Annotated in this window: 101 protein-coding genes, 4 pseudogenes and 3 other annotated features (2 of these 108 only partly in view); of the genes and pseudogenes, 88 read left to right on the top strand and 17 right to left on the bottom strand. The window is 44.0% G+C overall.

Features of this window, described 5'->3' with window-relative positions; translation table 11 throughout:
- The 14 genes from ilvE to yihA all read left to right on the top strand — a co-directional run.
- Positions 1–44: the 3' end of a branched-chain-amino-acid transaminase gene (ilvE, locus tag GGQ95_RS07060; protein WP_044742958.1), read on the top strand. Its footprint begins 856 nt before the window's first position; the window shows 44 of its 900 coding nt (coding positions 857–900); the start codon falls outside the window, past its left edge; its stop codon occupies positions 42–44.
- Between the two features lie 29 nt (positions 45–73).
- Positions 74–339 (top strand) — a binding site (T-box leader).
- Between the two features lie 78 nt (positions 340–417).
- Positions 418–2,151: an acetolactate synthase large subunit gene (gene ilvB / locus GGQ95_RS07065; RefSeq protein WP_183186538.1), complete on the top strand. Its 1,734-nt coding sequence runs from the start codon at positions 418–420 to the stop codon at positions 2,149–2,151.
- Complete coding sequence (gene ilvN, locus GGQ95_RS07070; protein WP_066146285.1) at positions 2,130–2,648, top strand: acetolactate synthase small subunit; 519 nt, start codon at positions 2,130–2,132, stop codon at positions 2,646–2,648. Before ilvB ends, ilvN begins: the two co-directional genes overlap by 22 nt.
- Before the next feature lie 19 nt (positions 2,649–2,667).
- The gene (gene ilvC / locus GGQ95_RS07075; RefSeq protein WP_066146282.1) at positions 2,668–3,693 is read left to right on the top strand and encodes a ketol-acid reductoisomerase; all 1,026 of its coding nucleotides are present in this window, start codon (positions 2,668–2,670) and stop codon (positions 3,691–3,693) included.
- Positions 3,680–5,230, top strand: coding sequence for a 2-isopropylmalate synthase (locus tag GGQ95_RS07080; protein ID WP_066146280.1), 1,551 nt, complete (start codon positions 3,680–3,682; stop codon positions 5,228–5,230). The genes ilvC and GGQ95_RS07080 overlap by 14 nt, the downstream gene beginning before the upstream one ends.
- Before the next feature lie 24 nt (positions 5,231–5,254).
- On the top strand, positions 5,255–6,370 hold the full coding sequence (leuB, locus tag GGQ95_RS07085; protein WP_066146278.1) for a 3-isopropylmalate dehydrogenase: 1,116 nt from the start codon (positions 5,255–5,257) through the stop codon (positions 6,368–6,370).
- Between the two features lie 167 nt (positions 6,371–6,537).
- Positions 6,538–7,962 carry a 3-isopropylmalate dehydratase large subunit gene (leuC, locus tag GGQ95_RS07090; protein ID WP_183186539.1) on the top strand — a complete coding sequence of 475 codons (1,425 nt, stop codon included), beginning with the start codon at positions 6,538–6,540 and terminating at the stop codon, positions 7,960–7,962.
- Positions 7,963–7,971: 9 nt separating this feature from the next.
- A complete protein-coding gene (gene leuD / locus GGQ95_RS07095) occupies positions 7,972–8,562 on the top strand; it encodes a 3-isopropylmalate dehydratase small subunit (RefSeq protein WP_080862112.1) in 591 nt (196 codons plus the stop codon).
- Between the two features lie 89 nt (positions 8,563–8,651).
- On the top strand, positions 8,652–9,623 hold the full coding sequence (locus GGQ95_RS07100; RefSeq protein WP_066146269.1) for a tetratricopeptide repeat protein: 972 nt from the start codon (positions 8,652–8,654) through the stop codon (positions 9,621–9,623).
- 137 nt (positions 9,624–9,760) lie between these two features.
- Complete coding sequence (gene tig, locus GGQ95_RS07105; protein ID WP_066146266.1) at positions 9,761–11,047, top strand: trigger factor; 1,287 nt, start codon at positions 9,761–9,763, stop codon at positions 11,045–11,047.
- A 267-nt stretch (positions 11,048–11,314) separates the two neighbouring features.
- Entirely contained in the window at positions 11,315–12,580 is a 1,266-nt protein-coding gene (clpX, locus tag GGQ95_RS07110) for an ATP-dependent protease ATP-binding subunit ClpX (protein WP_044742948.1), read from the top strand.
- Between the two features lie 397 nt (positions 12,581–12,977).
- Positions 12,978–14,639, top strand: a complete 1,662-nt coding sequence (gene lonB, locus GGQ95_RS07115; RefSeq protein WP_044742947.1) for an ATP-dependent protease LonB — start codon at positions 12,978–12,980, stop codon at positions 14,637–14,639.
- 626 nt (positions 14,640–15,265) lie between these two features.
- Positions 15,266–17,590 carry an endopeptidase La gene (gene lon / locus GGQ95_RS07120; RefSeq protein ID WP_066146263.1) on the top strand — a complete coding sequence of 775 codons (2,325 nt, stop codon included), beginning with the start codon at positions 15,266–15,268 and terminating at the stop codon, positions 17,588–17,590.
- The gene (gene yihA, locus GGQ95_RS07125) at positions 17,587–18,168 is read left to right on the top strand and encodes a ribosome biogenesis GTP-binding protein YihA/YsxC (protein WP_066146260.1); all 582 of its coding nucleotides are present in this window, start codon (positions 17,587–17,589) and stop codon (positions 18,166–18,168) included. The genes lon and yihA overlap by 4 nt, the downstream gene beginning before the upstream one ends.
- 134 nt (positions 18,169–18,302) lie before the next feature.
- Here yihA and GGQ95_RS07130 read toward each other — a convergent pair whose 3' ends face one another.
- Positions 18,303–18,788 (bottom strand): LiaI-LiaF-like domain-containing protein, encoded by a 486-nt coding sequence (locus GGQ95_RS07130; RefSeq protein WP_080862116.1) that lies wholly within the window; start codon positions 18,786–18,788, stop codon positions 18,303–18,305.
- 679 nt (positions 18,789–19,467) lie between these two features.
- On the opposite strand from GGQ95_RS07130, the gene hemA reads away from it, so the two are divergent.
- The 8 genes from hemA (at position 19,468) to ysxE (ending at position 27,992) form a co-directional block, all read left to right on the top strand.
- Positions 19,468–20,808: a glutamyl-tRNA reductase gene (hemA, locus tag GGQ95_RS07135; RefSeq protein WP_044742942.1), complete on the top strand. Its 1,341-nt coding sequence runs from the start codon at positions 19,468–19,470 to the stop codon at positions 20,806–20,808.
- A gap of 16 nt (positions 20,809–20,824) precedes the next feature.
- Positions 20,825–21,658, top strand: a complete 834-nt coding sequence (locus GGQ95_RS07140; protein ID WP_044742941.1) for a cytochrome C assembly family protein — start codon at positions 20,825–20,827, stop codon at positions 21,656–21,658.
- A gap of 14 nt (positions 21,659–21,672) precedes the next feature.
- Positions 21,673–22,608: a hydroxymethylbilane synthase gene (gene hemC / locus GGQ95_RS07145; RefSeq protein WP_044742940.1), complete on the top strand. Its 936-nt coding sequence runs from the start codon at positions 21,673–21,675 to the stop codon at positions 22,606–22,608.
- The gene (locus tag GGQ95_RS07150) at positions 22,605–23,372 is read left to right on the top strand and encodes a uroporphyrinogen-III synthase (RefSeq protein WP_080862118.1); all 768 of its coding nucleotides are present in this window, start codon (positions 22,605–22,607) and stop codon (positions 23,370–23,372) included. The genes hemC and GGQ95_RS07150 overlap by 4 nt, the downstream gene beginning before the upstream one ends.
- 18 nt (positions 23,373–23,390) lie before the next feature.
- Complete coding sequence (gene hemB / locus GGQ95_RS07155) at positions 23,391–24,368, top strand: porphobilinogen synthase (protein ID WP_159720222.1); 978 nt, start codon at positions 23,391–23,393, stop codon at positions 24,366–24,368.
- A 13-nt stretch (positions 24,369–24,381) separates the two neighbouring features.
- Positions 24,382–25,677, top strand: a complete 1,296-nt coding sequence (gene hemL, locus GGQ95_RS07160; RefSeq protein WP_080862120.1) for a glutamate-1-semialdehyde 2,1-aminomutase — start codon at positions 24,382–24,384, stop codon at positions 25,675–25,677.
- A gap of 132 nt (positions 25,678–25,809) precedes the next feature.
- Positions 25,810–26,853: a stage VI sporulation protein D gene (spoVID, locus tag GGQ95_RS07165; protein ID WP_066146242.1), complete on the top strand. Its 1,044-nt coding sequence runs from the start codon at positions 25,810–25,812 to the stop codon at positions 26,851–26,853.
- An 83-nt stretch (positions 26,854–26,936) separates the two neighbouring features.
- Positions 26,937–27,992, top strand: coding sequence for a spore coat protein YsxE (ysxE, locus tag GGQ95_RS07170; RefSeq protein ID WP_183186540.1), 1,056 nt, complete (start codon positions 26,937–26,939; stop codon positions 27,990–27,992).
- Here the strand turns inward: ysxE and GGQ95_RS07175 are convergent.
- Positions 27,939–28,127, bottom strand: coding sequence for a YszA family small membrane protein (locus GGQ95_RS07175; RefSeq protein ID WP_044742934.1), 189 nt, complete (start codon positions 28,125–28,127; stop codon positions 27,939–27,941). The genes ysxE and GGQ95_RS07175 overlap by 54 nt on opposite strands.
- A 154-nt stretch (positions 28,128–28,281) precedes the next feature.
- Positions 28,282–28,520: a binding site (T-box leader), on the top strand.
- 52 nt (positions 28,521–28,572) lie between these two features.
- Between GGQ95_RS07175 and GGQ95_RS07180 the strand changes: the two genes are divergently transcribed.
- From GGQ95_RS07180 to GGQ95_RS07195, 4 genes are all read left to right on the top strand, one after another.
- Entirely contained in the window at positions 28,573–31,215 is a 2,643-nt protein-coding gene (locus GGQ95_RS07180) for a valine--tRNA ligase (RefSeq protein ID WP_183186541.1), read from the top strand.
- A gap of 221 nt (positions 31,216–31,436) precedes the next feature.
- Positions 31,437–32,732: a bifunctional folylpolyglutamate synthase/dihydrofolate synthase gene (locus tag GGQ95_RS07185; RefSeq protein WP_183186542.1), complete on the top strand. Its 1,296-nt coding sequence runs from the start codon at positions 31,437–31,439 to the stop codon at positions 32,730–32,732.
- A 63-nt stretch (positions 32,733–32,795) separates the two neighbouring features.
- Entirely contained in the window at positions 32,796–36,212 is a 3,417-nt protein-coding gene (locus GGQ95_RS07190) for an Ig-like domain-containing protein (protein WP_183186543.1), read from the top strand.
- 18 nt (positions 36,213–36,230) lie between these two features.
- On the top strand, positions 36,231–37,079 hold the full coding sequence (locus GGQ95_RS07195; RefSeq protein WP_183186544.1) for an ankyrin repeat domain-containing protein: 849 nt from the start codon (positions 36,231–36,233) through the stop codon (positions 37,077–37,079).
- An 11-nt stretch (positions 37,080–37,090) separates the two neighbouring features.
- Here the strand turns inward: GGQ95_RS07195 and GGQ95_RS07200 are convergent, their stop codons facing one another.
- The 3 genes from GGQ95_RS07200 to GGQ95_RS07210 are packed head-to-tail and all read right to left on the bottom strand — an operon-like array spanning position 37,091 to position 39,905.
- Positions 37,091–38,722 carry a hypothetical protein gene (locus GGQ95_RS07200; RefSeq protein WP_183186545.1) on the bottom strand — a complete coding sequence of 544 codons (1,632 nt, stop codon included), beginning with the start codon at positions 38,720–38,722 and terminating at the stop codon, positions 37,091–37,093.
- A gap of 15 nt (positions 38,723–38,737) precedes the next feature.
- Positions 38,738–39,313 (bottom strand): PulJ/GspJ family protein, encoded by a 576-nt coding sequence (locus GGQ95_RS07205; RefSeq protein ID WP_044742928.1) that lies wholly within the window; start codon positions 39,311–39,313, stop codon positions 38,738–38,740.
- A complete protein-coding gene (locus tag GGQ95_RS07210) occupies positions 39,297–39,905 on the bottom strand; it encodes a type IV pilus modification PilV family protein (protein ID WP_044742927.1) in 609 nt (202 codons plus the stop codon). The genes GGQ95_RS07205 and GGQ95_RS07210 overlap by 17 nt, the downstream gene beginning before the upstream one ends.
- A gap of 114 nt (positions 39,906–40,019) precedes the next feature.
- On the opposite strand from GGQ95_RS07210, the gene GGQ95_RS07215 reads away from it, so the two are divergent.
- The 37 genes and pseudogenes from GGQ95_RS07215 to GGQ95_RS07395 all read left to right on the top strand — a co-directional run.
- Positions 40,020–41,615 (top strand): hypothetical protein, encoded by a 1,596-nt coding sequence (locus GGQ95_RS07215; protein WP_183186546.1) that lies wholly within the window; start codon positions 40,020–40,022, stop codon positions 41,613–41,615.
- A gap of 22 nt (positions 41,616–41,637) precedes the next feature.
- Complete coding sequence (locus tag GGQ95_RS07220) at positions 41,638–42,405, top strand: PRC-barrel domain-containing protein (RefSeq protein ID WP_183186547.1); 768 nt, start codon at positions 41,638–41,640, stop codon at positions 42,403–42,405.
- A 19-nt stretch (positions 42,406–42,424) separates the two neighbouring features.
- Positions 42,425–43,744: a VanW family protein gene (locus tag GGQ95_RS18720; protein ID WP_183186548.1), complete on the top strand. Its 1,320-nt coding sequence runs from the start codon at positions 42,425–42,427 to the stop codon at positions 43,742–43,744.
- Positions 43,745–43,755: 11 nt separating this feature from the next.
- Positions 43,756–45,420 carry a GspE/PulE family protein gene (locus tag GGQ95_RS07230; protein WP_080862131.1) on the top strand — a complete coding sequence of 555 codons (1,665 nt, stop codon included), beginning with the start codon at positions 43,756–43,758 and terminating at the stop codon, positions 45,418–45,420.
- Between the two features lie 11 nt (positions 45,421–45,431).
- Entirely contained in the window at positions 45,432–46,475 is a 1,044-nt protein-coding gene (locus GGQ95_RS07235) for a type IV pilus twitching motility protein PilT (RefSeq protein WP_044742922.1), read from the top strand.
- Position 46,476: 1 nt separating this feature from the next.
- Positions 46,477–47,688, top strand: coding sequence for a type II secretion system F family protein (locus GGQ95_RS07240; RefSeq protein WP_080862132.1), 1,212 nt, complete (start codon positions 46,477–46,479; stop codon positions 47,686–47,688).
- An 88-nt stretch (positions 47,689–47,776) separates the two neighbouring features.
- Positions 47,777–48,250 carry a prepilin-type N-terminal cleavage/methylation domain-containing protein gene (locus GGQ95_RS07245; protein WP_183186549.1) on the top strand — a complete coding sequence of 158 codons (474 nt, stop codon included), beginning with the start codon at positions 47,777–47,779 and terminating at the stop codon, positions 48,248–48,250.
- 12 nt (positions 48,251–48,262) lie between these two features.
- Positions 48,263–49,015, top strand: coding sequence for a prepilin peptidase (locus tag GGQ95_RS07250; protein WP_183186550.1), 753 nt, complete (start codon positions 48,263–48,265; stop codon positions 49,013–49,015).
- A 17-nt stretch (positions 49,016–49,032) separates the two neighbouring features.
- On the top strand, positions 49,033–50,001 hold the full coding sequence (gene pilM / locus GGQ95_RS07255) for a type IV pilus biogenesis protein PilM (protein WP_080862134.1): 969 nt from the start codon (positions 49,033–49,035) through the stop codon (positions 49,999–50,001).
- Entirely contained in the window at positions 49,985–50,608 is a 624-nt protein-coding gene (locus GGQ95_RS07260) for a PilN domain-containing protein (RefSeq protein ID WP_183186551.1), read from the top strand. Before pilM ends, GGQ95_RS07260 begins: the two co-directional genes overlap by 17 nt.
- On the top strand, positions 50,605–51,372 hold the full coding sequence (locus tag GGQ95_RS07265; protein ID WP_080862136.1) for a type II secretion system protein M: 768 nt from the start codon (positions 50,605–50,607) through the stop codon (positions 51,370–51,372). Before GGQ95_RS07260 ends, GGQ95_RS07265 begins: the two co-directional genes overlap by 4 nt.
- A complete protein-coding gene (locus GGQ95_RS07270) occupies positions 51,359–51,844 on the top strand; it encodes a type II secretion system protein (RefSeq protein WP_236631834.1) in 486 nt (161 codons plus the stop codon). The genes GGQ95_RS07265 and GGQ95_RS07270 overlap by 14 nt, the downstream gene beginning before the upstream one ends.
- A 110-nt stretch (positions 51,845–51,954) precedes the next feature.
- Positions 51,955–52,845 carry a hypothetical protein gene (locus GGQ95_RS07275; protein ID WP_080862137.1) on the top strand — a complete coding sequence of 297 codons (891 nt, stop codon included), beginning with the start codon at positions 51,955–51,957 and terminating at the stop codon, positions 52,843–52,845.
- 312 nt (positions 52,846–53,157) lie between these two features.
- Positions 53,158–53,739, top strand: coding sequence for a Maf family protein (locus tag GGQ95_RS07280; RefSeq protein WP_080862138.1), 582 nt, complete (start codon positions 53,158–53,160; stop codon positions 53,737–53,739).
- 6 nt (positions 53,740–53,745) lie between these two features.
- Positions 53,746–54,426 carry a RadC family protein gene (gene radC, locus GGQ95_RS07285; RefSeq protein ID WP_066146189.1) on the top strand — a complete coding sequence of 227 codons (681 nt, stop codon included), beginning with the start codon at positions 53,746–53,748 and terminating at the stop codon, positions 54,424–54,426.
- A 142-nt stretch (positions 54,427–54,568) separates the two neighbouring features.
- Positions 54,569–55,591 carry a rod shape-determining protein gene (locus tag GGQ95_RS07290; protein WP_044742911.1) on the top strand — a complete coding sequence of 341 codons (1,023 nt, stop codon included), beginning with the start codon at positions 54,569–54,571 and terminating at the stop codon, positions 55,589–55,591.
- A gap of 18 nt (positions 55,592–55,609) precedes the next feature.
- Positions 55,610–56,476 carry a rod shape-determining protein MreC gene (mreC, locus tag GGQ95_RS07295; RefSeq protein ID WP_080862139.1) on the top strand — a complete coding sequence of 289 codons (867 nt, stop codon included), beginning with the start codon at positions 55,610–55,612 and terminating at the stop codon, positions 56,474–56,476.
- The gene (gene mreD / locus GGQ95_RS07300) at positions 56,473–56,991 is read left to right on the top strand and encodes a rod shape-determining protein MreD (RefSeq protein WP_044742909.1); all 519 of its coding nucleotides are present in this window, start codon (positions 56,473–56,475) and stop codon (positions 56,989–56,991) included. The genes mreC and mreD overlap by 4 nt, the downstream gene beginning before the upstream one ends.
- 78 nt (positions 56,992–57,069) lie before the next feature.
- A complete protein-coding gene (gene minC, locus GGQ95_RS07305) occupies positions 57,070–57,723 on the top strand; it encodes a septum site-determining protein MinC (RefSeq protein ID WP_221212047.1) in 654 nt (217 codons plus the stop codon).
- A 2-nt stretch (positions 57,724–57,725) separates the two neighbouring features.
- Complete coding sequence (gene minD / locus GGQ95_RS07310) at positions 57,726–58,529, top strand: septum site-determining protein MinD (RefSeq protein WP_044742907.1); 804 nt, start codon at positions 57,726–57,728, stop codon at positions 58,527–58,529.
- Positions 58,530–58,650: 121 nt separating this feature from the next.
- The gene (locus GGQ95_RS07315; RefSeq protein WP_080862140.1) at positions 58,651–59,418 is read left to right on the top strand and encodes a M23 family metallopeptidase; all 768 of its coding nucleotides are present in this window, start codon (positions 58,651–58,653) and stop codon (positions 59,416–59,418) included.
- Positions 59,411–60,274, top strand: a complete 864-nt coding sequence (locus tag GGQ95_RS07320; RefSeq protein WP_080862141.1) for a M50 family metallopeptidase — start codon at positions 59,411–59,413, stop codon at positions 60,272–60,274. The genes GGQ95_RS07315 and GGQ95_RS07320 overlap by 8 nt, the downstream gene beginning before the upstream one ends.
- A 213-nt stretch (positions 60,275–60,487) precedes the next feature.
- Positions 60,488–60,567, top strand: a sequence feature (ribosomal protein L21 leader region).
- 14 nt (positions 60,568–60,581) lie between these two features.
- Positions 60,582–60,890: a 50S ribosomal protein L21 gene (gene rplU / locus GGQ95_RS07325; protein WP_027409453.1), complete on the top strand. Its 309-nt coding sequence runs from the start codon at positions 60,582–60,584 to the stop codon at positions 60,888–60,890.
- Positions 60,891–60,900: 10 nt separating this feature from the next.
- The gene (locus GGQ95_RS07330; protein ID WP_044742904.1) at positions 60,901–61,242 is read left to right on the top strand and encodes a ribosomal-processing cysteine protease Prp; all 342 of its coding nucleotides are present in this window, start codon (positions 60,901–60,903) and stop codon (positions 61,240–61,242) included.
- Between the two features lie 5 nt (positions 61,243–61,247).
- On the top strand, positions 61,248–61,538 hold the full coding sequence (gene rpmA / locus GGQ95_RS07335; protein WP_044742903.1) for a 50S ribosomal protein L27: 291 nt from the start codon (positions 61,248–61,250) through the stop codon (positions 61,536–61,538).
- A 218-nt stretch (positions 61,539–61,756) separates the two neighbouring features.
- Positions 61,757–62,308, top strand: a complete 552-nt coding sequence (locus GGQ95_RS07340) for a sporulation initiation phosphotransferase B (RefSeq protein ID WP_183186552.1) — start codon at positions 61,757–61,759, stop codon at positions 62,306–62,308.
- A 16-nt stretch (positions 62,309–62,324) separates the two neighbouring features.
- Positions 62,325–63,611 (top strand): GTPase ObgE, encoded by a 1,287-nt coding sequence (obgE, locus tag GGQ95_RS07345; protein ID WP_183186553.1) that lies wholly within the window; start codon positions 62,325–62,327, stop codon positions 63,609–63,611.
- 78 nt (positions 63,612–63,689) lie between these two features.
- The gene (thrR, locus tag GGQ95_RS07350; RefSeq protein WP_244963638.1) at positions 63,690–64,085 is read left to right on the top strand and encodes a transcriptional regulator ThrR; all 396 of its coding nucleotides are present in this window, start codon (positions 63,690–63,692) and stop codon (positions 64,083–64,085) included.
- Between the two features lie 20 nt (positions 64,086–64,105).
- The gene (gene pheA, locus GGQ95_RS07355; RefSeq protein WP_044742996.1) at positions 64,106–64,954 is read left to right on the top strand and encodes a prephenate dehydratase; all 849 of its coding nucleotides are present in this window, start codon (positions 64,106–64,108) and stop codon (positions 64,952–64,954) included.
- 241 nt (positions 64,955–65,195) lie between these two features.
- Positions 65,196–70,832 carry a DNRLRE domain-containing protein gene (locus GGQ95_RS07360; protein ID WP_183186555.1) on the top strand — a complete coding sequence of 1,879 codons (5,637 nt, stop codon included), beginning with the start codon at positions 65,196–65,198 and terminating at the stop codon, positions 70,830–70,832.
- A gap of 133 nt (positions 70,833–70,965) precedes the next feature.
- Positions 70,966–72,245, top strand: a pseudogene (locus GGQ95_RS07365) (IS110 family RNA-guided transposase).
- Positions 72,246–73,020: 775 nt separating this feature from the next.
- Positions 73,021–73,740: an RHS repeat domain-containing protein gene (locus tag GGQ95_RS18290; protein WP_244963624.1), complete on the top strand. Its 720-nt coding sequence runs from the start codon at positions 73,021–73,023 to the stop codon at positions 73,738–73,740.
- A gap of 377 nt (positions 73,741–74,117) precedes the next feature.
- The gene (locus tag GGQ95_RS07375) at positions 74,118–74,912 is read left to right on the top strand and encodes an RHS repeat-associated core domain-containing protein (protein ID WP_280528789.1); all 795 of its coding nucleotides are present in this window, start codon (positions 74,118–74,120) and stop codon (positions 74,910–74,912) included.
- A gap of 16 nt (positions 74,913–74,928) precedes the next feature.
- Positions 74,929–75,378 carry a DUF5071 domain-containing protein gene (locus GGQ95_RS07380; protein ID WP_051530025.1) on the top strand — a complete coding sequence of 150 codons (450 nt, stop codon included), beginning with the start codon at positions 74,929–74,931 and terminating at the stop codon, positions 75,376–75,378.
- 127 nt (positions 75,379–75,505) lie between these two features.
- The gene (locus tag GGQ95_RS07385; protein ID WP_183186557.1) at positions 75,506–75,652 is read left to right on the top strand and encodes a hypothetical protein; all 147 of its coding nucleotides are present in this window, start codon (positions 75,506–75,508) and stop codon (positions 75,650–75,652) included.
- A gap of 15 nt (positions 75,653–75,667) precedes the next feature.
- Positions 75,668–76,288: pseudogene (locus tag GGQ95_RS07390) on the top strand (RHS repeat-associated core domain-containing protein); the annotation flags it as partial.
- Positions 76,289–77,234: 946 nt separating this feature from the next.
- Positions 77,235–77,531: pseudogene (locus GGQ95_RS07395) on the top strand (RHS repeat-associated core domain-containing protein); the annotation flags it as partial.
- Between the two features lie 43 nt (positions 77,532–77,574).
- Here the strand turns inward: GGQ95_RS07395 and GGQ95_RS07400 are convergent.
- The 4 genes from GGQ95_RS07400 to GGQ95_RS07415 form a co-directional block, all read right to left on the bottom strand.
- On the bottom strand, positions 77,575–77,766 hold the full coding sequence (locus GGQ95_RS07400) for a hypothetical protein (protein ID WP_066146158.1): 192 nt from the start codon (positions 77,764–77,766) through the stop codon (positions 77,575–77,577).
- The gene (locus GGQ95_RS07405) at positions 77,763–78,941 is read right to left on the bottom strand and encodes an ArsA family ATPase (protein WP_183186558.1); all 1,179 of its coding nucleotides are present in this window, start codon (positions 78,939–78,941) and stop codon (positions 77,763–77,765) included. Before GGQ95_RS07405 ends, GGQ95_RS07400 begins: the two co-directional genes overlap by 4 nt.
- 78 nt (positions 78,942–79,019) lie before the next feature.
- Positions 79,020–79,502 (bottom strand): MarR family winged helix-turn-helix transcriptional regulator, encoded by a 483-nt coding sequence (locus GGQ95_RS07410; RefSeq protein ID WP_066146153.1) that lies wholly within the window; start codon positions 79,500–79,502, stop codon positions 79,020–79,022.
- A gap of 563 nt (positions 79,503–80,065) precedes the next feature.
- Positions 80,066–80,293, bottom strand: a complete 228-nt coding sequence (locus tag GGQ95_RS07415; RefSeq protein WP_044744678.1) for a hypothetical protein — start codon at positions 80,291–80,293, stop codon at positions 80,066–80,068.
- A gap of 121 nt (positions 80,294–80,414) precedes the next feature.
- Between GGQ95_RS07415 and GGQ95_RS07420 the strand changes: the two genes are divergently transcribed.
- A complete protein-coding gene (locus GGQ95_RS07420; protein ID WP_156450480.1) occupies positions 80,415–80,558 on the top strand; it encodes a hypothetical protein in 144 nt (47 codons plus the stop codon).
- A 482-nt stretch (positions 80,559–81,040) separates the two neighbouring features.
- On the opposite strand, the gene GGQ95_RS07425 is transcribed toward GGQ95_RS07420, so the two are convergent.
- Entirely contained in the window at positions 81,041–81,796 is a 756-nt protein-coding gene (locus tag GGQ95_RS07425; protein WP_044744677.1) for a MerR family transcriptional regulator, read from the bottom strand.
- Positions 81,797–81,969: 173 nt separating this feature from the next.
- On the opposite strand from GGQ95_RS07425, the pseudogene uvrA reads away from it, so the two are divergent.
- Positions 81,970–84,423: pseudogene (uvrA, locus tag GGQ95_RS07430) on the top strand (excinuclease ABC subunit UvrA).
- A 359-nt stretch (positions 84,424–84,782) separates the two neighbouring features.
- On the opposite strand, the gene GGQ95_RS07435 reads toward uvrA, so the two are convergent.
- The 3 genes from GGQ95_RS07435 to GGQ95_RS07445 form a co-directional block, all read right to left on the bottom strand.
- Positions 84,783–85,970: an efflux RND transporter periplasmic adaptor subunit gene (locus GGQ95_RS07435; protein ID WP_066146144.1), complete on the bottom strand. Its 1,188-nt coding sequence runs from the start codon at positions 85,968–85,970 to the stop codon at positions 84,783–84,785.
- A 29-nt stretch (positions 85,971–85,999) separates the two neighbouring features.
- Positions 86,000–86,650 (bottom strand): hypothetical protein, encoded by a 651-nt coding sequence (locus tag GGQ95_RS07440; RefSeq protein ID WP_183186559.1) that lies wholly within the window; start codon positions 86,648–86,650, stop codon positions 86,000–86,002.
- 490 nt (positions 86,651–87,140) lie between these two features.
- Positions 87,141–87,305 (bottom strand): hypothetical protein, encoded by a 165-nt coding sequence (locus GGQ95_RS07445; protein WP_156450479.1) that lies wholly within the window; start codon positions 87,303–87,305, stop codon positions 87,141–87,143.
- 347 nt (positions 87,306–87,652) lie between these two features.
- Here GGQ95_RS07445 and GGQ95_RS07450 point away from each other — a divergent pair, with 347 nt between their 5' ends.
- Positions 87,653–88,474: an undecaprenyl-diphosphate phosphatase gene (locus GGQ95_RS07450; protein WP_044744673.1), complete on the top strand. Its 822-nt coding sequence runs from the start codon at positions 87,653–87,655 to the stop codon at positions 88,472–88,474.
- Between the two features lie 201 nt (positions 88,475–88,675).
- Here the strand turns inward: GGQ95_RS07450 and GGQ95_RS07455 are convergent, their stop codons facing one another.
- Together GGQ95_RS07455 and GGQ95_RS07460 are read right to left on the bottom strand one after the other, a co-directional pair.
- Positions 88,676–89,215: a transcription repressor NadR gene (locus GGQ95_RS07455; RefSeq protein ID WP_066146136.1), complete on the bottom strand. Its 540-nt coding sequence runs from the start codon at positions 89,213–89,215 to the stop codon at positions 88,676–88,678.
- A 20-nt stretch (positions 89,216–89,235) separates the two neighbouring features.
- Entirely contained in the window at positions 89,236–90,354 is a 1,119-nt protein-coding gene (locus GGQ95_RS07460) for an IscS subfamily cysteine desulfurase (RefSeq protein ID WP_183186560.1), read from the bottom strand.
- A 102-nt stretch (positions 90,355–90,456) separates the two neighbouring features.
- On the opposite strand from GGQ95_RS07460, the gene nadB reads away from it, so the two are divergent.
- The 16 genes from nadB (at position 90,457) to yajC (ending at position 105,884) form a co-directional block, all read left to right on the top strand.
- A complete protein-coding gene (gene nadB / locus GGQ95_RS07465; RefSeq protein ID WP_159720192.1) occupies positions 90,457–92,004 on the top strand; it encodes an L-aspartate oxidase in 1,548 nt (515 codons plus the stop codon).
- Complete coding sequence (gene nadC, locus GGQ95_RS07470; protein WP_044744669.1) at positions 92,001–92,834, top strand: carboxylating nicotinate-nucleotide diphosphorylase; 834 nt, start codon at positions 92,001–92,003, stop codon at positions 92,832–92,834. The genes nadB and nadC overlap by 4 nt, the downstream gene beginning before the upstream one ends.
- Positions 92,835–92,852: 18 nt before the next feature.
- Positions 92,853–93,956 (top strand): quinolinate synthase NadA, encoded by a 1,104-nt coding sequence (nadA, locus tag GGQ95_RS07475; RefSeq protein ID WP_159720191.1) that lies wholly within the window; start codon positions 92,853–92,855, stop codon positions 93,954–93,956.
- A 142-nt stretch (positions 93,957–94,098) separates the two neighbouring features.
- Positions 94,099–95,526, top strand: coding sequence for a SafA/ExsA family spore coat assembly protein (safA, locus tag GGQ95_RS07480; protein ID WP_066146123.1), 1,428 nt, complete (start codon positions 94,099–94,101; stop codon positions 95,524–95,526).
- On the top strand, positions 95,498–96,442 hold the full coding sequence (locus GGQ95_RS07485) for a phosphotransferase (RefSeq protein WP_082741624.1): 945 nt from the start codon (positions 95,498–95,500) through the stop codon (positions 96,440–96,442). Before safA ends, GGQ95_RS07485 begins: the two co-directional genes overlap by 29 nt.
- Positions 96,443–96,477: 35 nt before the next feature.
- Positions 96,478–97,218: an NAD(+) synthase gene (nadE, locus tag GGQ95_RS07490; protein ID WP_066146119.1), complete on the top strand. Its 741-nt coding sequence runs from the start codon at positions 96,478–96,480 to the stop codon at positions 97,216–97,218.
- Between the two features lie 262 nt (positions 97,219–97,480).
- Positions 97,481–98,194, top strand: coding sequence for a YhcN/YlaJ family sporulation lipoprotein (locus GGQ95_RS07495; protein WP_183186561.1), 714 nt, complete (start codon positions 97,481–97,483; stop codon positions 98,192–98,194).
- Positions 98,195–98,492: 298 nt separating this feature from the next.
- Entirely contained in the window at positions 98,493–99,230 is a 738-nt protein-coding gene (locus GGQ95_RS07500) for a YebC/PmpR family DNA-binding transcriptional regulator (RefSeq protein WP_183186562.1), read from the top strand.
- Positions 99,231–99,638: 408 nt separating this feature from the next.
- On the top strand, positions 99,639–100,649 hold the full coding sequence (locus tag GGQ95_RS07505) for a DUF3231 family protein (RefSeq protein WP_052660997.1): 1,011 nt from the start codon (positions 99,639–99,641) through the stop codon (positions 100,647–100,649).
- Between the two features lie 324 nt (positions 100,650–100,973).
- The gene (locus GGQ95_RS07510; protein WP_044744661.1) at positions 100,974–101,456 is read left to right on the top strand and encodes an intercompartmental signaling factor BofC; all 483 of its coding nucleotides are present in this window, start codon (positions 100,974–100,976) and stop codon (positions 101,454–101,456) included.
- Between the two features lie 114 nt (positions 101,457–101,570).
- The gene (gene ruvA / locus GGQ95_RS07515) at positions 101,571–102,170 is read left to right on the top strand and encodes a Holliday junction branch migration protein RuvA (RefSeq protein ID WP_044744660.1); all 600 of its coding nucleotides are present in this window, start codon (positions 101,571–101,573) and stop codon (positions 102,168–102,170) included.
- A gap of 12 nt (positions 102,171–102,182) precedes the next feature.
- Positions 102,183–103,184, top strand: a complete 1,002-nt coding sequence (gene ruvB, locus GGQ95_RS07520; RefSeq protein ID WP_044744659.1) for a Holliday junction branch migration DNA helicase RuvB — start codon at positions 102,183–102,185, stop codon at positions 103,182–103,184.
- A complete protein-coding gene (locus GGQ95_RS07525; protein WP_044744658.1) occupies positions 103,181–103,387 on the top strand; it encodes a DUF2905 domain-containing protein in 207 nt (68 codons plus the stop codon). Before ruvB ends, GGQ95_RS07525 begins: the two co-directional genes overlap by 4 nt.
- Positions 103,388–103,411: 24 nt before the next feature.
- A complete protein-coding gene (gene queA / locus GGQ95_RS07530; RefSeq protein ID WP_044744657.1) occupies positions 103,412–104,443 on the top strand; it encodes a tRNA preQ1(34) S-adenosylmethionine ribosyltransferase-isomerase QueA in 1,032 nt (343 codons plus the stop codon).
- A 16-nt stretch (positions 104,444–104,459) separates the two neighbouring features.
- Complete coding sequence (gene tgt, locus GGQ95_RS07535; RefSeq protein ID WP_066146107.1) at positions 104,460–105,599, top strand: tRNA guanosine(34) transglycosylase Tgt; 1,140 nt, start codon at positions 104,460–104,462, stop codon at positions 105,597–105,599.
- 15 nt (positions 105,600–105,614) lie between these two features.
- A complete protein-coding gene (gene yajC / locus GGQ95_RS07540; RefSeq protein ID WP_044744655.1) occupies positions 105,615–105,884 on the top strand; it encodes a preprotein translocase subunit YajC in 270 nt (89 codons plus the stop codon).
- 145 nt (positions 105,885–106,029) lie between these two features.
- Here the strand turns inward: yajC and GGQ95_RS07545 are convergent, their stop codons facing one another.
- The gene (locus GGQ95_RS07545) at positions 106,030–106,413 is read right to left on the bottom strand and encodes a TIGR04086 family membrane protein (RefSeq protein WP_044744654.1); all 384 of its coding nucleotides are present in this window, start codon (positions 106,411–106,413) and stop codon (positions 106,030–106,032) included.
- Positions 106,414–106,489: 76 nt separating this feature from the next.
- Positions 106,490–108,043 carry a stage V sporulation protein B gene (gene spoVB / locus GGQ95_RS07550; protein ID WP_044744653.1) on the bottom strand — a complete coding sequence of 518 codons (1,554 nt, stop codon included), beginning with the start codon at positions 108,041–108,043 and terminating at the stop codon, positions 106,490–106,492.
- A 111-nt stretch (positions 108,044–108,154) separates the two neighbouring features.
- Here spoVB and GGQ95_RS07555 point away from each other — a divergent pair, with 111 nt between their 5' ends.
- The 6 genes from GGQ95_RS07555 to GGQ95_RS07580 all read left to right on the top strand — a co-directional run.
- Entirely contained in the window at positions 108,155–108,457 is a 303-nt protein-coding gene (locus GGQ95_RS07555; RefSeq protein WP_052660996.1) for a post-transcriptional regulator, read from the top strand.
- 106 nt (positions 108,458–108,563) lie between these two features.
- On the top strand, positions 108,564–110,816 hold the full coding sequence (gene secDF / locus GGQ95_RS07560; protein WP_044744652.1) for a protein translocase subunit SecDF: 2,253 nt from the start codon (positions 108,564–108,566) through the stop codon (positions 110,814–110,816).
- A 107-nt stretch (positions 110,817–110,923) separates the two neighbouring features.
- Positions 110,924–111,820 carry a cation diffusion facilitator family transporter gene (locus tag GGQ95_RS07565; RefSeq protein ID WP_044744651.1) on the top strand — a complete coding sequence of 299 codons (897 nt, stop codon included), beginning with the start codon at positions 110,924–110,926 and terminating at the stop codon, positions 111,818–111,820.
- Positions 111,821–112,046: 226 nt separating this feature from the next.
- Complete coding sequence (recJ, locus tag GGQ95_RS07570; protein WP_183186581.1) at positions 112,047–114,404, top strand: single-stranded-DNA-specific exonuclease RecJ; 2,358 nt, start codon at positions 112,047–112,049, stop codon at positions 114,402–114,404.
- On the top strand, positions 114,404–114,916 hold the full coding sequence (locus tag GGQ95_RS07575) for an adenine phosphoribosyltransferase (protein ID WP_044744650.1): 513 nt from the start codon (positions 114,404–114,406) through the stop codon (positions 114,914–114,916). The genes recJ and GGQ95_RS07575 overlap by 1 nt, the downstream gene beginning before the upstream one ends.
- A 149-nt stretch (positions 114,917–115,065) precedes the next feature.
- A protein-coding gene (locus tag GGQ95_RS07580) for a RelA/SpoT family protein (protein ID WP_066146097.1) crosses the window boundary here: on the top strand, positions 115,066–115,343 show its beginning. 1,921 nt of this gene lie beyond the right edge of the window; 278 of the gene's 2,199 nt are visible here — the first part of the coding sequence; the start codon lies at positions 115,066–115,068; its stop codon lies beyond the right edge, outside the window.

Here is a 115,343-nt window from a genome sequence, read left to right on the forward strand (position 1 = left end):
CTGAAGGTGTCAAAGTATATCACACAAATGTGAATGCGGGTTAATTGTAAATGAACCATGACAATTAAACGACATGAAAGTGTTGAAGAGGATAAGTAGTCAACGGAAAAAAGCATCTACAGAGAGCCGGGGGAGCTGAAAACCGGTGATGCTGCCGCTTGATGAACTCACCTCTGAGCGCCAGCTTGAACGCTTTGGCTAGTAGAGTTGGACGGGTGGAATCAAAAGCGCTCCACTCGTTATTAAAAAGAGCGTCTGAACATTTCAGATGCTCATGAGGTGGTCAGTTGACCATGAAAAAGGGTGGTACCGCGGAAAGAAAGCCTTTTCGCCCCTTTGACCTAGAACAAGTAGGTCATGATGGGGTGAAGAGGCTTTTTCATTGCTTTTATAAAAATTGAGGAGGAAGGATGAAGCATGGCAAACATGAAAGTCGAGGAGAAAAGGAAGCAAAAAATGAGAATAAGCGGAGCATTCATGCTGATAGAGGCATTAAAAGCAGAGAAAGTAGAAGTGATCTTTGGATATCCAGGAGGAGCGGTATTGCCGATTTACGACAAATTGTATGATTCAGGCATTTTCCATGTTTTAACGCGCCACGAACAAGGAGCCATTCATGCAGCAGAAGGCTATGCCCGCATTTCTGGAAAACCAGGGGTTGTCATTGCGACGTCCGGTCCTGGAGCAACAAACATTGTGACAGGCTTAACAGATGCGATGATGGATTCGTTGCCGTTGGTTGTTTTTACTGGCCAAGTAGCGTCAGGAGTCATCGGTTCTGATGCCTTTCAAGAAGCGGATGTCGTTGGAATTACCATGCCGATCACGAAGCACAGCTATCAAGTTCGCCATGTCCAGGAGCTTCCGAAGATTATTAAAGAAGCATTTCATATTGCGACAACAGGGCGGCCAGGACCAGTACTGATTGATATTCCAAAGGATATGACGACCCAAGAAGGAGAATTTGATTATGAACAGCCTGTTCGTCTTCCTGGATATCAGCCAACCGTTTATCCTAACCATTTGCAAATTCGCAAGCTGGTTGAAGCAGTGAGCCAAGCCAAACGCCCAGTCATTTTAGCGGGAGCGGGCGTATTGCATGCCAATGCATCTCAAGAGCTGCAGCAATATGCGGAGCAGCAAAAAATCCCCGTCATCCATACGTTGTTGGGACTCGGAGGCTTTCCGGCAGACCATCCACTTTTTCTGGGCATGGCGGGGATGCACGGAACGTATACAGCGAATATGGCCTTATACGAATGCGATTTATTAATCAATATTGGCGCCCGTTTTGATGATCGTGTGACTGGAAATTTAAACTGTTTTGCTCCGAAAGCAACGGTGGCGCACATTGATATCGATCCAGCGGAAATCGGCAAAAATGTGCCAACGAAAATCCCGATTGTGAGCGACGCGAAAGAAGCACTAAAAGAGCTGATTCTTCAAGAAGGAAGGCCGGCTGATACAGATGAATGGCTTGCACAGTTAGCAGAATGGAAAAAAGGATTTCCGCTCGTTTATAAAAATGAGCCTGGAACGATGAAGCCGCAGAAGTTAATTGAGATGATTTATGAGCTCACAGATGGAGAAGCCATTGTTACCACGGATGTAGGGCAGCATCAAATGTGGACTGCGCAGTATTACAAGTTCAAACAGCCAAACCGTTGGGTTACTTCAGGAGGGCTCGGCACGATGGGGTTTGGGCTTCCGGCGGCGATTGGGGCACAGTTAGCCGATCGGCAAGCGACTGTTGTTTCGATTGTCGGCGATGGCGGATTTCAAATGACGTTGCAAGAGCTATCGGTTATTCAAGAATTGAAGCTGCCGATTAAAGTGGTGATTGTGAACAATCAATCGCTCGGCATGGTGCGGCAGTGGCAGCAGCTCTTTTACGAAAAGCGATACTCGCACTCGCTCATTCCGAACCAGCCGGATTTTGTCAAACTGGCCGAGGCTTACAATATAAAGGGATTGCGGGCGAAAACAGAAGCGGAAGCTGTCCGCGTATTACAGCAAGCTTTTTCCCTTCACGAACCAGTATTGCTCGATATTCACGTAGCGGCTGATGAAAATGTATATCCAATGGTGGCGCCAGGAAAGGGCCTGCATGAAATGGTGGGGGTGAAATTGTGCGAAGAATCATTACAATGACGGTTCATAATCGTCCAGGCGTGCTCAACCGGATTACGGGTTTATTTACAAAACGCCATTACAATATCGAAAGCATTACAGTCGGACACACAGAAACAGAAGGAATCTCCCGCATGACATTTGTTGTCAATGTGGAGGACGAACGTACAGCGGAACAAATTACGAAACAATTAAACAAGCAAATCGATGTGTTGAAGGTCCATGATATTACGGATCAAGCGATCGTAGCAAGAGAGCTGGCGCTTATTAAAGTAGCGGTCAATCCAGCCGCGCGTCAGGAAATTTATACCCTTATCGAGCCGTTCCGCGCTGCGATTGTCGATGTGGGCAAGGAGAGCCTCGTCATTCAAGTAACGGGGGAGCCAGAGAAAGTAGAGGCGCTTATTGATTTATTAAAGTCTTACGGAATTAAAGAAGTCGCCAGAACTGGTACAACCGCATTTACACGCGGCTCGCAAAAAGCAGCCGCTTCCTATAAAACTGCATTTATCATTTGAAAAAGGAGAGGGATTTAAAATGGAAAAAGTTTACTATAATGGGGATGCAAACGAACAATATTTACAATCGAAAAAAGTAGCGATTATTGGATATGGTTCTCAAGGGCATGCACATGCACAAAATCTTCGCGACAGCGGGATAGAAGTTGTTGTCGGTCTTCGTCCGGGAAGATCATGGAATCAAGCGGAGCAGGATGGTTTTCAAGTCCGCACGGTGCGGGAAGCAACACGAGAAGCCGATGCGATTATGATTTTGCTTCCAGATGAGAAACAGCCGTCTGTATATAAAGAAGAAATTGAGCCAGAATTGCAGCCAGGCAATGCTCTCGTATTTGCTCATGGGTTTAACATTCATTTCAATCAAATTGTTCCGCCGCAGGATGTGGATGTTTTCTTAGTGGCTCCAAAAGGTCCTGGACATTTAGTGCGCCGCACATATACAGAAGGAGCTGGAGTGCCAGCGTTGATTGCTGTGTATCAGGATGTCACAGGGGAAGCGAAGGAAACAGCGCTCGCCTATGCGAAAGCGATCGGAGCGGCACGAGCAGGAGTGTTGGAGACGACTTTCAAAGAAGAGACGGAAACAGATCTGTTCGGCGAACAAGCGGTATTATGCGGCGGATTGACATCGCTTGTGAAGGCTGGATTTGAAACGCTTGTCGAAGCAGGATATCAGCCAGAAGTGGCCTACTTTGAATGTCTTCACGAGATGAAGCTGATCGTTGACCTTATGTATGAGGGAGGACTTGCATGGATGCGCCACTCCATTTCCGACACCGCGCAATGGGGAGATTTTATTTCTGGGCCGCGCATCATTAATGATTCAGTGAAAGCCGAAATGAAAAAGGTGCTTGAAGATATTCAAACAGGGAAATTTGCTAAAGGCTGGATTTTGGAAAATCAAGCGAATCGCCCAGAATTCAATGCGATCAATAGAAGGGAAAATGAGCATCTAATCGAAACAGTCGGGCGCGAGTTGAGAAGCATGATGCCGTTTGTGAAAGCGAAACAGAAAGAAGTGGTGGTCACCAGTGCGAAAAATTAATATTTTTGACACAACCTTGCGTGATGGGGAGCAGTCAGCCGGCGTAAATTTAAATTTACAGGAAAAGCTAGAAATCGCTCGACAATTGGAAAGGCTTAAGGTGGATATTATTGAAGCAGGTTTTCCTGCCGCCTCCAAAGGGGATTTTCAATCGGTTAAACAAATTGCGGAAACGATTAAACATAGTTCTGTGACCGGGCTTTCTCGCTCGGTCCAGAGCGATATTGACACAGCATGGGAGGCATTAAAAGGAGGGGCAGAGCCGCGTTTGCACTTGTTTATTGCCACTTCACCGATTCATATGGCTCATAAACTGAGAATGACGCCGGAACAAGTCATTGAAGCAGCGGTTTCCTCTGTCAAGTATGCTAAACGTTACTTTCCGATTGTGCAATGGTCTGCAGAAGATGCTTGTCGAAGCGAGCTTCCTTTCCTAGCGGAAATTGTGGCCAAAGTCATTGAAGCGGGAGCGAGTGTGATCAACATTCCTGATACGGTAGGATACATCACGCCAAAAGAATATGGGGAGATCTTCGATTTTTTAAGAAAAAATGTTCCGAATATTGAAAAAATATCGTTGTCAGCTCATTGCCACGATGATTTAGGGATGGCTGTAGCGAACTCACTTGCTGCGATTGAGCACGGCGCCACGCAGATCGAAGGAACCATTAATGGCATCGGTGAACGGGCGGGGAATGCGGCATTAGAGGAAATCGCGGTTGCCCTTTATATCCGCAAAGATTATTACAAGGCAGAAACCGGCCTCAATCTTCAAGAAATTAAGCGAACAAGCAATTTAGTGAGCAAACTGACAGGAATGACGCTTCCAGCGAATAAAGCGATTGTCGGAAAAAATGCTTTTGCGCATGAATCTGGCATTCACCAAGATGGGGTGCTAAAAGAAAAGACGACGTATGAAATTATTTCTCCAGAGCTTGTTGGGGTTCAATCGAACTCGATGGTGTTAGGAAAGCATTCGGGCCGCCATGCGTTGCGTAATCGTGTCGTGGAGCTCGGCTACACGCTGTCAGAAGCGGAAATTAATAAGCTGTTTGTCCGCTTTAAAGAGTTGGCCGACAAGAAAAAAGATATTACCGATGATGATTTAGTTGCTTTAATCTTTGAAGAAAAATTTGATCTTTTTAAAGAGTTTTATCAGTTGTCCTCCATTCAAGTCCAATATGGAACAAATCAAATTCCGACAGCTGTCGTCGTATTGATGGATGGGCAAGGCAATGAAATTCAAGAGGCAGCAACAGGAGCCGGGAGTGTAGAATCTTTGTACAACACATTAGAGCGTTGCTTCAAAACAGAGGTCAAGTTGTTGGATTATCGGATTGAATCCGTCAGCGGCGGAAGAGATGCTCTTGCTCAGGTATTCGTAAAAGTGCGCGTCAACGAAATGGAAACAAGCGGGCGCGGGACTGCCCAAGACGTGCTCGAAGCATCCGCGAAAGCTTATATTAACGCGGTGAACAGGGTGTTTATGATTGAAAAAATGAGGGAAGAAAATCAAAAAGTAGTCATTAAAAATTAATCAAATAATATGGAGGGGTTCACTATGGGAACATATCGGATTGCTGTATTGCCAGGAGACGGAGTGGGAAAAGAAGTCACGTCAGGAGCTGTAGAAGTATTACAGGCAATCGCTTCTCGGTTTCACCATCAATTCATCTTTAAATACGGACTTATCGGTGGAGAAGCGATTGATCGGAAAGGAACGCCGCTTCCAGATGAAACGCTTCATATGTGCCGTCAAAGCGATGCCGTTCTTCTTGGGGCGGTTGGCGGTCCAAAGTGGGATAAAAACCCTCCACATTTGCGCCCGGAAAAAGGGTTGCTGGCCATTCGCAAAGAAATGAACTTATTTGCTAATTTGCGCCCGGTAAAGGTGTATCCAAGCTTAGCCGACTCATCCCCGTTAAAAGCGCATATCATTCGCGAAGCGGATTTGCTTATTGTAAGAGAGCTAACAGGTGGTCTATATTTTGGCAAGCCAAGCGGCCGACGTGTAGAGAATGGAGAAGAGGCAGCCATTGATACCCTTCTTTATAAGCGAGAAGAGATTAAACGAATTTTAAAAACAGCGTTTGAATTAGCAAGAAAAAGAAGAAAAAAAGTCACATCTGTCGATAAAGCAAATGTGCTCGAATCAAGCAGAATGTGGCGTGAGATTGCCGAAGAGGTCGCTTGCGATTATCCTGATGTAGAGTTAGAGCACATGCTCGTGGACAATGCGGCGATGCAGTTGATTCGAAATCCAAAGCAATTTGATGTATTAGTGACGGAAAATATGTTTGGTGACATTTTAAGCGATGAAGCTTCCATGCTAACCGGATCGTTAGGGATGCTCCCATCCGCTAGCTTGTCAACAACAGGTCCTAGCTTATATGAGCCGATTCACGGGTCAGCGCCTGATCTTGCTGGACAAAACAAAGCGAATCCGATTGCTACTATTTTATCGGCGGCGATGATGCTTCGTTTATCATTTGGTCTCAACAAAGAAGCTGACGCTATCGAAAAGGCGGTTCAGCAAGTATTAACGTCAGGCTATCGAACAGTAGATGTAGCGAAAAAAGGACAGCATGTCGTTTCTACCAAAGACATGGTGGATGAAATTCGAGCGACCATTTTAGATGATGAAGCCATTTTTAATATTATGGCGGTATATGCCTAATGAACGGCGCTAAAGATGAATGGGCCCGATAGAATCGAAAGAGAATAGGGGATCAACAAGAACGCCAACGGACATATCTTTTTGTCCGTCAGGCGTTCAGCATTTTCATAGATAGCGATAAACGGAGTTGGCTAAGAACAGTTTTATTCCTTAGAGAGGGGGATCGTATGAAACCAAAAACAATTATTGAAAAAGTATGGGAACATCATGTGGTTTATCGGGAAGCGGGGAAGCCGGATTTATTATATATTGATTTACATTTAGTGCATGAAGTTACCTCACCCCAAGCATTTGAAGGATTGAGACAGAAAGGGAGAAAAGTACGCCGCCCTGATTTGACTTTTGCGACGATGGATCATAACGTTCCCACTGTTAACCGCTTTGTCATTGAAGATGAGATTGCGAGAAATCAAATTGCCGCCTTGGAAAAAAATTGCCGTGAATTTTCGATTCCACTGGCTGATTTGCATAGTTCTGAGCAAGGAATCGTTCATGTCATCGGTCCGGAGCTAGGGTTGACCCAGCCGGGAAAAACGATTGTATGCGGCGATAGCCATACGTCGACACACGGGGCATTTGGAGCGCTTGCATTTGGAATTGGAACAAGTGAAGTAGAGCATGTTCTCGCGACACAAACCCTATGGCAGCAACGGCCGAAAACGCTTGAAATACGCATTAACGGTCGCTTGTCCGATGGGGTGACAGCCAAAGATGTGATTTTAGCGATTATTCATCAATATGGGGTCGACGTAGGAACAGGGTACATTATTGAATTCACAGGAGATGTCATTCGCCAGATGTCGATGGAAGAAAGAATGACCATTTGTAATATGTCCATCGAAGCAGGGGCAAGAGCGGGATTAATTAGTCCAGATGACACGACCTTTGAGTATTTGCGGGGCCGAAAATATGCTCCAAAAGGAGAGGATTTTGAAAAAGCTGTTGAGCAATGGCAAATGCTTGCGACGGATGAGGGAGCAACCTATGATCGCACGTTAGAAATAGACGCTGCTTCGATTGCCCCCATGGTAACATGGGGAACGACACCGGGCATGAGCGCACCGATCAATGGAAAGGTTCCGTACCCAGAGGATTTTGCAGATGAAACAGAGCAAAAAGCGGTTCAGCTTGCCTTGCAATATATGGGATTGGAGCCGGGAACGCCAATCAGTGAAATGAAAATCCAGCACGTATTTATTGGCTCCTGTACGAATTCACGAATAAGCGATTTGCGGGCAGCGGCGGAAATTGTCAAAGGAAAGAGAGTAGCACCAGGCGTCAGAGCGCTTGTGGTTCCCGGTTCACAAGAAGTGAAGCGGAGAGCGGAAGAAGAGGGATTAGCGCAAATTTTTATCGAGGCTGGATTTGAATGGCGCGATTCTGGCTGCAGCATGTGCTTAGGGATGAATCCGGACATTGTTCCGGAAGGAGAGCATTGTGCTTCAACATCCAATCGAAATTTTGAAGGACGGCAAGGAAAAGGAGCAAGGACTCATTTAGTCAGCCCAAAAATGGCAGCCGCAGCGGCGATTTACGGCCGATTTGTCGATATTAGAAAGCTGCAAGCTGAATCGATTGGGGAAAGGAGATGAAAGAAAAGCATGCAGCCATTTACTGTCCATAAAGGAAAGGTTGTCGGAATAGATCGCGCGAACATTGATACCGATCAAATTATTCCAAAACAATTTTTAAAACGAATTGAAAGAACAGGGTTTGGGAAATTTTTATTTTATGATTGGCGCTATCTCGATGGCCAGATTCTCAATCCTCATTTTGAATTAAACCGGCCTGAAAACGAAGGAGCCACCATTCTTGTGGCAAATGAAAACTTCGGCTGCGGCTCCTCCCGCGAGCATGCTCCATGGGCGTTACAGGATTATGGATTTCAAGCGGTGGTGGCTCCTTCGTTTGCCGATATTTTTTATAATAACTGCCTGAAAAATGGATTGCTGCCGATTCGTCTTGCCAAACATGACGTCGAATATCTTTTGCATAAAAGCAAGCGCGCCGATTATGAATTAACCATTTCCTTAGAGGAACAACGCATATATGACGAAAGCGGATTTAACCGTACGTTTGAAATTGATTCATATCGAAAGCAGCTATTATTAAAGGGATGGGATGAAATTGATTTGACGTTTATGTATGAATCGTATATCGAAGAATATGAAAAAAAAACGCTGGTCATTTGAATGAGTAGAGAAGCCGACTCTGTTACAGAGTTGGCTTTTTTGTGGAATATTGGTATACTGATAACCAAATTAAAAAACGGTGAGTGAAGATGGGGAATATTATTCCATTTCCAAATTTAAGAAAAAGGCTGCTAGAGAAGGGTCTAGAAGCATTGAAAGAAGAAAAATATCAGGATGCGCTTTATTTTCTTACTGAGGCTCAAAAATTAGGAACGAAGGAGTCTGAAGTAGAGCTGAGCATCATTCTCTGCCTGTTTGAAATGGGAGAATGGGAGGAAGCCAAGCAAAGATGCCAGCATTTGCTTTGGAAGAAGCAAGAGGTGACGGATATAGAGCTTCTTCAGCTTTATTTATCCATTTTAATTCATTTAGAGCAATATGCAGAGGCTGATGAAATGCTTGAGACAGCTCTGCAAGATAAAAAGCTCCATCCACATGAACGAGAGCAGCTGCTTCAATTATTGCGCTTTAGCCGAAAAATGAGATCATCTTTTTCCGCCAGTTCTAATGAAGAGATTGAGCAGCTGCTTCAATCCAAGCGTATCGAAGATCAGCTCAAAGCGATCCAACGGCTAGAAAACGAACATATCGTTCCGTTGCTCCCGATGTTAAAGCAATATTTAGCAAATGAAGACAATCATCCGATGGCCAAAACGATGTTGCTGCGCTTGCTTACGGCCAAAAAGGTGAGCGAGGAACTAGTCATTCATAAATTCGGAAAAATCATGACGATCATTCCCGAACAGCTAAACGAGGCGATAGAAACACAATTTGCAACCGATATATTGCAAAAGCTAGAACGAACATTAGGAAGCGATAGTCCGAGCTTATATGAGACGGCTTCGCATATTTGGATGCGCTATATTTACACGCTGTATCCTTTTGCCCCTTTGCCGGTTTCTGAGGAGACGTGGATTGCGGCTTTGCATTTGTCAGCCTGTCGGCTTCAAGGAATCGAAATGACAATAACCGAAATCGCAGAACGTTATCATGTTTGTGAACAAGAAGTGACACAACTATGTGAAAAACTTTATGAAATAGAAGAAATTTCTTTCATTTAATCTATCGTTTATATTGAAACCTTATGATTGTATGTTATAATATAATGGTTGTATTACGTATATCTTTACATCTGTTGCTTACATACATGCTTATTTGATGGTGCTGACTTAGATGATTTTGTGTTGGAGGGAAAAGTATGGTAGCAAAATGGGAAAAATTAGAGGGGAACGAAGGCGTTCTTACTATTGAAGTAGATGCAGAAAAAGTAAACGAAGGATTAGATGCTGCATTTAAAAAAGTAGTGAAAAATGTGAGCATTCCAGGATTCCGCAAAGGCAAAGTTCCGCGTTCTCTATTTGAGAAGCGTTTTGGTGTTGAAGCGTTATATCAAGATGCTCTTGATATTTTATTACCTGAGGCTTATGCGAACGCAGTAGAAGAAACAGGAATTGAGCCTGTTGACTATCCGCATATTGATGTTGAACAAATTGAAAAAGGAAAAAGCTTAATTTTTAAAGCAAAAGTAACAGTAAAGCCGGAAGTGAAGTTAGGAGAATATAAAGGGCTTCAAGTAGAAAAGCAAGATGATACAGTGACAGAGGAAGATGTTGAAAATGAATTAAAACGTCTTCAAGAAAACTATGCTGAGCTTGTGGTAAAAGAAGAAGGAAAAGTAGAAGACGGCGATACAGTGGTCATTGATTTTGAAGGATTTGTAAATGGAGAGCCGTTTGAAGGTGGAAAGGCTGAAAACTATTCACTTGTCATCGGTTCTGGCACATTCATTCCTGGTTTTGAAGACCAGTTAATCGGATTGGAAGCAGGAGCGGAAAAAGAAATCGAAGTGACGTTCCCTGAAGAGTATCATGCCGAAGAACTGGCTGGAAAACCAGCAGTCTTCAAAATCAAGGTGCATGAAGTGAAAACGAAGCAATTGCCAGCGTTAGATGATGAATTTGCTAAAGATGTCGATGAGGAAGTAGAAACGCTAGAGCAATTGAAAGAGAAAACACGCAACAGATTAGAGGAAACAAAAAAGAACGAAGCAGAAGCAGCGCTTCGTGACGCAGTGGTCGAAAAGGCAGCAGAAAATGCAGAAATCGACATCCCTGAAGCGATGATTAAAACAGAAACAGATCGCATGTTACGCGAATTTGATCAACGCCTGCAAATGCAAGGATTAAATCTCAACCTTTACTATCAATTCTCTGGACAAGATGAAGCAGCGCTTCGCGAACAAATGAAAGAGGACGCAGAAAAGCGCGTACGCATTTCTTTAACGTTAGAAGCGATTGCGAAAGCTGAAAACATTGAAGCAACGGAAGAAGAAGTAAATGCAGAGCTTGAAAAAATGGCTGAAGCTTATAATTTGACGGTTGACAAAATTAAAGAGCTGCTAGGAAATCTTGAAGTTGTCAAGGAAGATGTGAAATTCCGCAAAGTGGTCGATTTGCTTGTGGAACATAGCACAGCTGCTCAATAAAAAAGCGAAGAAGCCTATTGCTCTCTGCGCATTCATAAGAACAAGGCGCGATGCAGTTCGTGCCTTGTTCTTTCATAAATGAATACGATATATCATAGTTGAGAATTTTCTAATTTTTCAAATATGTAATGATTTTTTATTAGCGTTTGTATAATGATTTATGATAAAATGACGAATACATAAGCTGATAATACAGAATAAATTGTGGAAAGTTAAACAAATGTAGTACATACCAGCGATGTGAATTCTAGAGCAAGGGGTGAAAGCATGTTTAAATTTAATGATGAGAAAGGGCAATTGAAATGTTCTTTCTGCGGAAAGACACAGGATCAAGTCCGTAAGCTAGTAGCAGGTCCTGGAGTATACATATGTGATGAGTGTATTGAGCTTTGCACTGAAATTGTCGAGGAAGAGCTTGGCAATGAAGAGGAATTTGAATTTAAAGATGTTCCGAAGCCAAAAGAAATTCAAGAGATTTTAGACGAGTACGTCATCGGCCAGGATCGAGCGAAAAAATCGCTGGCAGTTGCTGTTTATAATCATTATAAACGGATCAACTCCAACAGCAAGGTCGACGATGTTGAGCTATCAAAAAGCAATATTTTGATGATTGGTCCGACTGGAAGCGGGAAAACATTGCTTGCTCAGACGTTAGCGCGCATCTTAAATGTGCCGTTTGCTATTGCTGATGCCACCTCGTTAACAGAGGCCGGTTATGTCGGTGAAGATGTCGAAAACATTCTTCTAAAATTGATTCAAGCTGCTGACTATGATGTGGAAAAGGCGGAAAAAGGGATCATTTACATTGATGAAATTGACAAAATTGCCCGCAAATCGGAGAATCCATCCATTACGCGTGATGTATCCGGAGAAGGAGTGCAGCAAGCGCTTTTAAAAATTTTAGAAGGCACGATTGCCAGCGTTCCGCCACAAGGCGGCCGGAAGCATCCGCATCAAGAGTTTATTCAAATTGATACAACGAACATTTTATTCATTTGCGGCGGTGCGTTTGACGGAATTGAGCCGATTATTAAACGTCGTCTTGGCAAAAAAGTAATCGGATTTGGCGCAGAAACGCAGCAAAACGATGTAGATGAAAAGAATTTGCTATCAAAAGTATTGCCGGAGGACTTGCTGAAATTTGGATTAATTCCGGAGTTTGTGGGACGCTTGCCTGTTATTACAAGCTTAGAACCGCTTGATGAGGCGGCGTTAATCGAAATCTTGACGAAGCCGAAAAATGCGATTGTCAAGCAATACCAAAAAATGCTTGAACTTGATAATGTGGAACTTGAATTTGAAAAAGAAGCACTTTCTGAGATTGCGAAAAAAGCGATCGAGCGAAAAACGGGTGCTCGTGGTCTTCGCTCCATCATTGAAGGAATCATGCTTGATGTGATGTTTGAGCTTCCTTCCCGCGAAGATGTGCAAAAATGTGTGATTACAGCAGAGACCGTGCGTGATGCGAAAGCGCCGAAATTAATCCGTCACGACGGTACGGTTGTGGAGCAGGAGCGCAAAACGTCTGCTTAACGGCATATGAAGCGGTTCTTGAGAGAAAACAGCTTCCAAGCTTGTAGCCAAAGTCAAAAGGACTTTGGCTACAAGCGCTTGAATACCATCCACCGAGAAGTCCCCCCCTCTCTAAGCGAAGTGGAAGAGAGGAGAGGTTCATGCAACCGTTTATTTCGCGTTTTCTTGCCTCAGGCAGTCGAAAATGCTTGTGGCAGATGAATCGAGCCGAGCGAAAACGCAGATTGAACCAAGGTGTTCATCAGCGCGGATGAGCGGACGGTGACGCAGGATCGAAGCGTTTGTGAACAGTCTGAAGCTGTCTTGAGAGAAGGCAGCTTCTTTTTTGTTTATTCCTGCTTCCAGGAGGAGATACTATACGTACTACATACTTATTGGAGCAGGAGGATTTAAGCTAATGAACTGGACAAACATCGCTTTATTTGTGCAACTATTTTTTGGGGTCATTATCGGTCTCTACTTTTGGAATTTGCTCAAAAATCAACGTACCCAGAAGGTTTCGATTGATAAAGAATCGCGAAAAGAAATGGAGCAGCTTCGAAAGCTCCGTTCAATTTCTTTAACAGAACCGCTTGCCGAAAAGGTGAGACCAAAGCATTTCAGCGATATTGTCGGACAAGAGGATGGCATTAAGGCATTGAAAGCGGCATTGTGCGGGCCCAATCCCCAGCATGTCATCATTTACGGGCCTCCGGGAGTTGGAAAAACAGCGGCTGCTCGCCTTGTATTAGAAGAAGCGAAAAAAAATCCGGTTTCGCCGTTTAAAAAAAATGCGGTATTTGTGGAACTAGATGCGACCACCGCTCGATTTGATGAACGAGGCATTGCCGATCCGCTTATCGGCTCTGTCCACGATCCGATTTATCAAGGGGCGGGGGCGATGGGACAAGCTGGCATTCCGCAGCCAAAGCAGGGCGCTGTTACACACGCGCATGGAGGAATTCTTTTTATTGATGAAATTGGTGAGCTGCATCCTATTCAGATGAATAAACTGCTTAAAGTGCTTGAGGATCGAAAAGTGTTTTTCGAAAGCGCCTATTATAGTGAAGAAAATCCGCAAATCCCGACTCATATTCACGACATTTTCCAAAATGGTCTTCCTGCCGATTTTCGTCTTGTCGGGGCAACGACGAGGACGCCAAATGAAATTCCTCCGGCCATTCGTTCTCGTTGCCTTGAAGTATTTTTCCGTGAGCTTGATCAAGAGGAAGTGGCGCTCATTGCTCGGAAGGCGGCGGAGAAGATTCACTTGAATGTTTCAGAAAACGGCATCCGCCTTTTGGCAACGCATGCGCGAAATGGTCGCGAAGCGGTTAATTTAATGCAAATTGCCGCAGGGATTGCTATTTCTGAAAAACGCGATACGATTCTCGATAAAGATATCGAATGGGTCATTCATTCGAGCCAGCTTTCGCCAAGGTATGAAAAGAAAATTCACGAAACCTCAACGGTCGGCTTCGTCAATGGTCTAGCCGTGTACGGGCCGAATACCGGGGCGTTGTTGGAGATTGAAGTGACCGCCCTGCCGACAAAAGAAAAGGGAACACTCAATATTACAGGGATTGTGGAAGAAGAAAGCATCGGCAGCGGAGAAAAATCGATTCGTCGAAAAAGTATGGCACGCGGCTCGATTGAAAACGTGATTACGGCATTAAGGGCGATGGGGGTCCCAGCCGATCGCTATGATATCCACGTAAATTTCCCAGGCGGTATTCCGGTTGATGGTCCATCCGCAGGAATTGCAATGGCAGTAGGCATTTATTCCGCCATTTATCGTCTGCCGGTAGACCCGACGATCGCCATGACGGGAGAAATTAGCATTCATGGCCATGTTAAGCCCGTGGGGGGAATTTTTCCGAAAGTAAAGGCAGCCAAACAAGCGGGAGCGAAAAAAGTGATCATTCCATTTGAAAACATGCAATCCATGCTCAATGAAATCAACGGTATTGAAATCATCCCTGTCCGCCGTTTAGAAAACGTCCTCTCTGTTCTATTCGGACAGGAAAGAGATGGCTCGATTCCAGCTGCTGCCGATCAATCTGAGACGAAGTTCGTGTAGTGAAATGACGGCTTTGGCGCGCTGTATGTTCGCTGCGTCAAAGTCGGCTTTTCTTTGTTGAAAGAAATTCGCCGCGAAAATCTGATCGATCTTATCACGGTTCATGATTCGGCATTCGATCCATGAGCGAATGGTCTCCCAACAAGAATCGATGCTCGTTCAAACGCAAAATTTGCTGCTTTCGGCGGTCGGACCGTCATATACGGAGGAATGTTGGCGCATCCAATGAGAGTTCTATCGTTACGTTGCTTAAATAAACAAGCGCAAGATCCACCCGGTTCTATATCGAGAAAGAATAGCGTTAGTCTATTATAGGGAAAGCGGAGCCTTGCACATGTAGCTCTGGATTATGCACCGATCGGACGCTTAAAACAATGAATCGTTTAGTCTGAAAGAGGTATGGCTCGAAGCTTGGTTACACGCTTGTGCGGTTTATCTGCGACGGTCGGAAGAATTTGTTTTCCTTTCTCCATAAAATCAAGTTGTTCCATCTTTGGGGTGCGCTTGTAGATAGGAGAAATAGGGAGCATGAATTTTATAGATGAATCCATGTACTTCTGATTTTACAAACATATGATGGTGCTATACAATAGACGAATAGAAAGTGAAGTGTGGAGGTGTTTGCCGTGGCGAAAAAGAAAGAGACCATCGTTCCCCTCCTTCCATTGCGGGGATTGCTCGTATTCCCGACGATGGTGTTGCATCTTGATGTCGGCCGAGAAAAGTCGGTTCAAGCGTTGGAAAAGGCAATGGTCGAGGATCATATCGTTTTGCTTACATCACAAAAGGATGTTTCGATTGATGAACCGAGTGTGGACGAGCTATATGAGATGGGAACGCTGGCGCGTGTGAAGCAGCTGTTAAAGCTTCCGAACGGAACGTTCAGAGTATTAGTGGAAGGGATTTGCCGGGCGAAAATCATAGCAACGGTTCATGAAGAGCCTTGCTTTATCGTCAAGGCCGAAAAATTTGTTGATCCCGAAGTGAAAGATTTAGAAGACGAAGCTCTTAAACGGACCATGCTTGAATATTTTGAGCAATACATAAATTTATCGAAAAAACTCTCTGCTGATATTTTTGCTTCTGTAGCTGACATTGATGAACCAGGGCGGATGGCTGATATTATTGCTTCACATTTGCCGCTGAAGCTTGAAGGAAAACAAGAAATCTTAGAAACAGTAGATATTAAGGAACGAGTTCATAAAATTATTCAAGTGCTTCACAACGAAAAAGAAGTGCTGCAGCTGGAGAAAAAAATTAGTATGCGTGTGAAGCAGTCGATGGAACGGACCCAAAAGGAATACTATTTGCGCGAGCAAATGAAGGCCATTCAAAAAGAGCTTGGCGAAAAGGAAGGAAAAACAGGAGAGGTTGAAACACTTAAAGAAAAAATCGAAGCGGCTGGAATGCCGGATCATGTAAAGGAAACAGCCTTAAAAGAGCTGGACCGTTATGAGAAGGTCCCGTCTACTTCAGCGGAAAGCTCGGTAATCCGCAACTATCTTGATTGGCTCCTTGCCCTTCCGTGGAAAAAACAAACGGAGGATATTCATAACATTAAGCGAGCGGAAGCGATTCTGCATGAAGAGCATTACGGGTTGGACAAGGTGAAAGAACGGGTGCTCGAATATTTATCTGTACAGCAATTGACCCAATCACTAAAAGGTCCGATTCTTTGTTTAGCTGGTCCGCCGGGAGTCGGAAAAACATCGCTTGCTCGTTCTATCGCTAAATCGCTGAACCGTCATTTTGTTCGCATCTCGTTAGGAGGAGTGCGCGATGAATCGGAAATTCGCGGACATCGCCGCACATACGTGGGAGCGATGCCGGGACGAATTATTCAAGGAATGAAAAAAGCGGGCACCATTAATCCCGTTTTTCTGCTTGATGAAATTGATAAAATGTCGAGTGACTTCCGCGGCGATCCATCAGCAGCGCTTCTGGAGGTCCTTGACCCAGAACAAAACCATACATTCAGCGACCACTATATTGAAGAGCCGTATGATTTATCAAAAGTCATGTTTATTGCAACAGCTAACAATCTTGCTACCATTCCGCAGCCGCTATTGGATCGTATGGAAATTATTACGATACCTGGTTATACAGAGGTTGAGAAGCTTCATATCGCGCGGCAGCATTTGCTTCCAAAGCAACTGAAGGAACATGGCTTGAAAAAAGCGAGCTTGCAAATGCGCGATGAAGCCATTTTACACATCATTCGCTATTATACGCGCGAAGCCGGAGTGCGCGAGCTAGAACGTCAGCTGGCCGCCATTTGCCGAAAAGCGGCCCGCTTCATTGTATCTGAAGAAAAGAAACGAGTAGTATTGACGGAAAAGAACCTTGAAGAGTTTTTAGGAAAGCGGAAGTATCGTTACGGCCAGGCGGAGCTGCAAGATCAAATTGGAGTAGCAACAGGGCTTGCCTATACGCCATTTGGCGGAGATACGTTATCCATTGAAGTTTCCGTCACTCCTGGAAAAGGAAAATTAGTGCTGACAGGAAAACTGGGCGACGTCATGAAAGAATCGGCGCAGGCCGCCTTCAGCTATATCCGTTCTCGTGCTGAAGAGCTTGGAGTCAGTCCGGATTTTCATGAGAAAAATGATATTCATATTCATGTTCCCGAAGGAGCGATTCCAAAAGACGGGCCTTCAGCGGGAATTACCATTGCCACGGCTTTGATTTCTGCTTTGACAGGACGGCCCGTCAGCCGTTTTGTCGGGATGACGGGTGAAATTACTTTGCGTGGCCGTGTGTTGCCGATCGGCGGATTAAAAGAGAAAACATTAAGCGCCCACCGCGCGGGATTGAAAACCATTATTTTGCCAAAAGAGAATGAAAAAGACTTAGAGGATATTCCAAATATCGTGAAAAAAGATTTGGAATTTATCCTTGTCTCTCACTTAGACGAAGTATTACAACATGCATTAGTAGGGGATAAGCTATGAAGGTAACAGCAGCTGAAATTACGATAAGCGCAGTCAAGCCGGAGCAATATCCGGCTGGCATGCTTCCAGAGTTTGCATTGGCAGGGCGTTCGAATGTTGGAAAATCGTCCTTTATCAATAAAATGATTAACCGTAAAAATTTGGCGCGTACTTCTTCGAAACCCGGAAAGACGCAGACGCTGAATTTCTATCTTATTAATGAAGCGTTTTATTTTGTCGATGTTCCAGGCTATGGATTTGCTAAAGTCTCAAAGCAGGAAAGGCAAGCTTGGGGAAAAATGATGGAAACGTACTTTACAACAAGAGAGCAGCTCAAAGCCGTGATATTAGTGATCGATTTGCGTCATCCACCAACGAAGGATGATGTGATGATGTACGAATTTTTAAAATATCATCAGCTCCCAACCATTGTGGTTGCGACGAAGGCCGATAAAGTGCCAAAAGGAAAATGGCCGAAGCACCAAAAAGTCGTTCGGGAAACATTGAAAATGGCGAAAGAGGATGAAGTGATTCTTTTCTCAGCAGAAACCGGGCAAGGAAAAGAAGAAGCGTGGTCCGCTTTATTGCGCAGAATGTAATGAAGTCCAAATACAAGAAGGTAGACGAAATCCTTTTACTTCGTCTACCTTCTTTTTTAAGCATCATCCATTCTTCCGGTTTTTTCGGTTCGAATCAGGGCGAAGACAGCTTCTTATGCCGGGTACCGCATGAATTATTTCTTTTTAACAAATAATATGTATAAACCAAAAAGAATCAGCAACAACGGCCAAAATCTCCAAATCGAAGAAATGCTTGTTTGAAAAAGGAGAAAAAAATCGCTAAACCGATCAGAAAACAGCATAAAACAAGCTAAAATAAAAAAAAGCAAGCTTTGGACAAATCCGGTTTTCGTTTTTCGAGCACTGAGGAAAAAAGCCAGTGAAATAATCAAAAACAAGACGCCGATATGCTTCGGCCAGATTGGCAACAGCTGAGAAAGAAGAAAATGAAGACCAAAGCCTAATAGCACCGTACCGGGAAAGATGTGCTGATATTCACGGGCATAATATGCTTGTCCAAGCAAAGCCATTCCAAAAATAACAAGCAAAGCCGGCCAGCCTTGAAACACTTTTAAAAACGCAAGCTGCAACTGTCCTCCTAAAAAATAGATTCCTAAGCCAACCAGCACAATCCCGGAAAAAATTCCGTGTTTTTTCATCCGTCTCTCCTCATTTCTATATATGATGATGCAACTTGATGATGTTCACATCTGCAGCGATAGGGAGTTTAGGCCGTTTTCTACAGTCGGGTGGTTGAGCTACGCCGCTTCACAGAAGGATGAATGGAAGCTGAAAGCGGCATGGCTCCCACCTTCGTCACAAAGATGCGTGATAAAAAAGCAAGCCTGTGACCTTTTATAGATCGCGTTCGTTCCATCCTGAAGTTGTATAGTCTTAAAATCTGGAACATATCGTTCATCCCAAAGCAGAGCCCCATTTCCTCGACGGTAGGCGGTGAACAAGAGCTAAACAATATCCGCTCCTAGATCAATGAATTTGTTTAGAAACGATACTGTTCGGTCGTCCGACCGGTGCAATGAGCCCCTTACTGGCGCTTATGCTGTTTTTCGGCGCGCGTACGCTTTGGGTTGCGAAGCCGCTATTTTATTTGCTAGCGGCACTTATACAATAAACGTAGCTTGATGAATGCCGCTTTTTTTGTTAAGGTACATATGGGAGAAACATGATCTCGGATCAGTCAAACATCTGGTGTGATTCTGTATAAAAGTTTATCATAGACTTTCAAATTGTGTTCAAATTTTTTTTCGGTATCCTGTCCATAGACATGCTATAATATATGGAGATGTCATGTACTTTCGTTGAGGGGGTATAGGAAAAGTGCATATTCTTGTCGTTGGCATAAATTATAAAACGGCCCCTGTAGAAATTCGTGAAAAGCTTGCATTTAGCGAATCGGAATTGGTCGAAGCGATGAAGCTTTTGCAGCAGCAAAAGGGCATTTTAGAAAACGTCATCATTTCGACGTGCAATCGCACAGAAATTTATGCTGTTGTCGACCAAGTGCATACTGGGCGCTATTATATAAAAACGTTTTTAGCAAACTGGTTTCAGCTTGAAAAAGAAATATTGACGCCATATTTGACGATTTTGGAGCATGAAGCGGCGATCGAGCATCTATTTCGTGTCGCCTGCGGCTTAGATTCGATGATTTTAGGCGAGACGCAAATACTGGGACAAGTGCGTGCTAGCTTTTTGCTTGCTCAAGAGGAACACACGATTGGCACGATTTTTAAACAGCTATTTAAGCAAGCCATTACGCTCGCCAAACGTGCCCATTCTGAGACAGAAATCGGTTCAAATGCCGTGTCTGTAAGCTATGCGGCCGTAGAATTAGCGAAAAAGATTTTTGGAGATTTATCGACTAAGCGCGTTCTGATTATTGGAGCCGGAAAAATGGGGGAACTGGCTCTGCAAAATCTTTATGGAAGCGGCGTGCAGCAAGTGACGGTTATTAACCGCACATTTGAAAAGGCCAAGCATTTAGCTGAGAAATTTTCAGGGAATGCGAAGCCGCTTTCTGAGCTGCAGTGCGCCTTGATTGATGCCGACATTTTAATCAGCTCCACAGGCGCAAAAGGTTATGTCATTACGAAGGAAGTGATGACGCATGTAGAAAGAATGCGGAAAGGCCGTCCGCTTTTTATGGTGGATATCGCTGTGCCGCGCGACTTGGATCCGGCGCTTTCGGAGCTTGACAGCGTCTTCTTGTACGATATTGATGATTTAGAGGGAATTGTTCAAGCGAATTTGGCGGAACGCAAAAAAGCAGCAGAACAAATTGAAATGATGATTGAAGCTGAATTGGTGGAATTTCAGCATTGGCTCCATACATTGGGCGTTGTGCCGGTGATTGCCGCGCTTCGCGAAAAAGCATTGGCCATTCAAGAGGAAACGATGCAAAGCATCGAACGGAAGCTGCCGCATTTGTCGGAGCGTGACCGGAAAGTGTTAAATAAGCATACGAAAAGCATTATCAATCAATTGTTGCGCGACCCGATTTTGCGTGCCAAGGAATTAGCGGCTGAACCGAACGCAGAAGAGGCGCTTCAGCTGTTTGCGAAAATTTTTAATATTGAAGATGCCTTGCAAGTGCCCAAACCATCTCGCGATCCTCGCGTAGATGCTGAACGCTCGGTTGTACCATCTCTACAGCCATAAGAGAGGAATTTTGCGAATGCTAGAGATGAATGTGACAAGGTTGTACGAAATGTCCGTACTTTTGTACGCATTATCTGTGTCTTTATATTTTATAGATTTTTTGCATCATAACCGGAAGGCAAACCGCACGGCCTTCTGGTTACTTTCTATTGTCTGGGTTTTTCAAACCGCCTTTTTCTTGCTGCGCATCGTCGAAACGAAGCGTTTTCCGATTTTGACGATGTCGGAAGGCCTTTATTTTTATGCGTGGGTGTTGATCACGCTGTCGCTTGTTATCAACCGTTTGCTGCGTGTGGATTTTATCGTGTTTTTTACAAACGTACTCGCCTTTTTTATGTTGGCGCTGCATACGTTTGCGCCTGCTCATTATCAATCGGAAGCGACGGCGGAAAAGCTTATTTCTGAATTGCTGATTATTCATATTACGATGGCCATTCTCGCTTATGTGGCGTTTTCTCTATCGTTTGTTTTTTCTGTTTTATACATGATTCAGTATCATTTATTAAAGCAGAAAAAATGGGGGAAACGCTTGTTGAGAATGACGGACTTAACCAAATTGGAGGAAATGTCCCATATTTTAAATTTAATCGGATTGCCCATGTTGCTTCTTGGACTTATTTTAGGGCTCATTTGGGCTTATATTAAAATTGAACATTTTCACTGGTATGATGCAAAAGTGCTTGGTTCGTTTTTGGTGCTTGCAGTGTACAGCTTTTATTTTTACAAGAGAATTGTTCAAGGAATTCGCGGCAAAACGATCGCATTGTGGAATATCGGATCATTTTTCTTTTTACTGATCAACTTTTTCTTATTTGGTAGCTTATCGAAGTTCCATCTTTGGTATTCATAATGGAGGAAGAACATATGCGGAAAATTATTGTCGGTTCGCGCCGCAGCAAGCTTGCTTTAACGCAAACAAACTGGGTCATTTCACAGCTGAAGGAGCTTGGTGCGCCGTTCGAATTTGAAGTTAGGGAAATGGTAACAAAGGGCGATCAAATTTTACATGTGACGTTGTCCAAGGTTGGTGGAAAAGGACTATTTGTGAAAGAAATTGAACAAGCCATGCTGAATAAGGAGATTGATATGGCCGTTCATAGCATGAAAGATATGCCGGCTATCTTGCCGCATGGACTAACCATTGGCTGCGTTCCGAAGCGGGAAAATCCTCGCGATGTCATGATTAGCAAACAGCGGCTTTCATTTGCAGAGCTTCCAAGCGGAGCGGTGGTTGGAACGAGCAGTCTGCGCCGTTCTGCTCAACTGTTGGCAAGGCGCCCTGACATTCAAATAAAATGGATTCGCGGCAATATTGATACAAGGCTAGCCAAATTACAAACAGATGAATATGATGCCATCATTTTGGCTGCGGCAGGCCTTTTGCGGATGGGATGGGCTGAGGAGGTTGTGACGGAATATTTATCGACGGATATTTGCCTTCCGGCTGTCGGCCAAGGAGCGCTAGGGATTGAATGCCGTGAAGACGATGAAGAGCTGCTAGAATGGCTGCAAAAATTAAATGATCGTGAAACGGAACGCGCTGTTCTTGCAGAACGCGCCTTTTTGCGGGAAATGGAAGGAGGTTGCCAAGTTCCGATTGCCGGATACGGTTATGTGAACAAGCGAGATGAAGTCGTGTTTACAGGTCTTGTTGCTTCTCCTGATGGAAAAGAAGTCTATAAAGATATGGCTGTCGGAACCGACCCGGAGGAAGTAGGAAGAAAAACAGCCGAGGTGCTTGCGGAATTTGGAGCCAAAGCATTGATTGATCGGCTGAAAGAGGAGTTAGATCAATCATGAAAACACTTCCTTTGCAAGGGAAAAGCATCCTTGTCACAAGAGGGAAGGAGCAGGCAAATGAATTTTCAGCCAAGCTGAGAAAAGCGGGAGCTTGTCCGATAGAAATTCCGTTAATTTCTATTTCAGCTGTAACGGAACGGGAGCATGTAGAGAAATGTCTTAGCCGTTTATCAAGCTATCGTTGGCTTGTGTTTACAAGCGCAAACGGTGTCCGCTTTTTCTTTTCATTTATAACCGATAAGACGACGCTTCCTCATGTAGCGGTCGTTGGCACAAAAACGGCTCACGCTTTAGAAAAAAGGGGCATTCATCCCGATATCATACCAGATCGGTTTGTTGCCGAGGGACTGGCAGAGGCGATGAAAGCAGCGATTGAGCCCGGCGACCGAATCTTGCTTGTCAGAGGAAACCTGGCGCGACAGAATCTGAAGGAAGAGCTGGCCGAGCTTGGAGCGGAGGTTACCGATCTCGTTGTTTATGAAACACACCTTAATGAAAGCGGCAAGGAAGAACTGTTTCATTTATTGAGCAAGCGAGCGATAGATATTATGACCTTTACAAGCTCGTCAACGGTCCAAAGCTTCATGCAAATGGTTGAAGGGGAGAACTGGCAGGAATTAATCGAATCTTGCGTTATTGCCTGCATCGGGCCGATTACTAAGCATACGGCCGAACAATTCGGTTTGACGGTACATATTTGTCCTGATCAATATACAATTGATGATATGATAGAAGCGATGGAAAAATTTTTTATAAACCGTTGATTTATTGGAGGGAAAACGATGGACGCATTACAATTTCACCGCCACCGCCGTTTGCGGCAAACGGAGAATTTACGGGCGATGGTGCGGGAAACACATCTTCATGTAGAAGATTTCATTTATCCGGTTTTTGCGATCGAAGGAGAAAATGTAAAACAAGAAGTTCCATCAATGCCTGGAGTGTACCAATTTTCATTGGATCGCTTAAACGACGAAATTGCGGAAGCGGTAGAGCTCGGAATTAAATCTGTCATTATCTTCGGCATTCCGAACGAAAAAGATGAAGTAGGATCTCAAGCATATTGTGAGCATGGCATTGTGCAGAAGGCCATTCACCAAGTAAAACAATCCTTTCCTGATCTTGTGGTAATTGCCGACACATGTTTGTGCGAATATACAAGCCACGGACATTGCGGCGTTGTCGAACAGGAGGAAGTATTGAACGACCCATCGCTTGAACTGCTTGTAAAAACAGCGGTGAGCCAAGCAAGTGCCGGGGCAGATATTATCGCGCCATCCAATATGATGGACGGCTTTGTGGCGGCCATTCGCCGTGGGCTGGATGAAGCGGGCTTTGCTCACGTGCCGATTATGTCTTATGCTGTGAAATATGCCTCTGCTTTTTATGGACCGTTTCGTGATGCCGCTAATAGCACACCGCAATTTGGAGACCGCAAGACCTATCAAATGGATCCAGCCAACAGACTTGAAGCGTTTCGCGAAGCTGAGTCCGATGTGGCTGAAGGCGCCGATTTTATTATGGTAAAACCGGCTCTTGCCTATTTAGATATTATCCGCGATATGAAAAACCGTTTTCACCTTCCGATTGTGGCATACAATGTGAGCGGGGAGTACGCGATGATCAAAGCTGCGGCGCAAAACGGTTGGGTGAACGAAAAACAAATTGTGCTGGAAATGCTGCTTGGCATGAAGCGGGCCGGCGCTGACTTAATTTTAACTTACTTCGCAAAAGATGTAGCCCGCTGGCTCAAAGAATAGGGGGCGAGGGAAGATGAGAAGCTACGAACGTTCAAAACGAGCCTATCAAGAAGCGGTGCAGCTGCTGCCCGGAGGGGTGAACAGCCCCGTTCGCGCCTTTCGATCCGTAAACATGGACCCAATTTTCATGGCGCACGGAAAAGGCTCCAAGATTTATGATATCGACGGAAACGAATATATTGACTATGTTTTGTCATGGGGACCGCTTATTCTCGGACATGCAAATGAACGGGTGGTCGAAGCGCTGAAAAAAGTAGCGGAAAACGGTACAAGTTTTGGCGCGCCAACATTAATGGAAAACGAGCTAGCAAAGCTTGTGATCGAGCGTGTGCCATCGATAGACATTGTGCGCATGGTCAATTCCGGAACAGAAGCGACGATGAGCGCGTTGCGTCTAGCTCGTGGTTACACAGGACGAAACAAAATTCTTAAATTTGAAGGCTGTTATCATGGGCATGGCGACTCGTTATTAATCAAAGCCGGATCAGGAGTAGCGACACTTGGTTTACCTGACAGCCCGGGCGTGCCGAAATCCGTCGCGCAAAATACCATCACGGTGCCTTATAATGATTTAGAAAGTGTCCAATATGCTTTCGAACAATTTGGTGAAGACATTGCTGCGATCATTGTTGAACCGGTTGCCGGAAATATGGGAGTCGTTCCGCCGCTGCCTGGGTTTTTACAAGGATTGCGGGACATTACGAATGAATACGGGGCATTGCTTATTTTTGATGAGGTAATGACAGGTTTTCGTGTTGACTATCACTGTGCCCAAGGCTATTTTGGCATTATTCCGGATTTAACCTGTCTTGGTAAAGTCATCGGCGGCGGTCTTCCGGTTGGCGCATATGGCGGCAAAGCGGAGATCATGGAACGTATTGCTCCGAGCGGTCCGATCTATCAGGCTGGTACGTTATCGGGCAATCCGCTTGCGATGACAGCTGGATATGAAACATTAATTCAGCTCACTCCAGAAACATATGAACAATTTAAGAAAAAAGCGGATCGTTTAGAGGAAGGATTGCGAAAAGCGGCAGAAGCGTATGATATTCCTCATGCGATCAATCGCGCTGGTTCCATGATCGGCTTCTTCTTTACAAATGAAAAAGTCGTGAATTATGAAAAAGCGAAAACCTCCGACCTTGAGATGTTTGCCGCTTATTACCGCGAAATGGCTGAGCAAGGCGTATTCCTGCCACCGTCTCAATTTGAGGGCATGTTCTTATCGACTGCGCATACGGATGAAGATATTGAAAAAACGATTGAAGCAGCGGAAAAAGCGTTTGCTAAGCTGAAGGAAAAACGATAATGGAGACAAATGGACTGTGTACTTTCGTTAGGCACAGTCCATTTTTTTATTCATATTCTTTTTTTCACGCTCATAAATTGATAATGTCATTATAAAAAAGTTTGGACGAAAGAAACGGAAGGAGGAGTACGTTTGGATCAATCATATTTGCGCTTTTCGCTTGAGGAAGCGATCTGGTTTAAAAAGGGACAGGAAGTCCAAGAGTTTCTCTCAGTGTCTTTAGATCCGGTCATTTCCGTTGATGAATACGAGCATTATATTACCATTCGCGGAGCGCTTGAACTTAGCGGAGAATATCGTATGGCAGATGATGAAGAGGGAGAAGATGTAGAATTATACGACTTTGGTACGCATCGGTTTATTCAGCACATTGAAACACGTGAAGATGGAATCACGGAGCTGTTTCATCGATTTCCTGTCGATATTACCATTCCGAAGAACCGGATTGTGAATTTGGAAGATGTTTATGTCACGATTGAATCATTTGATTATGATTTAGGGCAAGATGGCCGTCTCTCGTTAATGGCGGATATTTCGATAAGCGGAATCAGTGAAGACACGGATGATGAAGCCGAGGATGAAGATGGGGAACCATGGTTCGAGCCGTTTGAAACAGTGGCGCGCAAGGAACTTTATGATGAAGAATATGAAGATGAATATGGCCGCTTTGAATCCAGCATCCATGCGGAAAACGAAGAGAATCTCGAAAACCATGGATGGAGTAATGAAAATGCTGAACAAGACAACGAGCATTGGAATCCTATTTTCGACCAAGCTGAAGAAAATGAAGAGACAGAGCCGGAGTTTGAAAATCACGGTCCGTTGATCGCCAACAACGAAAACAATGAAGCGCCAGAGCATGAAACAAAAGTATCAATTGGAGCATCCAAGCATAAGGATCAGGAAAACCATCAAGCTGTCGAGGGCGAAGAAACAAAAAAACAGAGAAAAGAAAATGCTCTCTATTTAACACAGTTGTTTTCAAAGGATCAAGCAGAAGATTTTTCAAGACTAAAAATTTGCATTGTTCAGCAAGGCGATTCGATGGACAAGATTGCACAGCGTTACGATTTAAGCATCCAACAAATATTAAGGGCCAACCAGCTTGACTATGAAGCTGAGCTTCGTGAAGGACAGCTATTATATATCCCCGTGCCGGCCAATAGCCGCCCGTAAGCCTAAAAATCTCCCACTTTCACGTCTTATCACAGCGAAAAAGTGGGAGATTTCTTTTCGAATGCAAGGAAAGGGGGATTTTTTTGAATACGCGATTGGATGACCATGTCATTTTAAGACAATATCATTTGCAGCCTTCCCATATTGTGAATGATGGAAAGGTGAAAAAAATATATACAAATGAAGGGATTTTTGTGCTCAAGGAAATCAAAAGCCAAAAAAGCCTTCAGGCAGTGGAGCAAGCGTATCGGTTTTACGGACCGCATATCGTGCCCATTTACGCCGCGAGAAATGGGGCGCCATTTGTCGCAGAAGCCGGCCGCTATTATTATTTAATGCCGTGGATATCCGGCGAGGAAAAGCGTGAGGAGAACCGCTTTCTTTCGTTTTTTCGCGATCTTGCGTGGCTGCATCGCCAGACGCTGCAAGAGGTTCCAATCAATCAAGAAGAAGTGAAAAAATATTACGAGGCACAGAAGCAGGAATGGGAAAAGCAGCGCTCATTTTTGCAAGCTTATGCGGAGCAATGCGAGAAAGAGTGGTATATGTCCCCCTTTCAGCTGCACTTTTGTACGTATTTTCGTGAAACGATGCAGGCATACTGGTTTGCGGAGACGCAGCTCGAAACTTGGTATGAACGAATAAAAGAACAAAAAAAGTGGCGGATTTCTTTCATTCATGGAAAGCCGGCGTTATCTCATTATATTCCTAACCATCATCAGGAAAAACGGTATTTTTTAAGCTGGGAACGGGCGCGCTGGGCTTCGCCGCTTGCCGATGTATGGCTATCTTTACAAGACTACGTGCGGATCGCGCCGCCAATGGATGAAAGCTGGATTCAGGGATTCAGCGAATATGAAGGGCAATTGATGATTCAGGAGGAAGAGAGGGCTTTTTTTATGAGCCACGCCGCTCCTCCGTCTCACTTCTATCGATTGATTTCCCGATATGGAGAACAAAAGCAGAAAAAGAGCGAATACGATAGCGTTGTGCAGCTGCATCGGGAATATTGGAGAATGAAGCACATAGAATATATCATGATGCGGCTTGTCCAGATCAATGAAAAAAAGGGGGAAGAGCAAACCCTAAATCCACTCGAGCCGGAAAGCGATCGCCAGCAAGATGAAGATCGCCAATAAGATGACATCGAAGGTCGTTGGCAAGAAAATCGTTCGAACCGCCTGAAAAATCGTAATCGGAATAATGATTTGCACACAAACGATGCGAATTTGCCGAAGCCATGGCGGCCAAGAATATGGATTAAACCTTTTCATGGATGCTCCCTCCTTTCTATCAGCCATTACTATTACAGTATGAAACCAAACGTTTTTTGTCACCGGAAATCAAAGATAAGAATAAACCGATAAAAAGATGGAAAAGATGATTGACGATGAAATTGGTTTTTCGGTAGTATGTATAGTGAACAGATGAAAAGCGAAGACAGGGAAGAGTACAACGAATAACCCTTTCAGAGAGGGAAATCAATAGCTGCGAGATTTCCTAGGACGTTATCGTTGGAAGGTCGCCCTTGAGCTGCTTCTTTGAACAGCGCTTAGCTTAGTAAAAGAAGCCGGTTGCAGCCGTTAATGCCTGAGGTGCCTAAGCGTTTTTTGGTTTGCTTAGGAAAAAAGGTGGTACCGCGAAAGAGATCTCCTTTCGTCCTTTTCGGATGAAGGGAGTTTTTTATTTTGCAGAAACATCATTAGGAGGGATAAACAGATGGATACAAAAGAGTTGACGATGCCGACGAAGTACGATCATAAAGCGGTTGAAACGAATCGCTATCAATGGTGGCTTGAAGGCAAATTTTTTGAAGCGGCTGGCGGAGAAGACAAGCAGCCGTTTACCATCGTCATTCCGCCGCCGAACGTAACAGGAAAACTGCATTTAGGACATGCGTGGGATACGACGCTGCAAGACATTATCACACGCATTAAGCGAATGCAAGGCTATGATGTGTTATGGCTTCCGGGAATGGACCATGCAGGTATTGCGACGCAGGCAAAGGTGGAAGAAAAACTGCGCAATCAGGGACTTTCTCGTTACGATTTAGGGAGAGAAAAATTTGTGGAGGAAACATGGAAGTGGAAAGAGGAATATGCGAGCCATATTCGTGCGCAATGGGCAAAATTAGGCCTTGGGCTTGATTACACACGCGAGCGCTTTACCTTAGATGAAGGGTTATCAAAGGCGGTGCGTGAAGTATTTGTGTCCCTTTACCGAAAAGGGTTGATTTATCGCGGAGAATATATTATCAACTGGGATCCAGTGACAAAAACCGCTTTATCAGATATTGAAGTGATTTACAAAGACGTGCAAGGTGCGCTCTATCATATGCGCTATCCGCTCGCCGACGGCTCAGGATATATTGAGGTAGCGACAACGCGTCCAGAAACCATGCTTGGTGACACAGCAGTGGCCGTGCATCCAGAAGATGAACGCTATCAACATTTAATTGGCAAAACGGTGATTCTGCCGATTACCGGTCGGGAAATCCCGATTATTGGCGATGAATACGTCGATATGGAGTTTGGCTCTGGAGCTGTCAAAATTACTCCTGCACATGATCCGAACGACTTTGAAATCGGCAATCGCCATAATCTGCCGCGCATTCTCGTCATGAACGAAGACGGAACAATGAACGATCACGCTATGCAGTATAAAGGATTGGACCGTTTTGAATGCCGCAAGAAAATTGTCAAGGATCTCCAAGAGCAAGGCGTCTTATTTAAAATTGAAGAGCATTTGCATTCTGTGGGCCATAGCGAGCGCAGCGGAGCTGTTGTCGAGCCGTATTTATCAACACAATGGTTCGTGAACATGAAGCCGCTTGCTGAAGCCGCGATTGAATGGCAAAAAAGAGAGGACAAAGTCAACTTTGTGCCAGAGCGATTTGAGAAAACGTATTTACATTGGATGGAAAATATCCGCGATTGGTGTATTTCACGGCAATTATGGTGGGGACATCGCATCCCGGCTTGGTATCACAAAGAAACGGGTGACATCTATGTGGATCATGAACCGCCGGCAGATATTGAAAACTGGGAACAAGATCCAGATGTATTAGATACATGGTTCAGCTCGGCATTGTGGCCATTTTCAACAATGGGCTGGCCAAATAAAGAGTCAAGTGATTATCAGCGCTACTATCCAACGGATGTGCTTGTAACAGGCTACGACATCATTTTCTTCTGGGTATCGCGCATGATTTTCCAAGCTCTTGAATTTACCGGCACTCGTCCGTTTAAAGATGTATTGATCCATGGCTTGGTACGCGATGCTCAAGGACGAAAAATGAGTAAATCGCTCGGCAATGGCGTGGACCCGATGGACGTCATCGACCAATATGGCGCTGATTCGCTGCGTTATTTCTTAGCGACAGGCAGCTCGCCGGGCCAAGACCTACGCTTCAGCACGGAAAAGGTAGAAGCAACATGGAATTTTGCCAATAAAGTATGGAACGCTTCACGTTTCGCCCTGATGAATATGGGCGGTTTAACGTATGAAGAGATTGATTTGGACGGTGAAAAATCCGTTGCTGATAAATGGATTTTAACTCGTTTAAATGAAACGATTGAAACGGTTACAAAGCTTGTAGAAAAATATGAGTTCGGCGAAGTCGGACGCGTTCTTTATAACTTTATTTGGGACGATCTATGCGACTGGTACATTGAAATGGCGAAACTGCCCCTATATGGCGCTGATGAAGCGGCCAAAAAAACTACTCGTTCGGTGCTTGCCTATGTACTTGATCAAACGATGCGCCTGCTGCATCCATTTATGCCGTTCATTACCGAGGAAATTTGGCAGCATTTGCCTCATGAAGGCAAATCCATTACGGTCGCATCTTGGCCAAAGGTGCGTTCTGAATGGACAGATCGTGAAGCGGCCGAAGAAATGCGTCTGCTTGTTGATATAATCCGTGCCGTGCGCAATATTCGCGCGGAAGTGAATACTCCGTTAAGCAAGCCCATTAAACTGCATATTAAAGCAAAGGATGCTGCTATTCAAGCAACGCTTGAGCGAAACCGCGCTTACATTGAACGCTTCTGCAATCCTAGCGAGCTGGTGATTGGTACAGATATAGCTGCAGCTGAAAAAGCGATGACAGCGGTCGTTACCGGCGCAGAGCTCAGCTTGCCGCTTGAGGGCCTTATCAATATTGAAGAAGAATTAAAGCGTTTAGAAAAAGAACTTGAAAAGCTCGATAAAGAGGTAGAACGAGTTCAGAAGAAACTAAGCAACGAAGGCTTCATCAGCAAAGCGCCGGCGCATGTCATTGAGGAAGAACGCAAAAAAGAACAAGACTACATGGAAAAACGCGATGCTGTGCGGGCGCGCATCGCTGAATTAAAAGGATAGACCACAAGTGTTGATGATGCATGCCCAGTCGGCAAGCGAATGGCTTGGCGAATATGGCAGAAAAGCTAGGAATTAAGCAATGTCAATAGGATTTTATTGGATCATCAACACATCTGAGGATAGACAATAGCTGAATCGGTCATATATGATGAAGACGGGTCCATGCGTAGGATTCCGTCTTCCTTTTGCTTGCCGCAAAAAATCCGTGAGGAGGAGAGAACATGATCCAAACATATGATGAGGCACTCAAATGGATTCATCAACGGTTACGCTTGGGAATTAAGCCAGGATTAAAGCGGATGGAATGGATGATGGACAAGCTTGGCCATCCAGAGCGCCGAGTAAAAGCTGTTCATATTGCAGGAACAAACGGAAAAGGGTCGACGCTTTGCTATTTACGACAAATTTTACAGGAAGCGGGCTATTCAGTCGGAACGTTCACGTCTCCTTATGTTGAACAATTCAACGAACGGATAAGTGTGAACGGTCAGCCGATTTCCAATGCGGAGCTGCTTCAGCTTGCGCAAACCATCGAGCCGCTTGCTGAAGAGTTAGGGAAAACGGAGCTTGGAGAGCCGACCGAATTTGAAATCATTACAGCCATGATGTTTTATTACTTTGGCAAAGTGAACATTCAAGATGTGGTTGTGATAGAAACAGGCCTTGGAGGGCGATTCGATTCCACGAATATCATTTATCCATTGCTATCGATTATTACAAACATCGGGTATGACCATATGCATATATTAGGGGAAACGCTTGAAGCAATCGCATTTGAAAAAGCGGGCATTATCAAGCCGGGAGTTCCCGTGATCACGGCTGTTGAGCAACCAGAGGCGCTTCAGGTTATAAAAGAGAGAGCAGCTGAGGCAAAAGCGAAGGCCTATATTCTTGACCGTGATTTTGCCGCAGCAGACTTTGAGCCAATAGAGACAGGAGAGCAATTTTCCGTCGAAACGCCGTTTGCCCAATATCCTCTTTTAGCAACGACGATGTTTGGAGCGCACCAAGTGAAAAATGCGGCGCTTGCCGTCATGGCCGCTGATTATTTGCGGACCTATTATTCTTTTATTATTGAAGAATCTCATATTCGCAGTGGAATTGAACAGGCGCAATGGCTGGGGCGCTTTGAAAGGATTTCTAATGAACCGCTCATGATTATTGATGGAGCTCATAATGAGGAAGGGATTCAGAGCTTGATTGAAACGGTAAAAACACATTATGCGGATAAAGCTGTGCATATCTTATTTGCCGCTTTAACAGATAAACCGCTCAACAAAATGATTCAGCCACTTGCGAATATGGCTGCTTCGATCACGTTCACATCGTTCGATTTTCCGCGGGCAGCGACGGCTAAACAGCTCGAGGAGCTATGCTCACATCCAAATAAAGCATGTACGGAGAATTGGCAAGAATGGCTGACTGAAAAACAAGAAAAATATACAGAACAAGATCTTTTTTTAATTACGGGATCGCTTTATTATATTTCAGAAGTACGAAAGTTTTTAAAAAATTAATATATTTATAGCTATGATTGCTGTTATAATAAAGAAAATGGGACTTTGGGAGGGGGGATTGCTGTGAAAAGGTCATTTTTGGTACTTTTGTCGGTGTTGCTGCTGCTTCCGTTTTTTCCGGCAAGCTTTGTAAAACATGCTGCCGCAAGCACCAATTCGTTTGAAGTGTTGGAGATTGTAAGTCAATTATCTTCTCCATCGCCTTTACAGCAGGAAATCGGCAGTCGCCAAGATATTAACATCACGACGATGACGATGAAGCGATTTGTGGCGCTGCGCGATGAACTGGATGGCAAATACGACGCGATTGTGATTTCAAAAGGAGATTATAGTCCTGCTTCCGTCAAGTCATCACCAGACTCCAGTTCTTCGCAGCGAGCCCGTGCCCATGATACGAGAGACGTGATGAACGATATAACCAATTTACGCGCGCAGCAAATCAAACAGTTTTATATTGATAAAGGGTTGCCCGTGTTTCTGCATCAAGACGTATTCAAATATACCGACAGTAAATTGTACCAACAGTTTAAGCAGTATCGAGCAAACACGGCCAGCAACGTGATTGTGTTCCAAAATCAAACCGGTCTCGCCAATTATTTAGCGAACCGGGCGGGCCGTCCGCGCGTCCAGGTGACAAGCGCCCCATCATCCACGCAAGTATTTAAAAAAGGAGACAGCATCACCTTTTCTTATCAGATTGTCAATTACCAACGCTTTTCAAATAAGCTGCTTACTGTTAATTTGTATATTGATTCTGATTTTAACGATCAATATACGAATGAAGAAATTGTGGCTTCTAGGGAAGTCAAGAGTCAGTCAGGCACGATTTCTTACACGTTTCCAGCCGGATTTTCCGGCGTGCGCTACTGGAAGCTGGAAGTCGTTGACGAGGCTACAGCACTGAAGGACTATGAAAAAGGATATGTCAAATTTCAGGATGTCGTCCCTAAAATTAACGTGCTGCAAATCCGCAGCGGAAATGATGCCAGCTCGCTTCTAAACAGCAAAAACATGAACCAGTCCTATTTAAAGCGGACGAATGAATATGAAATTTCGATCGATGTGACAACATTAAGCGACTTTCAAAAAAGCCGGCAATATGAACCGAATTACTCTCATGAAGTGATCAATGGCAAGTACGATATGATTATTTTCGGATTTGCCGATTGTTATAACGGCTGTAACAATCCCATCAACTTAAACGCGAATGCGGTCCAGTCTGTGAAGAATTTTATTGCGACAGGACAAAGTGTCATGTTTACTCATGATATTATGTTTGGAAAAAATAACGTTTGGGTGAATGAATTCGGACCCATTGTCGGCCAAATTCAGCCGCAAACGGATTTAGGAAACGGAGCGCCGAATACGTCGACAAGCACGAAAAGGGTGAACAGCGGCTTAATCACCGACTATCCGTTTCAGCTTGCTGACAACATTACAGTGGCCACGACGCACAATCAATATTATACGCTCGATCTCGAAGACAGCTCGGTCATTCCTTGGTATAACATCGTCGGGTCCAATCGCGATGTGTATGACAGCTGGAACCATTACTATACGTATTCGAAAGGAAATGTGACCTATTCGGGAACGGGGCATGTCGGCACATCGGCTGGCTTCCCAGACGATGAGCAAAAGCTGTTCGTCAATACAATGTATCGTGCCTTTTTCGGTTCCAATCATGCACCGCAGCTGACCGTGTTTACCCCGCGGGAGACGGAGGAAATTCCGAGCAATCAAAAGATTGAGCTGTCTTATAAGGTGGAAGATTTGGATTTAACGGACCGCACGCTGGCCACAAAAGTATGGCTGAACGGAAACGAAGTATATTCGAACAGCCTTGTGCCAAACGGAACGACAGTCATTCAGTCGATTCCTCATCAAATGCCGAACGGTGGGAAAGCGACTATCAAAATTGAAGTAACAGACGCAAAAGGAGCCAAAGTGACGAAGGAGTTTCAAGTAACCATTCAAAGGGTGACCGCCAATCTTGAGGTGAGCCGCTCCATTACAGCGACGCTGACTCCTGTTGATCGCAGCGTGACAGTGGAGTATACGCTGAACCCAAAACAGCTTTCCTTAACGACTAACTCGCCGTTAACCGTCACCAATATTCAGTTTCAAGAAAAGCTGCCGGCTGGCGTGGAGGTGACCTCGCTTCCAAACGGCTTTACGAAACAAGGAAGCATCGATCAGGGGTATACGATTACAGGAAAATTGCCGGACATTTCGTATCAGCAGAATGGCTCGCTCTTTACAGCGCCTCAGCAGACCTTTGCCATTCAGCTGACGCCGACGAAAAAAGGGGAGTTTTCGCTGCAGCAAGCTACTTTATCGTATCAAGATTTGAATGGCCAGACAGCGAATTTGTCCTTTAATCCGCTGCGCTTTGTGTCTGATTATGAAATCACCAGTGTCTCACTTCCTGATACCGTCTTTATCAATCGCGGCGTACCGAAAAATTTAAACCTGCTTTTGAGCATTTCGCCGCAAAACGCTACCGTCGCATCGATAGAATGGAGCGAAGCTAGCAATGGATCGATCGTATCAGTGGACAAAATGGGAGTGCTTACCGCGATCAATAAAGGAAGTGCGGAAGTAACGGTGAAAGTGAAAGACGCATTTGGCAATGAACGAACGGCAAAAACAAAAGCGATCGTCCGCATTCCGGTCGATTCGATCGAGATGAGCGATTTTACGGTTAGGGTCGGAGAGACCATACCAATTCCGATCACCGTTACACCAGCGGATGCGAGGGAAAGCGTTGCGTATTCCATTGGCGATAATCGATATGCCGATCTCGATCAAATCAATGGGACGATAACCGGAAAAACAGAAGGAGTGACCACATTGACCGCGAAAGCCTTTGATGCGGACGATCAGCTGGTGGAGAAGACGGTCAATGTCACAGTTCGAGCCGTTCCGGTCGAGAGCGTCACTGTTTTTCCAGCGACGGCCTCCATCCATCTTCATGACAAGCTTTCTTTGAAGGTGACGATTTTGCCGGAAAACGCAACAAATAAGCAGGTTCAATGGAGATCATCCGATGCCAGCATTGCCACAGTGGATGAAAACGGAACAGTGGTTGGTGTGGGTACAGGAACAGCGGTGATTACGGCGACCGCCCACAATGGAGTTCAAGGAACCGCTGTCATTCATGTGGGAGTGCCCTTGACCGGAATTTCGCTTCCGTCAACGATAACGGTCGAAAAAGGAAAAACGTTCAGCGTGCGAGCTTATTTGGCGAAAATACCAGCCAATGCGACCACTTCAATTACAAGCTATGAATATCATGTAGAGGACAGTTATTATGCGGTCGTCGATGACAGCGGAGAAGTTACTGGCAAACGACTAGGACAGACGGTGCTTACCGTTCAAGTGACGGATGAAAACAGTAAGGTTTGGACGGCGACGACCACGATTCGCATCGTCGAGCACACGGATCATTCAAATGGCGGCGAAAATGGCTGGCTGTATTAGATAAGGATGTGAAGCAGCGTGAAAAAACTATGGATCATCATGCTCATAGCATTGTTATTAGGCGGCTGCTTTCCATCGAAGGAAGAAAAGCGGCAGCAATTGATTCAAGCGATTCAAAAGGGCGATATCCAAGCAGTCAGGCAATATATTGCCGAGGAAAAGGATGTCAATTTTAAGACAAAAAACGGATCCCCTCTCGATATCGCGATGCAGCAAAACAAGAAACAGGTGGCTCTTGAGCTTTTGCAGGCGGGGGCGAAGTCGGCTTACATGCCGCTTCCTCCGCTTAGTTTTGTGATTGTTGCGGCCTCTTCGCAAGGAGCTGAGCAAAACGGCGAGCTTGTCGAGAAGATGGCCAATCAGCGCACGGCAAAAGAGCGCGATCGCGATGGCAATACGCCGCTTCATTATGCCGCTGGCAGCGGCGAATTAGAATGGGTTCGGCTTCTTTATCAACAAGGAGCGGACGTCAATGCCGCCAATCAAAGCGGAACGACACCGTTAATGGTCGCCGCGCAAAGCGGACAGACGGAAATCGTTCAATTTTTACATGAGCACGGGGCGGACATTGACCATGCAGACAAAGAAGGGGAAACCGCTTTATTTCAAGCGGTGGCCGGAAATTACTTAGAAACGGTTCGCTATTTGCTAAAGGCACGGGCCGATGTCAATGCCCAAACGAAAATTGGCAAAACGGCGCTTATGATCGCAGCGGAGTACGGTTATGAACCGCTTGTATCCCTGCTTTTAGAGCACGGAGCCGATGTGCGCGTCAAAGATCAAACCGGAAACACCGCTTTATCGTTAGCCACCTATTGGCATCATGAGAAAATTATTCAGCAATTAAAGCGAAAAGGAGCTCAGTAACCGAGCTCCTTTTATTTAACTTCAAGCTGATCGGGAATAACGGCTAGTTTTTTCACAAGCGGCAGCCCTAAGCCGCGATGAATAAAGACATTCATATCGTGATGAATAACAAATCTTGCTTGTTCCGCTTGCAGGTTCTCTGGCAGCGAAGGTTGGGTGAAGTCGATATTACGGCCGGTGTCTGATGTAGAGCCGCGGTAGGCGTTAATAACAAGGCCATTCGCATCGGTATTAGGAATGAGAGAGGATGTTCCCCGCGCAAAGATCCCGCCTTGAATATGAATATAAGAGCCGACAGCATATAAAATTGCATTGGAGTCCGTATAGAAGTACCCTTTTAAATTGGGCTTTGTCAATGAAAATTCATTTTGAAACTCGTTAATGCGGGCGATTTCCAACTCGCCTTTGGTCAATAAGACGACTTCTTTATCATTGATTCCAGAAATGGTAGCATTATAAATCGAAGTGTTTCCCATAACATAAATCGTTGAATCGAAGGCGACCGCTCCGCGAACAGCCAAATTTCCTAAAATAATCAGATTTCCTTTTATGGTAAGCTCTGTGGCTCCGCTGTTTTCCAAATAAGCGTTCCCATTGATAATCAGCCATTGATTCTCCTTCAACTCCAGGGTACTAAGATCCAAATATTCAGAAGAATATCCGTCGAGTAAAATCGATAGATTGCTATTATTGATAGTATCTGGAAGTTGTTGGATGTCATGAATAACGGTAAAGCGATTTTTTAATTCGCTTAATAGACGTGAAACCGGAAGCTGGATAAGCGATTGATATTGTGCCTGGGCAGTTAGATCCGGATCAAAGGCGTTAATGCCGGCGGCGCTTAATAGCTTATCTTTTAATGTAAAATCGAAGTCCACATCGATAAACTCCCCATCTTCTGTTTGGACGGATGGGCTTGTGTACTGGAACGGAAGGGAAGGATTAGCCGCAAAAAGCTCGCTTTTCGTAAATCCTGTTGAGGATGGCTGATAGCAGGCTGGCGCACTGTTTGACTGTTCGCACACATAGCGGTTTCCGTTGGCAAATAAAATGCTTGTTGGGCTCGTCGTTGGAAACGAAGTAAGCTGGCTGTACATTTGCGAGTTGTAAATATAATTGGCGACATTCGCCATATAAAAATCGCGTCCGGCATAAATGTTTCCGTCAATATAGGCTCCGCCATTTAATGTCACATCCTGCCGCGAACCGATCGCATATTTTAAAAAACTAGGCGTATTGGTGATAATGACCTGGCGCGATACCGTCCGCTTCCCTGCTGTTTTGGAAATGACGTATACTCGCGTAAATAGCTTGCTGCGATCAATTTCTTTCATTTCTGTCAGATCTTGAATGGATACTTTATACCGTCCGCTTACCTGGTGAATAAATCCAGCTTGGGCATTGCCTAAATCCATGTCAAGCTGTGCAGGGGTAGACAGTTGAAGATTTTCCACCTTTACTTTTATTTCGGCGATCGCTTCTTGAATGGACTTGGTCGCCTCATGAAGCGATTCGACATCCTCCACACGAATTTTCGTAAAGTTCGCTTGATACAAGCTGACAGATAGAATCGTCAAGCCAAGCATAAAAAAAATCGTGACAACGAGCATCGTGAGCACTAAGCTATAGCCTTTCTCGTTCATGGTTTCACTTCCTTATCAAAATCCAAATTCCGTTTTCAAGGTAAAGGGCTTGATGTAAAGCCTATCGCTAGGATCGGCGTGGTCATGATCCTGAACGGCAAGCATCAATGTGACAACACCGCTTCGGCAAATGCTTCCCTCTTCTTTCACACAGCTGTATGAAACGCGGGATTGGTTTGTAATAATGCGAAGCTGGTCGGAGCTGATTTTCGTGCCGTTTATAAACAGCGCATCATTTTTCAACTCAATATTCAATAAGGCTCCTTGGTCTGTTGTGTGATCCTCGACCCAACCAACCTCTGAATTAATATTTTTTTGTTTATTATTGACAAATACAAGCTGGCCGTTTACGGTGCTGCTCTCAATCGTATCAATGCCATCAGGAGAAAATTGGTAGAGCTGATTCATCATCATGGCCACGACATAGTCGGCTTCGCTGCGCAGCTCGTTTTCGATGCCGATCCGCTTATAGGCGTTGATTCCGCTTAGCAGCACACCATAAATCGAAGCAAGGATGAAAGAAGAGATCGCCACTGCAGCTAGCACTTCGACTAACGATAATCCCCTGCTGTTTTTAACGAATGGTTTCATTTGCCACCACTCCTTCAAGCCACTCCGACTGCTCCCAGCTGTCTCCCCAGCGGACAATGACAACGATTTTTAATAAATAGTTTTGGAGATTGGAATCGTCATTTTCAATGGTTTCCTCTTGAAGCTTTTGCCGCAATGAGGGGGGGAACTCAGGTGGCGGCGCTTTTTTTAAGGCCTCCCATTGGTTGCTGTCATTATAAGGCATAAGAAATACACGAATGCGTTGTTCATTATATTGAACATTATTAATCATCGGCTGCAGCAACGCGCGGCAAACTTGTTGATCTTCAAAGAGCGATAGTTGGCATTTGGATCCATCAATGGTCGCATATGGTTCATTTGTACTATTTTGTTCTTCTTGCACATATTGTTTAAGCGAAGAAAAATCAAGGTGCTCCATATATACTAGCACGCCGCGGGCGACGTTAATGGCTACCGTTTTATCTTGGTTGTATGCGGTATATTTCATCGCATGGGTAAAAAATAAAAAAATACCTGTGGCGGCTGCGGACAAAATGACAATGGATGCCAACACCTCAATTAAGGTGAATCCTTCCGAGTGACAGGGTGGAATGAATTTCTTTTTTCCCATTTGGCACACCCTTCTTTTAAAATATATAACTTTATTATACAATATGTTAGAGTAAAATATTGTTTTATTTTTAGGAAATTTGTCGTAGCTTGTACCGAGAAACGGGGTGAAACATTGAAGTCGGTTTTCTTTATATTGATTGCGTTTGTCGTGGCTGTTCCCTTGTTATTGATGCTCCCCGTTGGTTTAAGCAGGAGCGGCAAAACAGCAGCGCTTGTCGTTTCTTTGTCGCTCGCGCTTTTGGCCGCCGCTGCTGCACCTATGTTTCCGTTCTGGCAGCTGTGCTTGCTGCTGTTGCTGCTTGCTTTAGCAGCGACCTATCTACTTGACCGGCGCTTTGGCCACCTTCTTTACGCCGTTGCGAAGGAAGAGGATGAAGACGAGTTATTTGCATTCGAGACGGAAAGAGAAAGGATGGCCAAAGCCCCAGCTGTCGATGAGAGAGAGAATGGGGAGAAAGAACTTTTGATGTCAACAGATCGTGAACAAGAATTTCCCGTTTGGCCGCCTGCTGATAGAGAAATAGAAGAGGGGCTGATAACGGGCAAAGAGACTGCAAGCAGCACAGAGGCGGAGCTGGATCGTTGGCTGTTTGACGATGAGGAACCAAAAGAGGGACTTGAGGGGGAGGCAAATAAAAAAGAGAAATCGAGGGAAACATCAAGTGAATTACCAGAGTGGCCATTGGGAAATGACCAAGTCGAGACTCGGCTGCCGATGGAATCAGAGCCGCTAGATTCATGGGCTTTGGCTGATCAGGAGGCAAGCACACACGAACAGGACGCTCGGCCTGTTTGGAAAGACGGAGAGCTGGAAGAATGGATGGGGGCAGCTGAACAGCCATCAAAGGAAACAGTGGAGAATGTGGAGCTAGATGATCGGGACGGAGGGCTGTTTCCCGATGAGGTAGAAGAAGAGCGAGCGTTTGGAGAAGGCGGGAAACTGGAAGAGGAAATATTTTTCGGTGAGGAAGCGGACAAAGAGAGAGCAACAGATTGGCTAAACCCGCTGGATACAACGTGGCAGGATGAATGGCTCGTTGCTGATCTCACAACAGTAGAAGACATGATCGAGGATGGGGGGCAACTGGGAAAACATCCAAGCACAGGCGATGCGTGGCTACACATGTCCCAAGATCAGCCGGAAGCGATCATGAACAATGAAACAGAGAGAGTGGCGGCGGAAAAAGAACCGCTTGACGATGAGTCGTTTTTACGAGAAAAAAGTTCAGATTTTGCAGGCGGCTGGTCTTCTGCTTCTTCTGAACAGCAAGACTTGCAAGAGGAAGCGGAGCGGTCTTCACAAGACAAAGGAGAGAGCGCAGTCGCTGAAGATTTCCCAATGATCCAAGAAGAATGGGGAGAAGCCCATCCGCATACAGAGCCGCTTGATCCTGCATCCCCAGAGGCATCGGATGCACGAAAGGTAAGCAGCCGCATCATCCAGACGCTGGCGGACGAATGGCTGCTCATTCGCCATCAAATGAACAAGGATGAGTATGAACAGCAAATTTTGCAATGCCTGCAGCGGCCGCTCGCGGATCAAGAGTATTATTTGTTGGCGCGCTTGCTTGTGGAGCATTATTTGCAAGAAAAAGAATACGAGAAACTAGCCTCGTGGCTTGACCATTTGCGGGAGAGATTTTCCTCTTACCCGATTTTACTGGAGGAAATTCGCTTTTTTGCTCAGAAAATGAACGATTATAAATGAACAGGTGTGGTGAAGAGAAGAGATGAAAACTAGTGCTCAAATCATAGGACTGCCGATTATAAACATTGCAGATGGAGGACAAATCGGAACGGTCAAATTGCTCATCATCAATCCTGAAAAAGGATCTGTCGACTTTTTAACGATTGAACAAGAGGATGTGGCGTTTGGCTTAAAGGCGATTCCGTTTAAAAAAATCGTCGGCATCGGCGAATTTGCGGTAACAGTAGAGGATGATCGCGCGGTGATTGATCTGGCGGAAATCCCGATTGCCAACCAGCTCGTCAACAAACAAATCCGAATTAAAAATACAAAGGCCATGACCCGAAAAGGAGAATTGCTTGGCGAGGTAACGGAATTTTTCATCAATGACGAAACGGGAGAAATTATGGGCATCCACTTGCAAACAGAGGGGCGTCAGGCGATTCTGTCTTCTGAATGGGTACTCACGTATGGAAAGGATATTTTAATTGTCAGCGAAACTGCTCCGGATTCTTTGCTTGATGATGCGGACATGCTGACTGAAAAAATAGAAGCGCCGATCCATGAGGCAAACGAGGCCGAGGCGGAAACAGCCGCAATAGAAGAAATAAAGGAACAGAATGCGCTAAAAGCGCTGCGGGAAAAACAAATGGAGCTATTGCAGGGCAAGCGTGTGAAAAAGGATATTTTCGATCTTAATGGCCACATTTTAATCAAAGCCGGAACGATTTTAACCGCTGAGCATATTGTCAAGGCACAAACGGAAGGGCCAAGTGTGATGATCGATTTATCAATGAATGTGGATGCATAAGAAAAGGAGGCTTTCGATTGTGCGGCCATTAGCTGGGGTTAAGCTGTTTTTAGTCATCGGCGCTTGCACGGTCTATTTCATTAGTTTTGCACAAGCGGCTCCGTTTGTCTATTCATCCTATTTTGTCAAAGAAACGTTTGCTGCGAATACGATGGTTGGACCAGTGCTACTTGCCAATTTATCCAAAGAAGAGGCGGTTCAGCGAATCGCGGAGAAAGTGAATCAGTGGAGAGATTCTGCCAATATAAAAATCGCGTATCAAGAAAAGACAGAAACGATTCCTTTGTCATTATTTTCATTCCAAGTTGAAAAAAGCGTCGATCAAGCTGTGGACGGACAAGCGTCACCACTTATTGTACAAATGAACGGCGAGTCGCTTTCACCCTTTATTGAGAAACTTGTAGCCCCGGCCTTATTGTCTTCGCTCAATCGCAAACAATTGGAGAAAGATATCGCTGCTGTGGCCTCCCAACTGCCGGCTAATCCTCCGGCGATCGATCTGGCCCGCTATGTAGATTCTCAGAAAACGGCGGAAACTATGCAGGTGAGCGAAGCGGTGATAAGCGACTTAGGCAAGCAACGCGCGGAAATAACCGCATGGATTGCCGACCATCCAACCATCGAAGTGAAAGGGAAAAGTGTTTTTTCACTCACGGCTTATTTACAAGGAAGCCTATCTCCAGATGGAATGAGTCTTCTTGCTTCCGCTATTTATCAGGCGGTTTTGCCGACGAACTTTACCATTGTCGAGCGCCATACGAGCCGCAGCTTGCCAAACGGCATTCCGATTGGCTATGAAGCAAAAGTAGATAAAGAGAACCGTGACTTCTCCTTTTATAATCCGAATATCAATTCGTATACTTTGAAATTTCAGCAAACGGGCAGCGGCTTTCGCGTGACGCTGATGGGGCTTCCATTTGCTTATAAATATGTGATAAAAGTGGGGGACATCGAATATTTTGCACCGAAAACCATTGTGCAATATAGCTCGCGTTTCAAACCAAATGAACGTCAAATGAAACAGCAAGGCCAGCAAGGAATGCTTGTTAAAGTGAAAAAGGAAGTATATGACGAAACCAATCAATTGATCGAAGCAAAAGAGGTTTCCGAAGATTTTTATCCGCCGGTTTATGCCATTGAAGTCCGCGGGTTGGAGCTTGGAGATGATTTACCGCAAGATGCAGCCGATCAAGGGGCAAATGGCGCTCTCCAAAGCGGACAGCAACAGCAGCCAGCAAACGAAAAGGAACAAGAACAAACGGAAAACAGTCAAAATCCAAGTGAACAAACTCCAAAAACGGCCGATGAGCAAAATGAGAACACGCCGTATGAAAAGTAGGGATGATGAGCATGAAAAAGCAAGAACGGAAGCGGCTAGGAGATTTATTAGTAGAAGCCGGGCTAATTACCCAAGCGCAGCTGGAGGAAGCGTTGAAGGAGAAGGCGCCTGGCCAGAAGCTGGGAGATGCGCTGCTGCAGCGCGGCTATATTACCGAACAGCAGCTCATCGAAGTGTTGGAATTCCAGCTTGGCATTCCGCATGTCAGTTTATATCGCTATCCGATTGATCCGAAGCTGACGAATCTCGTGGCGAAGGAGTTTGCGAAGCGCCATATGGTCATGCCTCTTAAGATTGATGGGGATCGTCTGCTTGTGGCAATGGCTGATCCGATGGATTTTTTTGTGATTGATGATTTGCGGCTCTCAACAGGATTTCATATTGAAACCGCCATTGCCTCCAAGGACGATATTTTGCGAGCTGTCAATAAATATTATGATATGGATGAATCGATTGAAGATTTTTTGCAGCTGGCCTCCACTCAAGATGCAATGGAAGAGGAGCGAGCGGCTGAAGAAGATTCGCCGATTGTCCGGCTTGTGAATCAAATATTGCAGCTGGCCGTTGAGCAGCGGGCGAGCGATATTCATATCGATCCTCAAGAAACGAAAGTGCTAATCCGCTATCGGATTGATGGAGTGCTGCGCACCGACCGCGCGCTTCCTAAGCATATGCAGAGCGTCTTAACAGCGAGAATAAAAATATTGGCAAATATGGATATAACCGAGCATCGCGTTCCACAGGACGGACGGATTAAAATGAATATAGATTTTCACCCCGTTGATTTGCGTGTTTCAACGCTGCCGACCGTCTATGGTGAAAAAATTGTCATGCGCGTTCTTGATTTAGGTGCAGCGTTAAACGATATTCATAAGCTTGGATTTAATCGGCTGAATTTGCAGCGCTTTATTGAACTGATTGAACGGCCGACAGGCATCGTGTTAATTACAGGGCCGACAGGATCAGGAAAATCTTCGACTTTGTATGCGGCGTTAAATCGCTTAAACAATGAGGAGGTCAATATTATCACGATTGAGGACCCGGTTGAATATCAGCTTGAAGGGATCAATCAAATCCAAGTGAACCCGAATGTCGGGCTCACCTTTGCCAACGGACTGCGCTCCATTTTGCGCCAAGACCCAAACATCATTATGGTGGGCGAAATTCGCGACCGCGAAACGGCCGAAGTGGCGATTCGTGCTTCATTAACAGGACATCTCGTATTAAGCACCTTGCATACAAATGACGCGCTAAGCACCATCACTCGGCTTATCGATATGGGAATTGAACCGTTTCTTGTTGCGACATCGCTTGCGGGCGTGGTTTCGCAGCGGCTTGTCCGCCGCGTTTGCCGCGACTGCCAAGAGGAACAGGAGCCGACGAAGCGGGAAGTCGAGATTTTTGCGCGGCGCGGCATGAAAATCGAAAAATTAGTTCGCGGCCGCGGCTGTCCAACGTGCAATATGACAGGCTATAAAGGAAGAATGGCCATTCATGAATTATTGGTCATGACCGATGACATGCGGCGGGTCATTTTAAATCATGAACCGTTATCCAAGCTGCGTGAGCTGGCGGTCAAAAATAAGATGATTTTTTTGATTGACGACGGTTTATTCAAAGTGAAGCAAGGATGGACGACACTGGAAGAAGTTCTGAAAGTGGCGATTTTAAGTTAAAGGTGAGAAGGATGAAGCAACGATTAGACCGTTTATTGCGGACGGCTTTTGAAGCGAAGGCCTCCGATGTTCATTTAACGGTGGGCGTTCCGCCCATTATACGCATAAATGGAGAGTTAAAGCGATACGGACAGGAAGCGCTGCGTCCCGAGGATACGGAAGGAATAGCGAAAGCGATCATTTCCGAAACATTATGGCCGCGGTTTGAAGAACAAGGGGAGTTGGATTTTTCTTATGGAATTCCCGGGGTTTCCCGCTTTCGCGTGAATGTATTTAAACAGCGCTCCTGTATTTCGCTGGCGATTCGCATCATTCCAACAAGAATTCCAACGATTGATGAATTAAAGCTTCCCGAGGTGCTCAAGCAGGTTGCCGCCAAGCCTCAAGGGCTCGTCCTGGTCACGGGACCGACCGGCAGCGGAAAATCGACAACGCTAGCGGCGATGATTGACTACATGAACAAAACGATGAGGAAGCACATTATTACGCTTGAAGATCCGATTGAATATTTGCATAAGCATGGCGGCTGCATTATTGACCAGCGCGAGGTCGGATTTGATACGAACAGTTTTGCCAACGGATTGCGCGCAGCGCTGCGCCAAGATCCGGATGTGATTTTAGTCGGCGAAATGCGCGATCTCGAAACGATCCACACGGCGATTACCGCAGCGGAAACGGGCCATCTTGTTCTCGGCACGCTTCATACGTCGAATGCTCCGGCGACGATTGACCGCATCATCGATGTCTTTCCGCCTGCGCAGCAGGCGCAAATCCGCATTCAGCTTGCGTCCGTTCTAGTGGCAGTAATTTCACAGCGTCTGTTTCCGAATGTGCAAAAAACGGGGCGGGTGGCTGTGACAGAAGTGCTGCTGAACAGCGCGGCGGTGGCGAATTTAATTCGCAATGAGAAGGTCCACCAAATCGTCAATGTGATGCAGACAAGCCGGGCATTAGGAATGCATACGCTCGCAGCGAGCATTAGAGAGCGGCTGCAGGCGGGAATGATTGCGAAGGAGGCCGCCGAGCCGTATTTGAGAGAGGAGCGGGGCGAATAACATGCCGCAATTTCAATATCAAGGCCGCGATATCAAAGGGAAGCGGCAAAGTGGAACCATTGCGAGCCCGTCGAAGCGAGAGGCTGTGATGAAGCTTCGGCAAAAGGGCGTGAAGGTCGTTGAAATTCAAGAGGTGCCGGCGACGCTTTGGACAAAGGAAATCACCTTTGGCCAAAAAGTGAAGCTGCAGGATTTTTCCCTTTACTTGCGGCAATTTGCCACCCTGCTCAAAGCAGGGGTGTCGGTCGTCGATTCCACGAACATTTTGGCGAACCAAACAGACAGCAAATTATTAAAAAAAGCGCTCCTTGATGTGGAGGAAGAGCTGCGCGCCGGCAACCCGTTATCAGCGGCAACGGCCAAGTATCCGCGCGTGTTTCCGCCGATGTTTGTCAATATGATGAGAGCGGGCGAAGCGGGCGGAAATATGGACGAGACCCTGGAACGGCTTGCCGATCATTTCGAAAAAATGCATCGGACGCGGCAAAAAATGATATCGGCTTTAGCCTATCCGATTGCGGTCGCCATCATCGCCCTAGCGGTTGTCATTTTTTTGCTGATCGGCGTTGTGCCGACATTTGTGCAAATGTTTGCCGATTTTCATGCAGAGCTGCCGGCGATCACCAAATTTGTGCTCAAAGCGAGCGAGGTTATGCAAGTGTATTGGTGGCTTGTCGCGCTTGCGCTTGTCGGAGTATATGTGCTTTTTTCCGCGCTAAACAAGCGAAAAACAAGCAAATATTATATCGATTATACGCTGCTTCGGCTGCCGATTTTCGGGAAGCTCATGCAAAAGGCGGCGCTGGCGCGGATGACGCGCACGCTCAGCTCGCTGTTTTCAAGCTCTGTGCCCATTTTGCAGGCGCTGTCGATCGTGGAAAAGGTGATTGAAAACGAGGTCATTGCGAAGGTGGTCAAAGAAGCGCGCGATGCGTTGGAGCGCGGGCAATCGCTGACGGAACCGATGAAAAATCATTGGGCGTTTCCGCCGCTGGTTACTCAAATGATTGCGATCGGCGAACAAACAGGGGCTCTTGATGCCATGCTCAGCAAAGTCGCTGATTTTTACGAAGCAGAGGTCGATGTCGGGACCGACCGTCTCAAATCGCTGATTGAGCCGCTGATGATCGTTCTTTTGGCGGGTATCGTTGGAACGATTGTCACCTCCATTATCGTCCCAATGTATGATATTTTTAATCATATCCAGCAATAAACATAAGAATTTGTTTCCATTGAACTTATAAATCCTGTAAAATAGTAGATAGAAAGACTTATACATTGAAAGAAAGGGAGAGGTAAATATGTTAAAGCGGTGGTTAAAAAACGAGCGCGGGTTAACGCTTATCGAATTGCTGGCGGTCATCGTCATTTTAGGAATTATCGCAGCGATTGCGATTCCGACAATTGGAGCTATTATTGATAACTCAAAGAAAGACGCTCATATTGCCAATGCTGAACAAATTATCAACGCGGCTCGTTTGGCAAAAACGCAGGACACATCTGGTGATGATGAGTGGACATTACAAGATTTAGTTGACGGTGGCTTTTTAGAATCTATCCCAAAATCGCCAGGTAATAAAAAAGATTATGATAAAACTGCTTCAACTGTAAAGTTTGTGGCAGCAACGGATACTACACCTGCGTATTACGAAATTAAGTTAAAATCCTCAGATTCTAACTCTAATTATTATATTTATACAGACAATAGACATAAAATTAATAGAAAAGACGTTGATTTAGATGCAGGAATAACATCAAAAACTACGGGAGAGTAGGATACTTAAAGAATGTTAGTGCTTTTTCTTGTTTTTCTATACTCCCTCCTCCTCGGCTCTTTCTTTAACGTCGTCGGTCTTCGCGTGCCGGTGGGGGAATCGATTGTGAAGCCCCGTTCGCATTGTCCGAGCTGCCAGCGCACGCTGACGGCTTGGGAGCTGATTCCGGTCGTTTCTTATCTTGTGCAGGCGGGAAGATGCCGCGGCTGCGGCGCGCGCATTTCGCCGCTTTATCCGCTGATGGAATGGCTGACCGCTTGTCTTTTTACGCTTTCACCGCTTGTTTTAGGATGGTCGGCCGAATTATTGGTGAGCTGGACGCTCATTTCTCTGTTTATGATTATCGTCGTTTCCGATCTTCGCTATATGATGATTCCTGATCGCATTTTACTGGTGTTTGCCGTTCTTTTTCTTATCGAGCGCGCCCTGCTCCCGCTTTCGCCGTGGTGGGATTCGCTGGTTGGCGCGTTCACCGGCTTTGTTGTTCTGCTGTTTGTAGCCGTTGCCAGCCGTGGCGGGATGGGCGGCGGCGATATTAAGCTATTTGCTTTGATCGGCTTTGTTGTCGGATGGAAAATGGTGCTTTTGGCGTTTTTCATCTCAACGCTTTATGGGACGGTATTCGGTTTGATTGGAATGGCGCTCGGCAAAGTCCGCCGCGGCCAGCCGATGCCATTTGGCCCTTATATTGCGCTCGGAACGTTGACGGTTTATTTTTTTGGACACGAAATCGTGGAATGGTATAAGCAATTGATTTTCTTTTAAGTGATGAGGGGAACAGCATGGATATGTTAAAGCTTTTAAAATGGCGCCATAAAATCGCGAATATGATCATCAAGGATCATGTGATCCGCTACGTGGAAGCCAAGCCTTCCGATCCGTTTTCCATTCATAAATGGGGCGAACGCGAGCTTCCAAGCGGGCTGATTCAGGACGGAAAAATACAAGATGAGGAAACACTTGAAATGATTTTGGAAGAATGCGTGCAGGAATGGAAGCTGAAAAACCGCCGCATCCGCTTTGTTGTCCCCGATGCCGTTGCCGTCATTCGGCGCATTTTTCTGCCGCATGATTTGCAGGAGGATGAAATTCGTGGCTATTTATTTATGGAGCTTGGAACGACGATTCATTTGCCGTTTGAGGATCCGGTGTTTGACTTCACGATTTTAGAGCATACGGATGAAAAGTGGACCATTTTATTGTTTGCCGCCCCTGAGGAGCTTGTGGCCCATTATGCCCGGCTTTTAGAAAAGGTCAAGCTTCGGCCGATTGCGGCGGATGTTTCGCCGCTGTGTGTTTACCGCTTGTTTTATGCGGCGGATCAGGTGGAGGAGAACGATCATTTGCTCATCGTGCAAATGGATGAAACCGCCGTGAATGTTAGCGCCTTTCACCGCCATATTCCGATTTTTATGCGCCAGCTGCTATTTGAGCCGCTTGAGGAAGCTGCGTCCGCTTCTCCAGTGCATATAGAGGAAATGTTTCAGCCGTTTGAGGACGTATATAAAGAAATTGAACGTGTTATGAGCTTTTATCACTTTTCGATTCAGCAAGGAAAGGAACAAATTAACCGGCTGCTATTGACAGGGGATCATCGTTATTTACCGCAAATTTATCAGTCGATGCAGGAACGTTTTGATGTTCCTGTCGAGCAGCTGTCGCCATCGCTCGCGGCAGCCGTTGACTCGCGCTATCATTTGGCGTGGGGACTTGGATTAAAAGAGGGAACGAACTATGCTCATCGACGTTAATTTATTGCCAAAGAAAGAACCGAAAAATGCCGTATTTCTGATTGTGGCTATATTGCTGCTTGCGGTGCTCGCGGCGGCAGGCGCGTTTTTTTATTGGTCCGTGCAAAAAGCGGAGTCGGAAATGAATCAGCTTACGCAGGAATTAAAGCAAACGCGCGCTCTTGAAGCGGCCGAGCAGCAAAAGCTTGCTGATGCAGAACCGGTGCAAGAGGTGGAAGAATTGCAAAAGACGGTGGAGTGGGCAAAGCAATATCCATTGAAAACGGTCCTTCTTTTGCAAAATATGGCCAAGCTTTTGCCGGAGCGCGGGTTTCTCATGAATTTCTCCTATGCGGAGGACACAACCGTATCGATCACCGTGCAGTTCGATACGAGTGAAGATGCGGCTTATTATTTAAAGCGTTTGTCGGATGCGCCGTTTGTCGCAAACGTGCAACTCAAAAGCGTTGCGGCCGCCAATCAAGGAGACAATGGATCGGCAGACAGCAGTCCAGAGGAGGCTGCGGATGCAGCCGAAGGAAAGAAAAACGCGCCTCGCTATCTTGCGCAATATGAGCTGCGAATCAATAAAGAGGCTCTAAAAGACGAAAAGGAGAATCAACCATGATCGTCCGTTTTTCGAAGCGCCAGCTGCTAGTTTCGCTTTTGGCACTGGTGCTTGTCGGCACATCTGTCGTCCTGCTTTATTTTTACACGCTGAAGCCGCTTTACAGCCGCCTCGAGGAGTTAAGAACGACGGTTGAAAATGAAAAGAAGCTGCTCGCTACGATGCAGACGCAAGCGGAGCAGCAACAGACGGACCGGACAGCCAGCGTGGTTGAACTGCAAAAAAAAGTGCCCGTCAAACCGCTCGTGGAGCAGCTGATCCTTGATTTAGAAAAAGCGGAGGTTCTCTCGGACAGTTTGATTTCCGGCATGTCTTTTAATGAAGAAGCGGATGTCAATGGGCAGCCACCAGCCGATAGCGCACAGGGGCAAGAAAATGGAACACAGGCCCGTACAAAGGAGCAATCGGCAGCTCAGAAAACGGATTCTGCTGCCCCTTCTTTGCCGCAAGGATTAAAAAAAGTAACGGCTCAGCTTACGGTGCAATCCCCGTCTTACTATCATTTGGAAAGGTTTTTACAAACGCTTGAGAAGCTTGACCGCATCGTTTCTGTTGAAACGCTATCTTTTTCGGGAAATCCAGAGCTGACATCGATTGACACACAGACCGAGCCGTTAACCTACTCATTGACGATCAGCGCTTTTTACCATCCTGGATTAGCGAAACTGCAAAAACAAACACCGCCGCTTGACGTTCCTTCCCCAAGCGGAAAGCGGAATCCATTGACTGAACTGCTGCCGGATGATGGCGATGAGGAACGATAAGCATTTGCGCCTGCTGCGGGCAAATCGGGGAATGACGTTAATAGAATTGCTGGCAGTGATCGTGATTTTAGGAATCATTGCGTCCATTGCCGTCATTGTCATGTTTCATATCATTGAGAAATCGCGGCAGCAGGCGTTCGTTTCGAACGCGTTTGCTCTTTATGAAGCCGCCCGTCTTCGTGTCAGCGCAGGAAATGTCGAATTTTTAGCGCCTGAAACTTCTGAAATGCTGACGTATAAGCAACTTGTCGCAGACGGTGTGCTTGAGCCGGTTCGCGATCCGTTTACCGGCCGCGTGCTGTCAACAGACGATAATCCTTCCTATGTGCTCGTCCGAAAAAGCGCGGATGGCCATCTTCAGTACGCGGTTTGTTTAAAGGGGGAAACAAAGCAGCTTTGCTCTTACAGCGATACGCAAGAGGAAATACCGGTGAAGGAGCTGTCTGTCTCGCTCATTACCGATATTCGATAGAACGAAATTTGGCGAAAACCTTCGAGAACAAGACGACAAATGTCTTGTTCTTTTTTGTTTCCAGTATGATAAGATGGGCAAAGAATGGAAGAAACGGGGATGATAGAATCATGGACAAGCACGACAAAGAAATAAAAGTCAAGATCAATGGAAAAGAGCAGTCATTTATGATGGAAAAATCGACAAGCCTCCCATTGCCGGAAGCGGAGGTCAGTGCAACGAAGGAGGAATTCTCCATTTCTCCGATTATCTCTTTCGCCGGCGAAAACAGCAAACCGAAACGGGCGGCATGGGGACGCTTCACTCATGGGCGCGCCAAATCAGCCATTTTGGCGATTTTATTAGCTGTCATCGTCGGGACAAGCTTTGGCTTGGTCGTTCTTTATGCCATTCCTAAACCAAAAGAAACCGCTTCGGTGGACGATAATGGCTCGGCTATTTCGCTAGAGCAAACACAACCTCAAGAAAAGACAGCCCCTTCTTCAACGGAACCGACGTCAACATCGTCAGCCTCATTGACCGTGAGCGTCATTCAGGCAGGGGTGTTTAGTGACGAAAAAGTGGCAAAGGCCTATGCTCAAAAGCTGCAATCTTCTAATCTCCCAGCTGTTTTAATTGGAAAAAATCCGACATCCGTATTCATTGGTGTGGGAAAAGACAAGCCGTCACTTAGCCTTCTGAATGACCTGTACAAGCAAAAGGGAGCCGATACGTATATCAAGTCGATGTCTGTTCAGCAAGTGAAACACTCCTCATGGCAATCATTTTATCAAGAGCTGGCGACGTTATCTGTGCAATTGCTAGAGAAAAAAGAAGCGAGTGATGGACAGTGGGAATCATTGCAAAAAAAATATAAACAGCTGCAAGCTTCAGATGCCTCCAGTGATCAAGTATGGAAGTCGATCGAGAATGCGTATTTGTCGTTAATCGCCTATCGCGAGAAAAAGGATGATGCTTTGTTATGGAAGACGCAGCAGCAATTGCTGGATCTATTAAAATGACAGAAAAGCGGACGGGTCAGCCTCTCCGCTTTTTTTGCTTGAAAATAGTTCTGCCATGATTGGCAGTCACTGTTCTATGAGCGAATAAAATAAAACAAAGACTTGCCTGGCTTCCGACTTTTCATACGAATAGGCGACAAATGTCGCCAGACCGCTTTGGCCGCCGATTTTCCAGGCGTCTTTTAGGCTGCGTTAATGATCGATGGAAGCTCCCCCATCTTTTTAAATAAAAAAATTGTGTCGAATTGTGAATTTTGGTACGATACAGGTGTATCTTCCGATTTGAAACGAAGAAAAAGGATGGGATGGTAGATGAAGCTGATACTTGCCTCAAGTTCTCCTCGGCGCAAACAACTGCTGAATATGGCGGGCCTCCATTTTGATATCCTCGCTAGCGAAATCGATGAGCACATCCAAGCCAACCAAACACCAGAAGAAATGGTTCAATCGCTTGCTTATCAAAAAGCGAAAGAAGTGCAGCGAAAGCATCCAGATGCCTATGTCATCGGTGCAGATACGATTGTCGTACATGAAGGACAGGCGCTGGGCAAGCCAAAAACAAAGCAAGAAGCATTTGAGATGCTGAATAGGCTATCTGGGCAAACTCATGAAGTGTTTACAGGAGTAGCGATTCTTTCACCAGAAAAAGAAACGGTTTTTGCTGAGCGCACAGCCGTCACGTTTTGGGATATGACAAAAGAAGAAATTTGGGAGTACATCGAAACAGGAGAGCCGATGGATAAAGCAGGTGCATACGGCATTCAAGGGAAGGGAGCTTTGTTTGTGAAACAGATCGTAGGAGATTATTTTTCTGTTGTGGGACTTCCGCTTTCCCGAACGATTCGTGAGCTGAAAAAGCTTGACTGGAAACAAGAAGAAAGGAATGGTGAGTAAAAAGCAATGACGCTGATGATTCGTGACGTTCCAAAGGAGGCGCGTCCGCGCGAACGCCTTCTATTTAACGGCCCGGAAAGCCTGTCTAATCAGGAGCTGCTGGCGCTCTTATTGCGTACCGGAACAAAGTCTGAATCGGTGCTTGAGCTTGCCCAACGGCTGCTCCATCGTTTTGAAGGGCTGCGTCTGCTGAAAGAGGCAACAATTGAAGAAATCACCAACATTAAAGGAATCGGCAAAGCAAAGGCGGTGCAAATTTTAGCCGCCATTGAATTGGGCCGCCGGATAGGACGGCTCAGCTACGATGAACGATATGTGATTCGTTCGCCGGAAGATGGGGCAAAATACCTCATGGATGATCTGCGCTTTTTATCACAAGAGCATTTTGTCGCCATTTACTTAAATACCAAAAACCAAGTGATCCATCGAAAAACCGTGTTTATCGGCAGTTTGAATGCCTCTATTGTCCATCCCCGCGAAGTGTTTAAAGAAGCGATCAAACGATCTGCCGCTTCTATTATTTGCGCCCATAATCATCCTTCAGGAGACCCAACTCCGAGCCGCGAAGATGTGGAAGTGACAAAACGCCTTGTCGAATGCGGCCGAATCATGGGAATCGAACTTTTAGACCACTTAATCATTGGCGATCAAAAGTTCATCAGTTTGAAAGAAAAAGGATATATGTAAGTAGTTCTCTTTTTTTGTCGAATGAGTTATAATAACAGTTATGAGTTTTTCCTCGCCATGCTGTACAAATTTGGAATGACGAATAAAATCGAAAAATGAGTATAAAAATTAGCATTTCGTTTCAGAAAGGAAGATACAAATTATGTTTGGATTAGGAACAAGAGATCTTGGAATCGACTTAGGAACAGCCAATACTCTTGTATATGTGAAAGGAAAAGGCATTGTTGTCAGAGAACCGTCAGTCGTTGCATTGCAAAAGGACACAAAACAAATTGTGGCAGTCGGAAATGAAGCGAAAAACATGATCGGCCGGACTCCGGGCAACGTTGTCGCTTTGCGTCCAATGAAGGACGGAGTCATCGCTGATTATGAAACGACCGCGATTATGATGAAATACTACATTAACCAAGCAACCAAAAATAAAGGATTTTTGGCTGGAAAACCTTATGTGATGGTATGTGTGCCCTACGGCATCACAGCTGTTGAGGAGCGGGCGGTGATTGATGCCACGCGTCAAGCTGGGGCACGTGATGCGTATACTATTGAAGAGCCATTTGCCGCAGCGATCGGCGCCAACTTGCCGGTATGGGAGCCGACTGGAAGCATGGTCGTCGACATTGGCGGCGGTACAACAGAGGTTGCGGTCATTTCTCTCGGCGGGATCGTTACGAGCCAATCGATCCGAATTGCTGGAGACGAGATGGATGAGTCGATTATCCAATATATCCGCAAAACATACAATCTCATGATCGGGGAGCGGACGGCGGAAGCGATTAAAGTCGAAATAGGGTCCGCCGGAACCCCAGAAGGAATTGGCACGATGGAAATCCGTGGGCGTGATTTGCTAACAGGATTGCCAAAAACGATTGAAATCAGCGCGGAAGAAATTGCGGAAGCGCTACGCGACACGGTCTATGCCATTGTGGATTCGGTGAAAAATACATTGGAGAAAACGCCGCCGGAGCTGGCTGCTGATATTATGGACCGCGGAATTGTGCTGACAGGGGGCGGAGCCTTGCTGCGCAATCTTGATAAAGTCATCAGCAAGGAAACGGAGATGCCTGTGATTGTAGCGGAAAATCCGCTTGATTGTGTTGCGATCGGAACAGGAAAAGCGTTAGACCATATTCATCTATTTAAAAACAAAGCGAAAAGCCATCGCTAATTGCAAGAGGTGTAAATCATGCCACAATTCTTTTTAAACAAACGACTGATTTTATTGCTTGTCAGCATTATTTTTCTCGTGGCATTGATTGGTTTTTCCTTGAAAGACCGGAAAGAGTTGACATGGTCTGAGCAATTCGTAAAAGATACAACCGGTTTTGTCCAGCTTTTGTTCCATAAGCCCGCACAGCTCGTTGCGGGCTTCTTTGAGAATGTTCAAGACATCAAGAATACATACAAGGAAAACAAGATACTCAAAGAGCGGCTTGAAGAATATGTGATGCTGGAAGCAGAAGTTCAAACTTTAAAGAAGGAAAACGAGGAGCTTCGTGCGATCTTAAAGAAAAAAGAAAGCTTGCGTGATTTTGTTGCCATTCACGCGACCGTTATCGGGCGGAATCCTGAGCGCTGGCAGGAAACAATTATTATCAATAAGGGCGAGCAGCAAGGCGTGAAAAAGGATATGGCGGTCATTACGCCTGGAGGATTGATCGGAAAAGTCCAGCATGCTGCACAATTTACAGCTACCGTTCAACTTTTAAGCTCTATTGATCGGAAAAACTTTATTTCCGCTTACGTCCAAACGAAGAATGAAAGTGTGTTCGGATTGATTGAAGGCTATGATGAAAAACGCAAGTCCTTGCTTTTAAAACAAGTGCCATTTGATGCGAAAATTGAGAAAAAGCAATTGGTCATGACATCAGGGCTTGGCGGCATTTTTCCAGAAGGTCTCCCGATCGGCGAAGTGGAAGAGGTCGTGCCGGACCAATACGGTTTAACCAAAATGGTGTATGTCAAACCGGCTGCAAACTTTTATGATATTGACGATGTCATTGTCGTCAAACGAAAAATAGACGCTGCGCAAGAAGAGGAGGAAGCAAAGTGAAAAAGCTGTTTCTTCCTTTTCTCGCCATTGTGATTTTTATGAGCGAAAGCATTTTAGTCGATTTATGGCCGAAAAATGAATGGTATCAAGATTATTTATTTGCTCCCCGTTTTCTGTTTGTTTTTATTTTATTGATTACCGTGTATGTCACGCGAACTTATGGAATGATTTATGGTTTTATCTTCGGACTGCTGTATGATGTTGTTTATACAGAAATTCTTGGAGTGTACGCGTTCGCGTTTACTTTAATGGCCTATGTGATGGAAAAAGCTATGAAAATCTTTCATAATCATCTAGCCGTTACTTGTTTTCTCAGTATGCTGGCCATTATGATGCTGGAATTTTATGTTTATGGTATTCAACTGCTAATTGGAAAAACCGATATGCCGATTGACCAATTTAATTCACACCGCCTTTTGCCAACGTTGCTGATCAATGTCATTTTTCTTTTTCTTTTTTCTTATCCGCTAAAGCAATGGCTGCTGAAATTTGGACGTGACGAGCGGGAAGAATGAAAAGGAAAATAGGCGGGGGTTGTAGAATTATTCGTTGAGGTGAACGTTGTGAATAGGCAAAAACAACCATATGTCACGATGAAGGGAACGAAAGATGGGCTGACGTTGCATCTCGATGATATGTGCTCCTATGATGATTTAATTGCGGAGTTGGATGAAAAGCTAATGATCAATGAGAATAAGGATTTTGACGGACCGCTCGTTTCTGTTCATCTTAAGCTTGGAAACCGCTATTTAACGCCGGAGCAGGAGGAAGAATTGCGCGCGCTTATCCGGGCGAAAAAGAATTTAGTCGTTGCTTCGATTGACAGCAATGTCATGACGAAGGAAGAAGCGATTGAATGGAAGCAGAAAACAGAAATCGTTTCTGTTGCCAAAATCGTCCGTTCCGGGCAAGTGCTTCATGTGCATGGCGATTTACTGCTAATAGGCGATGTCAATCCAGGGGGAACGGTTATTGCTGGAGGCAATATTTTTATTCTTGGAGCGTTAAGAGGCATTGCGCATGCGGGATGCTACGGCAATAAGGAGGCTGTGATTGCGGCGTCTGTGATGAAGCCGATGCAGCTGCGCATTAGCGATGTGATGAATCGCGCTCCGGATTATAAAGTCGACGAACAAAATGAAATGGAATGTGCCTACATTGACGACAATGACCAAATTGTTGTCGATCGCTTACAGCTACTTATGCATCTTCGACCGACTTTAACACGGTTAGAAAGGAGATTTTAGCAGTGGGAGAAGCTATCGTCATTACATCAGGAAAAGGCGGCGTTGGGAAAACAACGACAACCGCTAACTTGGGAACGGCCCTTGCGCTATTAGGAAAACGTGTCTGCCTTGTTGATACGGATATCGGACTGCGCAATCTTGATGTTGTCATGGGTCTTGAAAACCGGATTATCTATGATTTAGTGGATGTTGTAGAAGGGCGCTGCACGGTGCAAAAAGCGCTTGTAAAGGATAAGCGGTTTGACGATAAGCTGTATTTGTTACCTGCGGCACAAACAAGCGATAAAACAGCAGTGGCGCCGGAGCAGATGAAGCAGCTTGTGGAAGAGCTTAAGCAAGATTATGATTATGTGCTGATCGATTGTCCGGCTGGTATTGAGCAGGGATTTAAAAATGCGGTGGCCGGAGCAGATGAAGCGATTGTGGTGACAACTCCAGAAGTATCATCCGTTCGCGATGCCGACCGCATCATCGGATTGCTGGAAAAAGAAGAGCATGTGAAGTCGCCGCGGCTTGTCATCAACCGCATTCGCGGCCATATGGTCAAAAGCGGCGATATGCTGGATATTGATGAAATTGTGATGCACCTATCCATCGATTTGCTCGGCATTATCGCCGATGATGAAAACGTCATCAAAGCGTCCAACAATGGGGAACCGATTGTTCTTGATCCAACCAGCAAGGCCTCGATCGCCTATCGAAATATTGCGCGCAGAATTCTTGGCGAATCTGTGCCGCTGCAATCGCTCGAATCAGAACAAAAAAGCATGTTTACACGAATCAAGCGTTTTTTTGGTGTTCGTTAAAGGGAAAGCTAGTTTGAAAGCTGAATCATTCAGCTTTTAAACTAGCTTTTTTAAGCATAACCCCATAGGTTGTCTCATACATTAGTTACAAACGATCATGTGGGGGAATGGTGATAACCGGATGAATAAGCGTGCAAAAGAGATTCAGAAGCGAATCGAAAAACGAAAGCGGCAGCGTTCGCTTCAGTATGACCGTTCTTATCAGCCGCTTGTAGATTTATCGGATGAGGAGCGATATGGGCAACCTGTCATTACATATGACCGCTATCCGACAGATGAGCCGCATCATCCGTTATTTAAAAAGGAAGTGTTTTTATTAAAAACATTTGTCGCTGCTTGTCTTGTGCTCATATCAGCGATTGCCTTTAAAAACCCTTCCGCAGCGTTTGAGCCTGTGCGCGCGGTCGTGAAGCAGACAATGGAGAATGAATTTCAATTCGCGGCGGTATCGAAGTGGTATGAGGAGAAATTTGGCGAGCCGTTTGCTTTATTTCCCGAGAAAAAGACAGAAACGGTGAAAAAAAGCGAGAAATCTTATGCGATTCCTGCTTCGGGGCGCGTTCTCGAAAATTTCGAAAAAAATGGACAAGGAATTATGGTTGAAACAAATGTCAACACTCCTGTAGAAGCAATGGATGACGGAATCGTAATATTTGTCGGCAATAAAGATAAATTTGGCAAAACGGTTATCGTCCAGCATGCGGATGGAAGTGAATCTTGGTACGGAAATTTAGGGAGTATTACGGTCAAGCTATATGATTTCATTGAAGCAGGCAAAGAAGTCGGAACGGCGATGAAGGATGGGAATCAAGCAAAAGGGGTTTTTTATTTTGCGATTAAGCAAGGGGATCAATTTATTGACCCGATTCAGGTGGTTCCCTTTGAATAAGTATCTAGCTTTGCTTATGAAAATACACATCCATCCGCTGCTGTGGCTGATGGGAGGAATCGCCGTTATTACCGCGCATTTTCAACAATTGCTTCTTTTATTTTGTATTGTATTGATTCATGAGCTTGGACACGCTGTCACGGCGCTTTTTTTTTCTTGGCGCATTAAACAAATTTTATTGCTCCCTTTCGGAGGCGTTGCTGAGGTTGAAGAGCACGGGAATCGGCCGTTTCGCGAGGAGCTGCTTGTAACATTGGCTGGTCCGGCGCAACATATCTGGCTGTTAGGGTCTGGCTTTGTGTTATGGGAAGCAGGGATGATATCAGATGATACTTGGCAGCTATGGGCTCGCTACAATGTGACAATCTGTGCTGTTAATTTACTGCCTATCTGGCCGCTTGATGGCGGGAAGCTGCTGTTTCTCGCTTTAACCCGTTGCTTCCCCTTTGAAAAGGCACATAAGCAGATGGTGATTGGTTCATTGATCGCTCTTTTTTTATGGATCGCAGGCATTTTTTTCATTGCACCGTCCCAACTTGATCTATGGGTAATCGCGCTTTTTCTTTTCATTTCGCTTTGGAAGGAATGGAAGCAGCGGCGTTATGTGCTGATGCGTTTTTTATTGGAGCGCTATTATGGAAAAAAAGGCGATTATCAGAAATGGCAGCCGATTAAAGTAGAGGAAACGGAGCCGGTGCAAAAAGTGCTGCAAAGATTTTACCGCTGTCAGAAGCATTCCATTATTGTGGTGAAAAATAAGAAAGAGCAAATCATTCTTGATGAAAGCGAAGTGCTGCACGCTTTTTTTGCCGAGCGGCAAACAAATGAAGCGATTGGCAACCTGCTCTATGTCTAAATGCGAAGACAGCCGCTTTTCTTTTGGATCCAAAAGAAAAGTGGCTGTTGCTGACGAATACTACTTATAGATGTCGCGAGACGCTGTACGGTTTTTGGACCGCTTTTATATATTGACATTCGTCATTTTCTTGTGGTACTATTCTCATGTTGTAGAAAATTTTGCGCGCATCAAAAGCGGCAAGATTTGGTGCAAAAGTCGTTTTGAAAGGCACCCATGCTACAACCGCTCAGCGCAGGTTGGAAGTGTTCGCATTGGCGAAACGCCTCGTGCTGGCGAGTCTGAGTCTATGTTAGGAGGTGCAACAATGTACGCAATTATTGAAACTGGCGGTAAACAAATTAAAGTTCAAGAAGGCCAAGAAATCTACATCGAAAAGCTTGATGTAGCGGAAGGCGAAACGGTTACTTTTGACAAAGTGTTGCTTGTAGGCGGTGAAACTGTAAAGGTTGGCAATCCTACAGTAGAAGGCGCAACGGTAACAGCTAAAGTTCAAAAGCATGGCCGCCAAAAGAAAATCATCGTGTTTAAGTACAAACCGAAAAAGAACTATCGTCGTAAACAAGGCCACCGTCAACCTTACACAAAAGTAGTGATCGAAAAAATTAACGCGTAAGGCGTCGACGATGATACACGTAGAAATTGAACGCACAGACGAAGGGAACATTAAGAGCTTTACGATGAGCGGCCACGCTCATTTCGCAAAGCGTGGACAAGATATCGTTTGTGCTGGGGCATCGGCGGTTTCCATCGGAGCGATCAACGCGATTGAAGCGTTGACGAAGATCAAGCCGCATATTACTCAAGGAGACAAAGGCGGATATCTTCGCTGCGAGCTTCCTGATATTGAGGATGTTCGCGTTGCTGCGAACGTACAGCTTCTCCTTGAAGCGATGCTCGTTTCATTACAAACGATTGAAAGAGATTACGGAAAGTATATCCGGGTTGTCGATAAACATAGGAGGTGAAACTCATGCTAAGACTTGACCTTCAATTTTTCGCATCGAAAAAAGGAGTAGGTTCAACGAAAAACGGTCGTGACTCCATCGCGAAGCGTCTTGGCGCGAAGCGTGCGGACGGCCAATTCGTAACAGGCGGTTCGATCCTTTACCGTCAACGCGGTACAAAAATTTATCCAGGCTTGAATGTTGGCCGCGGTGGCGACGATACACTTTATGCGAAAGTAGACGGCATCGTTCGTTTCGAGCGTTTGGGCCGTGATCGCAAAAAAGTGAGCGTATACCCAGTAACACAAGAAGCATAACAAACAAGGTTTGAAAACTCTAACCGCTTTTGGTTAGGGTTTTCTTTTTGCCCCGGTTTGAAACAGCCCGTCCAAAGCGATAAAGGTTATGCCTGGCGGGTTTATTGCCGTTAAAAAATCTCCTGGCAGATAGGCCTCTGCTTTTTATTTCGCCACTAGCTGTTTTATTTGCTATTTGGTATAATTTAACTAAAAATAAATGGGTAGGAGCGCCACCAATGAAGGAAAAATGGAGCATATTAGATGCGTTACGCCATTCCCGGCATGATTGGCTGAATAAAATCCAATTGATTAAAGGGAATTTGGCATTGAATAAAATAGAGAGAGTCCATGAGATTATTGAAGAAATCGTTCGGGACATGCAGCATGAGACGAAACTCACAAATTTAGGGGCGAAGCAGTTTGCAGAACTATTAATGACTTATAATTGGGAAGCGAAGAAAATTTCCATATCGTATGAAGTGCTCGGGGACGGCTGTGATTTATCGGCACATGTCAGCGAGCTTACCGAGTGGTGTCGAGCGTTTTTACAGGTGATGGAACAGCAAGCCGATATGAATCGTGAAAGCCATTTAGAGATTTCGATTGAAGCATTCGACGCGGAAGTGCGGTTGTTTTTTGACTACAGTGGCACAATAAGCGATGAGAACGCGTTTATGGAATGGCTCAACACTCATGAACGCGGAGCTTCCCTATGTTTAGAGCAATTTTCTATACATAAAGATGAAATGACCGTAGCGATTAAAATTGCACGTAAGCATCAAGGATAGATCGGAGGAAAGCAGCATGTTTGTCGATCAAGTAAAGATTTATGTGAAAGGCGGCGACGGAGGAAATGGAATGGTTGCATTTCGCCGCGAGAAATATGTACCAAAAGGCGGACCGGCCGGAGGAGACGGCGGCAAAGGCGGCGATGTTGTATTTGTGGTAGACGAAGGGCTCCGTACGCTTATGGATTTCCGTTATCAGCGCCATTTTAAAGCAGCCAAAGGCGAAAACGGGATGTCGAAGGGACAGCACGGAAAAAATGCGGAGGATTTAGTGGTCAAAGTGCCGCCGGGAACGGTTGTGATGGAGGCGGAAACGAAGCAAGTGCTTGCTGATTTAACAGAACATGGCCAACGTTTTGTCGTCGCGAAAGGCGGGCGCGGCGGGCGCGGGAATATGCGCTTTGCCACTCCTGCTAATCCGGCGCCAGAAATTGCGGAAAATGGCGAGCCGGGAGAAGAGCGCGATGTGATTCTTGAGCTGAAGCTGCTCGCTGATGTGGGACTCGTAGGATTTCCGAGCGTCGGAAAATCCACTTTGCTTTCAGTCGTCTCGGCTGCCAAACCGAAAATTGCCGATTATCATTTTACGACCCTCGTTCCGAATTTAGGGGTAGTTGAAACAGATGACGGCCGCAGTTTTGTGATGGCCGATCTACCGGGGCTGATTGAGGGGGCCCATCAAGGAGTCGGACTTGGCCACCAGTTTTTGCGCCATATTGAGCGAACTCGTGTTATTGTTCATGTCATTGATATGGCAGCGATAGAGGGCCGCGATCCGTATGAGGATTATGTTATTATTAATGAAGAGCTCAAGCAATATAATTTGCGGTTGACCGAACGGCCGCAAATCATTGTCGCCAATAAAATGGACATGCCGAATGCCGAAGAAAACTTGCAAGCTTTTAAAGAAAAGCTGCCAGAAGAGGTGCCGATTTTTCCAATTTCCGCGATTACTCGGCAAGGATTGCGCGATTTATTATTTGCCATTGCCGATCTTTTAGAAACGACACCGGAATTTCCGCTTCATGAAACGGAAGAGCCAGCCGTCCAGCGCGTTGTTTATACATTGGAGAAGGAGGCGCCAGCATTTACGATTACGCGCGACAGTGATGGCACGTTTATCGTATCGGGAGAGAAAATCGAAAAGCTGTTTAAGATGACCGATTTTTCACGAGATGAATCTGTGCGTCGCTTTGCACGGCAATTGCGTTCACTCGGAGTGGACGACGCTTTGCGCGAACGCGGGGCAAAAGATGGCGACATTGTGAAATTGCTCGATTACGAATTCGAATTTATCGATTAAAGAAGCGGAGGATGCAGTCCGTTGGATAAGTTAGATAAGAAATTTTATTTAGTGCGGGAAGATGTGCTGCCGGAAGCCATGCGAAAAGTATTGCAGGCAAAGGAGTTATTGGAACGGAAAAAAGTCGACTCGATAGCGGAAGCCGCCCAGCTGGTTGATGTGAGCCGCAGCGTATTTTACAAATACCGCGATGCGGTATTTCCATTTCAAGCTGTTGTGAAAGAAAGCATCGTTACATTGTTTTTCCATCTTGAAGATCGTTCGGGCACGCTATCCAAGCTGCTCAGTGTCGTTGCGGCGGCCGGCTGCAATGTGCTGACGATTCACCAGACGATTCCGCTGCAGGGCCGTGCCAACGTGACAATGTCAATTAGCACTAACGATATGAATGAGGACATCGAGAATTTATTGGCAAAATTGCGCCATCTCGAGTTTGTTGAAAAGGTGGAAATTGTCGGGTCAGGCGCTTATTAGAATCAGGGGAGAGGCGAATGATGAAAATTGGCTATTTAGGACCAAAAGCGACTTTTACGGATTTAGCGGTAACCACTCTATTTCCCGCTGCCGAAAAAATCGCATATGATACGATTCCGGAGTGCATTGATGCGGTCAGCAGCCAAGAAGTGGAGCTAGGAGTCGTTCCGCTTGAAAATACGATCGAAGGCTCGGTCAATTTGACGGTGGATTATTTGATTCATGAACAGCCGCTGCCGATTGTCGGGGAAATTATCGCGCCGATTCAGCAGCATTTAATGGTGCATCCCTATCATGCACATATGTGGAGTGACGTACAAGAAATTTACTCACATTCTCACGCGATTGCACAATGCCATAAATTTTTGCATCAAAATTTTAAAAAAGCAAAATATGTGTATATGACGTCAACGAGCGCTGCCGCTCAATTCGTCAGCCAAAATCCGCATCTTCCAATCGCGGCGATTGCCAATCGCTTGGCCGCGGAAGAATATGGTTTAACCATCGTACGTGAAAATATTCACGACTACGATTATAATCATACAAGATTTATTGTCGTCCGTCGGCAGAATGAAGCGTTGCCACTGCAATCACCGCTGTATGCGGGCGATAAAACAACGCTGATGATCGCATTGCCGAAAGATCAAGCCGGCGCCCTGCACCAAGTGCTGTCCGCCTTTGCCTGGCGCCGTCTAAATTTAACGAAAATCGAATCGCGTCCAGCGAAAACGGGCTTAGGAAACTATTTTTTTATTATCGACATCGATCAAAAAATGGATGATATCCTCATCCCCGGAGCCATCGCTGAGCTTGAGGCGCTCGACTGCACGGTGCAAGTATTGGGAAGCTATCCCTACTATATCATTTAAGAATCCCCCCAGCTGCGTAAAATGCGGCTGGGGGTGTTTTATGTATTAGATGTTGCTTGACTATTAAGAGAATCTCTTATGAATATTTTCATCCTACATGGTGTTTAAAGGTAGAAAGAAGTATGTGACAGTAGATGTTTGTAAAATTACATTATTTGGATTATTCTAAATTTCTATATGGCGTTGCTATAATTTTATTGTCATCCGGATGATTAGAAAATGATGAAAGGAAGACAATAAGATGGCAAGGAAACGGGGATTTCGCTATAAGTGCTATATGGCTGTGATTCTTTCCTTTTGCTTAATTTTTAGTTCTATTGCTCCATCGTTTACTCAGGCTGCTCTTGGAAAGTCAGATCGAGTGATGACGAAAAAACAAAAGATTGAAGCTCAACTTGGTGATCTTCCTGACAAACGGCCAAAAACAAAATTGGAATTAGAAAGCAAGCGAACCAAGTACTCAACTCGATACTTGAATCCAGATGGAAGTTTTACAGAAGAGATATATCTACAACCTCAATTTTATCAAGATCCTCTTGATAAAAAATGGAAAAAAATTAATAACAATCTAAAAGCAAATAAAACAAACCAATTTGAAACTACAGCTAATGTCTTTAAAGCTGCATTTGCAGAACATTCTAATCAAGCTGAACTTGTTTCTATTGCAGAAAACGATAAAAAACTTTCACTTATTCCGATTAATGATAAAAATGTACAAGGAATTGTCAAAAATAATGAAATTACTTATAAGGGATTATTTGAACAAACAGATGTGCGATACCGTATTCAAGGAAATGCTGTCAAAGAAGATATTATTCTGAACAATAAGCCTTCCAATAATGCATTTACTTTTGAGATTAAATTAAAAGGATTGACTGCTGTTGCTAAAAAAGATGGCACCATCGTTTTTGAGGATGCCAAAGGGAACCCTCAATGGTATTTTGAAAAGCCATATATGTTTGATGCAAATAATAAGTATTCGGACCAAGTTGCTTTTCATTTGCGCCAGGAAAATGGTAGAACTTATGTAGATGTTATAGCGGATGAAAATTTTTTGCAGGATCCGGATACAACATACCCAGTAACGATTGATCCTACGATTAATGATTGGGATGTTTTACGTGATAATTTTATTGCAAGCAATTATCCTGACTCAATTTACTCGAGTAACACATACATGAATACAGGATACAGCAGTTATTTCGGCATGACTCGTGCTTTAGTGAGATTTTACCTTCCAAGTCTTCCAAGTGATAGCGTGATTTCCAATGCGACATTTAATGCATATCAAACAAATGCTGATGGTCAACAAGTGTCCATTGATTTATATCGGATCACAAGTAACTGGTCTTCTTCTGTTACTTGGAATAATCAACCTTCTGTTCGAAGTACAAAAGAATCAACAACAACAAACAATACAGCCAATGCGTACTGGAGTTGGGACATCACTCAGTTAGTTAAGGACTGGTACAATGGCATTCAGCCAAACTACGGATTGATGTTAAAACAACAAAACGAATCGTCTTCTCCCTATCGCGCATTCAATACGGTAAATAGCAGTGTTAATACTCCACGCATCACGATTAACTATTGGGTAGAGCCAATCGGCCAAGAATCTTTCTGGACGACCACTAAAGATGGGGTGAATCCAGCAAACGGAAACTTTGTTTTACAAACAACGGATCTTGCTATTTCTGGTCTGGGTGAAGATGTTGAAGTTACAAGAACATACAATAGTCGAAAGTCCGGAACAAATGGAATGTTTGGTTATGGTTGGATGTCTAATGTCGAAATGAACATTTGGGATGCAAGCAATGGCCCCATTACGTTTGTTGATGGAGATAATACTCGTCATATTTTTGGTGAAAAAGTGGGTGGGGGATACGAAGCTGCTGGTGGTGTCTATCTTGATCTAATCAAGAATGGAGACGGCACTTATACAGTAACAAAAACGGACGGTACAAAACTTTATTTCAATGCAAATGGAAAACTTTCTCGCATTGTTGATACAAACGGGAACACAACTACATTGAATTATAATGCAAACGGAAAATTAGCTTTAATTACAGATGCATCAGCAAGAACGACGACCATTTCCTATGGAACAAATGGATATGTATCAAGTATCACCGACCCGGCAAATAGAACCATCTCTTATGAGTATGATACTTTCGGTAACCTAACCAAAGTCAGGGATGCTCAAGGAAATGCGACCATTTTTACGTATGATTCAGATCATAATCTAACAAGTATTAAAAATGCTCGAAATATTATGACGACAATTGGCTATGATACATCGGACCGCGTAAAAAGTATTGAACGCCCTATTACGATTAACGGCACGCCTGCAACGAGTATTACCAATTATTCCTATGACAAAACCAATAGTGTTACGTCGGTTACAGATGGAGAAGGGAGACGGATAGATTATACGTACAACGCTAACGGCAATATTATTCAAATCACAGAAAATCCTTTAGATGCTCAAAACAAAGCTGTAACCACATTTGATTATGATAATAACAATAATTTAACCCGAGTGATAGAACCAAATGAAAATAAGGCAAACGGAACCGCAGCGTTCATTTATCAATATGACGAAAAAGGAAATATCGTTAGCGTTCAATTGCCGGAAAATCAGTCCGCACAATATACGTATGATTTACAAAACAATCTTATCAAAGAGCAGGATTTTAACAGCAACGTCAGCACCTTTGATTATGACCAAAATAATAATCAAACCGAAGCGATTGATCCTTATACGCAATCAGTTTCGCAACGATACGATAATGTGGGAAATTTGCAGTATTCGACGTATCCAATGTCATCAGCCGATAACTTGGTAAGTAACTCTAGCTTCGAATTGGATAATAATGCGGATAATTGGCCAGATAACTGGACAAAGGCGGTAGAATCAGGGAAAACCGCTACATTCAGTTGGACCGCAACAAGCAAATTTGGGAATAAAGGGATTAGTATTTCCAATTCAACTGGATGGGCAATTGTTAGTTCTGATAAGCAGCCGTATGATGGTGGAATTTATGTGGCAAGCGGTTATGTAAAAACATCGTCCATGTCTGCACAGGCCCTTATAAAAGTTGAATATTTTGATGCACAAGGAAACTGGTTAAATCAAAAAATTTCTTATGGGTTGGCAGGAACGAACGACTGGACCCGATTTCATGTTGTAGCGGATAATGCTCCATCGGGAACTCGGACGATTCGAGTATCTGTCGGTATAAACGCTGGTTCTGGAACTGCTTATTTCGATGGGATCCAACTAGAGAAAGGAACGGTTGTCAGCGCCTATAATCTTGTAGATAATTCAAGCTTTGAGCGAGATGTTAATAGTGATGGAATTCCTGACAGTTGGACAACAAGCGGCAACTTATCAGCAAATGATGGACTAGATACAACAGTTGCGAATATATATGTCGGAAGCAAGTCATTTAAAATCACGGGAGAGTCTGGGAAAAATAAATATATTAAACAACGAATCAATATTTCCGGCGACAGCAACACCAAACTTACGTTGTCTGGATGGTCCAAACAGGAAGGAGCCAATCCAAACGGCGGTTACTATAGCTTGCAAGTAGCGATCCACTATACGAATGGTACAACAGACTGGGACTACGCCAACGATTTCGATAAGATGAAGACCGATTGGCAGCATGTTGCCGCGGAAGTGAAGCCGAAACAGGCATTCGATTACATTGACGTGTATTATTACTATTATAATCAAACGGGCACAGCATGGTTTGATGCAATGCGTCTAGAAGTAGGAGCTTCTCTGACGTCGTACACGTATGATGCAAAGAAAAACTACGTCACCAAAGTCACCGATCCGGCAGGAAATACGGTTTCTTACACATACGATGCTATCGGAAACCAAACGAGCGTCACAGATGGAAAAGGAAAAACGACTTCTTACGAATATAACAACAATAACCAATTAACCAAAGTCACCGACCCAAACGGAAATGTGACTACCTATGGTTACGACGGTGTGGGAAATCGAACATCGGTCACTAATGCAAAGAATTATACAACCAACTATACGTATAATGAATGGAACCAAATCTCTAGTTTCAAGAACCCGTTAAATCAAACGACATCCTTTGCCTATGATAAAAACGGCAATCTTACAGGGGTTACGTATGCAACCGGGGATCGCGTATCCTATAGCTACAACGCGCTGAACCGACTCGTTGCCGTTGCTTACAACGGGACAACAAAATGGACGTTCAATTACGATGCCAATGGCAACGTGACGTCGGTGACGGATGCCAATGGAAATGCGACCACGTACACATACGATAAAAACAACCGTCTGACTCGCATCAGCAAAGGATCATCGAACGCCATTGCCTACGGTTATGACGATAATGGAAATGTTACATCGACATCCATTACGGCTGGTACAACGACTGATACGATCGGATACAGCTATAATCCATTGGACCAGTTAGTCGTCTTGTCAAGAAACAGCGCGAATTTAGCGAGATTTACGTACGATGAGCGCGGAAATATTTCGTCCATCATCCATGCCAATGGAACTTATACCGCTTATGAGTATAACGATGCCAATCAGCTAAAATCACTGAAAAACTTCGGTGCAAACGGAAATGTTTTAAACTACTTCCTCTACAATTACGATGCCAACGGCAATATTACGACTGTAGAAACAAAAGATGGCACGATTACGTATCAGTATGATGCATTGAATCAGCTGACAAAGGAAACACTAGCGGATGGAACAGCGATTACGTATGAATACGATGCGGTTGGCAACCGGACGAAGAAAATCGTCAACAATGGAACGACTACGACAACGACCACGTATACGTATGATGCTGCGGACCAATTAACAGCCGTTAACGGACAGGCATACACATATGACGTGAACGGGAATTTAACGAACAACGGCAACAAGACGTTTGTGTATGATAACGAAAACCGTCTCATTCAAGTAAAAAACGCATCCGGCGCTACGATCGCAACCTATACGTATGACCATCAAGGAAGACGTATCAGCAAAACAACATCAAGCGGTACGACTTACTATCACTACGATGGCGACTCGATTCGCTTGTTGTATGAAACAGATGCCAACAACAACATCGCAGCGGAATATACGTGGGACGCATTGGGCCGCCCGGTCACGATGACGAAAGGCGGAGTCACTTACTACTATCATGTAAACGGCCATGGAGATGTCGTCGCATTGACGGATGCAAGCGGAAATGTCGTCGCGCAATACCAATATGACGCATGGGGCAACATTCTGTCTAAAACCGGTGCGCTGGCAACAGCAAACCCATACCGTTATGCTGGTTATTATTACGATGAGGAAACCGGGTTATACTACCTAATGGCGCGGTATTATGATGCGAATATGGGACGGTTTATTACAAGAGATACGTTCCATGGGTTTGAAAATGAGCCGCAAAGTTTGAATCAGTATGCGTATACGAAAAATAATCCGGTAATGTATGTGGATCCAAATGGAAACTATGCATGGATTGTATTGTCGTTTTTAAGTGGAGGCGCAAATGCAACTTGGCAAATGGTTTGGGACTTTTATAAAAAATATAAATTTAATCGGAGTGCGTGGATAAATAAATTTGATTGGAAAAAATTCGGTAAGTTATTTGTTACGGGGGGTTTAATAGGTATATATGGTAGAGGAATAACTAGTTATATGACCAAGTCTCAAATAGCTAAAGCAGGTCAGTTTGCCTGGGATGTCACATATGCGGCAAAAGAATATATATTATTGCAAGTAGCAGGTGGAGACCCTATCACATGGTCTGGGCTAGTTGACGCTATTTGGAATAAGGCTAAAGGATATCTAGATTTTTTAAAGAAATTAAAGTAAGATATTTTAATTATATAAAGGAGCATTCCTGTAATGAGGAAATTTGAGGTTTGATAAAAAAAGTCCCCTTGGTATAGTACAGGGTGTCAATGCGCGTTGACCCCGAATTTCAATAAACCAAGGAGGACTCAAAATGAATTATACACAAAATCAAAAAAGCTCTCAAATTACACCATCAACTCTCATTGTAGGTATTGATGTAGCTAAAGAAAAGCACATTGCCCGTTTTCAAGATGACCGAGGCTTAGAATTTGGCAAGAGATTGATCTTTGAAAATCGTATACACGGCTTTCAAACCTTATTAGATTGGGTTAATCATATTCAAAAAGAAAATCATAAGGACCACGTGATTGTTGGAATGGAGCCAACAGGTCATTATTGGCTAAATCTTGCCTACTTTCTTAAAAAGGATATGATGTAGTGCTAGTGAATCCCATACACGTCAAAAAAAGTAAAGAGCTTGATGACAATTCGCCTACAAAAAACGATACAAAAGATGCTCGTGTCATTGCACAGTTAATGAAAGATGGGCGATACTCCGTACCGAACCTATTAGAGGGCGTATACGCTGAACTAAGGGAAGGCGTCAAATTACGAGATCAGCTCATCAAACAGCTTATGATCATTGAAGGGAGGATTGAAAACGTCATTCAGCGCTTTTTCCTAGAGTTTTTCGATGTGTTTGGAGATTGGAAAGGTAAAGCAGCCTTTTATACCTTGCGCATGTTTCCATTTCCCTCTCATATTCAAAAGTTGTCACCAGAAGAAGTGCTGCAAAAATGGAAACCGTATGTACAGCGTGGGGGTGGGCTGAAACGAGCAACCCGACTCGTAGAAGTAGCGAAAAAGAGCGTTGGGATTGAGACAGGAATCCAGTTGGCAAAAAGAGAATTGGATTGCCTATTGGATCAATATGAGCTTTACAAGAAACAGTTAGCACAACTAGATGAAGAACTAGAAGGTGTTGTTGAAAGCATACCAAGTGCGAAACAAATGACCCATATCCGGGGACTTAGTCACCCTACCATTGCTTTGTTCTTTGCGGAAGTAGGAGATTTAACCAAGTACAATCATCCGCAACAATTAGTCAATCTGGCAGGGCTTTCTTTAAGAGAACACAGTTCAGGAAAGTATAAAGGGCAAACACGCATAACCAAAAGGGGGCGAAGACGTTTACGAAAAGCATTATACCTAGCCATTCGACCATTGGTTGCCCATAATCCTGTATTTAAAGACTTGCATCATTACTATACCAATCGGCCAGACAGGCCGTTAAAAAAACAACAGTCTCTAATTGCCTTGTATTGTAAATTATTACGTGTGTTATTTGCCATTGGTAAGAAACAGTGTGAGTTTGATGGATTAAAGTTATTAAAGGGATTCCCTCAAATAAAAGCATTACAGGCTGCGTAAAAGCTTTCAAATGACTTGTTATTCTGACAAACACCAATAGTGCAGAGTTGGAGTATATTTTTACCATTCGGGCATTAGACCCTGTAAAGGAGCATATCCAACCTCCACCTCATGGATACGCAGGACGAAGGAATGTGTGGATCTTATAATCCAGTGATACATGGGAGGGTGAGCGACCATGAGAAGTGTGGAGACTTCTTGCACGGTCATACATGATATTACAGATATTGTAAATTTGTATTATAGGATGTACCTCGCTATGTAAATATATTGAATGAATACAAGTAATATCCACTTATTTGGGATGAAGAAGCTATTATGTGTTAGCGAAATTCAAGGAAAACGCGAGAATTTTGAAGAAAATTAAAGTTTATAGAGGGAGTTGTTATGTTTATCTTATTTGCGGCAAGTATGGTGCTGTTATCGGGAATAGCTCTTCTTTACTGGACAATAAAGCACTTAAATAACGAGATTCATAAACAGAACGAGTATATAAATGATCCTACTCCAGAATCTTTTAATAAAGTTGTTATAATGTATTTTTTAAATATAATCCTAAGAATGTTGCCAGTAAAAATTATAAAAGGAATATTAGTCATATTTTCGATCGGTTTAATATTTTTATCAGCATTCTTTTTTTCTCTATTGTTTAATTAAGTAGTGTTTGAATATCGGGGACTAAACCTGTCACTTGTCAAATAGCATGTAGAATCCCCCAGCCGCAAAAAATGCGGCTGGGGGTGTTTTGTAAGGTGAGTATCTGTCACCTGGTTTATTGGATAGAGCAGATGTCAACAACAACATCGCAGCGGAATATACGTGGGACGCATTGGGCCGCCCGGTCACGATGACGAAAGGCGGAGTCACTTACTACTATCATGTAAACGGCCATGGAGATGTCGTCGCATTGACGGATGCAAGCGGAAATGTCGTCGCGCAATACGAGTATGACGCATGGGGCAACATTCTGTCTAAAACCGGTGCGCTGGCAACAGCGAACCCATACCGTTATGCCGGGTATTATTACGATGAGGAAACCGGGTTATACTACCTAATGGCACGGTATTATGATGCGAATATGGGACGGTTTATTACAAGAGATACGTTCCATGGGTTTGAAAATGAGCCGCAAAGCTTGAATCAGTATGCGTATACTCAGAATAATCCGGTGATGTATATTGACTCAAGTGGGCATTTAAGAATAATAGGAGTGAACTTGGCAGGCTCAATTTTTAATTTTGCTATCGGCGCAGCCGTTGGTGGTGGTACTGGTGCAATCCAAGCCTTTATTATTAAAAAAGGAAAAGAGGCAGCGAAAAGGCTGTTTTATAAAACCGTAGTGTCCCATCTACAAGCTTGGGGAGCAAATAAATTAGCTTGGATTGTAGGCTTTGCAGTGGGGGTTGCACTTGATTATTTAGATATAGGTACAATGATTGCAAAGGAAATTGACAAGCGGGATAAACATCCTAAAAACGGGTGGATTGATATTTAATGAAAAATTGGATGAAATCTATTACTTTATTTATATGGGGGACTCTTTTTCTATATCTAGTCAATTTCTTTGGTATACCTAAAAACATTTACTATTTTCTAATAGGTGTTCCTTTTGCTACCGGGATTGGTTTACTCATTATATTTCTTTTTGAAAAAAGTGATGATACAAACAAAAAATAATTATATTATTCGTGGCGCTGGTTGATCGTTGGGACGGATACCTGTCACTTGTCAAATATCATGTAGAATCCCCCAGCCGCAAAAAATGCGGCTGGGGGTGTTTTATAGGATGAGCATCTGTCACCCGGTTTATGTGACGAAGCGGGTGTCAATAAAAAATGGTCGCGCAATATATATATGGGCCGCCCGGTCACGATGACGAAAGGCGGAGTCACTTACTACTATCATGTAAACGGCCATGGAGATGTCGTCGCATTGACGGATGCAAGCGGAAATGTCGTCGCGCAATACCAATATGACGCATGGGGCAACATTCTGTCTAAAACCGGTGCGCTGGCAACAGCGAACCCATACCGTTATGCCGGGTATTATTACGATGAGGAAACCGGGTTATACTACCTAATGGCGCGGTATTATGATGCGAATATGGGGCGGTTTATTACAAGAGATACGTTCCATGGGTTTGAAAATGAGCCGCTTAGTATAAATCAATATGTTTACACTAAAAATAATCCTGTTATATATGTGGATATAAATGGTCACTTCGCTTTTCTTTTAGTTCCATTAGCAGGTGTATCAATTTCATGGCTAACAGCAGCCGCTGCTGAGGCAACCGCAATAGTGATTGCATATGTTGCAGCAAATGAGATAGTCAGTGTTTTAGAACGTAAATTTAATAGGAAAAACCCGACAGTTATCTATCGTACTGGAAGTGGAAACAGCACTAATTTAACTCCAAGACCAAAAGATGTTAGTGGGCTATCCTATACTACAGTAAAGCCTTTATCTGGACCGTATACAGCAACTACTATTGAGGCCATTAATGCAACAGGAAAACTAGTAGCAATAAAAGATGGTAAAACTCATGTGTCAGTGAGACCAGTAAATATGAAGAAAATGCAGGGATGGATAAACTCAAGGGAAAATGCTAATACTAGACCACATGAATATACAAAATTATTGCAGGCCCTTTCTGTGAAAGTTAAATAGTAGGAGATGAATTTTAATGGAACTTAGCGAAGTTAAAAGATTGATGAAAAACTTGAGTTGGAATATGCCCAAAGAAGTTCAACTATCTGCAATAAGGGAGTTAACAACAATTGATGATGAATACACTCCTTTGTTAATACAAGATACCGAGAAGCATTGTTGGGAGAATGCGGTTAAAGTTTTAAATAAAATTGGATACCCACGAAATAGGCTGGCGATACCCTACTTAATAGAGTTAATGCAAGATATGAATTGGCCTGGTGTCCCTACAGCGATAGAGATATTGAAGAGTATAGATAAAAGTGTGATAGTTCCACATATAGAGGCTTCGCTAATAAAAGCAGCTGAGGATGACGATCGCATGTGGATAGGGGGAATTCAGAGACTTATAGATATATTACAAATTTCTGAATCAGACTTTCATGATAAGGAAGTATATAAGTTATTAAAATTATCGGATTGGTAAACCAAGAAATTAGGAGCGGGCACTTGTCTTTTATGAAATAATATTGTATAGAATCCCCCCAACTGCGTAAAATGTAGCTGGGGGTGTTTTATAGAATGAGCATCTGTCACCCGGTTTATGTGACGAAGTGGGTGTCAATAAAAAATGGTCGCGCAATATATATATGGGCTGCCCGGTCACGATGACAAAAGGCGGAGTCACTTACTACTATCATTTGAACGGCCATGGAGATGTCGTGGCATTGACGGACGCAAGCGGAAATGTCGTCGCGTAATACCAATATGACGCATGGGGCAACATTCTGTCTAAAACCGGTGCGCTGGCAACAGCGAACCCATACCGTTATGCCGGGTATTATTACGATGAGGAAACCGGGCTATACTACCTAATGGCACGGTATTATGATGCGAATATGGGACGGTTTATTACAAGAGATACGTTCCATGGGTTTGAAAATGAGCCGCAAAGCTTGAATCAGTATGCGTATACGAAAAATAATCCTATTAATTCTATTGATCCGAATGGTCACTACTCAAAACGACTTGATTTGGGATTTAATAGTTATATTAAGGCCAATATAGGTTGGCAAGAAATATCTGTAACAATTAATTTAACTCCTGGATTTTTAATAAGTACTGGTATAGGCTTTGGTGCAGGTTTAGCCGCCAGTTATGTGATAAAGCAAGTTTTAACTTGGTATTTATTCCCGGTTCTTTCTAATATCATATTAACTAAGGGGGCCGAAAAAGTTGTTAACTATTTAGCAAAAAAGCTTTCAAAATCTGCATTTAAAAAAATAACCAAAGGATATAACTGGACAAAAAAATCTATATTCTACACAAGTTTAGTAGTTCCAAATCTAATATGCCCACTATTCCATGCAGAGCGGATATATCTAATTTTATTTTAAGGTTATACTCCAAATTAAAGTGATTGACTGACATACAAGGGAAGTAATCTTTAAATTTATATTGCCATGATTTTTGGACGGCCTGTTTTATGCACACTTATAATCTGTTTTTTTATGTTGAGTAAATAAAGAGCCGTTCGAGTATAATCAGTCCCTCATCCAGTACACGAACTTTTGTAAAACTATCTCCTAACCGAGGAAAAGAAGTAATTTGAATTAAGAAAATGGAGTGTTTAATTTTGGGAAACACACTGAGTTCACACAAATGGAAATTGATTTAATTAATAATTTAGTGTGCCATATTACGGTGATTATGGCTAAACTAAGAAATGATTGAAATGTCCCTTGATTGAAACTTTTAGATTTCAATAAATTAGCCATAAGGATGGTGTGAAAAATGGAGTTCATCTTGATGTCAATCATTTTTATTTTAATAGGGTTGTCTGTAATGTGGCTATCTATTTTTGGATCTAATGTAAAAATTAAAGAGTCTTCCTCTGGAACACCAACAGATGTTTCTGACTTTTTCCTTATGATGATTTATAAACTTTTCCCTCCTATAATTAGAAGGATATTTTTATTTTTGTTAGGATTAGGTATTGTAATTGGATTCATATATTTACTGTTTTTAAAATCCTAGCTAATGGATACGGTTAGGAACATCTAGCAGATTCATCGCTCAACTGTAGAAATCGAACAATCGCCTAAAAGAACATATTGATATGCATATAAACTGAAGTTTTATTTCATACTCTGGTTTTTTGTATACATGTACGGCGAATTGGTTTATTGCAAACCAACTTTGGAAACAGTGATGAGGAGATTCTTTTATTGCAATTTATACAAGTAGGGATGGAGCTTGTCGCTCGTCAATATCATGTAGAATCCCCCAGCCGCAAAAAATGCGGCTGGGGGTGTTTTGTAAGGTGAGTATCTGTCACCTGGTTTATTGGATAGAGCAGATGTCAACAACAACATCGCAGCGGAATATACGTGGGACGCATTGGGCCGCCCGGTCACGATGACGAAAGGCGGAGTCACTTACTACTATCATGTAAACGGCCATGGAGATGTCGTCGCATTGACGGATGCAAGCGGAAATGTCGTCGCGCAATACGAGTATGACGCATGGGGCAACATTCTGTCTAAAACCGGTGCGCTGGCAACAGCGAACCCATACCGTTATGCCGGGTATTATTACGATGAGGAAACCGGGTTATACTACCTAATGGCGCGGTATTATGATGCGAATTAACAGTGGGACGGGTGTCCGCCACTTGTCGAATTTAGTCTATAGAGATATTTTTTAAACTGTTGCTAGTTTTTTTATCTGTTTTAGGAACTGATGGCAATTCTTCTGCAAGAATTCTTAAAAATAAGTTAGATGTTTCTTTCAAGGATTGAGGCATTTTGTTTAAAATACTAGTGCCAATCTTGAGTTTTGCTTGAATAATTTTTCTAACAACCTGTTCATTCATAAGTTACTACCTCCAAATTGAATTTTTAATACGTCGTTCTCAAATTTGGCGCCGATAATGGCTAGAGGAGCTAATGTTCTTGGCAGCGTGATGTTTCGTTTTACAGCACCAGCACGAATAATGAGTTCGTCTCCCTTTTGATGGAGGGATAGCTCATGTTTATTGGCAAATGGAATATAGACAGAAAATGTATAGCGGTCACCATCTTTTTCGATTTGCTGTGTTCGTAAATTAAATTTGATAGATATAGGGTTGTCATCTTCTGCAAATATTGTTTCTCCCATTCGTTCTAGCATATTTACACCGACCAGTTCTTGCTCAAATAGTGGTGCATCGTATATTGGGAGGGGGGTAAAGCTGTCTTGAATCATTGTTTTGTATTTCCGTTGAATATCTTTCCATACTTGAAAATAAGGGTCAGCAATGCTGTCTGGAATGACACGGTTCACTATAATGGCATCCACGCTGTAATCGTATAAGTTCAAGTACGTAAAGCTGCGCTGAGCTTCCTTAACGACCATTTTTTCTGGATTGACAACAATCCGAACACTCGTAATATCACGGTTTGAAAGGATTTGTCGCATTTCATCAAGCTGCTCTAGCACATTTTCGAGCTCTTCCATAATATCGTCTGTTGGAAGTGGAATGCCAAGTAGAGGCTGCGCCACAGGACGAATCACTTTTAATGCTTTACGCTTCAGCGGGAATAGTTTCTCCATCCACCATCTGAGCATATCTGGAAAGCTGAGCATTGCCAGTGTTTCCCCTGTTGGCGCGCAATCTATAATGATGACATCAAATTGTTTTTCTTTATAATATTCTAAAATCTTTAAGAGGCTCATTAGATCTTCCATGCCAGGAAACATCGTTAATTCTTCTGTTGTAATATCATTTATTGAACGTGAAGTAAATAATAATGTGATGTACTTTTGGATTTTCCCCCAACCTTTTTCCATTTCATATGTTGTATTAATTTCCTGTGCCCATAAATTTTCCATCATTTGTGTTGGCTCGGAGGACAATGTAATACCGAAAGAATCTCCTAAGCTATGAGCTGGATCTGTGCTCATTACCAAAGTTTTGAATCCTTTTTTTGCGCTTTGTATAGCTGTTGCCGCAGAAATACTTGTTTTTCCTACGCCGCCTTTTCCAGTGTATAAAATAATTCTCATCATTAGTCCCCCTTAATGTTACGCATGTCAAATATTACGACTTTCGAAATAAATGATAGACAAAAAACCCGCAATGGGTTTTTATTCTATTGGGATATTTTGAATTCTTTTTATAGGATGTTCTTCTTGGGAATGAACTTGTTGATTATTGAGATGATGCATAATTTTTTGGAAGATGCGAAGTAAAAATGTTTTTTCTTCTTCGTCTAGTGCACTAATGACAATTGCGAAATAATGAGAGGTCTTTCTCTTGATTTCTTCTGCTAGATCCTTTCCTTTTTCTGTTAAGCGAATGACGACAACACGTCTATCTGTTTCAATTCGATAGCGTTCCATATATCCATTTTTTACAAGACGATTTACAATACCGGTTGCCGTGCTCATTGGAATATTTAAGAAGTCGGCAATCTGGCTCATAATGACTTCATCGTTGCGGCTCATCCAAAGTAAACAAAATATTTCTGTTTTAGAAAGAGATAAATCAATCTTTAACCATTCTTCTGGAGAAAGGAGTTTTCTAGCGTTGTTTAGTAACAGTTCAAGAAAATCTTCATATCGAATCAATTTATTCTACTCCCGTATATTTCTAATGTCGTAATATTTAATTCTATATTATGTGAAAGGTCTATGCTTGTCAACTTGGAATGGTGCCTGTCACTTATCGAACTTGTCTGAAATGCGCTCATCCAAGAGGTAATGAGGAATTCGGAAAAAACGGGAGTGATCGTTGGCGTCGAATCGGTCGTCCATTATGGGTTGAATCTCATCTATTTCCTAAAGGAAATAAGAGTCCCGTTGGGGGCAATCCGATGCGTGCAAAATGGTCCAAACAACTCGGACAATTTGACAGATGAAGAACGAGGCAAAAAAGCACTGGTGATCGCAAAACTGCTCAAAGACGGATGTTTAGCTATTCTCTCATTCTTCACCTAGAGTCCCCGGGAGAATTTCATCAGCCTCTGCTTAGTGAAGGAATGTCGGCACATGGATACCCAGAGACATGAGAGAACTCGTCCTCATCAGCCGCTCAGAGATCCAAAGTGAATTCTCCTTCCACTGGATTGGATATACAAAAATACTCAGTAAATGTGGAGCGCGTTTATGAACGGTTAGAGATTCTATATTACTTAACGCTTTTTTACAAAAAATATGGCAAGCAATATAGGAATGAGAGGATAAAACATCATAAACTTCCAAGCATTCTCTGCGCCCCTGAAATAATAAGCGACAGGCAAAAATAGTAAAGCACTAAATACAAAATGGATTCTCCTGTTTTTCATCAATCCCAACATAAGAAAGAAAACAGAAAACCCCATTAATAACCAAAATAATAACCCTATCCAAAAGAAATCCATTTTCTCCCTCCTTTTTTGAATTGTAACATAAATTTTGGGGAATGAGATCAGTGTTTATCACTTGTCGAATATGATGGAAAATCTCCCTAGCTGTGCAAAATGCGCCTAGAGGGGGAATCGGATGAGTACGTGGCTTGGTTTATGGGATGAAGCCGCTGTCCATAACAACATAAAAGAAGCAGCCACACAAGGATATTCTATAAATCAGTCAAGAAACTTTGAATGGTACGAGCCACAAAATAGATGTAGCATTCAACGATATTGAATAGGCGCTATACTATTGGATGGAAAACAAAATAATGGATAGGTTGATGTCTGATGAAAAAAATTAATCTTTCTTTTTATATGTTTATTTATTTGGAAAAGTATTTACAATTATTTGGATGGTCATTATTTAGAAACCTTACTTGGTATTAATCGACCTAGCCTTTTATATTATGTTGTTGTTTTTCCCGTAGGTTTGGGAAGCGAATTGCTGATCCTTTATTTTTTCATTAAACGTATGTTGGATCCTCGTGATAGAAAAAAATAATCGACTGCTTCACGAGTGTTACTGAGCCATGATTTTACTAAAAATATGGAATGATTGAGCTAGACGCCGAGCGGCAAGCGAATGGCTTGCCGACTGCGGCAGAAAAGCGAGGAAATCAAGCCATGTCAATGGGTTTTTATTGGATCATCAACACACCTGATACTGCATATATTTTCACGAAACATTTTGGAGCCATGGGGAAAAATGACGACTCGTTATTCATACAAGGAACTATTGGTTTTATCATCTTTCTTGATTAGAAATGGCGCTTTTTTGTCAGAAGCAATTTTCGCACATAGCTTATACAAATAATACATTCCGCGCAGTTGTTCCGTAATTAAGTGATCCATATATAAAAGGGAGTCTTTTGCGATTTTTTCTGCTTGGGCAATATTGTTATTGTCAAATTCAGCGATCATTTCTTTGACTGTATCGAGCGAGTAAACAGCTGCGCGTAGTGTGCGAATAATTAATAATTTACGGATATCGGCACGGCTATATTTTCTGTATCCGTTCTCCTCGTCCCGCTTTGGGATGATCATTCCTTCCTTTTCCCAATGCCTTAATGTGGAGCTGGGCACCCCCACCACTTTAGCCACTTCCCCGATGGTAAACCAACCTTGTTTTTTCTTTGGTAAAAATTCATCGCTGTCACTCGTTTTTAATGCTTTCAAAACTTGTTCAGCCCGTTGTTTTTCATCGTATACATTCGCTTGGGCTTCGTTGATGAGCCATAGAGCTTCCGTAATTTTGTTTTCATGTAAAAGGGGCATGATTTTTCTGATCAGTTCCATGCCAAATCCCGGATACATTGCGCGAATGCATTCGAAATAGGCGGCATGTGTTTCAGTATAGATTCTATAACCGTTTGCTTTCCTCTCTGGGGGAGGGACAAGCCCCCACGATTCATAATGCCGAAGAGCGCTTGTACTTATATTTAATTTGCGGGCGATGTCAATGGGACGAATCATTTGGGTCTCTCCTTTATACATAGATAGAAAGTTTATAAAAAAACATTAAACCATGAGTGACGGCTTTTTATAAAATAAATCCCGTTATTTTCATGATCAATTTATCAAACTTTAGGACTTGCATCAATGTTATATAATGGGGGTGAATTGCCTAAATTAAGGGAGGTATTGATGTGCACGACCATATTATGATAAAGGGTGCGAGAGAAAATAATTTAAAAAACATTTCTGTAAACATCCCCAAAAACAAGCTGGTAGTTTTGACAGGGCCGTCGGGTTCAGGAAAGTCCTCACTGGCGATGGAAACACTGAATCAGGAATGCCAAAGACAATATATGGAATCTTTAGGCATGACCGTTGATTTTATTAAAAAACCGAAAGTGGACTTCATGATTGGATTATCACCGTCCATTAGTATCAGCCAACAAATAACGAATCGAAACCCTCGCTCAACAGTAGGGACAGTGACCGGTATGTACACTTATTTGCGGTTGATCTATGAAAAACTTGGAGAACGCAAGTGTCCCACCTGCGAAACGCCCATATTACCAATGGTAGAAAATGAAGCTAATGTGGGGGAAACGTTACAATCCGTCTCTTGTCCTAATTGCTACAGACAGTTAGAAAAATTCACCATTTCCCATTTCTCTTTTAATACTCCTCAAGGTGCTTGTCCGACTTGTGATGGATTAGGGAAAGTAAATGACATTCAGGTCGATTTAGTGTTCGATGAAGAGGCCAGTTTAAAAGAACAGTGTGTGCGCATATGGAATAGCACTTACGGTGAATATCAGAAGCAAGTATTTAAAGCAGCTTGTGACTATTACGGAATTCCAATAGATGAAGATCGGCCGTTAAAGCATTTTAGCGATGAACAAAGGGCCCTATTGTTTTATGGTGTCGAAAGCAAGGAATTTACAACTTATTTTCCTGATAAAAAGCCTCCTAAGACGGTGGCGGCGGGAAAATTTGAGGGAGTGCTTACCGGGATGAGAAGGAGATACAACGAAAAAGGCGGCAACTCAGGGGAAGCCCACCTTTTTTATTCACGACAATGTCCCGATTGTGAGGGAAAACGGTTGAAAAAAGAGAGCAGGGAAGTGGTCGTAGCGGGTGTCCCAATTACGGATCTTACCAATATTTCGCTTGAGGAGCTGTTATCGTGGGCCCAATCATTACAGAAAGCGTTATCTAGTGATAAACTGGAAATTGTTGAATCATTTCTGCAAAGTCTCATTGTCAAAATAGAGCGGGTGATCCATGTCGGCTTAGGGTACCTATCCCTTGACAGGCAAACCATCACTCTTTCCGGAGGGGAAGCGCAGCGCTTAAGACTGGCGACCGTCATTGGCTCGGCACTGACCGGTGTACTTTACATTTTAGATGAACCGACTGCGGGACTTCACCCAAGAGATACAAAAGGTCTCGTTTAAGTGATGAAACAGCTGAGAGACTTTGGGAACACGCTTCTGGTCATTGAGCATGATGTGGATGTCATGAAGGAAGCGGATTACATTATTGATATGGGGCCGAGTGCTGGACATCTTGGAGGAGCGGTAGTTGGAGAGGGAACTTTGCTTGAATTAATGGAGCAGGAATCATCGGTTACCGGCGCCTTTTTACGAAATCGATCAGAACGTAAATGTCAGCGAAGAAAAGGGACTGGCGAGTATTTGACCGTTTATCATGCGCACAAACATAATTTAAAAAATATTACCGTCTCTTTTCCATTAGGCTGCCTTGTTAGTGTGACCGGGGTTTCCGGGTCAGGCAAGTCGACGCTCGTTTTTGATGTTCTGGCGGAAGGGGAAAGCGGTGTTCATCAAGGGTGTGAAAAAATAATCGGTTTTGAAGCAATTGATAAAATGATTACCGTCGGCCAATCGCCGTTAAGCAGAATGAAACGTTCAAATATTGCCACATACACGGACGTATTTACACATATTCGCAACCTTTATGCGAATTTGCCGGAAGCCAAAAACAATCACCTAAGTGCAAAAGACTTCTCCTTTAATAGTCCAGGAGGCCGCTGTGAAAATTGCCAAGGAATGGGAATGGTTTCTTTAGTCATGCATTTTCTTCCGGAACAAGAAGTAGAGTGTCCAGTTTGTCGCGGGAAAAGATTTGAAGAAAAAGTGTTAAAAGCAAAGTATAAAGGATATTCGATTTCTGATATTCTCGACTTATCGATTGAAGAGAGCCTGCCAATATTCGAAGATCATCGAAAAATCTCATCGGTGATTCAATTATTATGTGAAATCGGTCTCGGTTATTTAAAATGGGGGCAATCGCTCACAACGTTGTCCGGGGGAGAAGGGCAGCGTTTGAAATTGGTAAAAGAATTAAAGAACCAAACTACTAATAGGACGCTTTTTTTATTGGACGAGCCGACCGTCGGGTTACATCCAGCCGATGTACACAAGCTGCTTGTTTTGCTCCATAAGCTCGTTGATGCGGGAAACACGGTCATCGTTGTGGAACACAATAGCGAAATCATTCGCTCCTCCGATTGGGTGATTGATCTAGGACCAGAAGGAGGGAATGATGGAGGAATGGTGATGGCTGAAGGGACACCTGAGGAAATTGCGAGTAATCCAAACTCTTATACAGGCAGATTTTTGATATAGCAGAGGTGCTTGTCACTTGTCGAAGAAATAAAGATCCTGTTCTGGTTGGTGTTAGGGAATGTTTCTCGCTCAGATAGGTGAGTGAGTTGGTAAGAAATGCGAACAGTGAGTGTTTTTTGACGGGAAATCAATCATAGCCAAAGTAAGCCAGTCATGTATATCGATGAAGAGGTTGGCTTTGCTCTCTTATTTTCAAATGCCTATCGCGAAGTCTTTCACCTCTTAACGGCATGGAGGTGGGAGGTTCATATCCCGGTATATGAAGGGGAAGAAGAGCACGAATCTTTGGATTAAGAAGGAAGAAAAACAGGCCTTTCCTTCGTTTATGGTAGGAAAAGGCCTGTTTTTTAAAACGTATATTAATAGAGCGCACGGAAAAATCCATCAAGGAAGTGCTTAGCAATGACCCATTTAGATAATTGCTTCATCGTTTCCTTTTTTGGTGTTTTCACTTCAAGCGGGACGATGATGTCCATTCCGTGCTTCATCTGTTTCGTTGGATGGGACACAATCGTTTCATTTGGGCGAAGACCGCGTTCAATTTCTTGTTTCTTTCCATGTGAAATTCCAAGTGTTACCTTTCGTTTTTCGAGTTTGCCGCGATGAATCACATAGACAAATGACTTCGTTTTTTCATGCCACACCGCTTCGGCAGGAACAGTCATCGCTCCGTTTTTTTCTTTTGTCACGATTGTGATGTTGACGTGATATCCGAAAGGAAGGGATTTGGGCTGTTCGTTCAACTGCACGGTAAACGGATATTCGCTTTTTTCTTGAAAACTTGTTTCGGTGACTGGAAATTTGCCGATATCCATAATCGTGCCGGTAAAGGCTGCTTTTTCGTTTGGAACATGGACCACTGCTTTTTGTCCAACGGCGATTTCTCCGAATCGTTTCTCTTTCACTTTTCCACGGATAACTGCGGAAGGGGAAGCAATGGTGATCAGCGGTTTGGAAGGATGATCGCTGATTTCTTCGACCCAACCGGCTGTTTCACTTTTGACAACGAGTTCCTCTTTTTTCTCTGTTAGTTGGCTCTGTTCTGCCTCGTATTCCTGTATTTTTGATTCGAGCAATGCTTTTTTCTGCTCTGCTTCCCGCGCTTTTTCCTCCCATTGTACTTTCTCCAGACGATCTTCCGTAACCGAAGAGGCCAGCGTTGTATAATAATCAACATCTTCCGAAAGCTGCTCCATTTGTGTGCGAAGTTGTTCTTGTTTGCTTGCGATGCGCTGCAGCTCCCGGTCAATTTCTTCGTTGGCATAACGGATAAGCGGTGTGCCTGCTTGTACTTCTTGTCCGGGTGTGACAAGGATTTCAGCAATGGTGCCGAACTGTGGATGATCGTAAATGAATTTTCGTTCCGCTGGCGCCGTGATGCCGGTCGTGTCAACCGTCTCTTTTATATTGGTTTTGGTTGGTTTGCTCCGTTCGTTCACATAGACTGATTTTGGAATTTTGCTATGCTGATGAAACAAAAGATAAAAGTTTGCCCCTATAATACATAATGCGAGGACGATCAATATATATGGTCTCCAACGTTTCATCCGTTTCCCCTGCCTTTCATTACAATTCACTAAATAGAAAGTTTGTATAAGCTACTAATCATTATGCCGAAAAAGAGATAAACGGCGATCACAATCATCGCAACGCGTTGGACCGGCTTTTCCGTCAAGGAGAGAAGAGCGATGATTTGTATCGATATGGCCCAGATCGAAAAGACGGAAACGGTTCGCAAAAGAGCCCATATAAAGGTGTGTTTCGTGATATAAGGTCCCCACACTCCAAGAGAAAAAGGAGAAAAGAGATTTTTTATCCCGAGAAATAGCTGAAATGGAAAGAGAATCATATCTTCAAGTAAGAAAATAGATAAAATTGCTAGTTGAATGGTGAATAGTTTTAGAAAATGAATATCAAAAAACAAATAAAAAATGATAGAAGAAATGAATAAAAAGAACAGCGGGACGCATATCCCTCCTAAAACATGGCCCAATGCGAATAAAAGCTGAAGAAACGCAAATTGCTCACCTGTGTATTGGTCAAGATATTTAGTCAGTTCCTCTCCATCCATACCAAAATAACCACGAAGCAATGAAAGAATGACATGAAAAAATAAGAGAAGAAAGGCGACAATCGCCACATGTTTTAACCGTTCCGCTTCCCTAAGCTGGGCAAACGCAATTTTCGGCTGAAAAATTTCTTTAAGCGGATTGCTTTTATATACCATCAGTAAATCCCCCATATGTATCAAAGTAGACATAAGCCTATTGTAATATAAAGGTAAAGAATTTGTCATCTAAGGTATTATTTTCAATGGTTTCCTTATGAACATATTTAAAGTATAGATGGGAGAGGCTCGTGAAAAGCCTCCATTATCATTGTTCAATGAACGGGCTAGGATCATTGGAGGAAATTTTTTTATTTTTATCGCTTACTTTTGAAAAATTTAATAAACCCAAGTATAATACCAATAGCCAAAATGATAGTCCCGATTGTTAATGGAATCCATCTTAGCAGCAACGAAATGAAAGAATACGGCTCCTAAAAAATAAAGACTGGTGCTAGAAATAGCATGATATCAAGCGGGGCTTACCATTTTTGTGCCGTTTAAAGGCCGTAGCATTCAGTAACAACAGAATGAAACGGAATGACCAAAAAGAATAAGGCCCATCTTTGTCCATGAAAAAATGAAACATATATAAAAGTTTATTTGAGTATTATAGGTTGATATCGTTTAAAAGCTCTTGTGCAGCTGGAGTGAATCTTTCTTTTAGCGGTGCCATCCAATGAAGCGTGTCACCATTTTCTCGGCGTGACCGAGACAAGTCCGTGACTTGTCTCCGACCGTCGAAAACAGCAATTTCTGCTTGGGAATGGGGCATCTATGCCATCCTTTCGTAGGATAGAGATCTTTCGCAAACGGTGGATTCAGTGTCGAAATCATCATGGAACAAGCCATAGAAAAGATCTAAAAAATGGGTTCCTTAAAATATCATCAAGAATGTTGGACAGAGCAAAAGGAGCTCATTCTTTATTGCGCGCTTATCGACCCCTCTGCTTATGGCGATTTGGGGGCTATGCGTTTTTTGGCGATGAAGGGGGTGCTTTTGCTTTAAGCGTGCCTTGGTGGGCCTATGCGTCTTTAGCATACGGCCGTTTTTATGGGCATTTGTAAGGAAGCGTTCTATAAAAATGAATAAGCAAAATAAAAGGTAAGGAGACTAAATCTATGAGCTTATGGGAACTACTTGTCGGACTTATTTTAGGTGCTGTGGAAGGCCTAACAGAATTTGCCCCTGTTTCTTCAACTGGCCATATGATTATTGTGGATGATATGTGGCTTCGCTCTCAAGATTTTTTAAATGAAAGAGTAGCGAATACCTTTAAAGTTGTCATTCAGCTTGGTTCGATTCTGGCGGTGGTCGTTGTGTTCCGAAATCGATTTATTGAGCTATTAGGGTTGAAAAAAGGGACAAGCGACCGGCCGAACCGGCTTCGCTTAACCCATGTGATTGTTGGATTATTGCCTGCAGGAATTTTGGGTGTTTTATTTGAAGATTATATTGATGAACATTTATTTTCGACAAAGACGGTTTTGATTGGTCTGGTCATTGGGGCCCTATTAATGATTGCCGCGGATTTATTCGGTGGGCGCAAACAAACGGTTGAGACAGTGGATCAGATTACATATAAACAAGCCTTTTTCATTGGGCTAATTCAATGCTTATCGTTGTGGCCTGGATTTTCTCGTTCTGGCTCGACCATATCAGGCGGTGTGCTGCTTGGAATGAGCTACCGGGCGGCGGCCGATTTTACGTTTATTATGGCGGTTCCGATTATGGCAGGGGCGAGTTTTTTGTCTCTCGTAAGCAAATGGAAGTATTTCACCGTAGATGTGATACCATTTTTTATAGTAGGGTTTATTAGCGCTTTTATTTTCGCGTTAATTTCCATAAAGTTTTTCCTTCAATTAATTAATCGCATTCGGTTGATTCCTTTTGCCGTTTATCGAATCGCATTAGCGTGTTTGATCTATATTCTCTATTTTTAACAGATCGAATTGAGAAGCTTCCTATCTCTAAACAGAGTGTAGGGGGGAGAGGTGCTTTTTGTTTTAACACCGTTCTAAACAAGAACGGTGTTTTATTATGGGTGAAAGCTAGCCTGTTGTGGAGATGTCACTATAAACGATAAAATGAAAAATGGTTGTAGACAAAATCAAAATGGACTTTGCCTACAACCTGATTTCGCATTACGATTCAATTAAAAAACCAGCTTTTTGCAGCGCTTGGCAAGCGGCGTCAAGCTTGGCCAGCGAATCGGCTTCGAGCGTATGAAGATGCGTGCCGTCTGTGAGCTGAAGCAAGTAGGAGGAGTTGGTTTGTTTAATTTTTTGAATGAACTGATCCACTTCTTGACGACTGCTGACCATGACAGAAGCCGTTAAATCGCCGTAGACGGGGTGTTCAATTTTTACATCCTTTATGGTCACTCCATGATCGACAATTAAGTATAGCTCTTCTTTTGTTTGTTCCGGTGTATGGTAGCAGGCTATGGTGCGCGTATAAATTTGGTTAGGAGCCGGCGTTTTTAAGTAGAGATAGCCTTGGCTTGTGGCGATAATCGGTTCGTTACGCGCTTTAAGCAGCGAAATGTCTTGGACGATGACTTGACGGCTGACGTTCGCTTTTGCCGCTAGCTCCGCTCCGGTAAGCGGCAGTCCGCTTTCTTTGAGCCATTTTAAAATCAGCTCTCGCCGCTTCTCCCCTAAAATTTTCTTCTCGATTTTCATAGGCTCTACTCCTTTCGTTGTTAACAAATGGTTTCCAACACGGTTAAAAGACGGTCTATTTCGTTTAGTGTCGTCCACTTGCCAAATGAAATGCGGACGAATTGCTTCGCTTCATCTTCTTCCTTTCCAATTGCGATCATCGTCCGTGAAGGAGCTTGCTTTCCGACCTGACAAGCACTCCCTGTCGAAATGGCGATGCCGTAGCGGTTGCACTCAAGCATTGCATATTGCCCCTCCATTCCTTGTACTGAAAGACCGAGGATGTTTGGCAAGTGGGCGTCGGGATGTCCTTCAATGGCAACAGGCAGCCGCTTCTCATGAATTCGTGAAATTGTATACTGACGAAGGTGTTCAAGCCGCGCATGTTCATCGGCTAAATGTTCGCAGGCCTGCTGCGCAGCGGTGACAAATGACGCAATGCCTGGCACATTCACAGTTCCAGGGCGAAACCCAAATTCGTGTGTTGCCTGGAGGAAGCAAGAGGTCCATTTGATGCGCGGATCAATATAGACAGCCCCGACCCCTTTAGGGCCATAAATTTTATGCGAGGAGATAGATAAGCTGTCTATCCCCATTTTTTGTACATCCACTTGTATTTTACCAAAGGTTTGTACACAGTCGCTATGAAAGATGACCCCGTGTTTTCGCAAGCGTTTGGCGATCTCTTGAATCGGCTGAGTGGTGCCGATTTCGGAGTTTGCATGCTGAATCGAAGCCAAAATTGTTTGCGGAGTGATGGCATTTTCCAACTCAGCCAGATCAATTTGGCCGAAGCGATCTACAGATAAATACGTGACTTCATAGCCTTCCGTTTCAAGCTGTTGAAATAAATGATATAACGATGCGTGCTCGGTTGCTGTTGTAATTAAATGATTTCCTTTATGGCGATGGGCCTCAATCATCGAACGGACGGCAAGAAGATTGGATTCTGTACCGCCGCTTGTAAAATAAAGACCTCTTTCATCGCCGCCGATCAATTCGGCAAGCTGCTGGCGGCAAATGTGCAGAAGCTGGGCTGCGTGGCTGCCGATATCATGTAAGCTACTTGAATTGCCGAAATATGATGAAGCCGCCTTTGTATAAGCGGTTAATGCTTCTTCGCTCATGGGTGTTGTCGCTGCATAATCAAGATAAATCATATAATCATTCCCTCACATTTGGAAAAATAAAAGTCTTGTCATCAGTTTAATTATGTGTCAATATAGGTGTCAAGACAGTAAATAATAACAGGGGGCTTTTGTATGCCACAAGCGGATGTGATTATTGTAGGCGGAGGCCTAGCATCGCTCGTAACGGCTTATCATTTGTTTGAGCATAAAAATGTGATAATTTTCACAAAAGCGAAAAAAGAAGAGAGTAATTCTTGGTTAGCGCAAGGAGGTATCGCTGCTGCTTTGTCTGGCCAAGATCATTGGCATTTTCACTATCAAGACACGATCATTGCTGGAGCAGATCATAATGATGAACGTGCTGTAGAAATTCTCGTTCAGGAAGGCCCGAAACGGCTTTTAGAGCTGGTGGAAACCGGCTTGCAATTCGATACGGATCAAAACGGACATTTTCATTTTGGAAATGAAGGAGCCCATAGCCAGCGGAGAATTTTGCATGCAGGAGGCGATCAGACGGGAAAAGCGATGACCTCGTTTTTAATGGAAAAGCTATACGGCCATGTCACCATAGTGGAAGATGAGCGCGTCATTGATTTGCTTGTCGCTGACGGGCGCTGTATCGGTGTGCGCACGAAAACAGGTGCTTATTATGCGGATGCCGTTGTATTATCAACCGGCGGCTGTGGAAGGCTGTATTCTTTCTCCTCTAATGCTGAAACGGTGACTGGAGATGGTATTGCCTTAGCGTATCGGGCCGGTGCAGCTGTGACGGATATGGAATTTATTCAATTTCACCCCACGATGCTTTATGTGAATGGCAGGGCGGTCGGATTGATTTCTGAAGCTGTGCGGGGAGAAGGGGCGGTACTGGTCACAGAAGATGGGAAAAAATTGATGGAGTCCATCCATCCACAGCAAGATTTAGCGCCAAGAGACGTCGTAGCTCGGGCGATCCATGCCGAAACCGCCAAAGGCGGCCGTGTCTATCTCGACATTTCGATGATTAAAAATTTTGCGGAGCGATTTCCAACAATAGCGAAATTATGCGAGACTCACGGTGTTGGTTTGCAGGATGGCCGGCTTCCTGTTGTACCAGGCGCTCATTTTTTAATGGGAGGAATCCAAGTTGATTTATCGGGACAAACATCGCTTGCGGGCTTGTATGCAGTCGGAGAAGTGGCTTGTACTGGAGTACATGGCGCTAACCGCTTGGCGAGCAATTCGCTGCTTGAGGGACTGGTGTTTGGCGCTCGTTTAGCTGAAGTGTTGAAGCAACGCGGGAGTGCAGAAAAGGGGCGACGCTTTCCGTTTGTCAAGCCGAATTCGGTTAAAAGCTTTACAGGCTCGTTGCCGGATAAGGGACAAATTCAAGAGATCATGATGCGATATGTAGGGATTGTGAGAGATGAACGAAGCTTAGCGACCGCAAGAAAGTGGCTGGAGCAATTTTCTATTCCGGAGCTTGTCAAGACCGACGTCACTTCATGGACAGAAGAAGAAATCACCGTTGCTTACATGCTCATTACTGGATGGCTGATCACTACCTCAGCGCTTAAGCGTACAGAAAGCCGCGGCGGCCATTACCGTTCGGATTACCCGACAGAGGCCATGCATTGGAAAAAGCGGCGGATTTTACGAACAAAAGAGGAATTTTTCGCGAGAATAGGAGGAACAGCATGAATATCATCAAGCTGCAACAAATGCTGCAACAGTTTTTTTTAGAAGATATTGGCGAACGTGATGTGACTAGCGAGACGATTTTTCCTCATCATCATTTAGCTTCTGGTTCATTTCTTGTTAAGGAAGCCGGTATTTTCTCTGGCGCTGACATTATGAAAACCGCGTACCACCTGCTGGACCCATCGATTAGCGTTACGCTATATAAGCGAGATGGCGAAAAAGTAGATAAAGGAGACGTCATTGCTTCGGTTTCCGGTCCCATTGCTCCGTTATTAACGGGCGAACGTGTCATTTTGAATTTGATTCAGAGAATGAGCGGCATCGCTACCATTACTCATCAGGCGGTGATGACGTTAAATAGCGAATATACGCGCATTTGCGATACGCGCAAAACAACTCCAGGACTTCGAATGCTGGAAAAATATGCGGTCACATGCGGCGGCGGATATAACCATCGCTTTGGTTTATACGATGCGGTGATGATAAAGGATAACCATATTGCCTTTTGCGGCTCTATTACAAAAGCGGTTCATACCGTGCGCCAGCAGCTTGGTCATATGGTTAAAATCGAAGTGGAGACGGAAACGAGGGAACAAGTAATAGAGGCCGTAAAGGCAGGAGCGGATGTCATTATGTTTGATAACCGGACACCAGAAGAAATTAGAGAGTTTGTTCAGCTTGTGCCTTCTGCTATTATTACAGAGGCTTCCGGCGGCATCACCCTTGAAAATCTTGCCGAGTATGGCGATACAGGCGTTGATTATATTTCGTTAGGCTTTTTAACTCATTCTGTGAAAGCGCTCGATATTAGTTTTAATATTGAAGGATAAAAGAGGAGGGAACGAAATATGAACGTATTGGAAATGATGCAAAAACAGGATCATATGCCAGAAGTGTATAAAACGCTTAACGCGGTTGAAATGGAGGAGCGTGTTCGGAAGATTAAGGAGAAAATGGGGGAGAAGCTATTTATCCCTGGACATCATTATCAAAAGGATGAAGTCATTCAGTTTGCGGATGCAACAGGGGATTCTTTACAGCTCGCACAGGTGGCCGCAAAAAATAAGCAAGCAGAATATATTGTTTTTTGCGGTGTTCATTTTATGGCGGAAACGGCGGATATCTTAACAGGAAACCACCAAAAAGTCATTTTGCCGGATATGCGCGCAGGCTGTTCGATGGCCGATATGGCGGATATGGCGCAAGTGGAACGAGCATGGCCGATTTTACAAGAACTGTTTGGCGATACGATTTTGCCGTTAACCTATGTGAACTCGACAGCAGCCATTAAAGCATTTGTAGGGCGAAACGGTGGAGCGACCGTGACTTCTTCGAATGCAGAAAAAATGGTCGCTTGGGCGCTTGGACAAAAAGAGCGGATCTTCTTTTTGCCGGATCAACATTTAGGCAGAAATACGGCATATAAACTTGGCATTGCGCTTAATGAAATGGCGGTTTGGAACCCGTTAACGGACTCGCTTGAGTACGAGGGAGATATCAAGCGAATTAAAGTCATTCTTTGGAAAGGACATTGTTCCGTTCATGAAAATTTTCAAGTGAAGCATATCGACTACATTCGGAAAACAAAACCGGATATGAATATTATTGTCCATCCAGAGTGCAGCTGGGAAGTCGTACAAAAATCAGATTATGCCGGTTCTACTAAATATATTATTGAGATGATTGAAAAAGCTCCTTCTGGGAGCAAATGGGCGATTGGAACGGAAATGAATCTCGTCAACCGGTTAATTCAACAGCATCCTGATAAAGAAATTATTTCTTTGAACCCTTACATGTGTCCATGTTTAACGATGAATCGCATTGATTTGCCACATTTGCTATGGGCGTTGGAATCATTAGAGCAAGGAAATATCATCAATCCAATCACCGTGCCGGTCTCCATTGCCGAAGATGCCGTACAAGCATTAAAGAGAATGTTGGCGCTCGCTTAGACATAACAAGGTCTATATGCAGACCTTGTTATTTTTTTATCATAAATTCATTTTTTGCTTCATAAGTTATGTTGAAGGATGATGATGACAACGTGCCAATGAAATAGAATGATTATTGTTTGAGTGTAGGAGGGGGAACGGAGTGAAAATCCATATTGTGCAAAAAGGAGATACGCTTTGGAAAATCGCGCAAAAATACGGAGTTGATTTTGAGCAGTTAAAGCACTTAAATGGCCAATTAAGCAATCCGGATTTAATTATGCCGGGAATGAAAATTAAAATTCCGACTGCAGGGGTTCCGGTAAAAAAAGAAGCACCAAACAAAGAGTATCCAAAGAAGGAATATCCAAAAAAAGAGTATCCGAACAAAGAACATCCAAAAAAGGAATATCCGAAAAAAGAAGAGCCGGTTCAAGAGCATCCATTTTCCAACGCTAAACCGTTTGCTTCATTCAATTTTGAAGCTGAAATCGCTCCGAACGTGAACATTAATCCGCCTGCTCAAGAAATACCGATAAATGAAGTGCCGAAGCCCAAACCGACAGCACCAATTGAGAAAAAGCCAAAGGAAACTCCGAAAGCGCCGACGGCCAATATTCCGAAAGAACTACCAAAGCAGCCGTCTTATGAGCCACCTAAATCTAATATTGGCGTGAATCAAGCGGCAGAAAAGCATGATCACAAAACACCATTCCAAGCTAATCCATCGATTTCGCCGCAATCAAATGTGAATTATCCAAATCAAATACCTGGCCTGCCGCCGATTCCGCCAAAGCCGGACAACATTTTACCGAATATTATGAAGCCAGATACGGACATAGAGCCATCAGAGAATCAGGAGCATCCATCATACGATCAACATGATCAACCGCCGGAACTGCCGACCATTCCATATGTTCCGATTGCGCAGCCACAACAGCCGACCTACCAGATGCCAGCTTACTTGCCACCTCAAGAGCAAGGCTGCATTCCGGTTACTCCTGTCATGCCAGGTTATGGATTTTATTATCCGCAGGCTCCGGTAGCGCCGATGGCTGCGCCGTTCTCGCAGCCTGTCGCACCATTCTACGGGGAGAGCGGCTCGCATCCGTTTCCTGGAGTACAGGAAAGCATCGAATCGCATGAGTGGGGACCGCCAGCACCGCCGGCTTCATCAGCGAATATACAGCCAAATGCTTCCCCGAACCTTCAGCCTAATGTATCACCTAATGTATCGCCTAATATGAATATGCCGCCTAATGTTCAACCACCTGAAGAACCAATGATGGTATCTCCGCAGCAGATGTCAGGAGGATGTTACCCGGTTCCGATGATGCCTTGCTATGGTTGGCCTGTACAAACCTATCAACCAATGTACGGATCAACGGCTCCTGGCTATTATTCGCCGTATCCGCAACAGCAGCCGTCAAGCTTTTCACCATATCCAGCCGCGGCACCAGCTTATCCGTATGCACAAGGGCCGGGACAGCCATCTTATTACCAGTCGCCACAACCTGCCGCTTTCCCGCAAAATCCACAACAATTTTTTATGATGCCAGAATATGGGGAAAGCAGCGACTACGAAGAATAGACATATAGGAGACGGTGAGAGCCATCGTCTCTTTCTTTTGCTTCAAGCGGAATATGGGTTGTGCGTGGAGGAAGCGGCGGCTATTAAGCCACATGTACAAATAATTGATACAAATAAAGGAAAATGGATTGTGAAAAAATATCGCACCTTTTTTGAAGCGTCGCGGCAGCAGATGTTTATTCGTTTATTAAAACAGGCAGGCTTTCAAGCCGCTCCCTCTATTACTGGGGTGGTCGTTTCTGAAAATGCCTGTTGGACGCTGCAGGAGTATATTCCGCATTCCAATCCGTTTGTTTTTACAAGCGAGAAAGATCGAAACGAAGGCCTTTGCCTGCTTTATGAGTACCATATTTTTTCGCAGCGTTTGCTGCAGCAGCCGTTTGTTGCCACTATGCTGCCTTATTATCAGCTGTGTGAAAGATGGAAGCAAAGATATTTATCTTTTCTTCATGATTTGCCGGTATGGCAGCAAATCATGAGGCATGAGGAGCTTACTTTTATTTTGCAATGTGCCCAATATAGCTTAGAAAAAATTCCTTTATTCATTCCTTCTTTATTAGCAGAACCGATGACCATTATTCATGGCGATGTCGCTTCACACAATTTTTTGCGGGCTGAAAACGGAAGTGCCTATTTAATTGATTATGACTTAATAGCGGTCGCTCCAAGCGGCATCGATTATTTGCAATATGCCAATCGCATATTGCCATATATGCAATGGTCTTTTGCTTTATTGAAAAAATGTCCTATATTGGAAGCTTTTTTAGAAAAGCCATGGTTTTTAATGGCCTTGATTTTTCCAAGCGATATATTTCGCGAATGCCGATCATTGATGAAGAAGCGAAAGCCTTTCGCGATTCCATACTTTGAACATCGCAAACAGTTTGTGCAAAAAATCGCCAATATGATAAGATAACGTATATCTTATTTTTCGTGAAAGGAAGTTGAATCATGGAGGAGAAAATTGAAAAGTTAGTGGCCTGGCTTCGCGAACAAGTAAGCAAAGCTGGATTGAACGGGGCGATTGTCGGGATTAGCGGCGGAATTGATTCGGCTGTGGTGGCGCATCTTATTAAACGGGCTTTTCCGGACAACTCTTTAGGATTAATTATGCCGTGCAAGAGCAATCCAAAGGATCAAGAGGATGCATTAAAGGTCGTTGAAAGCTCGGGTATTCGCCACTTTGTGATTGATTTAACAGAGACGCATCAAACATTATTTGCAGAAATCGAAAAACAGCTTAAAGAAAAAGGAGAATGGAATGAGGAGGCGGCGCGTCTTGGCGATGCCAATACGCGAGCGCGTTTGCGGATGACAACGCTATATGCGGTCGCCAACAATTATGGGTATATCGTAGTTGGAACTGACAACGCGGCTGAATGGCACACAGGTTATTTTACCAAATATGGAGATGGCGGTGTCGATCTTGTTCCGCTTGTTCATTTTACAAAAGGCGAAGTTCGCGAAATGGCCCGAATTCTTGGTGTGCCTGAGGAAATTATTACAAAAGCGCCAAGTGCGGGTCTTTGGGAAGGCCAAACAGATGAAAATGAAATGGGAACAACTTATGAAATGATTGATAAATATTTAAAAGGGGAAGAAATTCCGGAAAAAGATCGGTCCATCATTGAGAAGCTACATCATCGTTCACATCATAAACGCCAGTTGGCCGCTGCGCCGCCAAAATTTTAATGTGTATGGGCCAACAAGCTTCTCGGTTTCTCTAACAAAATCCTCGTTTTGCTTTCAATAGCATAAGCCATATTCAAATGAGATGAACCAAATACCATGATTTCGCCTGCCTTTATGGATAGGTTGGTTGTTCAAAAGGAATTATACCGATATCAGAACTTGATTTTTACCGCTAACTAACAGCGATAAAATCCCCTCTTATTTGCCAAGCTAAAAATGGGTCAAGGTGCTTGACCCAAGGCAAATAAAGGGGGTTTTTCCGTTGAGAAAAACAATCGCGGCAATAGGCGTTTTTTGTTGTGTGAGCGGGCTTGCCGCATGCGCAAATTACGATGCGGAAGATCGGGCAACACGCTATCGAGATGAAACAAGACCGATCGGTTATTATTCAACGGATCGGACAAATACGCCATATACGTATGGCCGTTACGGAACAAATATTGAGAATGACGGAAATGCCTATATGATGGACAACCAAAATGGTCCAGTTGCGGATTTTTTCGGTACGGATGCGCTTCGTCGAGATCGTTACGATCGGTCGACTCCATCGCTGCCTCTAGAAGCGAATTTCGGCAAAGCAGACCAAAATTATCATGGTCACTTGCAAAATGATAAAACACATCCTTCTTATTACGACCATTATGACGGACGTTTTGCCGAGCAGGTAGCCAAAGAAGCGGCTAAAGTCAAAAATGTCAGCGATGCCCAGGCGCTTGTATATAAGGACCATGTATTAGTAGCCATTCAAACGGGAGGAAAAGATGCAAATCGTACGGAGCAAAATGTAGCGAAAGCGATCGCTCCATATACGAAAGGAAAGCATGTGCGCGTCGTTTCGAATCCAAGCATGTATCAGCGCGCTCGCGTCATTGACAATAACATACGTTACGGCCGCCCGTTTGAAGAAATTAACCGGGATTTAAAGACGATTTTTTATAAAGGGAAAATAATGGAAACTCCAACCAATACACGATAAATGCTGCAGGGAGATGCCGGCAAATGGCATCTCCTTTTTCTTTTCAAACGGTCTAGACCTCCTCACGAAAAAACGGTATCGTCCTCCAATTATGAAGTTAGCTGGTACAGTCGGGCTTTCATTAAGCGAATGTGCGATGGGAGCAAAGTGTGACATTGAATTATTAGAAACATCTGTTATTTTGTTGATTTATACACTCTTCAAGCTGCATCTATATCGCTTGGCAACTGTTTCATGCTTCCGCTATTTTTGGTATAGTAATATCGAAAATTTGATATGATGAGAGGAGAAATGGAAAGTGGCTGGACATTCCAAATGGAAAAATATCCAACGTCGAAAAAATGCACAGGATGCCAAACGCGGCAAACTGTTTATGAAATTGGCGAAGGAAATTTACGTTGCAGCCAAAACAGGTGGTGGCGATCCAAATGTCAACGCCGCGCTGCGTCTCGTCATTGAAAAAGCAAAAGCGGCGAATATGCCGAGCGATAATATTGAAAGGGCCATCAACAAAGCGGCAGGCAATCAGGAGCATGCCAACTATGAAGAAATTCGTTATGAAGGGTATGGTCCAGGTGGCGTGGCAGTCATGGTCGTTTGTCTGACGGATAATAAAAATCGCACAGCGGCAAATGTTCGCGCAGCATTTTCGAAAAACGGCGGAAATCTTGGAGAAACAGGATGCGTGTCCTATTTATTTGCAAGAAAAGGATGGCTTGTCATCGCTCGCGAAGGGTTAGAGATCGACGAGGATGAGCTGCTTCTCCAAGCGATTGAAGCAGGAGCGGAAGAAATGGAAACAATGGACGACTCATTTGAAATTTATACAGCACCTGAGCATTTTGAAGAGGTGAAAAACAAGCTTCAGGCGAATGGATTAACGTTTGTAAACGCTGAAATCACGATGATCCCGCAAACCTACACAACGCTGGAAGGCGATGACCTAAGGAAAATGCTCAAGCTGATTGATATGCTTGAAGATGATGACGATGTTCAAGAAGTGTACCATAATTTAGATGAAACGGCGATACCATAAAACGATCATATTTCCCGTTCTTTGCAAGAGAGAACGTGATTTCTCTGCAGAGAATGGGATTTTTTATGAGAGGATACAAAATGTTCATCAACATCATGACTCAGTGATAGAAAAAATAATGAAAACCCATGGTGTTAGGGGGAATTTATATGCAACGATCATCCATATCACTTTCTCCCGAAAGCTTTATCCCCATGTAAGTATGCAGATGACGCTCCACTTCTGACCGTGAGTTTTGGCGGACGATTGTATATAGTACGAGGAAGATAAATGAACCGATTTTATCTAGCACCACAGGTAAATCAAGAATGGTAAGGTGCTATTCCTTTTTTTGGGGTATTCAGATGGCCGATTTTTTACATACTTCATTTTGGGAAGGAACATAATATGTTCCATGGAGGGATCAGTATGAAGAAAAATGAAGTCCGCTTAACAAGCGCTGAAATTGCAAATATATGGAATACCTATATATATGATAGCATGATGGAAAGCGTTATCACGCATTTTAAGTTAACAACCGCCGATGAAGAAGTGGGCGTGCTTCTGGAAGAAGGATTGAAAGTTGTCCAAAATCATCTGCAAAGTCTAGAGGAGCTATTTAGCAAGGAAGGAATTGCTAAACCAGACGGGTTCCCGGTCGATAAGCATGTGAATCGTCAAGCGCCAAAGCTTTTTTCCGATACATTTTATTTAGAGTATCTTAACCAAATGAGCCAATTTAAAATCACTTCACATGCTACTTCCATTGTGATGGCTTCTCGGGATGATATCCATCAGCTATATAAACAATTTAGCGAAGATGCGACTCAATTAAATAAGCGTGTGCGTACCGTGATGAAAAATCAAGGTATATATATACGTCCTCCTTATATGTCTTATCCAAAACAAGTGGACTATGTTGAAAAGCAAAGCTTTCTTACTGGATGGCTTGGACGCAGACGACCGCTTTTGGCAGTTGAAGCAGCCTATTTAGTGATGAACTCCATTAACAATGAAATCGCGAAGGCTACGCTAATCGGATTTGCGCAAGTAGCGAGGGATCCTGAAATTCGCAGCTTCTTTTTAAGAGGACAAAAAGTATGCAGTGAGATCATGACCTCCATTTTTGAGGTGCTGCAGGAAGACAATATTCCAGCTTCGATGACATGGGACACAGTCGTCAATGAATCAACAGTTGCGCCATACTCAGAGCGATTAATGCTGTTTTTAGTCAATTCCTTATCAGGTCTCGGGGTTGGTATGTATGGACAGGCCATGGCGCTCTCATTGAGAAGAGATGTAGCGGCTCTCTACGCTTCTTTTATCGCGAAAGCGGGAGCCTATGCGGAGGATGGAGTGAATTTAATGATTGAGCGCGGATGGCTTGAACAACCGCCTCACTTCCTTGATCGCGAACGGCTTGTAGTGGAGTCGAAATAAAAACACTGATTTCTTGAGTGAGTGTCAGACCGTTGTTAAATGCTTTCATCCTGCGTCACTGGCCGCATTCGTCTGCTCATGAATTTCTTTTGTTCGATTTTTGTCTTTGTTCGGCTGCGTTTCTTGTCTGCCAAGCGTTTTCCACTCAGGCTGATGTGGAACACCATAAATAGAGGATGAGAATGGTTGTAGACAAATCTCATTTTTGACTTTGTCTACAACCGGACACTCACTTCTTGAGTGAGTGTTTTTTATGGATAAAATTTTCTTAAAAGGTGAAACTATAAATAGCTTTCATTATTTACCGAGAAAGAGGGGAAGACAATGAAGCTTTTGATGGCTTGCTTGGCTATCGCGATTTCATTTATAAGTTCCTCAGCTGCCTTCGCTAAAGCGCCGGCCACTCAAATGACGATTTTGTTAGAACGAATATACGTGGACGGAGAAGTGAGTGAAGAAATTAAACAAGAAACGATTACATCGATGAAGGATATATGGAAAAAGTATGAAGGCTGGCAGCTTGTCAATCTTGATGATGAACAAATTGTGTTCCAGAAAATGGTTCAAGATATTTCACCTTTGTCAAAAGCGAATGGATATTTTGGCTTAACAAAGGATGGAACTTTATCTATTTTTGAAGGCAAGCCAGGAAAATCATCACGCGTGATTCAATCGTTTTTCCAGCTCGATATAAAAAAGCTAGAAAGCCATCAACAAGAACGGCTGAAAAAAGGTATTCGCGTGATTTCGAAAGATCGTTATAAAGAGGTCATTGAAGCCTATCGGCCATTTGCCGTTACTCAGTAAAAGACTTATCCAGACGATAAGTCTTTTTGTTTTGCAAAAGAGGAATATACATTCGTTTTTTTATTATCATATGGTACAATGAGAAACAGTACGGATAAGGGAAGGGGAAAAACGTTGATTGAGTTTGTTCGCGGATACATTGAGTATGTTTGTCCAGAATATATTGTCATTGAAACGGCCGGAGTTGGCTATCAAATTTTCACGCCAAACCCATTTTCGTTTCGGCCCAGTCATGATACAATCGTGACGGTCTATACATATCAATATGTGCGCGAAGACCTCATGGCTCTTTATGGGTTTCGGACGCGCGAAGAACGAACGCTATTTGCGAAACTGCTTCAAGTTTCCGGCATTGGCCCGAAAGGAGGGCTTGCTATTTTAGCCTCAGGAGATGTACGTCAGCTCGTGCAGGCGATTGAAGAGGAAAACGAAGCCTTTTTGTGCAAATTTCCGACCATCGGCAAAAAAACAGCGCGACAAATGATTCTTGATTTAAAAGGGAAACTGCAGGGAGTCATTCTAGGAGCGACGAACGACTTATTTACAAGCTGGGAGGATGAAAAGCAGGAGAATGCCTTTGACGAGGCGCTTGAAGTGCTAAAGGCTCTCGGCTATGCAGATCGTGAAATTCAAAAGGTGGCGCCTGCTCTAAAAAAGGAACCGATGTCTACCGATCAATATGTGAAGCGAGCGCTGCAATTACTATTAAAATAGGAGGGAAGGACGATGGAAGAGCGTCTTGTTGCCAGCGATGCCTCCAGCGAGGATGTATCGCTTGAATACAGCCTCCGCCCGCAACGCTTGCAGGAATATATCGGACAAGAGAAAGTAAAAGAAAATTTACAAGTTTTTATTGAAGCGGCAAAGCTGCGTGGCGAAACGTTGGATCATGTGCTTTTATACGGACCGCCCGGACTTGGAAAAACAACGCTGGCCGCCATTATCGCAAACGAAATGGGGGGGAACTTGCGCACCACCACTGGACCGGCGGTCGAACGCCCCGGAGACCTGGCGGCGATCTTAACTTCTCTTCAACCTGGAGATGTATTATTTATCGATGAAATTCATCGCCTTCACCGCTCGATTGAAGAAGTGCTGTATCCAGCTATGGAGGATTACTGCCTAGATATCGTTATTGGCAAAGGACAAACGGCTCGTTCGGTGCGTATTGACTTGCCGCCATTCACGCTTGTGGGCGCAACGACACGAGCTGGTGCTCTTTCTGCACCGCTCCGGGATCGCTTTGGTGTGCTCAGTCGGCTGGAATATTATGAGCCGGAGCAGCTTGCGCAAATTATCAAACGAACAGCAGATATTCTGGAAGTTAGGATTGACGAGGCGGCTGCTGTTGAGATCGCGCGTTGTTCGCGCGGCACTCCGCGCATTGCCAATCGCTTGTTGCGCAGAGTCAGAGATTTTGCCCAAGTAAAAGGCAACGGAGTGATTACACATGCCTTATCAACAGAAGCGCTGGAGTTGCTGCAAGTTGACCGTTTAGGATTGGATCATATTGATCATAAATTATTAAGAGCGATGATGGAAAAATTTCGCGGAGGTCCTGTCGGTGTAGATACGCTTGCGGCCACCATTGGTGAAGAAGCGCAAACAATTGAAGATGTATATGAGCCGTATTTGCTGCAAATCGGCTTTTTGCAGCGGACTCCTCGCGGGCGCATCGTCACTCATCGCGCCTATGAGCATTTTGGAATGGAGGTGCCAAAATCATGAGCAGTCTTCCTAAAATGATCATGATGATCGGAGCCATTTTGATTGTTGTGGGGTTTCTGATGCAATTTATTAAGCTGGGCAGGCTTCCTGGCGATATTGTCATCCAAAAGGGGAATACAACATTTTACTTTCCAGTTGTGACTTCTATTATTTTAAGTGTAGTGCTTTCGCTTGTGTTTTATTTTATCGGTCGATTTCGTTAACAACAATAGAAATGGGTGAACGCGATGAAAATAGATTTATTTGATTTTCATTTACCGGAGGAATTAATTGCACAAACACCGCTTGCGAACCGAGAAGCATCGAGATTGCTTATGCTCAATAAAAATACAGGAGAAACGAAACATCATGAAACCTTTCGAGCGATTTTATCGTATTTGAATGAAGGGGATTGTCTCGTATTAAATGATACAAGAGTATTGCCGGCGCGCCTTTATGGAGAAAAATCAGATACGGGCGCAAAAATTGAAGTGCTTTTATTAAAGCAAGTGGAAGGAGACCGTTGGGAAACGCTCGTGAAGCCAGCGAAGCGCGTGAAAGAAGGAACAAGCATTTTATTTGGTGACGGCCGTTTAAAAGCAACGTGCAGACAGGAGTTGGAGCACGGAGGAAGAATACTGGAATTTGCTTATGACGGAGTATTTTATGAGGTGTTGGAATCCTTGGGGGAGATGCCGCTCCCTCCATATATTAAAGAACAGCTCGACGATCAGGAGCGGTATCAAACCGTGTATGCCCGTGAACGCGGTTCGGCAGCAGCGCCGACAGCAGGGCTTCATTTTACGGAGCAGCTGCTTGAGGATATTCGTCAAAAAGGAGTGCATCTAGCTTTTATTACCCTTCATGTCGGACTTGGTACCTTCCGTCCCGTCAATGTTGAGAATATCGAAGAACATGATATGCATGCAGAATTTTACCAGATGACAGAAGGGACAGCGCGATTGTTGAATGAGGTGAAAGAGAAGGGCGGGCGAATTATCGCAGTCGGAACCACATCAACACGTACGCTTGAAACGATCGCATCGCGCCATAATGGAACGTTTATTGCCGAGAGCGGATGGACGGATATCTTTATTTATCCAGGCTATCAGTTTCAAGCGATTGATGGAATGATTACGAATTTTCACTTGCCTAAATCAACATTAATCATGCTAGTTAGCGCCTTAGCAGGGCGTGAAAATGTTTTGCGTGCTTATAAAGAAGCGGTGGAGAAGCGTTATCGTTTCTTTAGCTTCGGTGATGCGATGCTGATTATTTAAGAAAGGAGCTATTGATTTGACCCCGATTCGTTATGAACTTATCAAAACATGCAAGCAAACAGGAGCACGTCTCGGAATCATTCATACGCCGCATGGCTCCTTTGAAACGCCGATGTTTATGCCAGTCGGCACATTAGCGACTGTCAAAACGTTATCGCCTGAGGAATTAAAAGAAATGGGTGCAGGCATTATTTTAAGCAACACCTATCATCTATGGCTTCGTCCAGGGCATGATATTGTGAAAGAAGCAGGCGGATTGCATTCGTTTATGAACTGGGATCGCGGCATTCTGACTGATTCTGGCGGCTTTCAAGTCTTCAGCCTGAGTGAATTTCGCAAAATTGAAGAGGAAGGCGTATATTTTCGCAATCATTTAAATGGAGACAAGCTGTTTCTTTCGCCGGAAAAAGCGATGGAAATCCAAAATGCGCTCGGCTCTGATATCATGATGGCGTTTGATGAATGCCCGCCGTATCCTGCGACATATGAATATATGAAAAAATCGGTTGAGCGGACAAGCCGCTGGGCGGAACGCTGTTTAAAAGCGCATGCCCGTCCAAATGAACAGGGGCTGTTTGGCATTGTTCAAGGCGGTGAATTTGAGGACTTACGCAGACAGAGCGCGCAGGATCTTGTGTCTCTCGATTTTCCGGGCTATGCGGTCGGCGGTTTGTCGGTAGGAGAACCAAAAGATGTCATGAATCGCGTGCTTGAGTTTACAACGCCGCTTTTACCAGCCAATAAACCTCGCTATTTAATGGGAGTTGGTTCGCCGGACTCGCTCATTGACGGCGCCATCCGCGGAATTGACATGTTTGATTGCGTCTTGCCGACTCGCATTGGACGAAATGGAACGGTGATGACAAGCGAAGGGCGCCTTGTCATCAAAAATGCGCAATACGCCCGTGATTTTACGCCGCTGGATCCGAACTGCGGCTGCTATACATGCCGCAACTATACGCGCGCCTATATTCGTCATCTTATCAAATGTGATGAAACGTTTGGTATTCGCTTGACTTCTTATCATAACGTTTACTTTTTGATAAAATTAATGGAGCAAGTGAGACAAGCGATACGTGAAGATCGGCTTGGCGATTTTCGCGAAGAATTTTTTGAACGCTACGGATTTAATAGACCGAATGCGAAAAACTTTTAGAAAGGGGTGAAATCTATGGCGACGCTTGTGAATCTTTTGCCGCTTCTTATCATGTTCGCGATTTTCTATTTCCTGCTGATTCGTCCGCAGCAAAAACGGCAGCGGGCTGTTCAGCAAATGCAAGCGAACTTGAAAAAAGGCGATAAAATTATTACGATCGGCGGTTTGCATGGCATCATCGATTCCATCGATGAGAATAAAGTCGTGATCCGCGCGGGAGACGGTTCTCGTCTTACATACGATCGCTCTGCTATTCGCGAGGTTGTGGCAGAGAACAACCAATAGAATAAAAAAGGCTGCTTGGCAAAAAGCAGCTTCAGGCTGTAGACAAAGTCCGTTTTGACTTTGTCTACAATCATTTTAACCGTTTCACATCAGACTCGCTTGAAATCGCTCTTCTCAAAATGAAATGGGTGGGGAAGGCTGTATATTAATCTGCGTGCCGATTGGATGACGACAAATTGACTCCCATGACTCCCCCAAGCATGGCCGCTAATAAAAAGCCGAGATGATAAATCCATTGCTTTGTTGAAAATGTTTGCTCAAGTCCTAAAAACTGAAAGAAAAAGACGAGGAGTGTAAACACTAAGCTGGTGGTTCCACCGATAAGCCATCCGCGTTCCTTGCCTTTGCCTCCTGCGACAAATCCACCGATAAATACGGATAGAACAGATGCAGCAAAAATAACCCATGTTAATGAGGATTCTTGGATATCGGTCCATTTCAAAAGAAGTGATAATAAAAAGCTAATGATCAACGCTAGTAAAAAAATGGTTAGAACTCCGTAGACAACACCTTTGCCAAACCTAGCCATCTCGTTCATTCCCTCCGTTTAAGCCATCTTTAGCAAGAGTATATTCAGGCCCGGACATGTTTAGAATCAAATGAAGTTAGTTTTTACGAAAAAAGCCGCGAACAAATGGGATGCGTACTAACTCTTCTCGTTTAACCAGCTTGAAAATGACTAAAAGAATGACGTATACCACTGTTGTAATGATAATGGCGGCGATGGTCCTCATACTTATTGGAAGTGAAGTCAGAGAATGATAAAAAGCAAGATGTCCAACAAAACCTGCTGCAAGCATGACGAAAAATGTGTGAATATATTCGAATATGTAAATGGAATAAGAAATGACCTTCATGATTGTTGCGAAATGGAGAAGCGTAACAAGCACCGTACCAATCGCGATAGACAGAGCTGCTCCCATAATCCCTAAATTTGGCTGAGTGGCTAGCGCAAAAATACAAGCCGTTTTTACAACAGAGCCGATTAAGCTATTCATCATAGCCGCTTTCGCTAAATCCAGCCCCTGTAAAACTGCCTGAAGAGGCCCTTGGCAGTAATAAAAAAGGAAAAATGGTGCCATTACTTTAATAAAAATGGCAGAATGGCTTGTGCCATACATCAGCTGCATAATGGGATCGGCAAATACATACAGGACCACAACGGCCAGGCCTCCTGTAATCATGGATAATCGCATGGCTTGCTGAACGCGCCGCTCGATGAGAAACATTTGCTGCTGTGCCGCCGCTTCGCTAATAGCTGGAACGAGAGAGGTTGATAGTGAGTAGGTAATAAACGATGGCAGCATGAGCAGAGGTAAAGCATATCCTGTTAATTCCCCATATTGCCTGGTCGCTAATGAGGCAGCAACTCCTGCAAGCGCTAAGCTGTGGGCTACCACAATCGGTTCAAAAAACCAGGCGATTGAGCCAATGAGACGGCTTCCTGTTGTTGGCAAAGCGATGCGCATTAAGCTCATAAAGGTTTCTTTTCCGGCTTTAGCATAATGGAAAAATTGCGGACGAATGTTGATTCTTTTTTTGCGTTTGAACATGTAAAACAAATAGATGAGCGACCCTAATTCGCCGATCACGGATGAAAGCATCGCTCCCGCCGCAGCATATTCGATTCCATATGGTAAGAAGATGCTCGTGCAAAAGGCAATTAAACTAATACGAATGATTTGTTCAAGCAGCTGTGAATAGGCATATGGCTTCATTTGCTGTTTTCCTTGAAAATAACCGCGCAAAACGGAAGAAACAGCAACAATGGGAACAACAGGTGAAATCGCTAACAGCGGATAATAGGTGCGAGCATCTGTAAATAAGGTTGTCGATAAAAGCGGCGCAAGCAATACCATTGCCGGAAAAAAGATGGCGCTTAGCACACCTGTAGTGGCTAAAGAAACGACGAGAATTTTTTTTACTCTTCGCTGATCTCCTACCGCTTCCGCCTCCGCTACTAGCTTAGAAATAGCGACAGGCAAGCCCATTTGCGTAAGCGTTATGGCTAAGGCAAGCGTAGGCACGGCCATCATATATAAACCGACCCCTTCTTCACCAATGGCTCGGGCGATAACAATGCGATTGATAAATCCGAGCACTCGTGTGATAAGGCCGGCAACGATTAGAATAAGTGTGCCTTTCAAAAATTTAGACATCCTGTATTTCCCTCCCTTCTCAAATAAGACGATCTTTTATACAATTAACTATATGCAAGAGATGTGAACAAGCATGACAAGTATTGTGGGACAAAACGGGGAGCGATGGTCATGGCAAATGAAAAAGAAAAAATGGAAGAACTGCGTGAACAATTGATGCCGGCGGTGCAAAGCAAGTATGAAGAGTTTCGCTTGCTTGGCTACGATCACGTAACGATAGAACAAATTTGGGAGTGTTTAGTGAGAAAAAAGTGGAAAAAATATGATGACGAAAGAAGGCTATATGAGCGTGTAAATGATATTTTATCGCTTTCAATTGGAGAATATATGGCTTTCTTGACAGCTGAATCATATCGTGAGCAGCGGGCCACTAAAGGTGATGATCTCGAAGAGCTACTAAATGAATTATTATAGCTATGTAGAAAATTGACAGCATTTGCGAACTGATTCATAATTAGGAATGTTGAAGCATTTCGAGAGGCTATAGCGAGGTTTTCTGATGACATAAGGAGGATTTTTTATGGTAAAAAGAAGTCGCATTCTGGCGTTTTTCTTAGTGCTGATTATTTTAGCAGGCACGCTAGGAACAACGACGAAAGGGATTATACATAATATCAAGCTCGGGCTTGATTTGCAAGGCGGTTTTGAAGTTTTATATGAGGTAAAGCCGGCGAAAAAAGGGGATAAAATTGACAAAACGACACTGACAAGCACCGTCAGTGCACTGAACAAGCGAATTAATGTACTGGGAGTCAGTGAACCAAATATTCAAGTAGAAGGAAAAAACCGGATTCGCGTCCAGCTTGCCGGTGTGAAAGACCAAAATCAGGCGCGGCAAATTTTATCGACCCAAGCGAAGCTGACCTTTCGCGATGTGCATGACAACGTCTTAATGGATGGAAGCGACCTGGCTGAAGGAGGAGCCAAGCTTTCGTTCGATGAGCATGGCAAGCCGAGTGTCGCCATTAAACTCAAAGATGCCGACAAGTTTAAGCAGGTGACGGAAAAAGTCTATAAAATGGGCGCGCCAAACAATTTATTAGTTATTTGGCTTGATTTTAAGGATGGCGTTGATTCCTATGCGAAAGAGGCGGGAAAAGCAAAGCCGAAGTATATTTCAGCAGCGGCGGTAAACCAAGTATTCGATCAAACGGATGTATCGATTGTTGGAAATTTCACGGTGGATGAAGCAAGACAGCTGGCTGACTTATTAAATGCTGGCGCGTTGCCGGTTGAGCTGAAAGAAGTTTATTCCACATCGATCGGTGCACAATTTGGAGAAAACGCCCTTCAGAAAACTATTCTTGCCGGTATTATTGGCGTGGCGCTAATTTTCCTCTTTATGATCGCGTTTTATCGCTTGCCTGGTGTGATTGCGGTCATTACGTTATCCGCTTATATTTATTTAATTTTGCTGATTTTCGATTGGATGAATGGCGTTCTGACATTGCCGGGGATAGCGGCGCTTATTTTGGGTGTCGGGATGGCCGTCGATGCCAATATTATCACATATGAGCGGATTAAAGAGGAAATCAAACTTGGAAAATCGATTATGTCCGCGTTTCGCACAGGAAATAAAGGATCGTTTGCGACAATCTTAGATGCGAATATTACAACCATTATTGCCGGTGTTGTGCTGTTTGTGTATGGAACAAGCTCTGTCAAAGGGTTTGCGACCATGCTGATTATCAGTATTTTAGTCAGCTTTATCACGGCTGTTTACGGCACGCGCCTGCTCCTTGGTTTGCTTGTGAATAGCCGCGTTTTACAAAATAAGCCAGGATATTTTGGCGTGAAAAAATCGGAAATTCTCGATATTGCTCAAACGAACGAGCATACAGAGGTGCCGACAAAGTTTGATCGTTGGGATTTCGTCAAACATAGCAAAAAATTCTTTATCTTTTCCGGCGCGTTAACGGTTGTTGGGATTGTTGCGCTGTTGACGATGAAATTAAATCTTGGCATTGATTTTGCGAGCGGCACACGCGTGGAAATCATGAGCGATTCTAAATTAAACGTGCAGCAATTGGAGGATCAGTTCCAGAAATTAAACTTACAGCCAAAAGATATCGTTTTATCTGGAAAGAATGAAGAAGTTGGCGTTGCGCGTTTTATCGGCGTTTTAAACAAACATGAAATTTCTGAGCTCAAGCAGTATTTTAAGGAGCAATATGGATCGGAACCGAACGTCAGCACCGTATCGCCGACTGTAGGAAAAGAATTGGCGCGCAACGCGTTGATCGCTGTGCTGATTTCATCGCTTGGTATCATCATTTATGTGACGATCCGCTTTGAGATGTATATGGCGCTTGCGGCTATTGTCTCACTTTTACATGACGCTTTTATTATTGTGATGTTTTTCAGTTTCACGCAGCTAGAGGTCGATTTAACATTTATTGCCGCCGTTTTGACGATCATCGGCTACTCGATTAATGACACGATTGTGACATTTGACCGGATTCGCGACTTGATGAAAAAACGGAAAGTCAAAACGATTGAGGATTTGCAGCATGTAGTGAATCGAGCATTGCAACAGACGCTGACCCGTTCCATTAACACCGTTCTGACCGTGATTTTTACGGTTGTCGCATTATTGATGTTTGGAAGCGAGGCGATTCGCAACTTTAATCTAGCCTTGCTAGTTGGACTTGTTTCCGGCGTATACTCTTCTCTGTTTATTGCCGCACAGCTATGGGTGGTATGGAAAGGAAAGCAATTGAAAAAAGGAAAAACGAAAAAGCCGGATCATCAGGATGCAGAACCACAAGTATAACGGTATAAGAATAGAGTGGCGACCAAAAGCGCCGCTCTATTTTTTTGAAGAAGCGAAAAAATGGATAAACTAAAACGGCGTGATGTCTTGATGAAAGGAAGAGAATCGTGGAGAAAGAAGAACGCTTCAAACAGGCCGAGTTTGCCGCGATTATTGGGATTTTAGGAAATATTGTATTAGCCGCAGTGAAAGGTGCTGCCGGCATCATGGGAAACAGCAAGGCATTGCTAGCAGATGCTGTTCATTCTGCTTCTGATGTTGCTGGATCGCTTGCCGTTTGGGTTGGATTGCGCGCAGCCAAGCGTCCGCCCGATGAAGATCACCCGTATGGTCATGGCAAGGCAGAATCCATCGCTGCTATTATTGTAGCGGTATTGTTATTTATTGTTGGCGCCGAAATGGGGCGTTCATCGCTACAAGCCTTTTTTCAGCCGCTGCATCCGCCGAAATGGTTGGCCATTTACGTAGTTGTCCTTTCCATTGTGGTGAAAGAAGCCATGTTTCGCTACAAATATCGCTTAGGAAAAAAATTAAACAGTCAGGCGATTATCGTCAATGCATATGAGCACCGTTCCGATGTTTTTTCTTCCATTGCTGCGCTCATTGGCATTGGAGCGGCGATGGCAGGCCACTCATTGGGGATAAACAAGCTCGTCTACGCAGATCCTATCGCTGGATTATTTGTTTCTTTTCTCGTGTTAAAAATGGCCTGGGAGCTTGGCAAACAGTCGATTCACACTACATTAGACCATGTGCTTCACGAAGAAGATACCGTTCATCTTCGCCAAGCGGTACTCCAGTTTCCTGAAGTCAAGCAAATTCATGAATTGCATGCGCGCGAGCATGGCCATTATGTCATTATTGACCTGAAAATTGCCGTTGATCCCTTGCTTACTGTAGAAGAGGGGCATCGGATCGGCAAAGCCGTGAAAGAAAGATTGCTTCGCATGCCAAATATAGAAAATGTCATGGTGCATATTAATCCTTACCATCCCGAAAAATAGACGGCCCAGACTGTGAATAAATGTTTTCATCGCGCGCTGTTTGCCTCGTTCATCCCCTTATAAAACGGCTTGGCTGTATTCCTTATCCGCCAAGTACGGTTTGGGGAAGAAAAAATCGAAAGGGATGGATGGCAAAGCTCAAATGGACTTTCGCTATAATCTGACTAATATCACATTGCCCCTATTCTTCTCCTTTTGTATAATAGGAGAAGTTGAGGTGGGAGACATGTTAACGGCAAAAACTCGATGGGATGTGAAGCGTCCCGATAAAAATAAAGTGGATCAGTTAATGAAGGAGCTGGATATTTCTCCACTTGTGGCTTCGCTGCTTGTGAACCGTGGAATTGATACTGCACGAGCGGCGGCCGCCTTTTTATATCCAGAAAAACAACCGTTTCACGATCCTTTTTTGCTAGATGATATGCATCGAGCTATAGAAAGGATTCAGCAGGCGGTGCGAAATGAGGAGCATATTCTTGTATTCGGAGATTATGATGCTGACGGTGTAAGCAGCACAACCGTCATGATGAGTGCATTGTCTCAAATAGGCGCGAAAGCGGATTTTTACATACCCAATCGCTTTACTGAAGGATATGGACCAAATAAAAATGCTTTTTGTCTTGCCAAAGAAAAAGGCGTGTCTTTAATCATCACAGTGGACAATGGAATTGCTGCAGTCGAAGAAGTGGCGCTGGCAAATGAGCTAGGCATGGACGTTATTATTACCGATCATCATGAGCCGGGACCTACACTTCCTGAAGCATTGGCGATTATTCACCCGAAAAAGCCGGGCAGCACATACCCGTTTCGTGATTTAGCTGGGGTAGGCGTGGCTTTTAAGCTGGCGCATGCATTGCTTGGAGAAGTGCCAGAGCATTTGCTTGATATCGTGGCGATTGGAACCATTGCTGACCTTGTGCCGCTTACAGGTGAAAATCGTCTGCTTGCCGCAAAAGGAATCGAGCAATTGCGAGATACAAAGCGCATCGGGTTGCGTGCTCTATTGAAGCAATGCGGTACCAACTTGAGCCAAGTGAATGAGGAAACAGTCGGGTTTGCCATCGCTCCGCGAATTAATGCGGTCGGAAGACTTGGAGACGCTGCCCCTGCTGTTCGGCTGCTCATGACGGAGGATGAAGCAGAAGCGCACGAACTAGCGAAAAAAACGGAGATGCTGAATCGGGAGCGGCAAAAGCTAGTAAATGAAATGACGGAAGAAGCCGTTGCGATCATACAGGAGCAATTTCCTCCTGAGAAACAGCATGTGCTTGTTGTAGCAAAAGAGGGCTGGAATGTTGGAGTTATCGGGATCGTAGCCTCTCGGCTTGTCGAACAATTTTACCGGCCGACCATTGTTCTAAGTATCGATCCGGAAAAAGGGATTGCGAAAGGATCGGCGCGCAGCATTCAAGGATTTGATCTATTTGCCCATTTGTCAAAATGCCGCGATATTTTGCCCCATTTTGGCGGACATCCGATGGCGGCTGGAATGACCCTTTCACTTGAAGATGTCGATGAATTGCGGGAACGCCTTAATGCGTTTGCGAAGGAAGCATTGACCGAGGAAGATTTTATCCCGATCACTTCCATTGATGCAGCCTGCTCGATTGATGACATTACCTTAGGGGCATTAGAACAAATCGAAAAACTCTCCCCATTTGGGACAGAGAACCCGCGCCCTCTTATTTTAATTGAAGACGCATCCGTGCAAAGCATGCGGCGTATCGGCGCTGACCAATCACATATAAAAATCGTGTTTGAACAGGATGGGGCAACACTGGAATGTGTCGGATTTGGCTATGGATATTTGCATGATGAAATTGCTCCTAATGCAAAGGTTTCCATTGTTGGATCATTATCGGTAAATGAATGGAACCATCTTCGCAAACCGCAGCTGATGATTTGTGATGCCGCTGTGCGAGAATGGCAGCTGTTTGATATAAGAGGAATCCAGCATGTGCACTCTCTTTTTTCGCTGCTTCCCGCTGATCGGCGCCGGTTTATCGCATTTGGTCAAGAGACAATAGGAGCGCTTCGTCTGCAGTCTTATCGTGAAGAAATCGATGTCATTGAAGCGATAGAGGAAGCGAAGCGTCTTTCTTTGGATGGGAGCTATGTCGTTTTGCTTGACCTGCCGCCAACTTTAGAAATGATAAAAGTTTTATTAAGTTATAGTTTACCTGCGCGCATTTATGCGTTATTCTATCAAAGGGAGACTCATTTTTTCAGCACATTGCCGACGCGCGACCATTTTAAGTGGTTTTATGCGTTTTTGATGAAGCGAGGTACATTCCATCTCGAAAAATACGGCGATGAGCTGGCGCGCTCGCGCGGTTGGACGAAGGAAACGATTCATTTTATGGTGCAAGTATTTTTAGAATTGCAGTTTGTGACGGTGGACAATGGGATCGTTTCGCTTGTTCCAAATCCCAAAAAGCGCGATTTAGCCGAATCTCCTACGTATCGTTTAAAACAGGCTCAGCTTGAGCTGGAAAATATGCTTTTATATTCATCGTATGAACAACTTAAGCGCACCTTTTCCGAAATAAAAGCGTTGCGGACATATGAGGAGGCAAAAATGTAATGGACTTAAAACAATATGTAACGATTGTACCGGATTTCCCGAAGCCAGGGATTATGTTTAAAGACATTACAACCATCATGGATAAAGGCGAAGTGTATAAATATGCGACAGATCAAATTGTGCAATATGCGCGGGAAAAAGAAATAGATCTTGTCGTTGGTCCAGAAGCGCGCGGCTTTATTATCGGCTGCCCTGTCGCTTATGCGCTCGGGGTTGGGTTTGCGCCTGTAAGGAAGGAAGGAAAGCTGCCGCGTGAGGTCGTTCGTGTCGAATACGGTTTAGAGTACGGAAAAGATGTATTGACCATGCATAAAGATGCCATTAAACCGGGACAGCGCGTGCTGATTACAGACGATCTATTGGCCACTGGCGGAACGATTGAAGCAACGATCAAACTGGTAGAGCAGCTTGGCGGTGTGGTCGCCGGCATTGCATTCTTAATTGAGCTTACGTATTTAGAAGGGCGCAACAAATTAGATGGTTATGATATTTTAACATTAATGCAATTCTAACCATCGACATTTTTCTTTTATTTCGCTAAAATGGTAAGAAGAGATGTTTGCAAGGGGGCACTCTAACGGGTGCTCTTTCTTATTAGTTTCTTTACATTTAAAAAAATTTTCATGATAATGGTATTAAATTATACACATAAGGTGATCTCATGGCCAATGAACAGGTGTTGACAGCGGAACAAGTCATCGAGCAGGCAAGCCGATATTTGTCGGAAATGGATGTTGAATTGATCAGAAAGGCATATGAATTTGCCAGAGAGTCCCATCGCGAGCAATATCGAAAATCAGGGGAGCCCTATATTATCCATCCTATTCAAGTAGCGGGAATTTTAGTAGATTTAAAAATGGACGCGATTACGATTGCTGCCGGCTTCTTGCATGATGTTGTCGAGGATACAGCTGCCACGAAAGAAGATTTAGAGCGGGA

Source organism: Anoxybacteroides rupiense (assembly GCF_014196195.1).
Classification (GTDB): Bacteria; Bacillota; Bacilli; order Bacillales; family Anoxybacillaceae; genus Anoxybacteroides; species Anoxybacteroides rupiense.

Excerpts from the sequence above, each read along its gene's own strand:
- hemC (WP_044742940.1), top strand. The coding sequence starts at position 21,673 with ATGCGGAAAATTATTGTCGGTTCGCGCCGCAGCAAGCTTGCTTTAACG.
- yajC (WP_044744655.1), top strand. The coding sequence starts at position 105,615 with ATGGCGACGCTTGTGAATCTTTTGCCGCTTCTTATCATGTTCGCGATT.
- GGQ95_RS07510 (WP_044744661.1), top strand. The coding sequence starts at position 100,974 with ATGAAGCTTTTGATGGCTTGCTTGGCTATCGCGATTTCATTTATAAGT.
- GGQ95_RS07245 (WP_183186549.1), top strand. The coding sequence starts at position 47,777 with ATGTTAAAGCGGTGGTTAAAAAACGAGCGCGGGTTAACGCTTATCGAA.
- recJ (WP_183186581.1), top strand. The coding sequence starts at position 112,047 with ATGTTAACGGCAAAAACTCGATGGGATGTGAAGCGTCCCGATAAAAAT.
- GGQ95_RS07375 (WP_280528789.1), top strand. The coding sequence starts at position 74,118 with ATGACGAAAGGCGGAGTCACTTACTACTATCATGTAAACGGCCATGGA.
- GGQ95_RS07200 (WP_183186545.1), bottom strand. The coding sequence starts at position 38,722 with ATGAACGAGAAAGGCTATAGCTTAGTGCTCACGATGCTCGTTGTCACG.
- GGQ95_RS07505 (WP_052660997.1), top strand. The coding sequence starts at position 99,639 with ATGAAGAAAAATGAAGTCCGCTTAACAAGCGCTGAAATTGCAAATATA.
- secDF (WP_044744652.1), top strand. The coding sequence starts at position 108,564 with ATGGTAAAAAGAAGTCGCATTCTGGCGTTTTTCTTAGTGCTGATTATT.
- GGQ95_RS07140 (WP_044742941.1), top strand. The coding sequence starts at position 20,825 with ATGCTAGAGATGAATGTGACAAGGTTGTACGAAATGTCCGTACTTTTG.
- GGQ95_RS07280 (WP_080862138.1), top strand. The coding sequence starts at position 53,158 with ATGAAGCTGATACTTGCCTCAAGTTCTCCTCGGCGCAAACAACTGCTG.
- nadE (WP_066146119.1), top strand. The coding sequence starts at position 96,478 with ATGGAGGAGAAAATTGAAAAGTTAGTGGCCTGGCTTCGCGAACAAGTA.
- GGQ95_RS07210 (WP_044742927.1), bottom strand. The coding sequence starts at position 39,905 with ATGGGAAAAAAGAAATTCATTCCACCCTGTCACTCGGAAGGATTCACC.
- GGQ95_RS07435 (WP_066146144.1), bottom strand. The coding sequence starts at position 85,970 with ATGAAACGTTGGAGACCATATATATTGATCGTCCTCGCATTATGTATT.
- GGQ95_RS07575 (WP_044744650.1), top strand. The coding sequence starts at position 114,404 with ATGGACTTAAAACAATATGTAACGATTGTACCGGATTTCCCGAAGCCA.
- spoVB (WP_044744653.1), bottom strand. The coding sequence starts at position 108,043 with ATGTCTAAATTTTTGAAAGGCACACTTATTCTAATCGTTGCCGGCCTT.
- GGQ95_RS07220 (WP_183186547.1), top strand. The coding sequence starts at position 41,638 with ATGAAAACTAGTGCTCAAATCATAGGACTGCCGATTATAAACATTGCA.
- thrR (WP_244963638.1), top strand. The coding sequence starts at position 63,690 with ATGCGAAAAGTATTGCAGGCAAAGGAGTTATTGGAACGGAAAAAAGTC.
- GGQ95_RS07150 (WP_080862118.1), top strand. The coding sequence starts at position 22,605 with ATGAAAACACTTCCTTTGCAAGGGAAAAGCATCCTTGTCACAAGAGGG.
- GGQ95_RS07235 (WP_044742922.1), top strand. The coding sequence starts at position 45,432 with ATGAAGCAACGATTAGACCGTTTATTGCGGACGGCTTTTGAAGCGAAG.
- GGQ95_RS07360 (WP_183186555.1), top strand. The coding sequence starts at position 65,196 with ATGGCAAGGAAACGGGGATTTCGCTATAAGTGCTATATGGCTGTGATT.
- tig (WP_066146266.1), top strand. The coding sequence starts at position 9,761 with ATGGTAGCAAAATGGGAAAAATTAGAGGGGAACGAAGGCGTTCTTACT.
- GGQ95_RS07290 (WP_044742911.1), top strand. The coding sequence starts at position 54,569 with ATGTTTGGATTAGGAACAAGAGATCTTGGAATCGACTTAGGAACAGCC.
- GGQ95_RS07265 (WP_080862136.1), top strand. The coding sequence starts at position 50,605 with ATGATCGTCCGTTTTTCGAAGCGCCAGCTGCTAGTTTCGCTTTTGGCA.
- rplU (WP_027409453.1), top strand. The coding sequence starts at position 60,582 with ATGTACGCAATTATTGAAACTGGCGGTAAACAAATTAAAGTTCAAGAA.
- leuD (WP_080862112.1), top strand. The coding sequence starts at position 7,972 with ATGCAGCCATTTACTGTCCATAAAGGAAAGGTTGTCGGAATAGATCGC.
- GGQ95_RS07250 (WP_183186550.1), top strand. The coding sequence starts at position 48,263 with ATGTTAGTGCTTTTTCTTGTTTTTCTATACTCCCTCCTCCTCGGCTCT.
- GGQ95_RS07420 (WP_156450480.1), top strand. The coding sequence starts at position 80,415 with ATGAGTACGTGGCTTGGTTTATGGGATGAAGCCGCTGTCCATAACAAC.
- GGQ95_RS07240 (WP_080862132.1), top strand. The coding sequence starts at position 46,477 with ATGCCGCAATTTCAATATCAAGGCCGCGATATCAAAGGGAAGCGGCAA.
- nadC (WP_044744669.1), top strand. The coding sequence starts at position 92,001 with ATGAATATCATCAAGCTGCAACAAATGCTGCAACAGTTTTTTTTAGAA.
- minC (WP_221212047.1), top strand. The coding sequence starts at position 57,070 with ATGAAGGGAACGAAAGATGGGCTGACGTTGCATCTCGATGATATGTGC.
- GGQ95_RS07555 (WP_052660996.1), top strand. The coding sequence starts at position 108,155 with ATGGCAAATGAAAAAGAAAAAATGGAAGAACTGCGTGAACAATTGATG.
- mreC (WP_080862139.1), top strand. The coding sequence starts at position 55,610 with ATGCCACAATTCTTTTTAAACAAACGACTGATTTTATTGCTTGTCAGC.
- nadB (WP_159720192.1), top strand. The coding sequence starts at position 90,457 with ATGCCACAAGCGGATGTGATTATTGTAGGCGGAGGCCTAGCATCGCTC.
- hemB (WP_159720222.1), top strand. The coding sequence starts at position 23,391 with ATGGACGCATTACAATTTCACCGCCACCGCCGTTTGCGGCAAACGGAG.
- GGQ95_RS07405 (WP_183186558.1), bottom strand. The coding sequence starts at position 78,941 with ATGATGAGAATTATTTTATACACTGGAAAAGGCGGCGTAGGAAAAACA.
- lonB (WP_044742947.1), top strand. The coding sequence starts at position 12,978 with ATGAACTGGACAAACATCGCTTTATTTGTGCAACTATTTTTTGGGGTC.
- GGQ95_RS07100 (WP_066146269.1), top strand. The coding sequence starts at position 8,652 with ATGGGGAATATTATTCCATTTCCAAATTTAAGAAAAAGGCTGCTAGAG.
- GGQ95_RS07545 (WP_044744654.1), bottom strand. The coding sequence starts at position 106,413 with ATGGCTAGGTTTGGCAAAGGTGTTGTCTACGGAGTTCTAACCATTTTT.
- rpmA (WP_044742903.1), top strand. The coding sequence starts at position 61,248 with ATGCTAAGACTTGACCTTCAATTTTTCGCATCGAAAAAAGGAGTAGGT.
- yihA (WP_066146260.1), top strand. The coding sequence starts at position 17,587 with ATGAAGGTAACAGCAGCTGAAATTACGATAAGCGCAGTCAAGCCGGAG.
- radC (WP_066146189.1), top strand. The coding sequence starts at position 53,746 with ATGACGCTGATGATTCGTGACGTTCCAAAGGAGGCGCGTCCGCGCGAA.
- GGQ95_RS07445 (WP_156450479.1), bottom strand. The coding sequence starts at position 87,305 with ATGCCCCATTCCCAAGCAGAAATTGCTGTTTTCGACGGTCGGAGACAA.
- GGQ95_RS07485 (WP_082741624.1), top strand. The coding sequence starts at position 95,498 with ATGGGGAAAGCAGCGACTACGAAGAATAGACATATAGGAGACGGTGAG.
- nadA (WP_159720191.1), top strand. The coding sequence starts at position 92,853 with ATGAACGTATTGGAAATGATGCAAAAACAGGATCATATGCCAGAAGTG.
- ruvB (WP_044744659.1), top strand. The coding sequence starts at position 102,183 with ATGGAAGAGCGTCTTGTTGCCAGCGATGCCTCCAGCGAGGATGTATCG.
- GGQ95_RS07270 (WP_236631834.1), top strand. The coding sequence starts at position 51,359 with ATGAGGAACGATAAGCATTTGCGCCTGCTGCGGGCAAATCGGGGAATG.
- GGQ95_RS07185 (WP_183186542.1), top strand. The coding sequence starts at position 31,437 with ATGATCCAAACATATGATGAGGCACTCAAATGGATTCATCAACGGTTA.
- GGQ95_RS07460 (WP_183186560.1), bottom strand. The coding sequence starts at position 90,354 with ATGATTTATCTTGATTATGCAGCGACAACACCCATGAGCGAAGAAGCA.
- pheA (WP_044742996.1), top strand. The coding sequence starts at position 64,106 with ATGAAAATTGGCTATTTAGGACCAAAAGCGACTTTTACGGATTTAGCG.
- GGQ95_RS07205 (WP_044742928.1), bottom strand. The coding sequence starts at position 39,313 with ATGAAACCATTCGTTAAAAACAGCAGGGGATTATCGTTAGTCGAAGTG.
- GGQ95_RS07440 (WP_183186559.1), bottom strand. The coding sequence starts at position 86,650 with ATGGTATATAAAAGCAATCCGCTTAAAGAAATTTTTCAGCCGAAAATT.
- GGQ95_RS07130 (WP_080862116.1), bottom strand. The coding sequence starts at position 18,788 with ATGAAAAAACACGGAATTTTTTCCGGGATTGTGCTGGTTGGCTTAGGA.
- GGQ95_RS07330 (WP_044742904.1), top strand. The coding sequence starts at position 60,901 with ATGATACACGTAGAAATTGAACGCACAGACGAAGGGAACATTAAGAGC.
- GGQ95_RS07175 (WP_044742934.1), bottom strand. The coding sequence starts at position 28,127 with ATGAAAAGGTTTAATCCATATTCTTGGCCGCCATGGCTTCGGCAAATT.
- GGQ95_RS07315 (WP_080862140.1), top strand. The coding sequence starts at position 58,651 with ATGAATAAGCGTGCAAAAGAGATTCAGAAGCGAATCGAAAAACGAAAG.
- GGQ95_RS07450 (WP_044744673.1), top strand. The coding sequence starts at position 87,653 with ATGAGCTTATGGGAACTACTTGTCGGACTTATTTTAGGTGCTGTGGAA.
- GGQ95_RS07180 (WP_183186541.1), top strand. The coding sequence starts at position 28,573 with ATGGATACAAAAGAGTTGACGATGCCGACGAAGTACGATCATAAAGCG.
- GGQ95_RS07230 (WP_080862131.1), top strand. The coding sequence starts at position 43,756 with ATGAAAAAGCAAGAACGGAAGCGGCTAGGAGATTTATTAGTAGAAGCC.
- clpX (WP_044742948.1), top strand. The coding sequence starts at position 11,315 with ATGTTTAAATTTAATGATGAGAAAGGGCAATTGAAATGTTCTTTCTGC.
- queA (WP_044744657.1), top strand. The coding sequence starts at position 103,412 with ATGAAAATAGATTTATTTGATTTTCATTTACCGGAGGAATTAATTGCA.
- GGQ95_RS07425 (WP_044744677.1), bottom strand. The coding sequence starts at position 81,796 with ATGATTCGTCCCATTGACATCGCCCGCAAATTAAATATAAGTACAAGC.
- obgE (WP_183186553.1), top strand. The coding sequence starts at position 62,325 with ATGTTTGTCGATCAAGTAAAGATTTATGTGAAAGGCGGCGACGGAGGA.
- GGQ95_RS07415 (WP_044744678.1), bottom strand. The coding sequence starts at position 80,293 with ATGGATTTCTTTTGGATAGGGTTATTATTTTGGTTATTAATGGGGTTT.
- GGQ95_RS07380 (WP_051530025.1), top strand. The coding sequence starts at position 74,929 with ATGGAACTTAGCGAAGTTAAAAGATTGATGAAAAACTTGAGTTGGAAT.
- GGQ95_RS07275 (WP_080862137.1), top strand. The coding sequence starts at position 51,955 with ATGGACAAGCACGACAAAGAAATAAAAGTCAAGATCAATGGAAAAGAG.
- pilM (WP_080862134.1), top strand. The coding sequence starts at position 49,033 with ATGGATATGTTAAAGCTTTTAAAATGGCGCCATAAAATCGCGAATATG.
- leuC (WP_183186539.1), top strand. The coding sequence starts at position 6,538 with ATGAAACCAAAAACAATTATTGAAAAAGTATGGGAACATCATGTGGTT.
- GGQ95_RS07340 (WP_183186552.1), top strand. The coding sequence starts at position 61,757 with ATGAAGGAAAAATGGAGCATATTAGATGCGTTACGCCATTCCCGGCAT.
- GGQ95_RS07260 (WP_183186551.1), top strand. The coding sequence starts at position 49,985 with ATGCTCATCGACGTTAATTTATTGCCAAAGAAAGAACCGAAAAATGCC.
- ilvB (WP_183186538.1), top strand. The coding sequence starts at position 418 with ATGGCAAACATGAAAGTCGAGGAGAAAAGGAAGCAAAAAATGAGAATA.
- hemL (WP_080862120.1), top strand. The coding sequence starts at position 24,382 with ATGAGAAGCTACGAACGTTCAAAACGAGCCTATCAAGAAGCGGTGCAG.
- GGQ95_RS07455 (WP_066146136.1), bottom strand. The coding sequence starts at position 89,215 with ATGAAAATCGAGAAGAAAATTTTAGGGGAGAAGCGGCGAGAGCTGATT.
- GGQ95_RS07400 (WP_066146158.1), bottom strand. The coding sequence starts at position 77,766 with ATGAATGAACAGGTTGTTAGAAAAATTATTCAAGCAAAACTCAAGATT.
- leuB (WP_066146278.1), top strand. The coding sequence starts at position 5,255 with ATGGGAACATATCGGATTGCTGTATTGCCAGGAGACGGAGTGGGAAAA.
- GGQ95_RS07525 (WP_044744658.1), top strand. The coding sequence starts at position 103,181 with ATGAGCAGTCTTCCTAAAATGATCATGATGATCGGAGCCATTTTGATT.
- ilvC (WP_066146282.1), top strand. The coding sequence starts at position 2,668 with ATGGAAAAAGTTTACTATAATGGGGATGCAAACGAACAATATTTACAA.